General features: G+C 63.5%; 85 protein-coding genes, 3 tRNA genes, 1 other RNA gene and 1 riboswitch. Of the genes, 65 read left to right on the plus strand and 24 right to left on the minus strand.

The window, feature by feature from the left end:
* Both dsbD and cutA read right to left on the minus strand, forming a co-directional pair.
* Nucleotides 1-1,377: protein-disulfide reductase DsbD (gene dsbD, locus ACS8YF_RS07690; protein ID WP_440849633.1), on the minus strand; the 1,377-nt coding region annotated here is incomplete at its 3' end.
* Between the two features lie 26 nt (nt 1,378-1,403).
* Nucleotides 1,404-1,736 carry a divalent-cation tolerance protein CutA gene (cutA, locus tag ACS8YF_RS07695; RefSeq protein WP_440849634.1) on the minus strand — a complete coding sequence of 111 codons (333 nt, stop codon included), beginning with the start codon at nt 1,734-1,736 and terminating at the stop codon, nt 1,404-1,406.
* 144 nt (nt 1,737-1,880) lie between these two features.
* Between cutA and ACS8YF_RS07700 the strand changes: the two genes are divergently transcribed.
* Together ACS8YF_RS07700 and ilvD are read left to right on the plus strand one after the other, a co-directional pair.
* Nucleotides 1,881-2,516 carry a peroxiredoxin gene (locus ACS8YF_RS07700; protein WP_440849635.1) on the plus strand — a complete coding sequence of 212 codons (636 nt, stop codon included), beginning with the start codon at nt 1,881-1,883 and terminating at the stop codon, nt 2,514-2,516.
* A 112-nt stretch (nt 2,517-2,628) separates the two neighbouring features.
* The gene (gene ilvD / locus ACS8YF_RS07705; RefSeq protein WP_440849636.1) at nt 2,629-4,341 is read left to right on the plus strand and encodes a dihydroxy-acid dehydratase; all 1,713 of its coding nucleotides are present in this window, start codon (nt 2,629-2,631) and stop codon (nt 4,339-4,341) included.
* 89 nt (nt 4,342-4,430) lie between these two features.
* Here the strand turns inward: ilvD and ACS8YF_RS07710 are convergent, their stop codons facing one another.
* The 3 genes from ACS8YF_RS07710 to ACS8YF_RS07720 form a co-directional block, all read right to left on the minus strand.
* Entirely contained in the window at nt 4,431-4,901 is a 471-nt protein-coding gene (locus ACS8YF_RS07710; RefSeq protein WP_440849637.1) for a hypothetical protein, read from the minus strand.
* Between the two features lie 9 nt (nt 4,902-4,910).
* Complete coding sequence (locus ACS8YF_RS07715) at nt 4,911-5,168, minus strand: DUF883 family protein (protein ID WP_440849638.1); 258 nt, start codon at nt 5,166-5,168, stop codon at nt 4,911-4,913.
* A 117-nt stretch (nt 5,169-5,285) separates the two neighbouring features.
* The gene (locus ACS8YF_RS07720) at nt 5,286-6,074 is read right to left on the minus strand and encodes a TatD family hydrolase (RefSeq protein WP_440849639.1); all 789 of its coding nucleotides are present in this window, start codon (nt 6,072-6,074) and stop codon (nt 5,286-5,288) included.
* Between the two features lie 143 nt (nt 6,075-6,217).
* Between ACS8YF_RS07720 and ACS8YF_RS07725 the strand changes: the two genes are divergently transcribed.
* From ACS8YF_RS07725 to ACS8YF_RS07740, 4 genes are read left to right on the plus strand one after another with little or no spacing between them, the layout of a single operon-like run.
* Nucleotides 6,218-6,901 (plus strand): TIGR04211 family SH3 domain-containing protein, encoded by a 684-nt coding sequence (locus ACS8YF_RS07725; RefSeq protein ID WP_440849640.1) that lies wholly within the window; start codon nt 6,218-6,220, stop codon nt 6,899-6,901.
* A gap of 53 nt (nt 6,902-6,954) precedes the next feature.
* Nucleotides 6,955-8,856: a cation:proton antiporter gene (locus tag ACS8YF_RS07730; protein WP_440849641.1), complete on the plus strand. Its 1,902-nt coding sequence runs from the start codon at nt 6,955-6,957 to the stop codon at nt 8,854-8,856.
* Entirely contained in the window at nt 8,856-9,497 is a 642-nt protein-coding gene (locus ACS8YF_RS07735; RefSeq protein ID WP_440849642.1) for an alpha/beta hydrolase, read from the plus strand. Before ACS8YF_RS07730 ends, ACS8YF_RS07735 begins: the two co-directional genes overlap by 1 nt.
* A 20-nt stretch (nt 9,498-9,517) precedes the next feature.
* Nucleotides 9,518-9,973: a TerB family tellurite resistance protein gene (locus tag ACS8YF_RS07740; protein ID WP_440849643.1), complete on the plus strand. Its 456-nt coding sequence runs from the start codon at nt 9,518-9,520 to the stop codon at nt 9,971-9,973.
* Between the two features lie 96 nt (nt 9,974-10,069).
* Here ACS8YF_RS07740 and metW read toward each other — a convergent pair whose 3' ends face one another.
* Genes metW through proC form a run of 4 tightly spaced genes read right to left on the minus strand, consistent with a single transcriptional unit; the run spans nt 10,070 to nt 13,247 of the window.
* Entirely contained in the window at nt 10,070-10,705 is a 636-nt protein-coding gene (gene metW, locus ACS8YF_RS07745) for a methionine biosynthesis protein MetW (protein ID WP_440849644.1), read from the minus strand.
* Nucleotides 10,702-11,850: a homoserine O-succinyltransferase MetX gene (gene metX, locus ACS8YF_RS07750; protein WP_440849645.1), complete on the minus strand. Its 1,149-nt coding sequence runs from the start codon at nt 11,848-11,850 to the stop codon at nt 10,702-10,704. The genes metW and metX overlap by 4 nt, the downstream gene beginning before the upstream one ends.
* 4 nt (nt 11,851-11,854) lie before the next feature.
* Complete coding sequence (locus ACS8YF_RS07755; RefSeq protein ID WP_440849646.1) at nt 11,855-12,418, minus strand: YggT family protein; 564 nt, start codon at nt 12,416-12,418, stop codon at nt 11,855-11,857.
* A gap of 4 nt (nt 12,419-12,422) precedes the next feature.
* The gene (proC, locus tag ACS8YF_RS07760; protein WP_440849647.1) at nt 12,423-13,247 is read right to left on the minus strand and encodes a pyrroline-5-carboxylate reductase; all 825 of its coding nucleotides are present in this window, start codon (nt 13,245-13,247) and stop codon (nt 12,423-12,425) included.
* A gap of 232 nt (nt 13,248-13,479) precedes the next feature.
* Between proC and ilvA the strand changes: the two genes are divergently transcribed.
* The 3 genes from ilvA to ACS8YF_RS07775 are packed head-to-tail and all read left to right on the plus strand — an operon-like array spanning nt 13,480 to nt 17,117.
* A complete protein-coding gene (gene ilvA, locus ACS8YF_RS07765) occupies nt 13,480-15,057 on the plus strand; it encodes a threonine ammonia-lyase, biosynthetic (protein WP_440849648.1) in 1,578 nt (525 codons plus the stop codon).
* Between the two features lie 21 nt (nt 15,058-15,078).
* Entirely contained in the window at nt 15,079-16,044 is a 966-nt protein-coding gene (locus ACS8YF_RS07770; protein ID WP_440849649.1) for a cation diffusion facilitator family transporter, read from the plus strand.
* 2 nt (nt 16,045-16,046) lie between these two features.
* Nucleotides 16,047-17,117 carry a glycosyltransferase family 9 protein gene (locus ACS8YF_RS07775; protein WP_440849650.1) on the plus strand — a complete coding sequence of 357 codons (1,071 nt, stop codon included), beginning with the start codon at nt 16,047-16,049 and terminating at the stop codon, nt 17,115-17,117.
* A 972-nt stretch (nt 17,118-18,089) separates the two neighbouring features.
* Here the strand turns inward: ACS8YF_RS07775 and ACS8YF_RS07780 are convergent.
* The 10 genes from ACS8YF_RS07780 to ACS8YF_RS07825 form a co-directional block, all read right to left on the minus strand.
* Nucleotides 18,090-18,566: an EVE domain-containing protein gene (locus ACS8YF_RS07780; protein WP_440849651.1), complete on the minus strand. Its 477-nt coding sequence runs from the start codon at nt 18,564-18,566 to the stop codon at nt 18,090-18,092.
* 137 nt (nt 18,567-18,703) lie between these two features.
* Entirely contained in the window at nt 18,704-19,276 is a 573-nt protein-coding gene (locus tag ACS8YF_RS07785; RefSeq protein ID WP_440849652.1) for a 5-formyltetrahydrofolate cyclo-ligase, read from the minus strand.
* 26 nt (nt 19,277-19,302) lie between these two features.
* A non-coding RNA gene (ssrS, locus tag ACS8YF_RS07790) (6S RNA) lies at nt 19,303-19,484 on the minus strand.
* Between the two features lie 59 nt (nt 19,485-19,543).
* Nucleotides 19,544-19,891: a cell division protein ZapA gene (locus tag ACS8YF_RS07795; protein ID WP_440849653.1), complete on the minus strand. Its 348-nt coding sequence runs from the start codon at nt 19,889-19,891 to the stop codon at nt 19,544-19,546.
* A 130-nt stretch (nt 19,892-20,021) separates the two neighbouring features.
* Entirely contained in the window at nt 20,022-20,219 is a 198-nt protein-coding gene (locus tag ACS8YF_RS07800) for a hypothetical protein (RefSeq protein ID WP_440849654.1), read from the minus strand.
* A 150-nt stretch (nt 20,220-20,369) separates the two neighbouring features.
* Nucleotides 20,370-21,782 carry a DegQ family serine endoprotease gene (locus ACS8YF_RS07805; RefSeq protein WP_440849655.1) on the minus strand — a complete coding sequence of 471 codons (1,413 nt, stop codon included), beginning with the start codon at nt 21,780-21,782 and terminating at the stop codon, nt 20,370-20,372.
* Between the two features lie 100 nt (nt 21,783-21,882).
* On the minus strand, nt 21,883-22,941 hold the full coding sequence (sohB, locus tag ACS8YF_RS07810) for a protease SohB (protein ID WP_440849656.1): 1,059 nt from the start codon (nt 22,939-22,941) through the stop codon (nt 21,883-21,885).
* Between the two features lie 30 nt (nt 22,942-22,971).
* The gene (gene hemH / locus ACS8YF_RS07815) at nt 22,972-23,973 is read right to left on the minus strand and encodes a ferrochelatase (protein WP_440849657.1); all 1,002 of its coding nucleotides are present in this window, start codon (nt 23,971-23,973) and stop codon (nt 22,972-22,974) included.
* Between the two features lie 71 nt (nt 23,974-24,044).
* Nucleotides 24,045-25,394, minus strand: a complete 1,350-nt coding sequence (locus ACS8YF_RS07820) for a sodium-dependent transporter (RefSeq protein WP_440849658.1) — start codon at nt 25,392-25,394, stop codon at nt 24,045-24,047.
* Between the two features lie 148 nt (nt 25,395-25,542).
* The gene (locus ACS8YF_RS07825) at nt 25,543-26,829 is read right to left on the minus strand and encodes an acetyl-CoA C-acetyltransferase (RefSeq protein WP_440849659.1); all 1,287 of its coding nucleotides are present in this window, start codon (nt 26,827-26,829) and stop codon (nt 25,543-25,545) included.
* A 263-nt stretch (nt 26,830-27,092) separates the two neighbouring features.
* Here ACS8YF_RS07825 and groES point away from each other — a divergent pair, with 263 nt between their 5' ends.
* The 5 genes from groES to ACS8YF_RS07850 all read left to right on the plus strand — a co-directional run bounded on the left by groES (nt 27,093) and on the right by ACS8YF_RS07850 (nt 34,398).
* Nucleotides 27,093-27,380 carry a co-chaperone GroES gene (gene groES / locus ACS8YF_RS07830; protein WP_440849660.1) on the plus strand — a complete coding sequence of 96 codons (288 nt, stop codon included), beginning with the start codon at nt 27,093-27,095 and terminating at the stop codon, nt 27,378-27,380.
* A gap of 59 nt (nt 27,381-27,439) precedes the next feature.
* Entirely contained in the window at nt 27,440-29,086 is a 1,647-nt protein-coding gene (groL, locus tag ACS8YF_RS07835) for a chaperonin GroEL (RefSeq protein WP_440849661.1), read from the plus strand.
* Nucleotides 29,087-29,413: 327 nt separating this feature from the next.
* Entirely contained in the window at nt 29,414-32,221 is a 2,808-nt protein-coding gene (gene glnE, locus ACS8YF_RS07840; RefSeq protein ID WP_440849713.1) for a bifunctional [glutamate--ammonia ligase]-adenylyl-L-tyrosine phosphorylase/[glutamate--ammonia-ligase] adenylyltransferase, read from the plus strand.
* Nucleotides 32,222-32,508: 287 nt separating this feature from the next.
* Nucleotides 32,509-33,459, plus strand: coding sequence for an ADP-glyceromanno-heptose 6-epimerase (gene rfaD, locus ACS8YF_RS07845; protein ID WP_440849662.1), 951 nt, complete (start codon nt 32,509-32,511; stop codon nt 33,457-33,459).
* Nucleotides 33,460-33,642: 183 nt separating this feature from the next.
* On the plus strand, nt 33,643-34,398 hold the full coding sequence (locus ACS8YF_RS07850; protein WP_440849663.1) for a 3-deoxy-D-manno-octulosonic acid kinase: 756 nt from the start codon (nt 33,643-33,645) through the stop codon (nt 34,396-34,398).
* Here the strand turns inward: ACS8YF_RS07850 and ACS8YF_RS07855 are convergent.
* A complete protein-coding gene (locus ACS8YF_RS07855) occupies nt 34,371-35,327 on the minus strand; it encodes a lysophospholipid acyltransferase family protein (protein WP_440849664.1) in 957 nt (318 codons plus the stop codon). The two genes, ACS8YF_RS07850 and ACS8YF_RS07855, sit on opposite strands and share 28 nt — an antisense overlap.
* Nucleotides 35,328-35,450: 123 nt before the next feature.
* Between ACS8YF_RS07855 and hldE the strand changes: the two genes are divergently transcribed.
* The 28 genes from hldE to ACS8YF_RS07995 all read left to right on the plus strand — a co-directional run bounded on the left by hldE (nt 35,451) and on the right by ACS8YF_RS07995 (nt 77,135).
* Nucleotides 35,451-36,905 carry a bifunctional D-glycero-beta-D-manno-heptose-7-phosphate kinase/D-glycero-beta-D-manno-heptose 1-phosphate adenylyltransferase HldE gene (hldE, locus tag ACS8YF_RS07860; protein ID WP_440849665.1) on the plus strand — a complete coding sequence of 485 codons (1,455 nt, stop codon included), beginning with the start codon at nt 35,451-35,453 and terminating at the stop codon, nt 36,903-36,905.
* Nucleotides 36,906-36,983: 78 nt separating this feature from the next.
* Complete coding sequence (locus ACS8YF_RS07865) at nt 36,984-38,270, plus strand: 3-deoxy-D-manno-octulosonic acid transferase (RefSeq protein WP_440849666.1); 1,287 nt, start codon at nt 36,984-36,986, stop codon at nt 38,268-38,270.
* Between the two features lie 767 nt (nt 38,271-39,037).
* Nucleotides 39,038-39,889 carry a PEP-CTERM sorting domain-containing protein gene (locus ACS8YF_RS07870; RefSeq protein WP_440849667.1) on the plus strand — a complete coding sequence of 284 codons (852 nt, stop codon included), beginning with the start codon at nt 39,038-39,040 and terminating at the stop codon, nt 39,887-39,889.
* Nucleotides 39,890-40,368: 479 nt separating this feature from the next.
* A complete protein-coding gene (gene putP, locus ACS8YF_RS07875) occupies nt 40,369-41,862 on the plus strand; it encodes a sodium/proline symporter PutP (RefSeq protein WP_440849668.1) in 1,494 nt (497 codons plus the stop codon).
* Nucleotides 41,863-42,686: 824 nt separating this feature from the next.
* Nucleotides 42,687-42,777: riboswitch (cyclic di-GMP riboswitch) on the plus strand.
* A gap of 97 nt (nt 42,778-42,874) precedes the next feature.
* Nucleotides 42,875-45,106 carry a hypothetical protein gene (locus ACS8YF_RS07880; protein WP_440849669.1) on the plus strand — a complete coding sequence of 744 codons (2,232 nt, stop codon included), beginning with the start codon at nt 42,875-42,877 and terminating at the stop codon, nt 45,104-45,106.
* A gap of 127 nt (nt 45,107-45,233) precedes the next feature.
* A complete protein-coding gene (gene wecB / locus ACS8YF_RS07885; RefSeq protein WP_440849670.1) occupies nt 45,234-46,334 on the plus strand; it encodes a non-hydrolyzing UDP-N-acetylglucosamine 2-epimerase in 1,101 nt (366 codons plus the stop codon).
* Nucleotides 46,335-46,676: 342 nt separating this feature from the next.
* Nucleotides 46,677-46,802, plus strand: a complete 126-nt coding sequence (locus ACS8YF_RS07890; RefSeq protein WP_440849714.1) for a PEP-CTERM sorting domain-containing protein — start codon at nt 46,677-46,679, stop codon at nt 46,800-46,802.
* A 608-nt stretch (nt 46,803-47,410) separates the two neighbouring features.
* A complete protein-coding gene (locus tag ACS8YF_RS07895) occupies nt 47,411-48,817 on the plus strand; it encodes a TIGR03013 family XrtA/PEP-CTERM system glycosyltransferase (RefSeq protein ID WP_440849671.1) in 1,407 nt (468 codons plus the stop codon).
* 45 nt (nt 48,818-48,862) lie between these two features.
* On the plus strand, nt 48,863-50,968 hold the full coding sequence (gene prsK / locus ACS8YF_RS07900; protein ID WP_440849672.1) for an XrtA/PEP-CTERM system histidine kinase PrsK: 2,106 nt from the start codon (nt 48,863-48,865) through the stop codon (nt 50,966-50,968).
* Between the two features lie 3 nt (nt 50,969-50,971).
* Nucleotides 50,972-52,336, plus strand: a complete 1,365-nt coding sequence (gene prsR, locus ACS8YF_RS07905) for a PEP-CTERM-box response regulator transcription factor (RefSeq protein WP_440849673.1) — start codon at nt 50,972-50,974, stop codon at nt 52,334-52,336.
* 214 nt (nt 52,337-52,550) lie between these two features.
* The gene (prsT, locus tag ACS8YF_RS07910) at nt 52,551-55,337 is read left to right on the plus strand and encodes an XrtA/PEP-CTERM system TPR-repeat protein PrsT (RefSeq protein WP_440849674.1); all 2,787 of its coding nucleotides are present in this window, start codon (nt 52,551-52,553) and stop codon (nt 55,335-55,337) included.
* A 203-nt stretch (nt 55,338-55,540) separates the two neighbouring features.
* Entirely contained in the window at nt 55,541-56,152 is a 612-nt protein-coding gene (locus ACS8YF_RS07915; protein WP_440849675.1) for an XrtA/PEP-CTERM system exopolysaccharide export protein, read from the plus strand.
* 63 nt (nt 56,153-56,215) lie between these two features.
* A complete protein-coding gene (locus ACS8YF_RS07920; RefSeq protein ID WP_440849676.1) occupies nt 56,216-57,805 on the plus strand; it encodes an XrtA system polysaccharide chain length determinant in 1,590 nt (529 codons plus the stop codon).
* Complete coding sequence (locus tag ACS8YF_RS07925) at nt 57,802-58,662, plus strand: P-loop NTPase (RefSeq protein ID WP_440849677.1); 861 nt, start codon at nt 57,802-57,804, stop codon at nt 58,660-58,662. The genes ACS8YF_RS07920 and ACS8YF_RS07925 overlap by 4 nt, the downstream gene beginning before the upstream one ends.
* A gap of 4 nt (nt 58,663-58,666) precedes the next feature.
* On the plus strand, nt 58,667-60,547 hold the full coding sequence (locus ACS8YF_RS07930) for a TIGR03016 family PEP-CTERM system-associated outer membrane protein (protein WP_440849678.1): 1,881 nt from the start codon (nt 58,667-58,669) through the stop codon (nt 60,545-60,547).
* Nucleotides 60,548-60,549: 2 nt separating this feature from the next.
* A complete protein-coding gene (locus ACS8YF_RS07935; RefSeq protein WP_440849679.1) occupies nt 60,550-61,752 on the plus strand; it encodes an ExeA family protein in 1,203 nt (400 codons plus the stop codon).
* Between the two features lie 68 nt (nt 61,753-61,820).
* Nucleotides 61,821-62,681 carry an XrtA system polysaccharide deacetylase gene (locus ACS8YF_RS07940; RefSeq protein ID WP_440849715.1) on the plus strand — a complete coding sequence of 287 codons (861 nt, stop codon included), beginning with the start codon at nt 61,821-61,823 and terminating at the stop codon, nt 62,679-62,681.
* Complete coding sequence (locus ACS8YF_RS07945; protein ID WP_440849680.1) at nt 62,642-63,712, plus strand: FemAB family XrtA/PEP-CTERM system-associated protein; 1,071 nt, start codon at nt 62,642-62,644, stop codon at nt 63,710-63,712. Before ACS8YF_RS07940 ends, ACS8YF_RS07945 begins: the two co-directional genes overlap by 40 nt.
* A gap of 87 nt (nt 63,713-63,799) precedes the next feature.
* The gene (locus tag ACS8YF_RS07950; RefSeq protein WP_440849681.1) at nt 63,800-65,032 is read left to right on the plus strand and encodes a TIGR03087 family PEP-CTERM/XrtA system glycosyltransferase; all 1,233 of its coding nucleotides are present in this window, start codon (nt 63,800-63,802) and stop codon (nt 65,030-65,032) included.
* A complete protein-coding gene (xrtA, locus tag ACS8YF_RS07955) occupies nt 65,029-66,576 on the plus strand; it encodes an exosortase A (protein ID WP_440849682.1) in 1,548 nt (515 codons plus the stop codon). Before ACS8YF_RS07950 ends, xrtA begins: the two co-directional genes overlap by 4 nt.
* Nucleotides 66,573-67,706 carry a glycosyltransferase gene (locus ACS8YF_RS07960; RefSeq protein ID WP_440849683.1) on the plus strand — a complete coding sequence of 378 codons (1,134 nt, stop codon included), beginning with the start codon at nt 66,573-66,575 and terminating at the stop codon, nt 67,704-67,706. The genes xrtA and ACS8YF_RS07960 overlap by 4 nt, the downstream gene beginning before the upstream one ends.
* Before the next feature lie 15 nt (nt 67,707-67,721).
* Nucleotides 67,722-69,659: an XrtA/PEP-CTERM system amidotransferase gene (locus tag ACS8YF_RS07965; protein WP_440849684.1), complete on the plus strand. Its 1,938-nt coding sequence runs from the start codon at nt 67,722-67,724 to the stop codon at nt 69,657-69,659.
* Nucleotides 69,659-70,903: a glycosyltransferase family 4 protein gene (locus ACS8YF_RS07970; RefSeq protein ID WP_440849685.1), complete on the plus strand. Its 1,245-nt coding sequence runs from the start codon at nt 69,659-69,661 to the stop codon at nt 70,901-70,903. Before ACS8YF_RS07965 ends, ACS8YF_RS07970 begins: the two co-directional genes overlap by 1 nt.
* Nucleotides 70,900-72,084: a glycosyltransferase family 4 protein gene (locus tag ACS8YF_RS07975; protein WP_440849686.1), complete on the plus strand. Its 1,185-nt coding sequence runs from the start codon at nt 70,900-70,902 to the stop codon at nt 72,082-72,084. The genes ACS8YF_RS07970 and ACS8YF_RS07975 overlap by 4 nt, the downstream gene beginning before the upstream one ends.
* Nucleotides 72,081-73,277, plus strand: a complete 1,197-nt coding sequence (locus ACS8YF_RS07980) for a carboxylate--amine ligase (RefSeq protein ID WP_440849687.1) — start codon at nt 72,081-72,083, stop codon at nt 73,275-73,277. Before ACS8YF_RS07975 ends, ACS8YF_RS07980 begins: the two co-directional genes overlap by 4 nt.
* The gene (locus ACS8YF_RS07985; protein ID WP_440849688.1) at nt 73,274-74,428 is read left to right on the plus strand and encodes a hypothetical protein; all 1,155 of its coding nucleotides are present in this window, start codon (nt 73,274-73,276) and stop codon (nt 74,426-74,428) included. The genes ACS8YF_RS07980 and ACS8YF_RS07985 overlap by 4 nt, the downstream gene beginning before the upstream one ends.
* Nucleotides 74,429-74,430: 2 nt before the next feature.
* Nucleotides 74,431-75,855, plus strand: a complete 1,425-nt coding sequence (locus ACS8YF_RS07990; protein ID WP_440849689.1) for a putative O-glycosylation ligase, exosortase A system-associated — start codon at nt 74,431-74,433, stop codon at nt 75,853-75,855.
* Between the two features lie 65 nt (nt 75,856-75,920).
* Nucleotides 75,921-77,135 (plus strand): glycosyltransferase, encoded by a 1,215-nt coding sequence (locus tag ACS8YF_RS07995; RefSeq protein WP_440849716.1) that lies wholly within the window; start codon nt 75,921-75,923, stop codon nt 77,133-77,135.
* Nucleotides 77,136-77,177: 42 nt separating this feature from the next.
* On the opposite strand, the gene ACS8YF_RS08000 is transcribed toward ACS8YF_RS07995, so the two are convergent.
* The 3 genes from ACS8YF_RS08000 to ACS8YF_RS08010 form a co-directional block, all read right to left on the minus strand.
* On the minus strand, nt 77,178-78,221 hold the full coding sequence (locus ACS8YF_RS08000) for a glycosyltransferase family 2 protein (protein WP_440849690.1): 1,044 nt from the start codon (nt 78,219-78,221) through the stop codon (nt 77,178-77,180).
* A complete protein-coding gene (locus ACS8YF_RS08005) occupies nt 78,218-79,258 on the minus strand; it encodes a glycosyltransferase family 2 protein (RefSeq protein WP_440849691.1) in 1,041 nt (346 codons plus the stop codon). Before ACS8YF_RS08005 ends, ACS8YF_RS08000 begins: the two co-directional genes overlap by 4 nt.
* Before the next feature lie 238 nt (nt 79,259-79,496).
* Nucleotides 79,497-80,477, minus strand: coding sequence for a glycosyltransferase family 2 protein (locus ACS8YF_RS08010; RefSeq protein ID WP_440849692.1), 981 nt, complete (start codon nt 80,475-80,477; stop codon nt 79,497-79,499).
* 130 nt (nt 80,478-80,607) lie between these two features.
* Between ACS8YF_RS08010 and ACS8YF_RS08015 the strand changes: the two genes are divergently transcribed.
* The 10 genes from ACS8YF_RS08015 to ACS8YF_RS08060 all read left to right on the plus strand — a co-directional run bounded on the left by ACS8YF_RS08015 (nt 80,608) and on the right by ACS8YF_RS08060 (nt 92,300).
* Nucleotides 80,608-82,866, plus strand: coding sequence for a hypothetical protein (locus tag ACS8YF_RS08015; protein WP_440849693.1), 2,259 nt, complete (start codon nt 80,608-80,610; stop codon nt 82,864-82,866).
* Between the two features lie 223 nt (nt 82,867-83,089).
* On the plus strand, nt 83,090-84,601 hold the full coding sequence (locus ACS8YF_RS08020; protein WP_440849694.1) for a lipopolysaccharide biosynthesis protein: 1,512 nt from the start codon (nt 83,090-83,092) through the stop codon (nt 84,599-84,601).
* A gap of 92 nt (nt 84,602-84,693) precedes the next feature.
* Nucleotides 84,694-85,515, plus strand: a complete 822-nt coding sequence (locus tag ACS8YF_RS08025) for a hypothetical protein (protein WP_440849695.1) — start codon at nt 84,694-84,696, stop codon at nt 85,513-85,515.
* Nucleotides 85,512-86,201 (plus strand): phosphatidylserine decarboxylase, encoded by a 690-nt coding sequence (locus ACS8YF_RS08030; RefSeq protein ID WP_440849696.1) that lies wholly within the window; start codon nt 85,512-85,514, stop codon nt 86,199-86,201. Before ACS8YF_RS08025 ends, ACS8YF_RS08030 begins: the two co-directional genes overlap by 4 nt.
* Nucleotides 86,202-86,396: a hypothetical protein gene (locus ACS8YF_RS08035; RefSeq protein ID WP_440849697.1), complete on the plus strand. Its 195-nt coding sequence runs from the start codon at nt 86,202-86,204 to the stop codon at nt 86,394-86,396.
* Between the two features lie 35 nt (nt 86,397-86,431).
* Complete coding sequence (galE, locus tag ACS8YF_RS08040) at nt 86,432-87,451, plus strand: UDP-glucose 4-epimerase GalE (protein WP_440849698.1); 1,020 nt, start codon at nt 86,432-86,434, stop codon at nt 87,449-87,451.
* A gap of 111 nt (nt 87,452-87,562) precedes the next feature.
* Nucleotides 87,563-88,489: a methyltransferase domain-containing protein gene (locus tag ACS8YF_RS08045; protein ID WP_440849699.1), complete on the plus strand. Its 927-nt coding sequence runs from the start codon at nt 87,563-87,565 to the stop codon at nt 88,487-88,489.
* A gap of 397 nt (nt 88,490-88,886) precedes the next feature.
* Entirely contained in the window at nt 88,887-89,648 is a 762-nt protein-coding gene (locus ACS8YF_RS08050; RefSeq protein WP_440849700.1) for an O-methyltransferase, read from the plus strand.
* A 43-nt stretch (nt 89,649-89,691) separates the two neighbouring features.
* Nucleotides 89,692-91,164, plus strand: a complete 1,473-nt coding sequence (locus ACS8YF_RS08055; protein ID WP_440849701.1) for an oligosaccharide flippase family protein — start codon at nt 89,692-89,694, stop codon at nt 91,162-91,164.
* Between the two features lie 38 nt (nt 91,165-91,202).
* Nucleotides 91,203-92,300, plus strand: coding sequence for a glycosyltransferase (locus ACS8YF_RS08060; RefSeq protein ID WP_440849702.1), 1,098 nt, complete (start codon nt 91,203-91,205; stop codon nt 92,298-92,300).
* Between the two features lie 537 nt (nt 92,301-92,837).
* Here the strand turns inward: ACS8YF_RS08060 and ACS8YF_RS08065 are convergent.
* A tRNA-Val gene (locus ACS8YF_RS08065) sits at nt 92,838-92,912 on the minus strand.
* Nucleotides 92,913-93,032: 120 nt separating this feature from the next.
* On the opposite strand from ACS8YF_RS08065, the gene ACS8YF_RS08070 reads away from it, so the two are divergent.
* From ACS8YF_RS08070 to ACS8YF_RS08130, 13 genes are all read left to right on the plus strand, one after another.
* Entirely contained in the window at nt 93,033-94,115 is a 1,083-nt protein-coding gene (locus ACS8YF_RS08070; protein ID WP_440849703.1) for a DegT/DnrJ/EryC1/StrS family aminotransferase, read from the plus strand.
* Between the two features lie 61 nt (nt 94,116-94,176).
* A tRNA-Ala gene (locus ACS8YF_RS08075) sits at nt 94,177-94,252 on the plus strand.
* A gap of 6 nt (nt 94,253-94,258) precedes the next feature.
* Nucleotides 94,259-94,334, plus strand: a tRNA-Glu gene (locus tag ACS8YF_RS08080).
* A 142-nt stretch (nt 94,335-94,476) separates the two neighbouring features.
* On the plus strand, nt 94,477-95,829 hold the full coding sequence (locus ACS8YF_RS08085) for a UDP-glucose dehydrogenase family protein (RefSeq protein ID WP_440849704.1): 1,353 nt from the start codon (nt 94,477-94,479) through the stop codon (nt 95,827-95,829).
* Between the two features lie 45 nt (nt 95,830-95,874).
* Complete coding sequence (locus ACS8YF_RS08090; protein WP_440849705.1) at nt 95,875-96,237, plus strand: FmdB family zinc ribbon protein; 363 nt, start codon at nt 95,875-95,877, stop codon at nt 96,235-96,237.
* A gap of 125 nt (nt 96,238-96,362) precedes the next feature.
* A complete protein-coding gene (gene aspS / locus ACS8YF_RS08095; protein WP_440849717.1) occupies nt 96,363-98,168 on the plus strand; it encodes an aspartate--tRNA ligase in 1,806 nt (601 codons plus the stop codon).
* A 133-nt stretch (nt 98,169-98,301) separates the two neighbouring features.
* Nucleotides 98,302-99,591, plus strand: a complete 1,290-nt coding sequence (gene glyA, locus ACS8YF_RS08100; RefSeq protein WP_440849706.1) for a serine hydroxymethyltransferase — start codon at nt 98,302-98,304, stop codon at nt 99,589-99,591.
* A 30-nt stretch (nt 99,592-99,621) separates the two neighbouring features.
* On the plus strand, nt 99,622-100,128 hold the full coding sequence (gene nrdR, locus ACS8YF_RS08105; RefSeq protein ID WP_440849707.1) for a transcriptional regulator NrdR: 507 nt from the start codon (nt 99,622-99,624) through the stop codon (nt 100,126-100,128).
* Entirely contained in the window at nt 100,125-101,252 is a 1,128-nt protein-coding gene (gene ribD, locus ACS8YF_RS08110; protein ID WP_440849708.1) for a bifunctional diaminohydroxyphosphoribosylaminopyrimidine deaminase/5-amino-6-(5-phosphoribosylamino)uracil reductase RibD, read from the plus strand. The genes nrdR and ribD overlap by 4 nt, the downstream gene beginning before the upstream one ends.
* Nucleotides 101,253-101,256: 4 nt before the next feature.
* A complete protein-coding gene (locus ACS8YF_RS08115; RefSeq protein WP_440849709.1) occupies nt 101,257-101,850 on the plus strand; it encodes a riboflavin synthase in 594 nt (197 codons plus the stop codon).
* Between the two features lie 210 nt (nt 101,851-102,060).
* Nucleotides 102,061-102,540, plus strand: coding sequence for a 6,7-dimethyl-8-ribityllumazine synthase (ribH, locus tag ACS8YF_RS08120; protein WP_440849710.1), 480 nt, complete (start codon nt 102,061-102,063; stop codon nt 102,538-102,540).
* 7 nt (nt 102,541-102,547) lie between these two features.
* On the plus strand, nt 102,548-103,081 hold the full coding sequence (gene nusB / locus ACS8YF_RS08125) for a transcription antitermination factor NusB (RefSeq protein ID WP_440849711.1): 534 nt from the start codon (nt 102,548-102,550) through the stop codon (nt 103,079-103,081).
* Between the two features lie 10 nt (nt 103,082-103,091).
* Nucleotides 103,092-103,571 (plus strand): thiamine-phosphate kinase (locus ACS8YF_RS08130; RefSeq protein WP_440849712.1); only part of this gene is annotated, 480 nt, incomplete at its 3' end.

Below are 103,571 nucleotides of genomic sequence, written 5' to 3' on the forward strand. Positions count from 1 at the left end.
CGGCGTGGCGGGCCCGGCCAGCGGCGCCATGGCGCGCCCGCCGCCGATCGCATGGCCGGCGCCCGCCAGTGCGGCATAGCCGACAAGTACGCCCACGACGATCCGTTTGAGCACGGTCGCGGGGATCGAAGGCGTGGCCCGTGTCGACAGATAGGCGCCATAGACCAGCGCCAGCGCGCCCCAGGCCGCGAGCGCCTGGCCGGGCGAGGCCAGCCGTGTCGCCAGCCATACCCCGACGCCAACCAGCAACACGCCGAACAGGACCCGGACCTCGCCCATCCAGGGGCCGCTGCGCGGAAGCACGCCGACCCCGAATACGGCGAGCGCGATCAATGGCGCGCCGATCCCCAGGCCCAGCGCGAACAACGCGAGTGCGCCGGTGAGCAGGTCGCCGCTCGACGAGATGTACAGCAGGGCGCCGGCAAGCGGCGGGGCCAGGCATGGCCCGGCGATCAGGGCTGCGAGAAAGCCGAGCGAGGCAGCGCCGGCGACACCACGCGCCGGCCGGCCCGGCCCGGCCAGCCGCGATTGCATGCGGACGGGCACATGGAACGAAAACCAGCCGAAACTCGCCGCTGCCAGAACGAAAAACACCGCGGCGAACGGCAACAGCACGCTCGGGCGCTGCAGCAGTGCCTGCAGGTTGGTGCCGAAATAGCCGGCGATCAGCCCGGACAGGGCGTAGGCCACGGCCATGGCCACGACATAGGCGCCGCTGAGTGCCGCGGCCCGGCGGCGGGAATGATCGCGCGTCCCGAGCATGCCGGCGACGAGGGGTATCATCGGCAGGATACAGGGGGTGAACGCCAGCCCGAGGCCCAGCACGAAGAACAGGCCGACCGTGTACCACAGGCCGGTCCGGCCGAGCCCGGCCGCGATTGCCACGCCGGAATGGCCCGATGCGAGGTCGTCGTCGGTGGCCCCGGATGGCCCCGGCGATGTCGACCCCGAAGCGCGCGCCGGCAGGGCCAGCGTGTTCTGCTGCGGTGGATAGCACAGACCGGCATCGGCGCAGCCCTGATATTTCACCACCAGTCGGGCGCCGCCCGGCGGCGTGCCCATGACCGGAATGCTGACCTGCAGCCGGTGGCGATAAGTCTCCACTGCGCCGAAATAAGGGTCGCGGTGTCGATTGCCGGGCGGGATCTGCGGTGTGCCGAGCCGGGCATCGCCGCCATCGGCGAGATGAAACGCCAATGCATGACGATACAGATAATAGCCGTCGGCAATGCGCCACGACACGACCAGCCGATGCGGGCCGGGCTGCGTGAGCTGCGGGCTGAAGGCCTGGGCGGCCGGCAGCGGCGAGTTATCGGCGCGCGCGGTGTGCGTTGCCAGTCCGGTGAGCAGGATGGCGGCGACAAGCAGTGCCCGCATGGCCGGCGCCGGATGCGCGCCCGGCATCAGCGGGTCTGTTCGATCAGCCAGCTCATGTAGGCGGGCGCGCCATCGACGATCGGCAGCGCGATGCGCTCGGGCACATCGTCCGGATGCAGTTCAGCCAGACGTGCATCGATCGCCGCCAGTCGCCCGGCCCGGGTCTTGATCACCAGCAGCCATTCGGCGTCGATCTCCACCTTGCCCTGCCAGCGATACACGGACTCCACGCCGGAGACGATATTCACGCAGGCGGCCTCGCGATGCTCGATCAGCGCGGCGGCGATGGCGCGGGCGGTCTCGACGTCGGGCGTGGTGACGTAAACCACGCGTGGCTCGTGGTCGGCGGCGTCGTTCATGGCATTGATTCCGTGATCTTGTACCGGCGCGGGTTCGTGACCATATACCACGCATCGAGCGCGGTCGATGACCGCGCCGATGCAGCGGGGCCATGCGCCGTTGCCGCTGCTACACTCGCATCGACGCAATCGAAGGAGAATGTCATGGGTTTGAGACTGGGCGATACCGCGCCGAATTTCACCGCGGATACCACCGAAGGCGAGATCGATTTCCACGCCTGGCTCGGCGACAGCTGGGGCGTGCTGATGTCGCATCCGGCGGATTTCACGCCGGTGTGCACTACCGAGATCGGGGCCACGGCCAAGCTGTCCGACCAGTTTGCCAAGCGCAACGTCAAGCCGATTGTCGTGTCGGTCGATTCGGTCGAGGATCACAAGGCCTGGTCGAAGGACATCGAGGAAACCCAGGGGTCGGCGCCCGACTTCCCGATCATCGGCGACACCGATCGCAAGGTGGCCGAACTCTACGACATGATTCATCCCAACGAAGGCGACACGTCCACGGTGCGCAGCGTGTTCGTGATCGATCCGAACAAGAAGATCCGGATGACGCTGACCTATCCGAAGAGCGCCGGGCGCAATTTCGCCGAGATCCTGCGCGTGATCGATTCGCTGCAGCTGACCGACAATTACAAGGTCACCACGCCGGCCGACTGGCAGAACGGCGACGACGTGATCATCTCGCCGGCATTGTCGAACGAGGAAGCGAAGAAGCACTTCCCGGACGGCTGGAATGAGCTCAAGCCTTACCTGCGCATGACCAGGCAGCCCAATCGTTGATCGATCCGCGCCATGCCGCGTAAGCGAAAACGGCGTCTTCGGGCGCCGTTTTTTTGTGCGCGGTCGCCGCGCGGCTGCATAATGATCCGCCATTCAACAGCCGCGAATTCCCATGGCCGTCGACGACAACCAGCCCCAGCCGAAGCCCCGCCGCAGCCAGATCATCACCCAGGGGACGTCGCGTGCGCCCAACCGCGCGATGCTGCGCGCGATGGGTTACACCGACGAGGACTTCAACAAGCCCATCGTCGGCATCGCCAACGGCTACTCCACCATCACGCCCTGCAACATGGGCCTGAACACGCTCGCCGGCCGCGCCGAGGAGGCCCTGGAAACCGGCGGCGCCAAGTCGCAGATGTTCGGCACGGTCACTGTGTCCGACGGCATCTCGATGGGTACGCCCGGCATGAAGTACTCACTGGTCTCGCGCGAAGTGATCGCCGACGCGGTCGAGACCGCGGTCCAGGCCGAGGCCATGGACGGCGTCATGGCCATCGGCGGCTGCGACAAGAACATGCCGGGCGCGATGATCGGCATCGCGCGCATGAACGTGCCGGCCATCTTCGTCTACGGCGGCACGATCAAGCCGGGACATCTCGACGGCGAGGATCTCAACCTGGTGTCGGCGTTCGAGGCGGTGGGCCAGTACGCGGCCGGCCAGATCGACGAACAACGCCTGTACCAGGTCGAATGCAACGCCTGCCCGGGCGCCGGCTCCTGCGGCGGCATGTATACCGCCAACAGCATGTCCTCGGCATTCGAGGCGATGGGCATGAGCCTGCCGTATTCCTCGACCATGGCGGCCGAGGATGCCGAGAAGGCCGACAGCGCGGCCGAATCCGCGCGCGTGCTGATCCGGGCGATCGAGCAGGACATCAGGCCGCGTGATCTGCTCACGAAGAAGGCGTTCGAAAACGCGATCACGTTGATGATGGCCGTGGGTGGCTCGACCAACGCTGTGCTGCACCTGCTGGCCATCGCCCGGGCGGCCGAGGTCGATCTCTCGCTCGACGATTTCGAGCGTATCCGGGCGAAGGTGCCGGTGTTCTGTGACCTCAAGCCCTCCGGCCGATTCGTGGTCACGCAGCTGCACGGCGCGGGCGGCATCCCCCAGGTGATGAAGATGCTGCTCAACGCCGGCCTGCTGCACGGCGATACCCTGACCATCACCGGCGCCACACTCGCCGAGACGCTGGTCGACGTGCCGGATCAGCCGCCGACCTATCAGAAAGTGATCCTGCCGATGGATCAGGCGCTCTACGAATCCGGCCATCTGGCGATTCTGCGCGGCAACCTCGCCGAGGAGGGCGCGGTGGCCAAGATCACGGGCCTCAAGAAGCCGGCGATCACCGGGCCGGCGCGGGTGTTCGATTCCGAGGAAGAGGCCATGGCGGCCATCCTCGACGAATCGATCGTGGCCGGCGATGTGGTCGTGATTCGCTACGAGGGCCCGAAGGGCGGGCCGGGCATGCGTGAGATGCTGTCACCCACGTCGGCCCTGATCGGTCGTGGCCTGGGCGAGAAAGTCGGCCTGATCACCGATGGCCGATTCTCCGGCGGTACCTACGGCATGGTAGTGGGCCATGTCGCCCCGGAGGCCGCTGTCGGTGGCGGCATCGCCCTGATCGAAGAGGGCGACACGATCGTCATCGATGCGCGCGAGCGCAAGCTGCACCTCGAGGTCGACGACGACGAACTGCAGCGTCGCCGCGCGGCCTGGGCGCCGCGGCCGCCGAAGGCCAGTCGCGGGGTGCTGGCCAAATACATGCGCCTGGTCGGCAGTGCGGCGAAAGGCGCGGTCACCGATGAGCCGTTCGCGGAATAGACGCGCCGCCGTGCCCGAAGGCTCGGGTGCGGCTGTTCGTTGGCGCGCAAAGCAGGGCGCCCGGCCGTAACCGGGCGCTTATTTTCAGGCTATCGATCCGTCAGGTCTTGCATCGCTTGCATGGCCTTGCGGGTGATCAACGGCCGGGCGGCGTCGTAGATCAACCGGCGCATGCCCGGGCTGGCCGCCAGCACGACCCCGGCCGACAGGGCCCCGACCATGGTGATGCCGGGGTTGGCCTTGGCCCATTCCGTCGCCCGGTCGCCGATGACGGGACGCAGCTGCTCCTCGATCCGGCTATCCGGACTGCGCTGCACCGCCACCGCCTTCGTCCTGCGGCTTGCCCTGGCAATAAGTAGCCCGGCCAGCGTGATCAGCAGGATCAAGCACAGCAGGCCGCCGCCGACGATCAGGGCCGCGATGCCCGGGCCCAGCGGCGGGGCGATCAGCCAGAACACGCCCAGGGCGAGAAACACGATGCCGGCCAGCGCGATCAGCATGGCCAGCCAGGCCAGCATGTGCAGCGACACGGCAGCCGCTATCTTGCTCTTGAGGCTCAACGTGGGCGCCTAGCGGAGCAGCTTGCCCAGCACCAGGCCGATACCGAAGGCGGCAAATATGCTGGTGAACGGGCGGGCTTCGATTTCGGCGCCGACTTCCTTGCTGCGCCTGCTGGCTTCGCGGCGCAGGTCTTCGTAGCCATGGCGGGCCTGGTCAAGGCCTTCCTGGTAACGTTTTTCACCGCTGGTACGCACGCTTTCGGCCAGCTCGCGCAGGTCCTTGCGCAGGGCGTCCATATCCTTCTTGAGGGCGTCGGTTTCGCTCATGGGCCAATCCTGTCATGTCACAGCCGTATGGGAATTGTCAGCATAACGGCCTGATGCGGGCGGCGCCATACGTTGCATCCCCGAGGTCTCGATCGGCCGGCCGCGGGGCCCGCTGCCTCAGGTGAGGGCGAAGAAACGCGCTGCGTTGGCGGTGGTGATGCGCTCGATGTGATCCGGGGCGACGCCGCGGGCGGTTGCCACGCTGTCGCGCACCCAGGGTAGATAGGCCGGCTCATTACGCCGGCTCTTGGGTTTCGGGCGGATCGTGCGTGGCATGAGATAGGGGCAGTCCGTTTCGATCATCAACCGATGGTCGGGAATGTCGGCCGCCGCTGCGTACAGATCGGCGCCGCGGCGTTCGTCGCAGATCCAGCCGGTGATGCCGACATGCAGGTCCGCGGCCAGATAATCGGCGAGCACATCCGGGCCATCGGTGAAGCAGTGGACCACGGCCCGTGGCAGATGCGGCAGGTATTCGCGCAGTATGGCGAAGAAGTCGGCGTGGGCGTTGCGCTGATGCAGGAACACCGGCATGTCGTGTTCGGCGGCGATCGCGAGCTGCGCGGCGAACACGCGCATTTGCACGTCGCGCGGGCTGATGTCGCGAAAATAATCCAGCCCGGTCTCGCCGATGGCCACGATCTCGCCGGCCGTGGCCGCGCGGCGCATGAGCCCGGCCAGTTCGTCGCCCCAGTCGCTGGCGTGATGCGGATGCAGGCCGGCCGTGGCGAAGCCGCGCCCCGGGTGGGCCCGGGCGATAGCGATGGCGCCGTGGCTGCTGGCGAGATCGCTGCCGGTGACCACGAACCGTGTGACACCGGCCTCGGCGGCGCGCGCGATCACGCGGTCGCGGTCGTCGTCGAAGCTGTCGTGGGCCAGATTGGCGCCGATGTCGATCAGGGCCATGAGCGCATTGCCGATCAGGAAAATCAGCGCCGTAGTGTAGCGCGGCCAGCAAGTATGACCGGGCCGTGGCCCGGGCTTTGCTACACTTTTGCATCGCCGGCACGGGGCGACCGGAACCCGCCAACATCAATTCGAGGGATTCAATGGGCTATCGATACGCGCGGATGCGTGGATTCGGCGCCGTCCTGATCGCAATGACCCTGTTGTATGCAGTCACGGCCAGTGCTGCGACGCAGTATGTGAGCGATCAGTTGTCGATCAACATGCGCAGCGGGCCGGGTACGAATTATCGGATCGAGAAATTGCTGGATGCCGGCGATAAGCTCGATACGCTGGGCTCGTCTTCCAGCGGCTGGACGCACGTGCGCACGTCGTCGGGCGAAACCGGTTATGTACTGACCCGTTTCCTGTCCGATCAGCCGGCCGCACGCGAGCAGTTGGCCAGCCTCAAGCAACAGGTCAGCCAGCTGAAGTCGGACAATGCCGATCTCAAGAAGGAGCTGTCGCAGGCGCTGCACGGCTCGGACAAGCTGGGCGAGCTCAAGCGGAATCTGGTCGCCGAGAACAAGAAGCTCAAATCGCGGTTGCAGAACATCCGCGAGACATCCGCCGACGCGATCCGCATCGGCAAGGAGAACGAAAAGTACCGCAAGCAGCTGATGAGCCTGCGCTCGGACGTGGATCGGCTCAAGCACCAGAATCAGGCGTTGCAGTCGCGCCGTGACGGCATGAAGATCGGCGCGCTGATCCTGTTCGGCGGCGTCCTGCTTGGCCTGCTGCTGCCGCTGTTCCGGCGCCGTCGCAAGGGCAATTGGGATTCGCTCTGAGACTGCCCGGACGCGGCCGTCCCGCGCTGTCCATCTGAAATCAGCCTGACGCGATGGCACACCATCTCTCGCTGTTGTTGATTTCGATCATCGCGCTGGGCGTGTTCTCGCAGTGGCTCGCCTGGTGGCTGCGCATGCCGGCGATCGTACTGTTCCTGGTCTCTGGCGTGATCGCCGGGCCGGTGCTCGGGTGGATCAATCCATCCGAGGATATCGGCCCGGTGCTGTCGCCCATCGTGGGGCTGGCGGTGGCGGTGATCCTGTTCGAGGGCGGCCTCTCGCTGCGACTGCACGAGTTCAAGGAAGCGGCCTCGGGCGTGCGCCGTCTGGTCACGCTGGGCTCGATGTTGGCCTGGGGTCTGTACTCGGTCGCGGCCTATTTCATCGGCGATCTCAGCCTGCCGGTGTCGCTGCTGTTCGGCGCAATCCTGATCGTCACCGGCCCGACGGTGATCATTCCCATGCTGCGCCAGGCGGGGCTCAACCGCCGCACGGCGTCGTATCTGAAGTGGGAAGGCATCATCAACGACCCGATCGGCGCGCTGCTCGCGGTGCTGGTGTTCCAGTATTTCGTGTTCGCCGGCGCCTATCCCGGCGGTGGTACGCAGGTCTTCGTGGAGCTGGGCCTGGCGATCCTGATTTCGCTGGCGCTCGGCGGCGGCGTCGGCTGGCTGTTGGGCTGGGCCTTCAACCACATCTGGGTGCCGGAATATCTCAAGGCGCCGCTGACCGTTGCCTGCGTGCTGGTGATCTACGGTCTGGCCAGCGAGATCTTCGCCGAGGCCGGGCTGCTCGCGGTCACCGTCATGGGTATGGTCATGGGTAACATGAGCATCGCTGGCATGGCGGAACTGCGGCGGTTCAAGGAATACGTCACCATTCTGCTCGTTTCGTCCGTGTTCATCGTGCTGACGGCCGACCTCGATCCCAAGGTGCTGCGGCATCTGGACTGGCATGCCGCGGCCCTGGTGGCCGTGGTGTTGTTCGTGGCGCGTCCGGTGGCGGTGTGGCTGGCCACGAGCTTCACCGACATGGAATGGCGCGATCGCCTGCTGGTGGGTTGGATCGCACCGCGCGGCATCGTGGCCGCCGCCGTGGCCGGGGTGTTCTCGCCCACGCTGATCGAGGCCGGCTACGGCGGCGCGCAGGAACTGCTGCCGCTGATCTTTGCCGTGGTGTTCGCGTCGGTGATCCTGCACGGTTTCTCGCTGGGCCGGCTGGCGCGCTGGCTGCGGCTGTCGGTCGAACCCAACGGCGTGCTCATCGTCGGTGCGTCGCCGTGGTCGACCGAGTTGGCGCGGGCGTTGTCGAACGAGCTGCACGTTCAGGTGTTGCTGGTGGACTCGTCCTGGCATCGGCTGCGTACCGCACGCCTGGCCGGCGTCCGCGTGCTGTACGGCGAAGTGTTGTCGGAGACAATTCAGCAGTCGCTGGAGCTCAACGAGATCGCCTGCATGCTGGCGGCGACCAGCAACGATGCCTACAACGCCCTGGTCTGCTCGCATTTCTCCAACAGCCTGGAACACGATCGCGTGTTCCAGCTGCCGATGTACGCGGCCGACGAAAACAACGACGCCAAGGTCGTGGCCCGGCCGCTACGGGGCCGGCCGGCGTTCGACGAGTCGGCCCAGTATGAAGAACTCTGGCGTCATCATTTCCAGAGCTGGCAGTTCTACAAGACCCGGCTCACCGAGAATTACGGCTACGACGATCTCAAGCGCGACCGGCCGCCGGAAGCCATCCCCATCGCCGTGTTGCACGATGACCGGACGTTGCTGCTGTCGCCCGCGGCGGGCGGCACGCGGCCGGATATCGGCGATACCATCATTTACTACGCCCCCAAGCGCACCGACGAGGATCGGCGCCGGGCCCGCGCCGAACGTGCCGAGGCCGCAAGCGCGCGTTCGGCATCGGCCGGCGACGGGGCATCCGAGGAACAGGACAAGGAGTCTTGATGAACAGTCTCAATTGGCCGGGCCAGGACAGCGCGAGTGGATTCATCGAGGGTCCGGACGGCGCACTCGAGGTCGACGTCGAACTGCCGGGGCGCGAGCCGCGCGGTTTCATTGTCGTCGCCCATCCGCACCCGCAGCAGGGCGGCACCAAGGACAACAAGGTGGTCTACATGACGGCCCGCGGCGCGCGCGAGGCGGGTTTCGCCACCCTGCGATTCAACTTTCGTGACACCGGGCGCAGCGAAGGCCGCTACGATGCAGGCCGCGGCGAGCAGGACGACCTGCGCGCCGTGCGCGACTGGGCGGCTGAAAACTCCGGCCTGCCCCAGGGCGGCCTCGCGGGTTTTTCCTTCGGTTCCGCGGCTGCGCTGCGTGTGGCCGCGGCCGACGGCACGCCGAGCCTGTTGACCATTGGTTTGCCGGCGGCTTATTTCGATGACGGGCTGCCGCGCCCCGATTGCGACTGGCTGGCCCTGTTCGGCGATCAGGATGAAGTGATCGACGTGCAAGCCTCGATCGCGGCGGTGGCGAAACTCGAGCCGCCGGTCGATGTCCAGATCATGGAAGGCGCGGGGCATTTCCTGCACGGTCGCCTGAGTGACCTGCGCAAGCGCGTCGAAGCCTTCTGGGCCCACCGGTGATCGGCAGAGGAATGAATGTGATGGGATTGTTCGATCGACTCAAGGAAGCCATCCAGCCCGCCGCGGATGGCGGCGCGCGCGATCCGCAGCGCGCCCAGCAGATTGCCGCCGCGGTATTGCTGCTTGAAATGGCGCACGCCGACAACAACCATAAGCCGGCCGAATACGACGAGATTCGCCGCCAACTGAAAACGCATTTCGGCCTGGCGGACGGCGAAGTCGAGGAGTTGATCGCCGCAGCAGCGCCGAAGGCGCGCGCCTCGGTGTCGCTGTACGAGTACCTCAGGACACTCAATCAGGGCCTCGATGTGCAGGAAAAGCGTGAAGTGATCGAGATGCTCTGGCGCGTGGCCTATGCCGACAACGAACTCGACGCGAACGAGGAGCATCTGCTGCGGGACCTGGCGGAATTGATGTATCTACCGCACGAGCAGTTTCTGAAAGCCAAGTTCGCGGTCACCGGTGAGTCGATCTGACCGGCCTGGGCGCGCCTGTGCGCCCTGCGCCGCAGAACACGGCGCGGCCCTGGCCCGCGGGGCCGCGGGTGATCGCGCCGCGCGATGCGCGAGCCGTTACGACAGGCCGCTTGCGTGCAGCTGATACAGCGCGATCTCGCCGAGCAGGTTGGGGGCCAGGCGCATCGCCGCATGCGCGCGGTGGGCATGATTGACGAAATGCCGGCGCACGATCTCCACCCGTTTGGTCGCACACAGCTGCTCGAAATCGCGCACCGTGCACAGATGGATGTTCGGCGTGTTGTACCAGCGATTGGGCAAGGCGCGTGACGACGGCATGACGCCGTGCCAGGCCAGGCTCAGTCGCATGCGCCAGTGCGCGAAGTTGGGGAAAGTCAGGATCGAGTCGCGGCCGATGCGCAGCATTTCGTCGATGAGCACATGCGGCTGCTGGACTTCCTGGATCGCCGAGCTCATCACGACATAATCGAAGCTGTCGTCCTCGAACTGGCTCAGCCCGGCATCGAGATCGAGTTGCAGCACGTTGACGCCGGTCGCGATCGAGGCGATGACGTTATCGGGGTCGATCTCCAGGCCATAACCGCGCACGTTCTTGGTGGCCTCGAGATGGGCCAGCAGGGCACCGTTGCCACAGCCCAGATCGAGCACGCGCGTGCCGGGCGCGATCCAGTCCGAGATGAGGGCCAGGTCGGCCCGCAGACCGTCTCGCGTCGGCGTGCTCAGCGTGTTCATGCGCCCACCTCGGCGGCCACGCGGCTCATATAGGCCTTCATCGTGTTCATGTAGTGCGGCATCGTGAGCAGGAAATCGTCGTGGCCGAGATCGGATTCGACCTCGGCATAGGCGACCTGCTTGCCGGCGTCGACCAGGGCGTCGACGATCTCGCGCGAGCGGGCCGGCGCGAAGCGCCAGTCGGAGGTGAACGAGATGACCAGAAAACGTGCCGTGGCCGGCTCGAACGCCTCGGCCAGCCGGCCGCCGGTGGCGTAGGCCGGGTCGAAGTAATCCAGCGCCTTGGTCATCAGCAGATACGTGTTGGCATCGAAGCGGGTAACGAACGATTCGCCCTGATGCCGCAGATACGACTCGACCTGGAACTCGACATCGAAGCCGTAATTGATACGCCCGGCGCGCAGGTCGCGACCGAACTTGGCGCGCATGGCATCATCCGACAGATAAGTGATGTGACCGAGCATGCGGGCCAGCATCAGGCCGCGGCGCGGCACCACGCCTTTTTCGTAGTAGCGGCCTTCGTGGAACTCGGGGTCGGTGACGATGGCCTGGCGGGCGATCTCGTTGAACGCGATGTTCTGGGCCGAGAGTTTCGGTGCCGAGGCGATGACCACCGCGTGCGCCAGCCGATCCGGATAGTCGATGGCCCATTGCATCACCTGCATGCCGCCGAGACTGCCGCCGACCGCCGCCGCCCAGCGCTCGATCCCGAGATGGGCGCGCAACAGGTTCTGGGAACGAACCCAGTCGCCGACCGTCACCACCGGGAAATCCGGGCCGTAATGACGTCCGGTTTCCGGATTGAGGCTGCCCGGGCCGGTGGAGCCGTTGTAACAGCCGAGATTGGCCGCCGAGACCACGAAGAAGCGATTGGTGTCGATCATCTTCCCGGGGCCGATGCATTTGTTCCACCAGCCCGGCTTGGCGTCGGCCTCGCTGTGGTAGCCGGCCGCATGGTGGTTGCCGGACAACGCGTGGCAGATCAGCACCGCGTTGGAACGCGCCGCGTTGAGCGTGCCGTAGGTCTCGTACACCAGGTCGAATTCGGCCAGCTGCTTGCCGCAGTCCAGAGCCAGCGGCTCGTCGATGTGCAGTGTCTGCGGCTCGACGATTCCGATCGAGTGGGCGGGAGATTCCATCGCCATCGCGCTAACGGAACAGCCCCGGCAGCGGTAGCAGGCGCGAGACCACTTCCAGCGCGATGATTACCACCAGCGGCGACAGATCGAGACCGCCGATGCCGGGAATCACGCCGCGCACCGGCCGCAACAGCGGCTCGTTGATGGTAAACAGAATGTCGGTGGCCGGGCTGAACTGATTCGGCGAGATCCAGCTCATCAGCGCCTGGGCCAGGATCGTGAAGAAATACAGATTGCAGACCAGCGTGGCCATCTTGAGGATCGCCCAGGCCAGCGACGGCAGCAGTTGCGGGCCGAAACCGGGCGCGCCGAGCGCCAGATCGATCTGGATCAGGACGTAGGACAGGATCAGGCCGAACACCAGTGCCGGCAGGTCCCAGTTGCGCCAGCGCGGAATCGCGTGGCGCAATACGTTCACCGGCGTACGCGTGGTCTGCCAGACGAACTGGGAGATCGGATTGCGGAAATCGGCATGCACCAACTGCAGGATCACCCGCAGCAATACCACGATGATGTACAACGACAACACCGTATCGACGAGAAACAGCAGGGCATTGTTGGTGTGATCGATCATGAATCTAACCGTCGGACAGGTCGTGGGCGAGTTCGGCGGCGCGGTCGGATGCCGCCCGCATGGCGCCGGCCACGAGCCGGTCGAGATCGCCGGCCTGGAAGTGGTTGAGCGCGGCGGCGGTGGTGCCGCCCTTGGAGGTCACCTTGGCCCGCAGGGTGGCCGGGTCGTCGCCGGACTCGGTGGCCATGCGGGCCGCGCCCAGTGCGGTCTGGAGCACGAGCTCGCGCGCGGCGGTCTCGTCCAGCCCGAGCTGGGTGGCACCGGCGATCATCGCCTCCATGAAGGCGAAGAAATAAGCCGGGCCGCTGCCCGAGGTCGCGATCACCGCATCGATAAGCGATTCATCCTCGACCCAGGCATTGACACCCGCGGTGGCCATCATGTCGTCGGCGAGCTGGCGTTGTTCGGCCGTCGTGGTGGCATCGGCGTAAAGACCGGTCGCGCCCACGCCGAGCAGCGACGGCGTATTCGGCATGCAGCGCACATAGGCGAAATCGGCGCCCAGCCAACCGCGCAGCGCCGACAGCGGGATGCCGGCCGCAATCGACAGAATCAGCGGGCGGGCCGTGCCGAGCAGCGGGGCGAGGGCGCGCGCCGTATCCGCCATGCCCTGCGGCTTCACCGCCAGCACGACCGCATCCGCGGTTGCCAGGTGCGCAGCCGGCGCCTGCGCGACCGTGTTCACGCGATACTGCTCGGCCAGGCGTTCGCGCTTGTCGGCGTTGTGATCCACCACGGTAATGCTGTCACCGGGCCAGCCCGCGTTGCGCAGCCCGCTGACCAGACTGGTCGTCATGTTGCCGCCGCCGATGAATACGATGTTCTGCATCCTGCACCTCGCATTGTGACAACGCGGGATCGAACCCGCCGCGACGCGATCGACAATCGCGGGCGGCCGGGTGGCCATGCTTGCGCATTCGGCAAGTGCCGATGCCGCCGGCTCGGATTCGACCGTCTAAATGCCGGGCATGATACGCCAAGCATCGGCGTGCGGGCGAGTGGCCGTGGTCGCGGCCGCGCCAAAGGTTTAGCATGAGGCGTTTTTCCAAGCCGTGTGCGCCATGAACAGCAGCCTCAAACAGACCGCCCTCGGCGGTTCGGCCCCGGCCGTCGATGTCGGCGACGCCGAATATCTCAAGCGAATCAATGCGGCCCGGGTCTACGACGTGGCGATCGAGACGCCGCTGGTGGAAGCCGCGCAACTGAGTCAGCGCATCGGCAACCGGCTGTTCTTGAAGCGCGAGGATCTGCAGCCGGTGCATTCGTTCAAGCTGCGGGGCGCTTACAACAAGATCTCGCATCTGACCGAAGAAGAGAAGGCGCGCGGCGTGATCTGTGCCTCGGCGGGCAACCATGCCCAGGGCGTGGCGCTGGCCGGGCGCAATCTCGGTATTCGCGCGGTGATTGTCATGCCCCGGACCACACCGCAGATCAAGGTGAGCGCGGTGGCCGGCTTCGGCGGCGAGATTGTGCTGCACGGCGACGGCTATGACGAAGCCGCGGCCCATGCCGCCGAGATCATGGAACGCGACGGCCTGGTCTATATCCATCCCTACGACGATCCCTATGTGATCGCCGGGCAGGGCACCATCGGCATGGAGATCGTGCGCCAGCACCCGCAGCCGATTCATGCCGTGTTCGTCTGCGTCGGCGGCGGTGGCATGCTGGCCGGCGTGGCGGCCTACATCAAGAGCGTGCGCCCGGACATTCGTGTGATCGGCGTCGAACCGGAGGATGCCGCCAGCATGGGCGCGTCGCTGGCCGCCGGCGAGCGTGTGACGCTCGACGAGGTCGGGCTGTTCGCCGACGGCGTCGCGGTGAAAAAGGTGGGCGAGGAAACATTCCGCGTCTGCCAGCGGCACGTGGACGCGATGATGACCGTGTCCATCGACGAGATGTGCGCGGCCATCCGCGACGTCTACGAGGACACGCGTGCACTGACCGAGCCGGCGGGCGTGCTGGCGGTGGCCGGGGCGAAGAAATACGCGGCCGAGACCGGGATCGAGAACGAGGATCTGGTCGCCATCACCTCGGGGGCCAACGTCAATTTCGACCGGCTGTCGTATATCGCCGAGCGCGCCGAGCTCGGTGAGCAGCGGGAAGCGCTGCTGGCGGTTACCATGCCCGAACGGCCGGGCGCATTCCTGCAGTTCTGCCGTACCGTCGGCGATCGCTCGATCACCGAGTTCGGTTATCGCTACGCCGACGACACACGCGCCCAGATCTTTGCCGGCATCAAGCTCAGCAACGGTATCGCCGAACGCGATGCCCTGATCGATACGCTCCGAGGCGCCGGCTACGACGTGCTCGATATGTCGCGCAACGAAATGGCCAAGCTGCATGTGCGGCACATGGTCGGCGGGCGCGCAGCCGGCGCCGGCTCGGAAGTGTTGTTCCGGGTGGAGTTCCCGGAGCGCCCGGGCGCACTGCTGCGCTTTCTCGAGGCGATGGGCGATCGCTGGAACATCTCGTTGTTCCATTATCGCAACCATGGGCATGCGCACGGCCTGGTACTGTTGGGGATTCAGGTCGCGCCCGATGAGCGGGCCGACTGTCGTGCCGCGCTCGATGCCATCGGCTACGATTACGCCGAGGAAACCGACAACCCGGTCTATCAACGGTTTCTGCAGGCCGGTTGAGACGCTCGCCGAGACGGATCGATGTCGGAATCCAATTCGAAGACGGTTGTGCTGGCCGCCCTGACCGGGAACTTGCTGATCGCGATCAGCAAGTTCATCGCCTCGATCTTCAGCGGCAGTACGGCGATGCTGGCCGAGGGCATTCACTCGGTCATCGATACCGGCAACCAGGCGCTGATGCTCTACGGGATGAGGCGGGCGAAGAAGCCGCCCGACGCCAAGTATCCGTTCGGCTATGGCAAGGAGATCTATTTCTGGAGCTTCATGGTCGCGGTGTTGCTGTTCACGCTCGGCGCGGGCATCTCGATCTATGAAGGCATCGAGAAGGTCATGCATCCGCATGCGATCGATCATCCGCTGATCAACTACGGCGTGCTGGGTCTGGCCGTGCTGTTCGAGGGCACGAGCTGGTCGATCGCGGCCAAGGAGTTCCGGCGCGTGAAGGGCAGCTGGGGCGTGCTCGAGGCGGTTCGTCGCGGCAAGGATCCGAACAAGTTCCTGGTGTTGTTCGAGGATACGGCGGCGATTGCGGGCCTGCTGCTGGCCGGCGCGGGGCTGGCGCTGGTGCAGTTTACCGGGATCGAAATCTTCGATGGCCTTGCCTCGATCGGTATCGGCGGCATCCTCGCGTTTTCCTCGGTGTGGCTGGCGGTCGAGACCAAGGGCTTGTTGATCGGCGAGTCCGCCAACCAGTACGTGGTGCAGCAGATCGAGGACATCGCGAGCCGCCATCCGGCGGTGGCCCGGGTCAACGAAGTGCCGACCATGCATATCGGGCCGGAATATGTGCTCGCCAATATCAGCCTGCGCTTCAAGCCGGGCCTGTCCGGGGAAGCGCTTCAGAACGCCATCGCCGACATGGACCGCCGGATCAAGACCGAGTGCCCCACGGTGAAACGCATCTTCATCGAGGCCGAGCACGAAGCGGACAAGCCGCCGTCGCACGCGGACGCGGCAGACACGCACAAGGAAGAAGTCGGCGACTGATCATGTCCGACCGAACTCTGCCAGCGCAGGTGCCGCGCCGCGTCTGTATCCTGCGGCTGTCCGCGCTCGGTGACTGCGCCAACGTTGTGCCGGTGGTGCATACGCTGCAAGCGGCCCGTCCCGACATCGAGATCGGCTGGGTGATCAACCGGACCGAGGCGAAGCTGGTGGCCGATCTGCCGGGCGTCGAGTGCCTGGTCTACGACAAGCGCGGCGGGCGCTCGGCGATCGTCGCGCTCAAGCGTCAATTGGCCGGTCGCCGCTTTGATGCGCTGCTGAACATGCACGCGAGTTGGCGCGCCAACCGCGTCAGCCGCCTGATATCCGCCAAGCGTCGTATCGGCTTCGACAGACGCCGGTCGCGGGACGGGCAGCGTCTATTCGTGCACGAACGTATGCCGCCGGTGGCCAGCCGCCATGTGGTGGATGGCTTTCTGGGCTTTGCTGCGGCCATCGGCGCCGCGCAACCCGTGTTCGACTGGCGGGTGCCGATCGCCGATGTCGACCGCGCGCATGCCGGCGCTTTGCTGTATGCGGCGCGCGACCCGCGCCCGATCCTGTTCATCAGTCCGTGTTCGAGCCATGCAATGCGCAACTGGGCGGCCGAGCGCTATGCCGCGGCGGCCGATCATGCGATACGGGCTCACGGAATGCGTTGCGTGCTGGTGGGCGGGCCGAGCCGGGCCGAACGCGCCGCGGGTGAGGCGATCCGGGGCGCCATGCGCGAGCCGGCGACCGATCTCATCGGGCAAACCAATCTCAAGCAACTGCTGGCACTGTTCGAGCACGGTCGAATCCTGCTGACCCCCGATTCCGGGCCGGCGCATATGGCGAATGCCACCGACATCGCCACCATCAGTCTGCATGCCGCGACCGATCCGCGTCGCAGCGGTGCGTACCGGTCGCGCGACCTGTGCGTGGACTACTTCGCCGAGGCCGCGTCGCACTATCGCAACAGCACGCCGGATGCGGTGAAGTGGGGCACACGGATCGAGGACGATGCCGGGGTGATGGGGTTGATTCCGGTGGCGGCGGTTACGGCGCGGATCGATGAGGTGATGGGGCGCCCGTAGCGGATGTAGTCGTTTGTCGGCGCCGACATCCAACACGCGGTACCGCGACACGCCGAATTGCATCGAACCCGCGAGTTTTCCAAGCGCGAACGGGCGGTTTCGGCAGCCAAAATATTGAACCACGAGGTGAGTTGGGCTCTGGTTTCGCAATGCCGTGCGAGTCCCTTCTTTTGCTTGCTCAAAAGAAGGAACCAAGAAAAGAGCACCGGCATCGGCGCCGGCTGGGCCGGTGCACTCCGATGCTCGCGGTGACGGCATGCGGCCAGAACTCGCGTCGCTTTGGCGACGCTCAGACAGACAGGCTGGCCGACCCGGCGCAATGCGCCGGACACTCGTCGCCGCTGTGCGTCTCCGTCGCCTCAGACGGGAGACAATACAGGCAGGCCAACGCGCACGGCTTGGCGGGCTTTGTCTGTATTGGGTTCCCTTGCGGAGCGCAGGGGATCGATGCGCAGATAGAGTGTCCTTCGCTTCTTTTCGTGTGGACACGCAAACGAAGGGAGTCGCGCTACAGCGCGAAACCCTGGCAACGTGGGCCGCATGAATCGTTTCCGGCCGGAAAACGTCGAGTCGCGGTAGGTCGGATAGATTAGCGCGCAGCGCGTAATCCGACGCTCAATCTGCGGGTTCTATTAACCCGGCACGAAGGTATTTTCATGCCTGATCAATAAGCTCGGCTGTCGGATTACGGTGCAAGCACCTAATCCGTATATGGATCCGCTCCAGTAAGCAAGCCTCGACAATAAAACAGAGCAGGCAGCGTCCGTATATCCGGCCTCTGGGTGGCACATCGACGGTGCCGGGCCTTGATGAGAGTCCGCACGCCCCAGCGCGCAATCGACCTATCGGCCTCGTGGGCCCGTGGATTAGCCGGCGTATCGACCTATGTAAGCGCAGTGCCATACGCCAGTTGCGTGCGTGAATCCGTATGGGACCTCGCAATCCCTGGGCATACGCAGCCGTGCCGGGTCGCTATTCCTCGCCCGCATGCTCCATGCCGAGAATGAAGTCCCAGTGTTTCTTGTCGATCGGCATCACCGACAGCCGGTTGCCTTTACGCACCAGCGGCAGGCCGTCGAGTTCGTCGGCGTGGTCCTTGATTTCGGACAGTGGAATTACACGCTCCAGCTCGCGCTCGTAGGTGACGTCCACTCGGTACCAGCGCGGCTTGTCCGGATCGGATTTCGGGTCGTAATGCGGATCCTTCGGGTCGAAGGCGGTCTCGTCCGGATAGCCTTCGCGCGAGATGCGCATGATGCCGACAACCCCGGGCACCTTCGTGTTCGAGTGATAGAAAAAAGCCAGGTCGCCCTCGCGCATGTCGTCGCGCATGAAGTTGCGCGCCTGATAATTGCGTACGCCGTCCCAGCCTTCGGTCTGCCGGGGACGGTTCTTCAGGTCCTCGATGCTGAATTCGTCCGGTTCGGATTTCATCAACCAGTAGCGCATGTGTCTCCTTATCGTGCGTGCGGGTCGATCGATTCTAGGGTTTGTCCGCATGCCATGCGAGAGCCGGCGATGCCGGTTGGGGGGCGGCACCATTCAGTCGAGGCCTGGTGGCCTTGTACATGCCGTGCCGGCGACCGTTACAGACGGCTGCGATACACGCGGCTTTCGGTCACCACGGCGGCCAGTTCGACATCCCATGGCTGGGGTTCGACGGCGTCGAGCCGCTGGCATTCGAAGGCGAGGCCGATGCGCGTCGGGCTGCGATAGGCCCGATCCCTGACCGGGGCCAGCGTGCGATCGTAGAAGCCGCCGCCGAGACCGATGCGATGGGCGTCGGCATCGAAACCGGCCAGCGGCATGACCAGCAAGTCGAGCGCGTTGACGGGGCGGCTCCAGCCGCCGGGCTCGTAGACGCCGAGCTCGGAGCGACGCCAGGCTCGCGCCGGGCGTATCGGCACGAACCGCAGGACACCGCCGACCACGCGCGGGTAGCAGATTACCCGCGGCGACCGGCCGAGCAGGGGGATCAGGGGGCGGGGGTCGATCTCGCTGGCCAGCGGCCAGTACAGGCCGATCCGGCGCGCGCGCTGCACGGCCGGCAGACGGGCCAGCCGCCGGCAGGCCGCACGCGAGGCGCGTTGACGGTCAACGGCGCTCAATCTCCGGCGGGCGGATAGAGCGGTCTTGCGCTGATCGGCGATTCGGGCCATGGGCAGGCGAGCGAACAAGAGGGACCGACATTCCCGCGCGTGCCGTCAGTCGTCCACTATCCTTGAGACAAGCGCTCAAGTGGGGCGTTCCGCGACGCATTAGGTTTCCCGCAGCAAGGCGGGCATACTCACCTGCGCCGGTTCCCACCCCTGGTTAGGTAATTAGGCTCAAGGGGAACCGGGAGACCGTCGAACACCGCAGGAATGCCGGTAGGTACATGGTACCCCCGGCCCGGGGCCGTGACAAACGCACGACCGATCAGGCTGTCACCCCGAGGAATCGAGTGCCGACTCAATCCGCAGCTGGAGCTGCGACAGGCGCTCCGTCATTTCCTCGTCGCTATCGGCAAGGCCCGCGTCGCGTCGCTCGACCTGGCGCTGCAGGTCCAGCAGGTCGCGCGCGATGTTGAGTGCGGCCATGATGGCGATCCGCTCCGAGCCCAGGGTCTTGCCCTGACGCTGGATCGCGCTCATGCGCTTGGACAGGTGTTCGGCCGAGCGCAGCAGCGCTTCGCGTTCGCCTTCGGGGCAGGTGACCGAGTAGTCGCGCCCGAGAATACGCACCGTCAGCGCGGTCTGTGTCTTGTCGCTACCCATGATGTCCGCCCGTGCCATGTGTCACGCCCCCATCGGGGACTCAGAGGTTGTCGCTCTCCGATTAAACCCGTTATCGCGTGCATTTGCATCCCGTGACGCCGGTGAGCCGACGCCAAGCCCGGCGATGGGCCGTGCTCGCGGCCGGCGGTTACACATTGCCGGCTTCGGCCTCGAGCGCCCGGATGCGTTCGATCACCCCATTCAAACGCTCTCGAATCTCGCGATTGCGCTGAGTCTCGGCTTCGTGGGCCGTCTGCAGGGCGTCGTAGTCCGCCTGCAGACGATGATAGGCGGCCAGCAGCGCATGGACTTGCGCTTCGAAGTCGGCGAGATCGAACTGGCTCATGACAGGCTCCTGCAACGCGTTCGAGTATAACGACGCGATCGAGGCAGACAAAACGACGGCAAATCGGCACCTTCCGGATGATACGCAACAAAAAGCCCGGCCGAAGCCGGGCTTTTCGCGGTCGGCGCCAACGGCGCCGGTTGCGGCAGTCTACTGTATCAACAGGAACAGCGCGCCCTGGCCGCGGCGGATATGCAGCAGCAGCTGCTTGGTATCCGGGCCGGCCAGCTTGTGCAGCTGGGAGACGCTGCTGATCTGATGCCGGTTGACCGACGTGATCACGTCGCCCGGCTGGAGACCCGCCTGGGCCGCGGGACTGCCGGCCTGCACGTGGGTGACCACCACGCCCTGCACCTGGCCCGACAGCGGGTTGTTGTCGGTCAATGGGCCGAACTGGGCGCCGGCCAGATTCCTGTTCAGCGAACCGCCGGTAGTGGCGTTGCCCGCGCCGGTCAGCGCGGAGGCCTTGGCCAGTGTGGCGTGCACCTGCATCTTCTTGCCGTCGCGCAGCAGGTCGATGGTCACCTTGTCGCCCGGCGAACGCAGGCCGATGGCGTTCTGCAGGTCGGAGAAGTTGTCGATCTCCTTGCCATTGACGGCGGTGATTACGTCACGCTGCTTGATGCCCGCCTTGGCGGCCGGGGAATCGGGCATGACCTGCGCGATCACCACGCCCTGATCGATGTTCAAGCCGAAGGCCTTGGCCAGGGCCGGTGTCAGGTTCTGGCCGACCACGCCGAGCATGCCGCGCTTGACCTTGCCGTATTTGACCAGCTGGTGGTAAACGGTCTTGACCAGGTTCGACGGAATGGCGAAGCCGATACCGATGTTGCCACCCGACTGCGACAGGATCTCGCTGTTGATGCCGACCAGCTGGCCCTTGAGGTTGAGCAGCGCGCCGCCCGAGTTGCCGGGGTTGATCGACGCATCGGTCTGAATGAAGTTCTGATAGCGGCTGCCCTGTCCGTCCTCGGGGTTGCCGATGTGGCGGCCCAGGCCGGATACGATGCCCGAGGTCACGGTCTGACGCAGGCCGAACGGGTTGCCCACGGCGACCACGAAATCGCCGACCTGCAGCTTGTCGGAGTCGGCGAGCTTGAGCTGGGTGAGATTCTTGGCCTTGATCTGGATCACCGCCAGGTCGGTGGCCGGGTCCGTGCCCACGATCTTGGCCTTGAACTGCCGATTGTCCCGCAGCCGGACCTCGATCTTCTGCGCGTTACGGACCACGTGATTGTTGGTCACGATATAGCCCTTGTCCGCGTTGACGATCACCCCCGAACCGATGGCGGTCGGGTGTTGCATCTGCTGTTGTTGTTGCGGCGCGTTGAAGAACTGCCGGAAGAATGGATCGTTGAACAGCGGGTTGTTCGGCGTCTGCTGCGCCTTGCCGGTCACCACCACGTTGACCACGGCCGGCAACGTGTTGTGGAGCATCGGCGCCAGCGACGGGTCGTCACCGGACAGCATGCCGCTGGGAATGGACGCCTGAGCGCTCGTGCCCAGCAGCGCCAGGAGCAGGAGAAAGAAGGCGCGATAGCGCAGAGATGCGAGTTGTGTCATAGGTCCTTACTCGTCGGTGTCACCAAACGACCGGCCGTGCCGGCTACGTCCCCAGCCCTGTGACCGTCGAGATGCCGGGGAGTTTCATAACCGGCCCAAATCAATGCGTCCGGCGCCCGATTTCGGCCCGAATCAGGCCTTGTTCGTGCAGGGCCCTCGCCAGCACTCGACTGGCCTGACCGGTCAGGCGGGCGATCAGCCCCTGGGGCGCGTGCACGGCAATCGTGAACACGTCACGCCCGTCGCGGGCAGCGGCGAGCATGACCGCGTCGCTGGTGGCGATTTCGTCGACCAGCCGTTTGTCCAGCGTCTGGCGGGCGTACCAGTGCTCGCCGGTGGCCACCGCGTCGATATCCAGACCGGGGCGATGTTCGGCCACGAACGCCTTGAACAGGCCGTGCGTGTCTTCCAGTTCCTCGCGAAATTTTTCGCGGCCGGCTTCGGTGTTCTCGCCGAACACGGTCAGCGTGCGCTTGTAATCGCCGGCGGTGTGCATCTCGAAATCGATGTGTTTGTCGGACAACCAGCGATGGAAGTTCGGCAACTGAGCCACGACGCCGATCGACCCGATGATGGCGAAGGGTGCGGCGACGATGCGATCGCCGACGCAGGCCATCATGTAGCCACCGCTGGCCGCGACGCGATCGACCGAGATTGTCAGCCGGATACCGGCATCGCGCAGGCGCGCCAGTTGCGAGGCGGCAAGGCCATAGCTGTGGACCATGCCGCCGCCGGATTCGAGTCGTAGCAATACTTCGTCGTCGGATTCGGCGACCTGGAGCAGGGCGTTGATCGATTCACGCAGTCCCTCGACCGCCGAGGCGCGGATATCGCCGTCGAAGTCGAGCACAAACAGGCGTTGCGGCGGGTGTTTCTTGCCAAGCTTCTCGGCCTTGGCTTTCTGTTTGCTTTCCTTCTTGCGCTGTTTGGCGCGCGCTTTCTTCTCGGCATCGTTGAGCAGGGCGTCCGAGAGCGTATCGGCCATGTGCTCCAAGTGGTCGTTGACACGCTCGACCCGAAGCCGGCGGTTTTTCTCGCGGCGCAGGCTGATCGCGCTCGAGGTCAGCACGATCGCCACAATGACGACGGCGGCCACCAGCGTTGCTGTCTTGGCGAGGAACAGCCCGTAGTTCAGACCAAAAGTGGCGAGCCAGTGCATAGCGTGCTCCGTAGTTCGGCGCCGCGCCGGTCAGACCCAGCCGGCCAGTTCTTCGCGAATAAGGCGCGCGAACATTTCGATATGATCGTCGCGATCGTTGAGCGCGGGAATATACCGTAACGCGTCGCCGCCAGCCTGCTCGAAGTAGCCGCGGTTCTCCTCGCGGATTTCTTCCAGTGTTTCCAGACAATCGGCCGAAAAGCCGGGGCAGATCACATCCACGGTATTGATGGCCGGATCTGCCCCCCAGGCTTTCATGGTTTTGTCGAGATATGGTTGGAGCCAGGGTTCGCGGCCGAAACGGGATTGGAAGCAGACCTTGTATTCGTTGCGCGACAGGCCGAGTTCCGTGGCCAGCAACTGCGCGGTGACGCCACAGTCGCGTGGGTAGGGATCGCCCTGCTTCACGTAGCGCTTGGGGATGCCGTGAAACGAGATCACCAGCCTGTCGCCGCGGCCGTGTTGCGCCCAGTGTTCGCGCACCGAGTTCGCGAGTGCGGCGATATAACCCGGGTCGTCGTGGTAGCGATTGATCTGGCGCAGCGCCGGCGGCTCCGGCCAGTTCTCGAGCACGGCGCCGACCTTGTCGAACGTCGTGGCGACCGTGGTCGCGGAATACTGCGGGTAGGCCGGCAGGATCAGGATCTTCCGGCAGCCGACGGCATGCAGTTCCCCGAGGCCCGACTCGATCGAGGGGTTGCCGTAGCGCATGCCCAGCGCCACATGCACCGGCCGCGACAATTGCGCATCCAGGCGGGCCTGGATGCCGGCCGCCTGGCGCCGGGCGTACACGATCAGCGGCGAGCCTTCGTCCATCCAGACCGAGCGATAGCCCTCGGCCGATTTCCGGGGCCGGAACGTCAGGATGATGCCGTACAGAATCGGCAGCCAAAGCGCCCGGTTGAGATCGATCACGCGGCGATCGCTGAGAAACTCGCGCAGATAGCGGCGTACCGCCGACACCGAGGTGTCGTCCGGGCTGCCCAGGTTGGTGAACAGCACACCGACCGGGGTGGATTCATCGCGGCGCATTATTGATCCTCGCTATCGACTCTGGTTCGGCGATACGTCAGGGTGATCGATTATAGATGCAACGCTTGGCATCAGAGGCCGAACACGCCCTGGATCAGGATCCAGACGATGCCGATCGGCGCGATGTAGCGTATGAAAAACAGCCATACCGGCGCCCAGTCCGCGGCGATCCGGCCGTGATTGGTTAACTCGCCGACCGTGGGACGGCCGACCACCCAGCCCACGCACAGCGCGGTCAACAGGCTGCCGATCGGCAGCGCGAGGTTACTGGTCAGATAATCCATCAGCCCGAAAATCGTCAGGCCGAATAGTTGCACGTGGTGCCAGATACCAAACGACAGCGACACCGGCACGGCCAGCGCCAGGCAGCCACCGCCACCGATCAGCGTGGCGTGGGCACGCTTCATGCCGTGTTCGTCGACCAGAAAACTCACCGCCGGCTCGAGAAGCGAAACCGACGAGGTCAGCGCGGCGAGGATGAGCAAAAAGAAAAACCCGATGCCAAACAGGTTGCCGGCCGGCATGGCCGCGAACACCGTCGGCAGCACCTTGAAGGTCGTGCCCGGGCCGCCGGCAGCGGGCGTGAGGCCGGCCGACATCATCGCCGGAATCACCATCAGGCCGGCCAGCAGCGAAACCAGCGTATTGAGTGCGACCACCGACAGCGCGTCGCGCCCGAGATCCTGCGTATCGGCCATGTAAGAGCCGTAGGTGATCATGCCGCCCACGCCGAGGGAGAGCGTGAAAAACGCCTGGCCGAGGGCGGCGGAGATCAGATGCCCGTTGATCGCCGACCAGTCCGGATGCAGGAAAAAGACGAGCCCGCGCGAAGCACCGGGCAGAGTGAGTGAGCGCAGCATCAGCAGAATGAGAATCACGAACAGCAGCGGCATGAACAGTTTCGCCATGCGCTCGATGCCGCCGGCCACGCCACCGATCACGACGGCGCCGGTCAACGCCATGAAAATGACCGCATAAATCAACGGCAGGATCGGGCTCGACACCAGGTGGCCGAACAAGGCGTTGAGCTGACCGGCGCTCGACTGCGTGAGCGTGCCCTGGATGGCATAAATGAAATAAGCGATGGCCCAGCCCGAGACCACGACATAAAACGAAAGGATGACCAGTGCGGTGACCACGCCGAGCGCCCCCACCGCCGGCCAGACGCCGCCGGCCAGCCGCCGGAACGCGCCGATCGGGTTGCGCTTGGCCATGCGCCCGAATACCAGTTCGGCCAGCAGCAGCGAGATGCCGAATACGAACACGCAGACCAGATAGACCACGAGGAAGGCGCCGCCGCCGTTCGAAGCGGTCATGTACGGGAACTTCCAGATATTGCCGAGCCCGATCGCCGAGCCGGCAGCCGCCATGATGAAGCCGAAGCGCGAGGCCCAGCCGCCGCGTGTCGGTGTCGCGCTCATGCGCGGACTCCGGCCGCGCGCGGCCGGCGGTGACGAATACGACGGGTCATAGGGCATCAGGCGCTGGGTGATGCCGGGAAGGCTAAAGACAAAACGGGCATCAGGCCAGCGCCGCCGGCCCGATGCCCGTGCCCTGTCCAGGGCGGTACTACGGTTTTTCCAGAATCGCGGTCACGCCCTGGCCGCCGGCGGCACAGATGGAAATGAGCCCGCGTCCCGAACCGGCTTCGTCCAGGATCTTGGCCAGGGTGGCCACGATGCGCCCGCCCGTGGCCGCGAACGGATGACCCAGCCCGAGCGAGGAGCCCTTCACGTTGAGTTTCGACATATCGATCGAGCCCAGCGGCGCGTCGCGGCCGAGACGCTCGCTGCAGTATTTCTTCGACTCCCATGCCTTGAGCGTGCACAGCACCTGGGCGGCGAAGGCTTCGTGAATCTCGTAGAAGTCGAAGTCCTGCAGCGTCAGGCCCGCTGCGTCGAGCATTTCGGGCACGGCATAGGTCGGCGCCATCAGCAGCCCTTCGCCGCCGTCCACGTAGTCGACTGCGGCGGTGCGCGCGTAGGGCGTGAAGTAGGCCAGGATCGGCAGCGCGCGTTCCCGGGCCCAGTCTTCACTCGCCAGCAGCACGCTGGATGCGCCGTCGGTCAGCGGTGTGGAATTGCCGGCGGTCAGCGTGCCGTTGGCCTTGTCGAACGACGGCCGTAGCTTGGACAGTTTCTCCATGCTCGAATCCGGGCGCAGGTTGTTGTCGCGCTCCACGCCCAGATACGGGAACACCAGATCGTCGTAGAAGCCATCCACATACGCCTGCGCGGCATTCTTGTGGCTGGCGAGTGCCAACTCGTCCTGGGCGCGGCGCGAGATCTTCCATTCCTTGGCCATCAGCTCGCAGTGCTCGCCCATCGACATGCCGGTGCGCGGCTCGGACACGCCCGGCAGGTTCGGTACGAGATGACGTGGCCGAAGTTTGGCGAGCAGCTTGGCTCGCTCACCGCCGGACTTTGCGCGATTGATATCGAGCAGAATCCTGCGCAGCGCCTCGTTGACCGCAATCGGGGCGTCCGACGTGGTGTCGGTGCCGCCGGCGATGCCGGACTCGATCTGGCCCATGGCGATCTTGTTGGCAAGCAGGATCGTTGTTTCCAGGCTGGTGCCGCAGGCTTGCTGGACGTCGAAAGCCGGGGTGTGCGGATCCAGGTCGGTGCCGAGCACCGCTTCGCGCGTGAGGTTGAAATCGCTCGAGTGCTTGAGCACCGCGCCGGCCGCGACCTCGCCGATAAGCTCGCCGGCCAGGCGATACTTCTCCGACAGCGCCTTGAAGGCCGCCGTCAGCAGGTCCTGGTTCGACTGATGCGAATACGCGGTGTTGGAACGACAGAACGGGATCCGGGCGCTGCCGACGATGGCGACGCGACGCATTGTGGATTCGGCCATGGAACCTCCGGGATCGCCGAGAACACTCGGCATGACTTGACTCGTATCGCACGATACTGCCTCAGTTCAATTCCGACAAGATGACGTTTCACTTTCGGATCGGCGGCGGTGCGGGTTAAAAATTTGTGCGCCTGCTCTTGAAAGGGGGCCGCGAGGCCGCATCAATTGCGGTGATCAAGATTGCCAATCGGCAGTCTGGGTGGCGGCAATGAGCCGTCGGGCTTTTTATCAACAACCTTCACAGTTTCGAGGAGAAGGGTGGCATGAATATCCGTCCTCTACATGACCGCATCGTAATCAAGCGGATCGAAGAAGAGCAGAAGACGGCCGGGGGCATCGTCATTCCCGATTCCGCGGCCGAGAAGCCGCAGCGCGGCGAAGTGATCGCGGTCGGCAATGGCAAGCCGCTGGACAACGGCGAAGTCCGCAAGCCTGAAGTCAAGGTCGGCGACACGGTGATGTTCGGCAAGTTCTCGGGTACCGAGATCAAGGTCGACGGCGACGAAGTCGTCGTGATGCGCGAGGACGACATCCTGGCGGTGCTGGGTTAACAGCCCGTTTGGCGCATCCATTAGTCAACCACCAATCAACGAATCAAGGATAACGAGCAATGGCTGCTAAGGAAGTACGTTTCGGCGAAGACGCACGTCAGCGTCTGGTCCGCGGTGTCAACACCCTGGCCAACGCGGTGAAGGTCACGTTGGGTCCGAAGGGCCGCAACGTGGTGCTCGACAAGAGCTTCGGCGCGCCCACGATTACCAAGGACGGCGTCTCCGTCGCCAAGGAAATCGAACTTGAGGACAAGTTCGAGAACATGGGCGTGCAGATGGTCAAGGAAGTTGCTTCCAAGACCTCCGACGTCGCCGGCGACGGCACCACGACCGCCACGGTTCTGGCCCAGGCCATCGTGCGCGAAGGTGTGAAGGCCGTTTCCGCGGGCATGAACCCGATGGATCTCAAGCGCGGCATCGACAAGGCCGTCGACGCGGCCGTCGCCGAGCTGGCCAAGCTGTCCAAGCCGTGCGACGACGAAAAAGCGATCGCGCAGGTCGGCTCGATCTCGGCCAACTCCGACGAGGAAATCGGCAAGATCATCGCCGACGCGATGAACAAGGTCGGCAAGGAAGGCGTGATCACCGTTGAAGAAGGCTCCAGCCTGTTCAACGAACTCGACGTGGTCGAGGGCATGCAGTTCGATCGCGGTTACCTGTCGCCGTACTTCGTCACCGACAACCAGACGATGACGGCCGAGCTGGATAACCCCTACATCCTGCTGTTCGACAAGAAGATCTCCAACATCCGCGACATGCTGCCGCTGCTGGAGAACGTGGCCAAGGCCAATCGCCCGCTGGTGATCGTCTCCGAAGACGTCGAGGGCGAAGCCCTGGCGACGCTGGTGGTGAACAACATGCGTGGCATCGTGAAGGTCGCCGCCGTCAAGGCGCCCGGCTTCGGTGACCGTCGCAAGGCGATGCTGGAAGACATGGCGATCCTGACCGGCGGCCAGGTCATCTCCGAAGACATCGGCATGACCCTGGAAAACGCCACCCTGGATCACCTCGGCGAGGCCAACAAGGTCCAGATCTCGAAGGAAAACACCACCATCATCGATGGCAAGGGTTCCAACGACGACATCGAGGGCCGCATCAAACAGATCCGTGCGCAGATCGAGGACTCCTCCTCGGACTACGACAAGGAGAAGCTGCAGGAACGCGTGGCCAAGCTCGCCGGCGGCGTGGCGCTGATCAAGGTCGGCGCGGCGACCGAAGTCGAGATGAAAGAGAAGAAGGCGCGTGTCGAAGACGCCCTGCACGCCACCCGTGCGGCGGTCGAAGAAGGCATCGTGCCCGGTGGCGGTGTGGCCCTGCTGCGTACGCTCAAGGCCATCGAAGCCGTCAAGGGCGCCAACGACGACCAGGACGCGGGCATCCGTCTGCTGCGTCGTGCGGTCGAAGAGCCGCTGCGCCAGATCGTGTTCAACAGCGGCGGCGAGCCGTCGGTCGTGGTCAACGAAGTGCTTTCCCACGAAGGCAACTACGGCTACAACGCGGCCACCGGCGAATACGGTGACATGGTCGAAATGGGTATTCTCGACCCGACCAAGGTCAGCCGTACCGCGCTGCAGAACGCGGCCTCCATCGCCAGCCTGTTGCTGACCACCGAGGCCACCGTGGCCGACGTCCCGGAGGACGACGACAAGGGTGGCGCCGACATGGGCGGCATGGGTGGCATGGGCGGTATGGGCGGCATGATGTAGTCGCCTGTCTCGCCTGATGCGAGCCTTGAAGAGCCCCGCCCCGTGCGGGGCTTTTTTTTGGGCTTGGGGGAATAGGCCTTGATCGCGTCCGGCCCGACTGTCGCCGCACGCGGCGCCCCGGCGATGGGCGCCCGAAACCAGTCGAGCTATGCCGGGACAAGGCGCCCCGCTCGGCCCGGGCCATACCCTGGTATCCATGGGGCGTGCGCCATAGTCGTGAGTCAGCCGGCCCGGCCGATGGTGAGCTGGACTGGAGTTCGGCGCGCCGAATGAGACAGAATCGACGGCATGCCCACCACGCCGTTCCGAGGAAAAGCGCCATTGGCCGTGCCGCAACACGCCCCGATCGATCCATGCGCGGCGAGCGATTTCGTGGCGCGCTGGTATCGCCATTGCCTGGAAACATCGCCGGATTGGGTGGTCGCGGCCATGGCCGACTCGGCCACAGCGCTCGAGATTGATGTCGCGCGCTGGGTCCGCGAGTGCGGCGATGTCGACCCCGGCGCCGCGTTGCGCGGGGCCCGCAATGCGTTTCTGGTGGCGATCGCCTGGCGGGACCTGGCCGCAATCGACGGTCTGGACCGCGTGCTCGCGGATCTGTCCGCGCTGGCGGACCAATGTATCGAATACGCCTTGCGTCAGGCCGAGGCCGAAGTCGCCGAGCGTTTCGGCGCGCTGCGCAATCGGCAGGGCGGGGCGGTCCGGCTCATCGTGATCGGCATGGGAAAACTCGGCGGGCGCGAACTCAATTTTTCCTCCGATATCGATCTGATTCTCGCGTTCGATGAGTCGCGCGGCATCGAGATCGATGCCGATCTCGATGCGGCCGGTTACTTCCGGCGCGTGGCCCAGCGCATGGTCAAACTGTTGTCCGAAACGACGGCGGACGGGTTTGTCTATCGGGTGGACACGCGATTGCGCCCGTTCGGCGACGCCGGTGCGCTGGTCGGCTCGGTCGGGGCGATGGAGCAGTATTACCAGGCGCATGGGCGCGAGTGGGAGCGCTATGCCTGGATCAAGGCCCGGCCGGTAGCGGGCGACATCGAAGGCGGGCAGCGGTTGATCGCGACGCTGCGGCCGTTCGTTTATCGGCGCTATCTCGACTACGGCGCGTTCGAGTCGATCCGCGAGATGAAGGCGATGATCGATCGCCAGGTGGCGCGGCGCGACTCGCAGGCAGACGTGAAACTCGGCTACGGCGGCATTCGCGAGATCGAGTTCCTGGCCCAGGTCTTTCAGCTGGTCCGGGGCGGCCAGGAGCCCGAGCTGCAGGACAATCGGCTGCGCCCGACGCTGGCCCGGCTGGCCGAGAGCGGCCATCTGGCGGCCGCAACGGCCGAGCGGCTGGATGCCGGCTATGTGTTCCTCCGGCGGCTGGAAAACCGGCTGCAGATGGTGGACGATCGCCAGACGCACGAATTTCCGGCGGATGCCGGCGAGCGCGATCGACTGGCGCGTGCCATGGCAATGGCCGACGGCGACACCCTGGCCGCCGAAACCGAACGCGTGCGCCGCGAGGTCCACGCCTTGTTCGAGCAGGTCTTCGCCAGTCCCGATTCCAAGGAAACAGCCGGCGCCAGCGATCGGGAGCATGCCGCGCTCGAAGCGCTCTGGCAGCAGACGCTGTCCGCGGCCGAGGCCGACGATCTGCTCGAACGCTACGGCATCGAGGATACCGCGGCGGTACGCCAGGCGCTTGTGGATCTCCAGGACCAGCGCCGGTATCGCATTCTCGAGGCGCGCGGGCGGCGCTGGCTCGGCGAACTGATTCCGGCAGTGATCGCGGCGTCGGCGAACACCGACGACCCCGAGCGTTCGGTGCTGCGGACGTTGTCGGTGATCAGCGAGATCGTCGGGCGCAGCAACTACATCGCCTTGCTGGTGGAGTACCCGGCGGCCCTGTCGACGTTGATGCGGTTGTGCGGGGCCAGCGAATGGATCACCCAGCGCATCGCCGAACAGCCCGCGCTGCTCGACTCTTTTCTCGACCCGCGCCAGCTTTACCATCCCCCGCGCCGGTCCGAACTGGAGGCCGAGCTGGCCGACGATCTGTCGGCATTCGATGTGCTGGATCTGGACCAGCGCATGAATGCGCTGCGACGGTTCACCCAGAAGGCCATGCTGCGCATCGCCGCGGCCGACGTCACCAACGCCATGCCGCTGATGATCGTCTCCGATCATCTCACCGCGCTGGCCGAGGTCGTGCTCGAGGTCGCGCTCGGCATGGCCTGGGACCAGATGAGCGATCGCTACGGTGAGCCGCGCCTGGAAGACGGCCGGCGCGCGCCGTTCGCGGTGATCGCGTACGGCAAGCTCGGCGGGCTGGAGCTGGGTTATACCTCGGATCTCGATCTGGTGTTCGTCTACGACAGCCCATCGGAAGCGTCGACACAGGGCGGGCGGCGCGAGCTGACGCATCAGGTCTTTTTCACCCGCCTGGCGCAGCGACTGATTCATATCCTGTCCACCGCGACCCCGGCCGGGCGGGCCTACGAGATCGATATGCGGCTGCGGCCCTCGGGCAACGCCGGGCTCATGGTTACGCATATCCAGGCATTCGCTCGTTACCAGCGCGAGCAGGCCTGGACCTGGGAGCACCAGGCGCTGGTCCGGGCGCGGCCGGTGGCCGGTGCCCCCGGCCTGGGGGCGCGCTTTGCGGGCCTGCGCCGCGAACTGCTGGCCACCGAGCGCGATCCGGCCCGGCTGGCCGCCGAAGTGCGTTCGATGCGGCAACGGATGCGCCGGGTGAAGGACGAGACCACCGACCGGCGTTGGGATGTCAAGCAGATGCCGGGCGGTCTCATCGACATCGAATTCATGGCGCAGTACGCGGCTCTGGCCTACGGTCACGATTGTCCGGAACTGCTCATCTTTACCGACGCCATCCGTATTCTGGAGACCATGGAGTCGGCCCAGCGCGCCCGTTACGCGGATATCCGCACGATGACCCGTGCCTATCGCGATTACCGGCGCGTGGTGCATGCCGCCGCCTTGCAAGGTCAGCGCGCCATGATCGACCGGGGCAGCCGGCGTGAAGCGGAGCGTCAGGCCGTGGCCGATCTATGGGCACACTGGATAGATCGCCCGGCCGGCACGTCGAATGATTCGACCGATGTCCCCGGCGCGCCCGCGTGAGTCGAAGCAGGGGCGGGCCGACGATGGCGCCCGCACGTCACACGCCGGCGATATCGACGGCAACACGCCCTGGCGCAACGAGTTGATCGCGCCGACGGGCGGTGCGTACGCTGTCGCCATGGCGGTGCCGCGCCCGTGCGCCGGCCGGATCGCGCCGCGCGTCGTACCGCCGCCCGGCGCCCGCGGGTGGCCGGTTATACTGCCGTGGCCATGGCCGGGCGCGATGGCTGCCGACACGCGGAGATCGGGGCGGACGTGGCAGGTTTGTCGCAAGGGAGTTCATCGAAATGATCATTGTCACCGGGGCGGCCGGATTCATCGGCAGCAACATCGTCGCCGGGCTCAATGCCCGCGGCATCCGCGACATCCTGGTGGTCGACGACCTGACCGACGGCCACAAATGCCTCAACCTGGCCGATCTCGATTTCTCGGATTATCTGGAATACGACGAACTCGAGCGCCGCATGGCCGCCGACGACATGCCCCGGGGCGTCGATGCCGTGTTTCATCAGGGCGCCTGTTCGGATACGACCGAATGGGACGGCCGCTACGTCATGGCGCGCAACTTCACCTATTCGAAGACGCTGCACGCCTGGTGCGCCCAGCATCGCGTCCCGTTTTTGTATGCCTCGTCGGCGTCGGTCTATGGCATGGGCCCGGATTTCGTCGAGCGCCGCGAGGCCGAGGACCCGCTCAACATGTATGCGTTCTCCAAGTTCGCTTTCGACCAGTATGTGCGGGCCCGGGCCAAGACGAGACATTCGCAGGTGGTGGGTCTGCGCTACTTCAATGTCTATGGCCCGCGCGAAGGGCACAAGGGCCGCATGGCGAGCGTCGCCCGGCATTTTTCCAGCCAGATCGTCGAAGACGGCGAATGCCGTCTGTTCGCCGGCTCGGATGGCTATGGCGACGGTGAGCAGCGGCGCGACTTCATTCATGTCGATGACGTCGTTGCGGTCAATCTCTGGCTGTTCGATCACCCGCAGGTCTCGGGTATTTTCAATTGCGGCACCGGCCGGTCCCAGACCTTCAATGAGGTCGCGGACGCCGTGATCGCCTGGCATGGCCGGGGCGAGAAACGCTATATCCAGTTCCCGCAGTCGTTGCTCGGGCACTATCAGAGCTTTACCGAAGCCGACATGGGGGCGTTGCAGGCCGCCGGCTATCCGAACGCGTTCATGTCGGTGGAGCAGGGCGTGCCGCGCTATCTCGACTGGCTGGCCATGTACCGGACATAGCCGCATGTCGCTCGCCGCCCGCGACTGCCGCAACAAGCGCCCGAGACAGTATTTAATGTACCCCAGCCGCTTCAACCCGTGCTTGCCCCATGCTTGCAGTCGCCTGGCGCGGTTTTCGTTATGCCCCCGGCTTGGCGTGTTCCGTCCGGGCGCGGCTGTCGCGACGGGCCAGGAGATCGCCGGTTGAGTGGCCGGGATACTGTCGATACGGCCAGCGCCAGGCATGGCGGCGGCATTGCGATATGGGATGGCCGGGTTTTCGGCCGACAGCCGCCGGGCGCCGACTGGTTCGACCCGGAAGCCCTGCGCGCGCGCGACGCCCTGTTGTCCAGTGCGGCGGGCCGTGGAGCGGCTTATTTTTTTCGCGCCATGAACGAGGCGGTCTGGGTGCTGCGGCATTATCGACGCGGCGGTCTGCTGGCGCACCTCAATCCGGATCGCTACCTCTGGACCGGGGATATGCAAACACGCCCGGTGCGGGAGTTTCGGCTATTGGCGGCGTTGTACGAGCGGGGCCTGCCGGTGCCGAAGCCGGTGGCGGCGCGCGCCGTGTACCGGGCCGGCCTGGGCTACGGTGCGGACTTGATCACATGGGCCCTGCCGAACACCGAGCCGCTGGCCGACAGGCTCGGGCGCACGCCCATGCCGGCGGCGGGTTGGCACACCCTGGGCGGCGAGATCGCGGCGCTGCATCGTGCCGGGGTGTGGCATGCGGATCTGAACGCGCGCAATATTCTGACGGCCGGTAACGACCGAATTTATCTGATCGATTTCGACCGCGCGCGCTTTCGCGGGGCGGGCAGCTGGCGCCAGGCCAACCTGGCACGCCTGCGCCGTTCTCTCGACAAGTTCGCCGCTCGCGGGACGCGCTTTCATTTCGGCGAAGCGGATTGGCAGGCGTTGCGGACGGGCTATCGCGTCGCCTTCGGCGGTTTGTAGGGGTCGTAACCGTCGCGTTTGAAGCGCTGGTGTAACCAGAAATACTGCGCCGGATCCTCATTGACGACCGATTCGATAATCGCATTCATCCGGCGCGCATCGGCGGCTTCGTCCGGGCCCGGAAAATCGGTCAGCGGCGGTTTGATGATCAGCCGATAGCCCGCGCCGTCGGCGCGCCGCAGGGTGAAAAACGGAACGACGGTCGCCCGGGTCATTGCCGCCATGCGACTGACCGCCACATGGGTACGGGCCGGCTGGCCAAAGAAATCCACCACCGCGCTGAGCCGTTGGCCGGCTTTCTGGTCGCCGGCGTACCAGACGGCGTCGCCGCGGCGCAGCGCCGCAAGCAGGGCCACCACGTCGTTGTCCGCGATGCCGGCGCCGCCGATATGGGCTTCGCGTCGCCGGCGCATCACGCGTTCGACCACGGGATCCCGCGGCGGCTTGTACATGGCCGTGGTCCGGAACCCCAGCTCGGCCAGGTAGGGCTGCGCCATGCGCACCCCGAGTTCCAGCGATGTGGTATGCGCCGACAGCAGAATAATGCCGCGACCGCGGGTGGCGGCATCCTCCAGATGATGCAGGCCTTCGACATGGGCCAGACCGTCGACCTTGGCCTGGCTGCCCCACCAGCAGATTCCGGTCTCGAGCGCGCCCTGGCCGACCGAGCGGAAATGCGCGTCGAGCAGCTCGTGGCGTTCGGTATCCGACAAGTCCGGATAGCATAGCCTGAGGTTGATGTCGGCCACGCGCCGGCGCCCGGGCACGATATGCGCGGCGAGCCGCCCGAGTCCGGCGCCGAGCCCCATCTGGATCCGGTACGGGAGCTGGCTGAGCAGCCACCCGAGGCCCATCAGGAGCCAGCTGGGCCAGAAACGCGGGGCGATCAGACGCGGCTCGTCGTTGTGTTGGAGGTTGGAAACTGCCATTCAGCCTACGCGGGCCGGCGTGCGCTGCCGGCTGCCATTGTCGGGTCGCATCGGCGCGGCGCGCTACACAGCCTGCAACCGGCTTTGTATCATGCTCGAAACAGGCCCGCGAATAAACCCCGGATGGATCGGATCCCGTCGTTTACCGACAGCCGCGTTCTGGTTGTCGGCGATATCATGCTCGACCGCTACTGGTACGGCGACACTGGGCGTATTTCGCCCGAGGCGCCCGTGCCGGTCGTGCGTATCGGCGACGAGGAGCGTCGTCTGGGCGGCGCGGCCAACGTCGCGCTCAACCTGGCGCGGGTCGGGGCACGGACGCATCTGATCGGCGTCGTCGGTGAAGACGAGCCGGGCGCGGCCACGCGCGGCCTGCTGAGCGAGGCCGGGATCGTGGATAGCCTGGTCGACAGCCCCGGTCACCCGACCATCGCCAAGCTGCGCATCGTCAGCCGCAATCAGCAGCTCATCCGGCTGGACTTCGAGCGCTCGTTCGCACTCGACGGCGCTTTCGACCGCGCGGCTTTGCTGGCCCGGGTCCGCGCCGCGCTGGCGGCCACGGATGTGCTGATCTGTTCCGATTACGGCAAGGGAACGCTGGCTGATGTGGCCGAGATCATCCGTCTGGCCCGGGACGCGGGCGTGCCGGTGCTGGTCGACCCGAAGGGGCGCGACTGGCAGCGCTATGCCGGCGCCAATCTCATCACGCCGAACGCGGCCGAGTTCGAGGCCCATGTCGGCCGGGGCGCGCGCGAGATGGGCATGGATACCGAACGCTGGCTGACGACGCACGCCGCGGATACACGCCGCACGCTGGATCTCGAGGCGTTGTTGATCACGCGCAGCGAAAAGGGCATGAACCTGTTCGCCGCCGATGGCGATCTGCATCTGCCCGCGCGCGCGCGTGAGGTGTTCGACGTCACCGGCGCGGGGGACACGGTGATCGCCATGGTGGCGGCCGGTCTCGGCGCCGGCCTGAGTTTGTCGGACGCGGCCGCGGTGGCCAATCTGGCCGCGGGCATCGTGGTGGGCAAGCTGGGCACGGCGACGGTCAGTCCGGCGGAACTGCGTCAGGCCGCGCGCGCGCAACGCACCAGCGACCGCGGCGTGGTCGACGAGGACACGCTGGCCGAGTGGTTCGTGCAGGCGCATGCGCACGGTGAGCGGATCGTGATGACCAACGGCTGTTTCGATCTCCTGCATCCCGGGCATATCGCTTATCTGGAGGCGGCGCGGGCGCTCGGCGACTGGCTGGTCGTCGCGGTCAACGACGACGCCTCGGTCGCGCGCCTGAAGGGGGCGGGCCGGCCGCTCAATGATCTATCGCACCGCATGCAGGTCCTGCGCGGGCTGGCGGCCGTCGACTGGGTGGTGCCCTTCGCCGAGGACACGCCGGAACGGCTCATCTGCCGACTGCTGCCGGATGTGCTGGTCAAGGGGGGCGATTATGAGGTCTCCGGGATTGCGGGTGGTGCCTGTGTTCTCGAAGCGGGCGGCGAGGTGCGTACGCTCGAATTCGTGCCCGGCTTTTCGACCACGGCGATCGTGGCGCGGCTACGCGCCGACGACGATAGTTGACGGCGTCCTGCCGCCCCGCCGGCCACGCCTTGCCATGCTGACGCCGGGTGAGGCCGGTGGACGCCGCCGAGGCGCAACGTGATCTGGCGCTGGCTCTATTCCGGTCTGACCCGGCTCGTCCTGCCCGTGGCATTCGGCTACTTCGCCTGGCGCGGTCGCCGCGAGCCGGCCTATCGCGACCATTGGCGCGAACGGCTCGGCTTCTTGGACCCGGTCGACGGCCCCGCGTTGTGGGTGCACGCCGCGTCCGTGGGGGAAGTGATCCTGGTCACTCCCCTGATCGAGGCACTCATCGAATGCTACCCCGATCATCGTATGGTGTTGACCACGTTTACACCGACCGGGCGGGCCGAGGCCGCGCGGCGCCTTGGCGGCCGTGTCGCGCTTTGTTATCTGCCGCTCGACACGCCCGGCGCCACGCGCCGGTTCCTGCGTCGCATCGGCCCGGCGGCGGGAATTCTGGCCGAGACGGAGCTCTGGCCCAATCTCGTATCCGCCGCCGGGCGCGCGGGGGTGCCGCTCGTTCTGGTCAATGCGAGCCTGTCGGCACGCTCGGCGCGGCGGTATCGGCGTTGGCCTGTATCGCGGGCCGCGACCTTCATGCTGACGCGTTTTGCCCGAATCGCCGCTGCCGACAGGGTTCATGCCGAGCGATTCATTGCAGCAGGCGCGCCCGCGCGGGTCGTCGAGGTGACGGGCAACCTGAAATACGATCGTCGACAACGCCCGCATGCCGAAGCGGAGGCGCGTGAACTGCGGCAGACATGGCAGGCCGCGTCGCGGCCTGTCTGGCTGGCGGCCAGTACGCATGACAGCGAAGAAGCGCAGTTACTTGAAACCTTCGCTTTGCTCAGGGCGCGACACCCGAAGGCCCTGGCGGTGATGGCGCCGCGCCATCCGCAACGTTTCGAAGCGGTGGCGGGTCTGCTGGCGCGCGCTGGATGGCAGTACGCGCGCCGCAGCCGCCGCGACCCCGTCGATGATCGGACGGATATCGTGCTGGTCGACACCATCGGCGAGCTGGAAATGCTCTATGCGCTGGCGGATGTGGCGTTCGTCGGTGGCAGCCTGGTGCCCGGTGTCGGCGGTCATAATGTGATCGAGCCCGCGGCCGTGGGCTGTGTGTTCACAACCGGCCCCCATGTGGCCGAGTGGCGCGATGCGATGGCGCCGATGATCGAAGCCGGCGGCGCCGCGATCGCTCGGGACTTTTGCGACGTGGCCGACATCACCGCCGGTTGGCTGGAGGACTCGGACGCGCGGCAAGCCGCGCGGCAACGCCTCGCGGCGGCCGTGACCATACACCGCGGCGCGCTCGGCCGGACGGTGCAACTGCTGAAAGAAGTGATCAGCACATCGTGCTAAAGCAGGCGCGCGCTATCCATCAACATCAACAGGCGTACGCCGCGCTGCCGCCGACTCGATGAACCGGAACAAAGCGCGGCGCGTATCGACGTTACCCCGTGCGCGAGTCCTGCAACGCCAGTACATCGCCTTATCTCGGCGCCTGCTCACGCCCCGCGGCGTTGCCGTCACTCACCGCATTGCCCAGGGACGGCTCGTCGTCCCGTGGTTTCCAGGCATTGGTGAGCGGCGGTGATGGTGGCAGGGCAGCGGCGAACCGTATCGACGGCAGTATCGTGTGGCCCGCCCATCAAGGATCTTGCGCTTATGCGCCCACCGGATCGCCCCGAACGGCGGCATCGGACGTTGGGCCCGGGATGCATGTCGGCCTGGCCCGGGGCGTATCTGAAAGCCGTTCCCGTCGGAAAACCTGACAGGCGATGGCGGGTTGCCGTTCCACATGGACGCACCTCGCACGCGTTCTTGTCGGATTGGGCGCGGCACATGTCCAGGCGCCTCCGTTACACGGGGCGCCCCGCGCCGTGTCTTGCACCCAAAGTCCGGCCTTCGGGGCCTTAAACCGACCGAATGGGGCGCGTTGTGCCGCGCCCGGGGTGGCGCGGTTTGGCGCCGCCGTCCGGTGTCGCCTGAATCGAAAACGTTCCGGGCGGCAAGATCCCATGTCGGTCATTCACTGGCCGATGGGTCGGCCTGTCGGAAAAGTTGCCAACAGCGAATGTGCGCCATGCATTAAATGCAAAAACTATTGAAATTAAAAGATAAAATAGATGGCATACACATTGCTTACTGCGACGCAGCCGAGCGATTTTCGGTGGTCCACTCATCCCGACACGGGAAAGCTGAAGATGATGAATAAATTTTATGGTTCGGCTGTCGTGATTGCCGCCCTGGCTTTCACCGGCACCGCCTTCGCCAACCAGATCGACGTCAATACGAGCGGTAGCGAGCCGTCGCTATATGACATCGCCAACAGCTCGGACTATGGCACCGGCCTGGACGGCAAAGGACTGTTTTCTGGTCTGAACGCCGGTTCGCCTCAGGTGAACAATGGTCATTGGCAGATTGGTGGCACCGGCACCAGTGTCAGCGTGCTTGAAGCGACATATACGAAGAACTTCAAGGATGCCACTTTCGGCGTCTATAGCATGACGGATCCGTCGAAAAAGTTGAACTTGCTCGGCGGAGGCACTCAGAACGGCGCGAATCAGGACATAAACACTAAGGGCTACCTGAATTACTCCAGGAGTGGTGTTTTTTATTCATACATCGAAAACGCACGCACGCAGAAAAGGCTGTATACCAGCGATGATGTTGATTTCGGTACCGGCATATTCGGGTATTTTCTCACCATAGGCGGAAAGACCTATTATTCGGATAGCACCCTGAATAAGGGCGGTGAGGCCCGAATGGTGGGTTACGCGGCGGACGGCAGCGGCACTGCGACTGCTGGCGAGTATCTGTTGGGCTGGGAAGATGGCACCGACGGCGACTACCAGGACTACGTGGCGACCGTCGAGTCGGTTCGTCCGGTCCCGGAACCCTCTTCGATTGCCATGTTTGGCGCCGGCCTGCTGATGATCGGTTTCGCCGCTCGTCGGATTCAGAAGCGCGACGTCTGAATGTCCTTGTGATGATGACAGCGCCGGCCTGGCCGGCCTCGTAGTAATCCCGGACAACGGCCCGCCTCGGCGGGCCGTTTTTTAAGGTTCGTTCGATGCGGTTCACATGCGGCCGGGCCGCTACGGTCTGTCGTCACGGCCTGCCCGACCACCAGCGGCTGCATGCCAAGTCACCTCGGTCGACGTGGAATCGCGCGGCTCCCCCTTATCCGCCACACGTTGACCCGAAGCGGCATGCAAGCGTGGACCGAAACCCGTATCGTGTCGTGCGCGATTGAAGGGACGCTGGGCCGGTTGGGTCGCATGCGCGACTAAGGTCGAAGGCGGGCCGGCGTGTAAACCGAAAACCGCGGCCCGAGGCGTTTGCGCGAACGGCGACAAGCCTGGTGGCGGATCGTCAACCTATTGTTGCACTGGTCATTCGTGCAATTACCGGTAAAGTTGTAAGGCTAATTACTCGATCCGAACACGGGGGCATCATGGCAATTGGTGTATGGATCAGCTTGATCCTTTATTTTCTCTTGATGCTGGGCATAGGGTTCTATGCCTGGCGGAAAGCAACGGATTCGTCCGAAGGTTACATGCTCGGCGGGCGAAATCTCAGTCCGGCGGTGGCCGCGCTGTCCGCCGGCGCATCGGACATGAGTGGATGGCTGCTTCTGGGGCTGCCCGGCGCGCTTTATGTGGCGGGCCTGGTTCAGGCATGGATCGGCATCGGCCTGTTCGTCGGCGCGTTCGTCAACTGGATCGTGGTGGCGCCGCGTCTGCGCGAGCAGACAGAACGGTACGATAACAGCTTGACTATCCCTGAGTTTTTGGCGAACCGCTTTCCAAGCAAAGCGATGGCGCTACGCACGGTGTCGGCGATCATCATCGTCGTGTTTTTCGCGGTGTACACGGCCTCGGGGTTGGTCGCAGGTGGCAAGCTGTTCACCAGTGCATTCGGCGGGCTTATCCATATCGGCTCGCTCAGCGAATACGATGTCGGCGTCTGGCTGACCTTGATCATCGTGCTGACCTATACCGTGGTCGGCGGCTTTCTGGCCGTGAGTCTTACCGATTTCGTCCAGGGCTGCATCATGATGGTGGCTCTGGTGTTGATGCCTATCGTCGTGCTGTTCGGTAGCGGTGGTGGCGGTTACGCCCAGGCGTCGCAAACGCTGGCGGGGGCCGGGCCGAATTTCCTTTCCTGGACGCACGGGCTGACGATCATCGGGTTCTTCTCGGCGGTGACGTGGGGTTTGGGCTATTTCGGTCAGCCGCACATCATCGTGCGCTTCATGGCGGTCCGGTCGGTGGCCGAAGTGCCCAAGGCGCGCAACATCGGCATGACCTGGATGTTCATCTCGCTGGCCGGTGCCATCAGCCTGGGTATATTCGGCCGCGCGTACGCCATGCGTAATGGGTTAACCGTGAACGACCCGGAGACCATCTTCATCATCCTGGCGCGCCTGCTGTTCAATCCGCTGATCACGGGTTTCCTGTATGCGGCGCTGCTGGCGGCGATCATGAGCACGATCTCCAGCCAGTTGCTGGTGTCGTCCTCTTCGCTTACCGAGGACTTTTATCGGCTGTTTCTGCGCAAGGAGGCCAGCGAGCGCGAAAGCGTGCTCATCGGGCGGCTCAGCGTGCTGCTGGTGGGTGTCGTCGCGGCATTCATTGCGCGTAACCCGAATTCGCAGGTTCTCGGGCTCGTCAGCCACGCCTGGGCGGGCTTCGGCGCCGCATTCGGGCCGTTGATGATTCTCTCGCTCACGTGGCGACGGATGTCGGGAAGCGGCGCGGTCGCGGGCCTGGTGGCCGGCGCGGTAACCGTGATCTTCTGGATATCGATGGGCTGGGACGGCAGCTTCCTTGGCGGACCGGGGGTCTATGAAATCATTCCGGGCTTCATCGTGGCGTGGATCGCAATCGTCGTGGTCAGTCTGTTGACCGAGACGCACGGGGAATATCGAGCGCTCGAGGCGAGCTGATTCCAGGGGGATTCGATCGGGCCAGGGCCGCCAGAGGTCCTGGCCGATCCAGGCAGAGATGCCTGGATCGTTCATTCGTGCGTGGCGGTAGGGCGAGCCGATTTCCATCTGTCCATGGCACGTAGCCTGCCACGCCAGCCATTTCCACGGCCGTCATTCGGCGTTTTCATGGGCGCTATCAGTGCCCGTCGCCGTACCCAATCCGGGAGAACGGCGCCGATCGGGATTATTCCGCGGGCATACCCGGCAACGCCGGACGGTGCGCCCGGGCCATCGATGCAGGGCGCCACGCGAAGGGGCACCTCGGGCCTTGTTCACCGCCCGGCCCGCAACCTCGCATCGCGCGCGACTATCGACTTTCTGACGATCGTGTAATCCTCGACCTTCGTATTGCCAGGGTCCAGGACCGTGCCGAAGCGGGCCCGCCGAGACGCCGCACGCGTGTGTTAACCAATTGGGCAAACAAGACACGATAACGGCTTGTCATGTCTTGCAAACCGGGCGAGACCGGAGTGGCGGGATTAGCCGCCGCCATTTGAGGATCGCCCGGAGACCGTAGCGCTGCGCGGCGCGCACCGCGTTCTCGACGTGTTTTCATGAATTCATAATAGTGGACTTGCACATTCCGCTTGCGTACTGTTCGCCGACCTGGGGAAAGTACGTCCGGGTTTTCACGGAGCCTGAAGAACGGCAGGCCGAGTCGTATGCGGGTTGCTATCCCGGCAGGACGCGCCAACGGCGCCGCGAGAGCCGCTCGGGCTCAGGCGGTCCGGCCTGGCTGCGTTGTGCATGGGTTGTGCGGCAATACATTGTTTGGCTCGTTTCTGGGATAAAGGCAAAGCCGTCGAAAGACGGTGACGCAAAGCCACGGATCTAAAGCACGCTCAGACGTGCCAGGACGGCTGGGCTGCCGCTGGACGAATGCAGGCAGCGAATTTTGATGATTCAAGATTCCGCAGTGTGCCGTGGGGTTCGCACTGGCGACGGAATCCTCTTTAGAGGTCCGGTTTCTATGGCCAATCGCCTGACAATCATGTTCATTTGCGTCACTGTAGCGGCTGTCCTGGTGGGCTGCGGCGGAGGCTCTGGCGGCAGCGGGGGCAGCACGAGCAGTCAGCCGGCGGGCGGAGGCAACTCGGGAAGCCTGTCGAGCAGTTCATCCAGCCTGCCCAGCGGCGCGGCGCGTCATATCACGGATGTCAGTGTGCAGAATTACGGCAGTGGCAACTCTGCCAGTACCGTGGACGTGACCTTTGGCCAGGTGTTCGCGAAAGGTGACGTGGGCGCCAGTCAGCATGTGGTGGCCGCCGTCAACGGCAAGATGCTACCGACCCAGGTGGATCGCAAGGCGACTTGGGCAGACGGGTCTGTTCGACACAGTGTTGTCACGGTGCAACTTCCGGCGCCGGCCAGCGGCAAGGCGACCACGCTGCAGTTGTATGCGGTGGCCCACAACGCGGGCCTGGGGCTGGGTACTGTGTCGCTTGGTGATCTGCTGGGCACCAACTTCACGGCAAACGTCCGGATCACGCTCGGCGGTACGACCTATACGGCGAATGCGCGCAACGCACTTGAGCAGATCGCCCAGAGCGGAACCTGCCCCGCGTGGGGGCAGCGAAGCTGCAAGCGCTGGTTGGCGGGCGGCCTCGCAAGCGAGTGGATTGTGCCGGCCACATTGACCAGCGGCAACGCCACGGCGCCTCGGCTGCGTGTTTTCTTCAACGTGCGGGCGTATCGGGCCGCTGACGGGAGCATCGGTAACGTTCGTGTCGACTCGGTCATTGAAAATGACCAAGCCTACAATGTGTCGCCCTCGAACGAGACGTACGACGCCGTGCTTAACGTCGGTAGTTCGAATTATTCCGCCACTGGCATCACGCATTACACACAGGCGCGCTGGCACCACGTGTTATGGAGCCAGGGTAATCCGTCGATGTATGTGAAACCGGATGTGGCTTATTTACAGAAGTCCGGCGCGATATCGAAATACGCGGCCGTTACGCCTACCAGCAGTTTCCTTAATAGTGTTACGCAAAGTGCCGCGCCCATGACCCACGCGGACCAAACGCCTTATATGGGGACGACGGGGGCGCAGCCCGCTATCGGGCCGTTGCCGCGCTGGACGAGCGCTTTCGTTGTCTCAGGTGATCGGCGCGCGTTTAACTGGATGGTGGCAAACGATGACGCCGTAGGGAGCTATGGGTTCCACTATCGAGATCCCGTCACCGGTCGACCGCTGACTATTACCAACCATCCCTACGTCACTATCGCGGCTCTGAGTTACGCCCGGCAGGCGGGCGGTCAGTACCAGAGCGATCTGTTACCTGCATGTGGCGGAGATTGCTCAAGTCCCTATACGTTTGATATTGCTCATGAGCCCTCAATTGGTTACGTGCCTTATTTAGTAACCGGAGATTTTTATTACCTGGAAGAAATGCAGTTCGAAGCGAGTTACGATGAGCTCTGGTCCAATCCAGCATATCGTGATTACGACAAAGGCCGGTTGATTGTGGCGAACCCGCAGGTCCGCGGGCAGGCATGGACACTGCGGACCATTGCTGATGCAGCATTTGCTACGCCGGATGGCGATCCTTTGAAAAGCTATTTCACTCATCAAATCGATTACATTATCAATGACTATATCAAAACTTACGTTGATAATGCCGCCTCACACCCTCTGCACGTATTGGACGGGGGAAACGCAATCATCTATACGCTTAATGGTGCGGCCAAGGTGGGCATAGCGCCATGGCAGCAGGATTTTTTTACCTGGTCGGTTGGTCATGCGGCGGTGCAGGGCGTGCCGAATGCCGGTCAGTTGCTTGGCTGGATGGCGAAGTTTCAGGTCGGGTTGATGACATCCGGCCCGTCTGGATCGACTGATGGGTTCTGCTGGCTTGAAGCGTCGGGTTACGCTTTCCAGGTGCGAGATTCGGCGAGCGCACCTCAATACTCAACCCTGTCGCAGGTCTATAAGGCGACCTATCCACAGCTCTATGGCCTTAAGTGCAACTCGCAAGAGATGGTGAACGCGATGAGTTCTTCGACTAGCACGCAGAAAATCAGCGAGATGGATGGTTATTCCAGTTCACCCACCGGATTCCCATCCAATCTGCAGATTGCGCTTGCAGCAGCTGCGAATAGTGGGATTGCGAAGGCAGGTGATGCTTGGTCCGTGTTTTCGAATCGTTCGGTCAAGCCGGATTATGCGAACTATGCGAATTTCGCGGTCGTGCCACGCTGAAGAACGACGCGATCCGGCCGGCCACCGTCCGGATCCTCGCCTCTGGTGTGCCGCCCGCTCGGTAATGGTGGCAGGGTACACTGTGTGCCGTTTGTTCTATCGTTGATTGCATTCAGCGCGGGGAGGCATGGTCGCAAAGCTCGGTATAGATCTGGTCGCCGCCGCGCGGCCGAATTTCATAAAAATGGCGCCGCTTTTTAACGCGTTATCACGTGAGTCCTGGTGTAGCACTCGGCTAATACATACAGGGCAGCATTACGACGACAATATGTCGGCTGCCTTTTTTGCGGACTTCATGCTGCCCGAGCCGGATGTCCATCTTGGCATCGGCAGCGGCACGCATGCCGAGCAGACCGGGCGCACGCTCATGGCATACGAAAGCGTTTGCCTTGAACATCGGCCCGATTGGGTCATCGTGGTGGGCGACGTCAATGCCACACTCGCGTGCTCTCTTGCCGCCACCAAAATCGGGGTTCGCGTCGGCCACGTCGAGGCAGGGCTTCGCAGCGGCGATCGCAGCATGCCGGAAGAGATCAATAGGATCTTGACGGATGCGGTCGCAGATTTGCTGTGGACGCCCTCGGTCGACGCGAACGAGAATCTTCGGTTGGAGGGTATTCCCGGAGAACGTGTTGAATTCGTGGGCAACGTGATGATCGACACGTTCGAGTTGATGCGCTCACGTATCGAGGCAGATCGAACTTGCGAAGAGTTGGGGCTCGCTGCCGGCAATTACGCGGTCGTCACGTTGCATCGTCCGTCGAATGTCGATGATCCCGCGAGGCTTGCGACGCTGGTTGATCGCCTCATTCGCATAAGTGCTGACTTGCCGCTCGTTTTCCCGGTGCACCCACGTACCCGGAGTCGGCTCGTCGAAAATGGTCTCTGGCGGCGGCTGGACGCATGCGCCGGGATCTCGCTGATCGAGCCGCAGGGGTACGTGCGTTTCATGAATCTGCTTCTGAGGGCTGCGCTCGCGATTACCGATTCGGGGGGGATGCAGGAAGAAACCACGTACCTCGGCATCCCGTGCTTGACGCTTCGGGATACCACGGAGCGCCCGATAACGCTAAGCGAGGGTACCAATCGTCTCGTGTGCGGCGAGGAACTGTTCGACGCAGTGCGGGGCGCGATGCGAATGAGCGGCGATCGGCCCCGTGTATCGCTCCCATTGTGGGATGGATACGCGGCCGAGCGAATCGTGGATAGCCTGAAGCGACATGCGTGAGAGGGCATCGGCGTCGGAAAAGCAGACACGCCCGAGGCCTGCTGTTCGGAGGTGCGGCCCGGCGTTGAACGCAGCGCTGGGCGCGCGGAAAAACTTGTTATACTGGCGCCGTAACAAAGCGCCTGTGTGCGGACTGGAGTTTTTTCGATGAGAAACATGATGACTAGCAAATCTCGCCGTACTCAATTTATGGTGCGTGCCGCGATTGTTGCCTTGTGCCTGGGTGCGGCGCCCATGGCATTGGCAACGTCGCCGGGTGATTCTGCGCCCGACGGAGCTGGGTATTTATTGTCTCATGGGTCCACTTACTACAGGCCGGATGTCTTCCGGCACGGCGAAATCATGGGCTATCGCGAACGCCGTGATGTGCCCGAGCCGGCGACCTGGGGCATGTTTGGCCTGGGTGTTGCCATGATTGGAGTAGGCGTTGCCTCGCGTCGGCGGCGGTCCCGCGCTGCCGGCGAATGACGTCTGGCCGGGCGCCGTCATCGGATCGCGATGGCGCGTGCGGCAGTGGCGATGGTGTGAGCCCCTGATGCCTGACGGTGCCGGGGGCTTTTTGTTGCACTACTATGCATGCGGGGCGCTTCGTCGCGAGCGTGAAACGGGTGTCGCAAAAACTGTCATTTGGGACGTGTCGGCAAGTGTTTAATTTATAAAGATGATTTGGCTTTTCTGATCGGTGGGCCGAAGTGGTTGCGAGTCGTGCGTACGAGCCGATGGGCGCCAGCGCGCGGCGTGCTTCTTGTAAGGTTTTGATTTTGGGTTGAGTTGTTTTTGCGCGAGGCGGTGCGCGGCTCGCGGTGCCGCGGCAGTGAGTGCCGTGCGCCCGCGAGCCCCACTGGATGGATTACGGGCGGAACCGTCGAAATAATTAACGTGCCATCACCGCCGCATGCCGATTGCGGTAGTATCGACTTTGTTGAAGTCTTCGATCGTGGGGCGTGCGAGGCCTGTGCGCGGCGGTCGATTCATGGGCGGTCAGGTATGACGCAACGCCTGGTGGGTCGGCAGAGGCGCTTTATACGAGCGTGATGCGGTCGAAGGAGGGGGGCGCCTTCAATGCTTGGGGAGTCATGAATACGCTGCGTATCTTTAATCACCATGTGCATGTCAAGTTCGTGTTGCTGGGCCTGCTGCATTTCCTGCTGCTGATCGGTTCGGTGTTCGCTGCGGTCAATATTCGCTACATCACGGCCGACGCCCCGGTGATTGCTGACTATCCCATGATGACGCTCAAGGCCATGGCCTATGGGGTGATCATGGTGCTGTGCCTGAGCGCGATGGGGTTATACCGGCCGCATCGGGAAAATAATTACCTGGCCTTGTTTGTTCGTGTTCTGGTGGCTATCGCCTTCGGCGCGGTGTTCGCCGTCGTGGTTTATTACATCCTGCCCGGTGTTTACCTCGGCCGCGGTGTTTTCGGCCTGTCGCTGCTGCTTTCGGCCATTGGTGTCGCGGTAGTGCAGATGCTTTTTCACGCCACAGTGGCGCAGAGATCGCCACCGTGGCGTGTGTTGTTCTACGGCGCGGGTGACAACGCGGCCGAATTGCTGGCTTTTCTGCGTCGTCGCAGTGATCAATCGTTGTTCAATCTCGTGGGCTGTGCGGTCATCGACGGGGAGTCGGTCAAGGTGACCGACACGCTGCAATGTCGGCTCGATACGACGCTTTCGGATTACGCGCGTCGCCATGCCATCGACGAGGTCGTGGTGGCGATGGATGATCGGCGCCACAATTTTCCGTCGGATGCGCTGATCGAATGCCGGGTCTCGGGGATCAACGTCGTCGACATGCTCACGTTTTACGAGCGCCAGACCGGGAAAGTGAAAACCGAGCTTCTGCAGCCCAGTTGGATCATCTTTTCGCGCGGCTTCCGCCAGGGAGCGGTCGATCATGTGCTCAAGCGGTTGCTGGATCTGGTGGCGTCCCTAGTGCTGTTTGTTGTGCTCTGGCCGTTCATGGTCGTGGCTGCGGTCGCGATCAAGATCGAAGACGGTCTCACCGCGCCGGTGCTCTTTCGGCAGACGCGAGTCGGGCTCAACGGCCGGGAATTTCCGATCTACAAGTTTCGTAGCATGCGGGTCGACGCCGAGGCCATGTCCGGGCCGCAGTGGGCTGCGCAGGACGATCCGCGTATCACACGGGTCGGCCACACCATCCGCAAGTTACGCATTGATGAGCTGCCGCAGCTCTGGAATGTGTTTTTTGGCCACATGAGCCTGGTGGGGCCCAGGCCAGAGCGTCCGGAGTTCGTCCAGCACCTGGTCACGATCCTGCCTTATTACCGGGTGCGCGAGTGCGTCAAACCGGGGGTGACCGGGTGGGCCCAGCTGGGATATCCCTACGGCGCCTCGGATGAGGATGCCAACGGCAAGCTGCAGCTCGATTTGTATTACGTCAAGAATCGCAGCCTGTTTCTCGATCTGCTCATCCTGATCAACACGATCGAGGTCGTGCTGTTCCGCAAGGGCAGCCGGTGAACGCCGGCTCAGGCCGCCTGCGCGGCTGATATCGGATCCGTCGCGATGTTTCCCGATCTCGACATCACCCAGGTGTGGTTGCTGTCCAACGGCGTGGGGGCGGTGGCCTTCTTTGTATTGACGGCTTTCATCATGCTCGGGGTCCGCGCGCATCACGGCGCCTCGCGGCTTTTACTGGTGGCCAGCGCGATGACCGGCTTCTGGTTTACGTTCCTGGCCGCGGCGCCGCTGATTACCATCAGTGGTCCGCTGCTCGATGTCGTGGAAACCGCGCGTACCGGGCTGTGGCTGGTGACTGCGGCCTGGCTCGTTCCGGTCGGCCGGATGTCGATGCGCCATCGCTGGCTGCGGGGGATCGCCGTCACCTTGCCCGTTTCGATCATGGGCTACCTGTTGTGGCGTCTGGCCGGCCCCTCCGGAATGATCGCCACCGGCCACAGCGTGCTGTTCACGGTGGGCGCGATCGTGATGAGTCTTTATGGGCTGGTGCTGGTCGAACAGACCTATCGGGCCAGTGATCTGGATGCCCGTTGGGCCGTGAAGTATCTTTGTCTGGCGCTCGCCACGTTGTTCGCATACGACTTCGTAATGTATTCGGGCGCCCTGGCCGCTCATCGCATCGCATTGTCGGTCTGGAACGCACGCGGTGCCGTTAACGCGCTCGTCGCGCCGTTGATCGGGCTGGCCGCGGCGCGTAACGCCCAGTGGTCGGCACGGGTCAGTGTGTCCAATCAGGTGATCTTTCGCACCGGCGCCTTGATCGTGGCCGGCGCCTATCTGATGGTCGTGGCCGGCGGCAGTACGTATATCCGCCGGTTCGACAGCAGTTGGGCCGAAGTGACGGCGCTGCTGTTCACCGTGACCGCCACGTTGTTGCTGGTGGTGTTTTTCCTCTCCGGTCAGGTTCGCGGTCATGCCCGTGTGCTCGTACACAAGCATCTGTTGCAGTATCGCTATGATTATCGCGAGCAATGGCTGGCGCTGACGCGACGGCTGAGCCGTGACGATGGTGATCTCGACGTATACGAGCGGGCGATCCGGGCGATTGCACAACCGGTGGACAGTCCGGCGGGCGCCCTCTGGCTCGCGCGTGACGGGCGTTTCACCTGTGTTGCGGAATGGAACATGGCGGCCGCGGCGGATGTGTCCGAACCCCTGACCGGGGCGCTGGCCGTCTATCTGGGGGAGACGGCCTGGGTGGTCGACCGCGCGGAATTCGGGCGCGACCCCGACAAGTATGGTGGTTTCGAGGCGCCCGGCTGGTTTATGACGCTCGAGCGCGCACGGTTGATGATTCCGCTGTTTGCGGGCCAGCACCGGCTGGTGGGTTTTCTCGTGCTGGCCGAGCCGCGGGCCTCGTTCGAGCTCAACTGGGAGGAAATCGATCTGCTCAAGGCGTTCGCGCAGCAGATCGGGGTGTATCTCGATTACCAGGAAGCCAACCGCGCGTTGACCCAGGCACGTCAGTTCGAGGCCTTCAACCGACTGACGGCCTTTCTCATGCATGATTTGAAAAACATTGCCGGCCAGCAGTCGCTCATGCTGGAGAATGCCGAGCGGCACAAACACAACCCCGCCTTTGTCGATGACATGATTGCCACTATCGAGCACTCGGTCACCCGTATGCGGGGTGTGCTCAACCAGCTGCAAAAGGTGTCGCGATCGGAGAATCGCACCGAGCGCGTGGATGTCGACGCCGCCATCGATCAACTCATCGATGAGCTGGCCGGGACGTCCCCGGCGCCGGTCCGGCGGGGGGCGGCGAGCGGGGCCGTTGTGAATGCGGATCGTGACCGATTGATCATGGTGCTGCGGCATCTGGTGCGCAATGCCCAGGATGCGACCGGTGAACACGGGCAGGTTGAGATTGAAACGCGGTTCCGCGACGGTGGTATCGAAATCGCGGTCAGTGATGACGGCGAAGGGATGACCGCCGCTTTCATTCGCGATTCTCTGTTCCAGCCGTTCGTGAGCACGAAGTCGACGCGGGGCATGGGGATCGGGGCCTACCAGGTCCGTGATTTTGCGCGCACGGCCGGTGGTGATGTGTTCGTCGTCAGTACGCCGGGTCGAGGGACGCGGTTTGCGATGGTGCTGCCGGTGGTCGCCGATGCATCGGCCGAGCCGGTCTTTGTCGAGGGGAGAACCTGATCCATGAATGCAGTGGCCGAACGACTACTGATCGTCGAAGACGATCCGGGATTGACGCGACAGCTGCGTTGGAGCTTTGATCAATACGATCCGGTTTTCGCCGCGGACCGAAACAGTGCCATCGACCAGGTTCGCCGCCATGAACCCCAGGTCGTGCTGCTCGATCTCGGCCTGCCGCCGGCCGCTGACGGGATCGAAGAAGGAATGGCCGCACTGTCGGATATTCTGCGGCTCGCGCCGGCGACCAAGGTGATCGTCGTGACCGGAAATGGCGATGAGGATAGCGCGATCAAGGCGATCGCGGCGGGCGCCTACGATTTTTACCAGAAGCCGGTCGAAATCCAGGTCGTCGAACTCATTATCCAGCGTGCTTTCCATATCTGGCAGCTCGAGCGCCAGAACCGCCGCCTCCGGGCCGACGCGGACCGCCCGCTCGATGGCCTGATCGCGACCAGTGAGTCGATGCGGCGTATTGTCCGCCAGATCGAAAAGATCGCGCCGACCAGTGCAACCACGTTGCTGCAGGGCGACACCGGTTCGGGCAAGGAGGTGTTGGCGCGCGCGTTGCACCGGCTCAGCCCGCGGGCCGAGCGTCCGTTCGTCGCGATCAACTGTGCGGCGATCCCCGAGCACCTGCTCGAGAGCGAACTGTTCGGCTACGAGAAGGGGGCTTTCACCGGCGCGCAGAAGCAGACGCTCGGCAAGGTGGAGTTGGCGGAGGGCGGCACGCTTTTTCTCGACGAGATCGGCGACATGGCCCCAAGCCTGCAGGCCAAACTCCTGCGGTTTCTCCAGGAACGCGTGATCGAGCGTGTTGGCGGGCGCCACGAGATTCCGGTCGATGCACGCGTGATCTGTGCGACGCATCGCGATCTCCAGGCGCTGATCCAACAGGGCGATTTCCGCGAGGATCTGTATTACCGCGTTGCTGAAATAACCATCCGTATCCCGCCGCTGCGCGAACGCAGTGGCGATGCCATCGCGATCGCGAAAGCGCTGTTCGAGCGGGCCAACGAAGAACACGGTCGAACGCTGCGCGGTTTTTCGCCGGACGCGCTGGCCGCCATCGAGCAGCACGATTGGCCCGGCAATGTGCGCGAGTTGGAGCATCGTGTGAATCGGGCGGTTATTCTCGCCGAAAGCAAATTGATCGATGCCACGGATCTCGGGCTGAGCGAGACCACATCGGATATGGATGACGGTCAGCTCAATCTGCGGCAGGTCCGCGATGCCGCCGAGCGCAGTGCGCTGGAAAAGAGTCTGGGCCGGGCCGATGGCAATATTTCGCAGGCTGCCCGGTTACTGGGCGTGTCGCGGCCCGCCATTTACGATCTGATGCGCAAGCATGGGATCGAGCAGAATAACTAGGGTGTGTTGCCGTGTTCGGTCAAACGGCCCGCGGGGCGGGTATGTTGCCCGGCACCGTGTTGTCGAGCGTTCATGGTACCGGGCTACACTGCGCCAGCAGTGTTTGCTTTCGAACATAATGGCCGCGCATGGGCCGTGTGAGCCGGCAACAGATCCAGGGGGAGTCATGGTCGAGTCAAGCAGTTTTCAGAAAAGGCCGTTGCGGATCGCAGGCGTGCTTGTGTTTTGCCTGGCGGCCGCCGTATTGATTACCGGTTGTTCGTTCTCTTCGCCCGAGCAACGGGTGGGCAAGGCGCGCCAGGCCTATGAGAAGCACGACTATCATGCCGCCGAGGTGCAGCTGAAAACGGTGCTGCGCAAGCACCCCGACAATGGCGTCGCCTGGGCCCTGCTGGGGCACACTTCGCTGGCAGAACGCCAATACGACGATGCGATCCACCAGTTCGAAAAAGCCAAGGCCAATGGCCAGCCGGCCGCGGCGCTCGCCCTGCCGCTCGGGCGCGCGCTGGTCGCGAGTGGCAAGTATCAGCAGGCCCTTAAAATCCTGAACAAGCCGGAAGGCGACTCGTCCGATCACGTGCGGGCGCTGATTGCCAGCCTGCGCGGAGATGCCCGGGCCGGGCTTGGCGATACCGACAAGGCGAGCGCTGCCTATGCGTCCGCCCTGGCGATCGAACCGGGGTTGCCGGACGCGCTGCAGGGGCAGGCGCGGCTGGCTCTGCGGCAGGGCGATCTGAAGAGCGCGCATGCCGCGCTGTCGAAGGCGGTCGCCGCGCATCCGGACGATGTCGGATCGCTGGCGCTGCTCGGCCAGGTCGACTACCGGGCAAACAACTGCAGCGGTGCGGTCGAGCGTCTGACGCACGCGATGCAGGTCGGCGCCCAGTTAATGGCCGGGGCGCAGGAGCGCAGTGCGCGGGCGCTGCTGGCCGATTGTCAGTTACGCGTCGGCGATACGGCCGCGGCGCAGAAGAATATCGACGCGCTTCTGGCGGCCGATCAGAGCAACCCCTTCGGCAACTACCTCCAGGCGTTGATGGATATCCGCCAAGGGGACTACCAGAACGCGGCCAATCACGTCCAGGCCACGCTCAACGTCGATCCGAACAATCTGCGCAGCATGACATTGATGGCCTGGCTCCGGATCGCCCAGGGCCAGCCCGATGCGGCCCAGCTCTTTCTTACGCGAGTCCTGGCGCAGGCGCCGGACGATATGGCGGCTCTGCGGCTTCAGGCCGGCCTCTGGATGGCGCAGAACCAGGGCGAGCAGGCCCGGGATCTGCTGGCGAAGGCGTATCGGCGCCACCCCGACCAACCCGGTCTGCACAAGGCGCTGGCCGACGTCGTGGCCCAGCTCAAGCAAAATCATGCGAATGGCGAGCCGGCGAACGCGGGTATCGACGATATCTCGCTGCAACTCGATCTGGCGCGTTCGCTGGCGCAAATGGGCAGCGAGGCCGCGGCGCAGACCGTGCTCTCGAAGATCAAGCCGAGCAATGACGCCCAGCGTCGCGCGGTGGCGGCTGCCCGCGTACGGATCGCGCTGGCCACGGGCAAAACGGCAGACGCGCTGAAGCAGGCGGAGACGCTGGCCCGGGCGAACCCGAGCGATGCCGAAATGCAGAAGCTGCTGGCGCAGAGTTATGTTGCGATGGCCCGCTACAGCGATGCGGCGCAAGTGCTTGCCAAGGCGCATCAGGCGAATCCCGATGACGACTCCCTGGTCCGGGCCCAGGCCGCCCTGGCGGCCAAGCGCGGGCGTTATGCCGAGGCGGTCGACGAACTCAAGCCGCTGCAAAGCGCGCAGCCGGACAACATCGATCTGACGCTCGCGCTCGCCGCACTCCATGCGCGCGCGGGCCAGGCGTCACAGGGCATCAGCCTGTTGCAATCGGCCGTGGCACGCCAGCCGAAGTCGGAGGTATTGAATCAGGCCCTGGCCCGGGCCTATCTGGTGACTGGCAAGGCCGGCCCGGCGCTGAAGCTGATCGACAACCAGCTCAAGTCAAACGAAAAGTCGGCCGATTGGTTACACCTCAAGGGCGTCGCGCAGCTGGTCCAGGGCCACACCGATGACGGCTTGAAAACGCTCGCGCGTGCGGCGGGCCAGGCGCCCGACCGTCCCGACCTCGCCCTGGCTGTCGCCAAGGCCGAGTTGTCGTACGGCCAACGCCAGGCCGGCATCGCGCGTTTGCAGAAACTGCGCCGGCAATCCCCCGAATTCTGGCCCGCGGCCAGCGTGCTGGCACTGGCCCAGGCGGATGCCGGCAACACGGATGCGGCGCTGGCGCAGGTGACCGCGCTGCGGCAGGCCGGGCGCGATTTCGATGCGGACGTGCTCCGTGGCGATGTCCTGCGTACGGCCAAGCGCTTCAAGCAGGCCGATGCCGCCTACGCCAGGGCTTATCGGAAAAAACCCGGTGCCCGGTTGGCCATGGCCATGTTTGACACGCGCCGGGCCGGCCGGCTTGACAAGCCCGCGCAGCCGCTCGAGCAATGGCTGAAGCAGGCCCCGGGGGATGCCACGGCAGCTCTGCAGCTGGCCGCCTGGTATCAGCAGAATGATCAGACCGAGCGCGCGGCGTCGTTGTATCAGAAGGTGCTTGCGGCCCATCCCGGCGCCGTGATTGCACTGAACAACCTCGCGCTCATCAATGCGAAAAGTCATCCCGAGAAAGCACTCGGCTACGCCCGCAAGGCACACGATGAGGCCCCGGACAGCGCGGCGGTGACCGATACACTGGGCTGGATGCTGGTGTCCCAGGGGCAGCAGGATTCGGGTATCGCGTTGCTCGAAGCGGCCGAAAAATCGGCGGGTAAAAACAGTCCCGAAATTCGGTATCACCTGGGCGTGGCCCTGGCCGCTCGTGGCAGGCCGAACGACAGGCAGCGCGCGAAAACCCTGCTCGGCCAGGCGGTTGCCGCCGGCCTGAGCCCGGACGAAACGAGTCACGCGCATAAGATATTGAACCGGCTGGCCGGCGGCGCGGGCACCGGTTAGCCCGGTTTGCCCGGCAACCGGGGAATTTCATTTACAATCAGACGGAGTCAGCGGCATGATGCGGAAAATCGGGGCCCGGCATGTCGTGACGGGCACAACAGGACTTCGGGGGCGAAAGCGTCGACCAACCGTAACCGACTCGGGCGGATGCAAGGCCGGGTAATGACAGTCTCGGGCCGTGTCGGCCTATGGGGGATGGCAAAGTGTTTCGAAATCGTTTGTTTCTGACCTGGGTGGCCGCGATTCTCATGGCCGGTCTGATGGCAGGCTGTGCCTCGGCGCCGCCCAAGGCGCTCAAGGGCCAGGCACCGACCAGCACCTATCGCATCGGCCCGGGCGACCAGCTGAAGATTTATGTCCGCAACAACCCCGACCTGAGCATGCAGGTGCCGGTCAGGCCGGACGGGGAGATATCCATCCCCCTCGTGCAGTCCATGAAAGCGGCGAACAAAACGCCCAAGCAACTTGCCAGCGATCTGCAGAACGCGCTCTCGGCGTATGTGCGCGACCCACGCGTTACGGTGATCGTCACCCAGTTTCACGGCACCTACGCCGACCAGGTTCGGGTCGTGGGCGAGGCCGCGCAGCCACAGTCGATGCCTTACCGTACCGGCATGACACTGCTGGACGTGATGATCAACGTCGGCGGTCTGACCCAGTTTGCTGCCGGTAATCGGGCCAAGCTCGTACGGCACGAAAATGGCCACACGAAAACCTTCAACGTGGATATTGCGGACCTGCTCAACGGCAACATCAACGACAACGTCCCGGTCCATCCGGGCGATGTCGTGATCATTCCCCGCACCTACTTCTAGAATCCGGCGCGATAGTGCTGGCCGAACGGCCTGCACTATCGCGCGCTAATCTGAGCGAGGACCATGCAGGAAATCCTCTCACTCGTCCTGGGTCAGCTCCGCAATATCTGGCGTTTTCGCTGGGTCGCGCTGGGGATTGCCTGGCTTATTGCCTTGGTGGGTTGGTTGTATGTGTACAGCCTGCCGGACCAGTACAGCTCCTCGGCGCGCGTGCACATCGACACGAAATCGGCGATCGACCCGCTGCTGCGGGGGATGGCGATCACGCCGGACACCGATCAGCAGGTCAGTCTGTTGATCCGGACGGTACTCAGCCGCCCCCACCTGCGTGATATCGCGCGCTCGACAGGCCTCGACCTGCGGGTGACCACGCCGGAGCAGGAGCAGGCCCTCATCCAGGGCCTGCAGAGGCGGCTGACCCTGAAGAACAGCGGGGGGAATACCGACCTCTACACCATCAGCTATACCAGCTCACAACCCAGGCTGGCGCAGTCGGTCGTGCAGGCAGTCATGAGCATCATGACGACCATGGACCTATCGGATAAAAACAGCGGCGATACCACGCAGGCGGTTTCGTTTCTGAACAAGGAAGTCGACAAGTACAAGCAGAAGCTCAACCAGACCGAGCAGACGCTTGCACAATTCAAGAAGAACCACGCAGAGCTCATGCCCGGGACGAACGATTACGTCAGTCAGGTGCAGAAGCTCAACGCCGACATCGACTCGATCCAGGACAAGCTTTCGACCGCGCGCGATCGCAAGGCCAATATTCTTGAACAGATGCGCGCCGGCGGAACCGGCCACGCCAGCGTGCCGCCGGCCCAGAGTCAGCAGGTTCAAAGCATCGACAGCCAGCTGGATGCCGAACAGCAGAAACTATCCCAGTTGCTGACGCGCTACACACCGAAGCACCCCGACGTGATTGATGCCAAGCGGCAGATTGCCGAGCTCAAGCAACGGCGCACGGATATGCTGGCCCGCCTGCGGGCCCACCCGAGCGAGATTCAGGCGCCCTCCGGGGCATCATCGTCCGGCGGCGGCAATGGTTCTACTCTGTCCGATCAGCTCAACAACACCAAGGTGCAGATCAGCACGCTCGAGTCGTCGCTCCAGCGCAAGCAGGGCCAACTCAAGAAACTGCAGGCTGGCGCCGACTCGATGAACGACGCCCAGGCCAAGCTCGCCGAGCTCAGCCGCAACTACCAGGTCACGCGCGACCAGTACGAAAAACTGTTGTCACGGTTGTACAGCGCGCGTCTGTCGACCGATGTGCAAAACAGCAGCAATGCGTTGCAATTCCGTGTCATCGATCCGCCCGAAGTGCCAGCCGAACCGTCCGGGCCCAAGCGCTTGATCCTAATGGTCATGGCGCTGATCGGCGCGATAGCCGCCGGGGTTGCCTTTGCATGGTTTCTCGCCCAGATCCGCCCGGTATTCTCGAGCCGGCGTGACCTGACCGAGGCGACCGGTTTCCCCGTGATCGGCGCCGTGAGTCTGGCGCTCAGCCCGGCGCAGCGCGCCGATCGGCGGCGGTCGATGCTGGTATTCGTGATTTGCTGTTTGTCGTTACTGGTCGGTTTCGCCGCGGCGCTGGTCCTGCTGCCGGTGGGCGTGCAGTGGGTTCCGAACATCGTCTCCGGACAGGTTCTATGAGTATTGTCGAGAAGGCCGCCGAGCGGCTGAAACGCCAGGAACGACGGCAACCGGTGCAATGGGCCGACGATCAAGTGTTCGACGACGCTCCCGTGTTCGATACCCGGGAGCCCGGACAGCGCGAGCCGCTGGAGCTCGACGATGTGCGGCTGCGCCGGGTCGGATTGCTGCCGCCCGAGTCGATGGCGCAATTGATCGGGCGTGAGTTGCAGCGGATCAAACGGCCGATTCTGAACGCCATGGCAGCCGATGCGTCGGCTGCGAACCGGATCATGATCACCAGTGCCAACCCGGGCGAGGGCAAGAGTTTCACCACCTTCAACCTGGCCCTTAGTCTAGCCAACGAGCTGGATCATTCCGTACTCCTGATCGACGGTGATGTGGCCAAGCCGGGTATCAGCCGCAATCTGGGGCTTGAACGCGAGCCGGGACTGATGCATCTGCTGACGCATGCCGATGCGGACCCGGAGCATTGCGTGGTGCCGACCAGCGAGGCCCGGCTGTCCATCCTGCCGGCGGGGCGCCGCAGCCGTCGGGCGGCGGAAAGCCTTTCGAGCCGGCGAATGAGATCGGTACTCGATGAGCTGTCTGCGGATCCGGCCCGGATTCTACTGTTTGATTCCGCGCCGCTTCTGGCTACCGCCGAATCCCAGGCGCTGGCGGTCAACGTGGGGCAGATTCTTATGCTCGTGCGCGCCGAGCACACCGAAAAAAGAGCGGTCGAAGCAGCGCTTTCGTTGATCGAGCCGTCCGGGGCCGACATCAGTCTGGTGCTGAGCCAGGGACATCAGTTGTTCGGCGAGCGGCACGCGGGCTATTACGGCATGTACCCGGCCGAGTCGGAGCGCACGGAGTAAGCCCATGCCCGCGTCACGTGTCATCCCCATGTGCGATCCCACCGGCGGCCCACTGCGGCGCGCGGCGTGTGTGCGTGTGTGCGTGATGGCGCTGCCCCTGGCGTTGGTCTGGGGTGCGAACGCGATGGCGGCGCAGGCCTCGGCCGGCAGCGGATCGGGTACGGGGGCCACTTCCGGGGGTGGCGGCGTGGCGACGAGCCGCACCGGCACGGCGTCGGGCACCGGCAGCGATTACCAGGACAATCGGCCGGTTGTCATCGGCAACAGTGCGTCGAGTAGCCAGGATTATGCGCCAGGCGGCCCGGGTACGAGCAATCCATTCGGCTTTGCCGGCGGCTTCGCACCCAACGGGTGCGCGCCCAGTTTGAGCCTGGGCGATGTGGCGAGTTCGGACACCGCGTCGGTTCTGGATCGCCCGGCGGCGCCCCGGCGAGCGTCGGGGCGCTATGTGCAGGCGTCGGTTTCCGGCTCCGAGACCTACACCGACAATCTCAATCTCGACGCGCATCATCGGCAATCGGATTTCATCACCACGGTGGCGCCGCGCATCGATGCCTGTTCTTCGACCGGCAGAATCCGCGGCCAGGCAAGCTATCAACTCGAAGGGGTGGCTTATGCCAATCATGGCCACGACAACGACATCTACAACGATCTGCAGGGCAGCACCTCCATCGATCTGATTGAAAACCATCTGTATCTGGATGCCGATACGGAGTACGGGCAACAGGTAATCGATCCGTCGGTGGGCTATTCACGCTCGAACATCATTCGGCCGAATCAGAACAAAACGACCGCCTGGCACACGAATATCAGCCCCTATGTAATCCAGTCCCTGGGTGGCTTGGGCCAGGGGATGCTGCGTTATCGCTACGGGCGATCGATCTACGGCGACAACAGTGTTCCGGATACGACCGTTCAAGGTGTCTCCGCCGGCATCACCAGTCCGACCGAAGTCGAGCCATTCAGTTGGCAGGCACAGGTCGTTACCGAGGCGGTAAAGAGCTCGGGCGGGAATACGCAACGCTTTATCGATCGCTACCAGCAGGTCTTCGGTGCCGGCGCACTGCCGCCCGGTTACAGCGGCAATCCCAACCAGACGCAGCATTTCGACAGCGCCACACTGCAACTGGGCTACCGCGTCTCCCCGACGCTGACGCTCACCACGCAGGGCGGGGTCGAGGATAAATATCGAAGCAACGGCAGGAACGAGCGTTGGTCGGCGCCGCGCTGGCAGGTGGGGGCGCGCTGGGCCAGTGCCAGCAATTCACTGGAAGTGAACTACGGCCACCGCTTCTATGGCGCCAGCTACTCATTGGCGGCATCGCACCATGGTCGCCTGCTCGATCTGTCGCTGCGTTACAGCGAAGATCCGTCTTCGCCCGGCCTCGATGCGCTCAATAGCGCCGGGTCCGGCTATGCCTTCGGTTCGGTGGGGTCGATCGGCAACTTGCTGGGTGGCGGCGGGGCCGGCTACAACGGCACTAATTCACTGCTCAATCGCGGCACATACATACGCAAGCGCTGGCAGGGGCGCATCGGTTTCCATACGGCTCTGACCCACACCGAGGTTACGGGCTACGCACAGCGCGAGAATTACCGCTCGCCGGGCGTGACCGACAGCCGCAGCCACGGCCTCGAGATTGACACCCGCTACGCGGTGCGTGCGCGCACGAGCATCGTGCCCTCGGCGAGCTGGGATCATTACGACGGTAATTTCGGCAACGGCTCGAGCTCCGATGACTACAGTGCCGGCGTGTCCGTTGTGCGCGCGATCTCGCCCAGTGCCGAGGCGGCGGTCGGTTACTCACGGCAATGGCGAGACGAGAGCAACGGCCCCGGATATCAGGAAAACCGGATCACGCTGCAATTCCGAAAAGCGTTCTAGCCGTGTACGAGGATTTTTACAAACTTCAGGCGCGCCCGTTCCAGTTGATGCCGGACCCGCGGCGGTTGTTCGAAACCGCCAGTCATACCCGTGGCTTGTCCTATCTCATCTACGGGCTGGAGCGGGGCGAGGGATTTGTCGTGGTGACGGGCCCGGTCGGCACCGGCAAGACGTTGTTGCTCCAGGTTCTGCTGGACCAGATCAAGACGCGTCATCTGCTGGTTGCCCGCGTGGCTATGGCCAATATCGATGCCGACAATGTCGTGGCCACGGTAGCGGCGGCATTCGGCGTGGCCGTGCGCGGACTGGCCAAGTACGAGATGCTCGACAATCTGGTCGGCAAGCTGTCGGCGGCGCGGAGCCGGCGCGCGTTGCTGATCGTCGACGAGGCGCAAACCTGCAGTACGGCGGCGCTCGAGGAACTGCGTATCGTGTCGAACCTGCAGGCACGCGGTCAGGCGCTGGTCCAGGTGGTGCTGGTCGGGCAGAGCGAATTGCGCGATTTGTTGATGCGCCCGGCGATGACGCATCTGCGCCAACGCATCGTGGCCTCTTATCATCTCGAGCCGCTTGGCGCGGCGGAGGTGCCGGGCTATATCGAGCACCGCTTGAATACCGTGGGCTGGCGTGCCGATCGACTGTCGTTCGGGGCGGGGGTATACGACCGCGTCTACGAGTGGTCGGGCGGGATTCCGCGTCGCATCAATCAGATCATGGACCGATTGCTGTTGCTCGGTTATCTGGAGGAGCGGCGTGAATTGACCCGCGACGACCTGGATACGGCGATCGAGGAATTCGAAGCGGAATTCGCCAGCGACGGCCTGATCTACGATGGTGCCAGCAATGAGCGTGCGCGCATGGGCGACGCGGCCGAGCAGGGCGGCGAACCGCCGACCTCGCCCCAGCTCGATCCGCTGTTGGAACGGGTGGCCGCGGTCGAACGCGCCTTGCGCAGCGCTTACGGCGAAGAGCGTGTGGCCGAGTTGATGCGCCATCACGAGACCAGCGCGGCGCACCGCGAATTGGTCGATGCCATCCTTCGTGTCGAGCGGCTCGAAGCCACGTTGCGGGATCTCGTGCCTGAAAACTCCGCCGAGACGACCCCGGCCTATACTGAATGGCCCGATAACGAGCGCCGCGCGGCAAGCTCCGTCGCGCCGGGGTCCGCGGCTTATAAACTTAGGCGTCTATTCAACCGGGAGTGAGCGCCGTGACGGCCATTGACTGGCAGCCCGAGGCGATATCCAGCCCCACACGCGTCAGCGCGAACGCCATGACGGTGGATGTGGAGGAATACTTCCAGGTCTCGGCCTTCGAGCAGCATATTGCGTTCGAGCAATGGGCCCGCATGCCGTCGCGGGTCGAGGCGAGCACGGACCGCATTCTGGCGATGTTCGAGCTCGCCGGGGTTCGCGCCACCTTCTTTACGCTGGGCTGGGTGGCCGAGCGTCACCCCGCACTGATTCGTCGCATCGTGGACGCCGGGCACGAACTGGCCAGCCACGGCCAGAATCATGTGCGTGTGATCAATCAGGATCGCGAGACCTTCGGCGCCGATATCCGTCAAGCCAAGGCCGTACTCGAGGACACCGGCGGGCAGGCGGTCAAAGGCTATCGCGCCCCGAGTTTCTCGATCGGTGCGGCCAACCTCTGGGCGCTCGACGAACTGGCCGCGGCCGGATACCGCTACAGTTCGAGTATCTATCCGGGCACGCACGATGCCTACGGCATGCCCGGGGCGCCGCGGTTCCCGTTTCGGCCCGGCCCGGCGAGCCGCCTGATCGAAATTCCCGTCACTACGGTGGAAATCGGCGGGCGACGGTTGCCCTGCGCCGGCGGCGGCTTTTTCAGACTGTATCCGTATCGGGCCACCCGCGCCGCCTTGCGGCGCGTCAACCGGCGTGATCGACAGCCGACGGTATTCTATTTTCACCCATGGGAAGTCGATCCGGAGCAGCCGCGCGTCCCGGGGCTGGATCCCCGGCGCCGTTTCCGCCATTACCTCAACATCCATCGGGTCGAACCTCGCCTGCGACGTCTGCTGGCGGATTTCCGCTGGGATCGCATGGACCGGGTCTTTGCGATCGAGGACGGATGCAGCGACGCCGCCGCTTCAAGGATGAGCAACGCATGAGTGCCGAATCGCTTCAGGTGCACACGCTGGGCCAGGACGAGACCGCCTGGGAGGCCTTTGTGGCGGCGAGTGCCGATGCCACCTTCTTTCATCGCGCCGGCTGGAAACGGGTCATCGAGCGCGCGTTCGGACATCGCTGCTATTTCCTGTACGCCGAGCGCGACGGTCGGATCGAGGGCATTCTGCCCCTGGTCCACGTCAATAGCCGATTGTTCGCCAACGCCCTGATTTCGACGCCGTTCTGTGTCTACGGTGGCGTGGTGGCCGATACCGCCGAGGCCGAGTCGGCGCTCTATGCCCACGCCTGCGAGCGCGCCCGCACGCTCGGGGTGGATTACTTCGAGTCGCGGGAACGCACGCCGCGACACGCCGACTGGCCACGCAAGGATCTTTACACCACGTTTCGCCGCGAACTCGCAGACAACGACGAGGACAACCTGCAGCTCATCCCGCGCAAGCAGCGCGCGGTGGTGCGCAAGGGCATCAAGAACGGGCTGAACTGGACCATCGACAGCACGATCGATCGGCTCTATCCGCTCTATGCCTACAACCTGCGAAGCCTCGGCACGCCGGTATTCTCCCGGAAGTACATGCGCGAGCTGCTGCAAGTGTTCGGTGACGACTGCGACGTGTTGACCGTGACCCACGAGGGCCTGCCGGTGGCGGCGGTACTCAACTTCTATTTTCGCGACCAGGTCCTGCCGTATTACTCCGGCGCCGGGGCGAGTGCCCGCGACCTTAAGGCCAACGATTATCTCTACTGGGCGCTGATGCAGCACGCTACCGCGCGCGGCGCCCGCCTGTTCGATTTCGGGCGCAGCAAGGTCGATACGGGGCCCTATCATTTCAAGCGGCATTGGGGCTTCGAGCCCGAGCCGCTGGCTTACGAATACTATCTCTCGGGCCTGGACTCGATCCCGGACATCAGCCCCAATAATCCGAAGTATGCGATGTTCATCAAGGCATGGCAGAAGCTGCCGCTGCCGATCACGTGCCTGGTGGGCCCCTGGCTGTCGAAGGACCTGGGTTAGTGATGGGCAGCGACCGGTTTCGGCCCGGCGGCGTGACGCCCTTGCCATCCGTCGGCCAGCGCCGCGCGATGACCAGCCGCACTCACCATGGCTGAACTGCTTTATCTGTGTCATCGCATACCCTATCCCCCGAACAAGGGCGACAAGATTCGCGCCTTCAACTGGCTGCGCGCGCTCTCCAGCCGGCATGTGGTGCATCTGGGCGCATTCGTCGACACCCCCGATGACTGGGCCCATCGGGGTTGCCTGAACCAGTGGTGCGATCAGGTCTTGTTACGGCCGATTGCACCGCGCCGGGCCCGGCTGCGGAGCCTGACTGCTCTGGCCCGTCGCGAGGCCTTGAGCTTTGCCTATTATCGCGACCGGAAGATGCAGGCCTGGGTCGACCGGCTCATGCATGAGCGCGCCATCGATGCCGTGCTGGTGTTCTCATCGACCATGGCGCCTTATGTGCTTCGGCACGACCGCGTTCGTCGTGTACTCGACTTTGTCGATGTGGATTCCGACAAGTGGGCCCAATACGCCGGACACGCCCGGGCACCGATGCGCTGGGTCTATGCGCGCGAAGCGAAGACACTGGCCGCGGGCGAGCGCCGGCTGGCAGGTACATTCGATGCAAGCGTGTTCGTGTCGGCCGCCGAAGCGGATTTCTTCCGGCGCATGGTGCCGGAGTGTAGCGACCGCGTGCATGCGGTCGCCAATGGCGTGGATGCCGGGTATTTCGACCCGGAGGCCGATTATTCCGATCCGGACCGGGGCGGCGCGGCGCGGATCGTGTTCACGGGCGCCATGGACTACGGCGCGAACGTCGATGCCGTCACCTGGTTTGTCGAGCATGTCTTCGATCGCGTGCGCGCCGTTGTGCCCGCGGCACGATTTGTCATCGTCGGCACGCGGCCCACGCGCGACGTGCGAGCGCTTGCCGCACATGAGGGCGTGGAGGTCACCGGCGCCGTACCCGATGTACGGCCTTATCTTGCGCATGCGCGCGTTGCTGTCGCACCGATGCGCATCGCACGCGGCCTGCAGAACAAGGTGCTCGAGGCGCTGGCGATGTCCCTGGCCGTTGTCATGACACCGCAGGCCGCGGCCGGGCTGGAAACCGGGCACCATGAGGTCTGCGATGTGGCCGATACGCCCGAGGCATTCGCAGCGGCGGTCATCGCCCGTCTGACCGCTGCGCCGGACGGAGCCGGGCGGCGTGCCGCACGCGATTATGTGCTGACCCGCTACGCGTGGCCGGCGCGCGTCGCCGAACTCGATCGATTGCTCGTCCCGGCGGGCCCGGACGTTATGCCCAAGTCGGAGATATCACTATGAGCGAAGGCCGGACACAGGGCAGCGGCATCGAGCGCGCGACGGCGAGCCGGGCCGGCGCCGCCCCGCAGATTGCGGTGCATCTGGGATTTGTCGCCTGCATGGTGGCGTTCATTGTGCTCTACGCCAGCAGCTATCGCTCGCTTGTCAAAACCTGGGCCGACACCGGTACCTTTCAGTACGCTTTTCTGATCTTCCCGATCTGCGCCGTTCTCGTCTGGGGGCGACGACACTGGCTGGCGCGGGTGGCGGCACGCCCGCGACCGATCGCTTTCTTCGGCGTGGCCGCGCTGGGCGCGCTCTGGCTCGTGGGTGCCGTGGCGGACATCAATCTGGCGCGCCACATCGCGGCGGTGTTGATCTGGCCAGTGATGGTGTACCTGTTCTACGGGCCGCGGGTGACCGGGGTGATCGCATTTGCACTCGGCTATCTGTTGTTCGCGATCCCGTTCGGCAATTTCATGGTCGGGCCGCTGCAGACGGTCACTGCCCATCTGTCGGTGCTGGCGCTCGAGCTGACCGGTGTGCCGGTCGTCATGGATGGGCATTTCATCGATACCCCGGCCTCGGCCTGGCATGTGGCCCAGGCCTGCAGTGGCATCAAGTTCTTCGTCGCCACCACGGCGTTCGGCGTGCTCTACGCCCATCTGTTCTACACCAGCCTGCGACGGCGGCTGGTGTTCGTGGGCTTCGCCCTGGTCGTTCCGATCATCGCCAACGCGCTGCGGGTGTATTTCACCATTCTGATCGGTGAATATCTCGGCCTGCAGTATGCGACCGGCACCGACCATCTGATTTTTGGCTGGCAGTTCTTCGGCACCGTCCTGGTGTTGCTGTTCGTATGCGGCTGGCCGTGGCATCAGGCGCCGCCGTCGGGGCCCGAACCCGATCACGGCCTGCCCGAGGATGGGGCGGCCCGCATGCGCTGGATGGTGCCGGTGACGCTCGCACTGATCGTGCTGCCGGCGACCTGGTATGCGGTGACCGGCTTGCTGGCGGCAAGCGACGACCGGCCGGGGCCGGCGACGCTGCCGGCGCAGCTGGCCGATTACCGGGCATTGAACGACGGCTCCAACGGCAATTCCGCCCCCCCGGAACGGGGGCTGGATGTTCATTTGACCCGCCGTTACGGCGATATCGCGCGTCCGATTCGGGTCGATTACCTGGGTATCGATGCCGGCAGCGACGGCCCGGATATTCTTGATATCCGGCGCGGGCTTTACGACGCCTCGACATGGCAGGTCGTCGCCGGCCCCACGACCGTGAAGGTGGGCGGCAAAGGCGCCGGATTCACCACCCTGACGCTCAAGGCGACGCGTGGCGACGGCACGCGCGTGCTGCTCTACGCCTATCGCATCGGGGCGCGATGGACGCCCTCGCCGCTGCGTTTCAAGCTATGGCAATCGATCGATCGGTTGCTCGGCCAGGCGACGCCGGCCGGCATGCTGGTGGTCTCCGAAGCCGGTCGGCCCCGGCCCGCGAAGCTGGCCCGGGTCGCGGCCGATGCGGCCGCGTCGCTACGGCGTGCGGGGGGCTCGGGTTCATGACGCGCCAATCACAACGGCCCCGGGTGGTGCATGTGATCGACCGGCTCGGCGTCGGTGGCATGGAATCGGTCGCGCTCGCGGTCATTGCGGCAACGCGCGATCGGTATGCGCATCACATCATCGGTCTGCGTGATCGCGGCGAATTGGCCGCCCGGGCGGAAGCGCTGGGGGTAACGGTCGATTCCATCGACAAGCAGCCGGGCAAGGATCCGGCGGCCTATCTTCGCCTGTATCGCCGTCTGCGCGCGCTCGCGCCCGACATCGTGCACAGCTACAACATCGGCGCCATCGATGCCGCCGTGCCCGCCCGATTGGCCGGCTGCCGGTACATCGTGCACGCCGAACACGGGCGAGACGCGGCCGATCCGAACGGTTCGAACGCCAGGTATCGCTGGCTGCGTCGTCTGCTCGCGCCGGCCATCAGCCGTTTCGTGCCGGTATCGGCGGATCTGGCGGGCTGGCTGGCGCGAGATGTGCGCATACCGCGCTCGAAGATCGTGCTCATTCGCAACGGCATCGATACCGAGCGCTTCGCGCCCGGCGAAGCGGCAGTCGTGCCGGGCCTGCCTGCGATCGAGGCCGGGACTCGCGTGATCGGCACGGTGGGCCGGCTCGATCCGGTGAAGGGCTTCGATCATCTGCTGGACGCGGTGGCCGTTTTGACGGCCCGGAGCGGCATGCCGCCGCTACATCTGGTGATCGTCGGCGACGGACCTGAAAAAGAACGCCTGGCCGGTCGCGTGCGTGAGCTCGGGCTCGACGGGCGGGTGACGCTGGCCGGCCAGCGCGACGACGCCGACGCCTGGTTCAAGCATTTCGATGTCTATGTCTGCGCATCGATTGCCGAGGGCATCGCGTTGACCGTGCTGGAGGCCATGGCCAGCGGCCTGCCGGTGGTGGCCACAGCCGTGGGCGGCAATCCGGAACTGGTGGCGGACGGCGAGACCGGCCTGCTGGTGCCGGCGCGCCTGCCCGAGGCCATGGCCTCGGCGCTGGCGCGTGTACTGTCCGCGCCGGAGCGGGCGCAGGCGATGGGGCAGGCGGCACGCCGTCGGGTGCAGGCGGAATTCAGCGTGGCTTCGATGGTGGCCGGCTATTGCTCGCTTTACGATGCGTTGCTGGCGCGTTGATCAGGAGAACATGCCATGTGTGGTCTGACAGGAATCGTTACCGGCAATGGCCGACGCCCGAATGCGGCCGTGTTGGACGCGATGAACACCGCGCAGGCACATCGCGGGCCGGATCAGCACGATCAAACGGTTGTCGCCGGCTGCGGACTGGCCCATCGACGGCTCACGATTCTCGACCCCACCAGCGGCGAACAGCCGATGGCGACCGAGGACGGCCGGTTCACCCTGATCTATAACGGCGAAATCTACAACTATCGCGACATCAACCGCGAGCTCGAAGCCGTCGGGTACCGTTTCCAGGGTCACTGCGATACCGAGACGCTGCTGCGGGCCTGGCAGCATTGGGGCGCGGCGTGCGTACAGCGGCTGCGCGGCATGTTCGCCTTTGCGGTCTGGGACGCCGAATCCGGCCGCATTCATCTCGTGCGCGACCGGCTCGGCATCAAGCCGCTGTATTACGCCGTGACCGCCGCCGGCGACCTGGTCTTCGGCTCGGAACTGAAGACGCTGATGGCGCATCCCGATCTGTCGCGGCGGCTGGAACCCCGTGCGATCGAGGGTTATCTGGCGCTCGGCTATGTGCCGGAACCGTTGTCGATCTTTGCCGGTGCCTACAAGCTTGCTGCCGGGCATCGATTATCCTGGGCCGCCGGCGAGGGCGAACCGCGCGCCGAGGCCTACTGGGACGTCGATTTCGGACCGCGCGATGCGCCGGACGACGGGGCCGCGGCCCAGGAGCTGTACGCCCGGCTGGACGAGGCGGTGCGCATGCGGCTGGTGGCCGACGTGCCGCTCGGGGCGTTTCTCTCCGGTGGGGTGGATTCGAGCGCGGTGGTTTCCTTGATGGCCGGCGCCTCGCCCGACCCGGTCCGGACCTGTGCCATCGGTTTCGACGACAAAGCCTTCGACGAGTCCGATTACGCCCGGCGCATCGCCGAACAGTACGACACGGATCATCGCGAGCATCGCATCTCGGGCGATGACTTCGGTTTGATCGATACGCTGGTGGATGTCTACGACGAGCCGTTCGCCGACAGTTCGGCGTTGCCGACCTATCGTGTCTGCGAACTGGCGCGTCAGCAGGTCACGGTTGCCTTGTCCGGCGACGGCGGCGACGAGGATTTTGCCGGCTATCGCCGCTATCGCCTGCATGCCAACGAATCCCGTGCACGCGCCCGGATACCGCGCGCGATTCGCAGGCCGCTGTTCGGCATGCTCGGTCGCGTTTATCCGAAAATGGATCGCGCGCCGCGTTTCCTGCGCGCCCGGACCACTTTTCAGGCGCTGGCAATGGATACGGCCGAAGCGTATTGCCACAGCGTGTCGATGGTGGCCGAGGACCTGCGGGAGCGTCTTTACAGCCGCGCCTTCAAGCAACAGCTGGGCGGCTATCGCGTGCGCGACCTGTTCAACGATCTGGCGCCCAACGCCGGCAGTGACGACCCGCTGTCGATCGCCCAGTATCTCGATTACAAGACCTGGCTGCCGGGGGACATTCTCACCAAGGTCGATCGCGCCAGCATGGCGCACGGTCTTGAAGTGCGCGTGCCGCTGCTCGACCACGAATTCGTTGCCTGGGCCGCCGGCCTGCCGCCCGACTACAAGCTGCGTCGAGGGCAGGGCAAGTACCTGCTCAAGAAGAGTTTCGAGCACCACCTGCCGAACGACATCCTCTATCGCCAGAAGAAGGGATTTTCCGTGCCGCTCGCCGACTGGTTTCGGGGTCCGTTGCGCGACATCGGCGCCGCGGCGCTCAACGCCGGCCCGCTGGTCGAATCCGGCATCTTCGAGCCGCACGCGCTCGGCCGGATATGGGCTGATCATGCAAGCGGCCGGCGCGATCACGGCACGGTGATCTGGTCGCTGTTGATGTTATCGCGGTTTCTCGAGCGCGAGGCGGGCGGCGATGCGATCGCTCGAAGCGGCGATGTCATCGCCTGTGGGGCGGTTTGATGAGTCAGCGTCCGATTCGCGTGGCGCTCGTCACGACACTGTACCCGAACGCCGAACAGCCCCATCACGGTGTGTTTGTCGAGGAACGATTGCGCGCGTTGGTGGCAACGGGCGCGATCGATGTTCGTGTGATCGCGCCCGTGCCCTGGTTCTTTTCCTCGCATCCGCGCTTTGGCGGCTATGCTCGGCTGGCAGCTGTGCCTCGGCAGGAAGTTCGTCACGGCATTCAGATTGAACATCCACGCTACGTCGTCATACCCAAAATCGGCATGACGGTCGCTCCGTATACGCTCTCTCTCACAATCGGCCGCGCTCTGTCGCGGCTGCGCCGGGACGGCTTCGATTTCGATTTGATTGATGCCCATTATGTCTATCCGGACGGCGTGGCGGCCGTCATGGCGGGGAGCCGGTTCCGCCGCCCGGTGGTGATTACGGCGCGTGGCACTGATATCAATGTGATCGCATCGATGCCCGGGCCATGGCGCCAGATCCGTCGCGCCGTTGACGGCGCCGGCGCGCTGATTGCTGTTTCTCGTGCGCTGGGTGATTGCATGGCCGATACCCTGGGTATCGATCGGCAACGCATCGCTGCGTTGCGCAATGGCGTGGATCTGCTCCGATTCAGGCCGGGTGATCGTGCTGCTCTGCGGCACAGCTTAGGTTTGTCTGGCCAGGTATGGCTGTGTGTCGGTCGTTTGACCGAAAGCAAGGGCATGCACATAGCGATCGATGCGTTGGCAGAAATCCCGGATGCAATGCTGCTGTTGATTGGCCAGGGTGAGGATGAGGCAGCGCTCAAAGCACAAGCCGAGCGGCTTGGCGTGGCGCCGCGCGTGCGCTTCGTCGGTGCGGTGAGGCACGACGATCTGCCCGGTTACTTCGCGGCCGCGGACGTGCTCATGCACGCTGCCGATCGTGAGGGTATGCCCAACGTCTTGCTTGAGGCGTTGGCCTGTGGATGCCCGATCATTGCAACGCCGGTGGGTGGTATCCCGGAGATCATGACCGGTCTGCCGGCGGGCTATTTGATGGCTTCCCGGGATGCCGGCGCCATGGCCGAGTGTTGGCGTCGCCTCAAGGCGGTCGGTACGCTGGATGAGCGGGGGCGCGCAGCCCGCCGGCGCTACGCCGAACAGTTCGGCTGGACGCCTACGACCCGAGGTCAATTGACGATCTTTTCGCGGCTTACCGGAATCGCGTTGGATGGGTGCGGGGTGGACGATACGGGCTCGGGCACGCCATGAAGATCCTGTACCACCACCGGATCGGGTCCAAGGACGGCCAGTACGTACACATCGAGGAAATGGTCGAGGCGCTGCGCGCCGCCGGCCACGAGGTGCGGCTCGTCGGCCCCGAGGGTTTCGATCAGCGTGAGTTCGGCGGTGAGTCGGGGCTGGTGTCGAAGCTCAAGGCCCGTATTCCGGGCGCGATCTATGAACTGATGGAACTGGGCTACAACGCCGTCGACTACGCCCGGCTGGCCCGCGCGATCGACGCGTTCCGCCCGGATGTCATCTATGAGCGCTACAACCTGTCGCTGTTGTCCGGGGCGATCGCGCGCCGCCGTTTCGGCGTGCCCCTGCTGCTAGAAATCAATGCCCCCTTGTTTGCCGAGCGATCGGCATACGGTGGGTTCAAACTGGCGTCCCTGGGGCGCTGGACCGAGCGACGCGCCTGGCGCGCCGCCGATCATGTGTTTGCCGTGACCCAGGTTCTGGCCGATCAGGTCGCCGAGGCGGGCGTCGCGGCGGCGCGCATCACGGTGACGCCGAATGGCATCAATCATCGACGGTTCGCCCCGGAGATGGATGCACCCGCGGCCAAGACACGGCTCGGCCTTGATCCGCGCACCACGGTGATCGGTTTCGTGGGTTTCGCCCGTGAGTGGCACGGGCTCGATGCCGTGATCGAGTTGTTGGCGGAATACCGAGACACGCGGTCGTTGCATTTCCTGTTGGTGGGTGACGGACCGGCGACCGAAGCACTGCGGCAACAGGCCGAAGCGGCGGGCGTGGCCGATGCCGTGACCGTGACCGGCGTGGTCGATCGCAACGACGTGCAACGCCATGTGAATGCGTTCGATGTGGCGATGTTACCCAATGTAGTCGCCTATGCCTCGCCGCTGAAGCTGTTCGAATACATGGCCTGCGGCAAGGCGATCATTGCGCCGGATCAGCCCAATCTGCGCGAGATTCTCACAGCCGACCACGATGCCGTGCTGTTCGAGCCAGGCTCGCGGGATGCCTTCAAGGCCGCCATGCGGCGGCTGATCGAGGACGAGTCGCTGCGGGCGCGCCTGGGCAAGGCGGGCCGCGCGACGCTGGTCGATCGCGACCTGAGCTGGGCCGCCAATGCGCGGCGGGTGGTCTCGATTGCCAACGATCTCGCGGCGGGCGCGTCGGATGCCGGGCACGGTGGCCGATGATTCGCAAGCGTCCGAGTTCGATATACCGTCGCCGGCCCGCGGCCGTGGTGGTCGGCGGCGGGCTCAATGCGCTTGGTGTGGTACGCAGCCTGGCGAGCGCAGGCGTGCCGGTGCATCTGCTGGCGGGTTCGCCTGACCTGCCGGCCGCGCGGAGTCGTTACGTTGATTTCCATCGTTACGATGACCGTGAGCCGGAAAACGCAGTCGGCGCGCTGGCCGATTGGGCGGCGCGGCAGCCGGGCCCGCGACGGCCGTTGATTCTCACCGAAGAAGAGAAAGTCGCAGCCGTATCCGGGCAACGGGCACACCTCGAATCCAACTACGTTCTCCAGCTGCCGCCAGCGGACACGGTGATACGTCTGCTAAGCAAGGATCGCTTCCACGCAGCGGCCGAAGCCGGCGGGTATGTTGTTCCGCGCACCCGCCATATCGGTTCGATCGACGATCTGGACAGGCTCTCGGCGCTGGTGCCGCCGCTGGTGATCAAGCCCGCGGGCCGCCAGCGCGCATTTCTTGCCCGCTTTCCCCGGGCTTGCCGCGCCGAATCGATCGATGGCGCGCGCGATCAATTGCGGGACATGCTCACCGTCTCGGACGATCTGGTCGTTCAGGAGTGGGTCGACGGCGACGATTCGACCATCTATTTCTGCTTGCAGTGCCTGGGCGACGGCGATCGTGAGCCGGTATCGTTCGTGGGCCGCAAACTGCGCGCCTGGCCGCGCCAGACCGGCGGCACGGCGCGTTGTGTCGCCGCCCCCGAGGCGGCCGCGGCACTGATCCCCCTGACCACACGCTTCTTTCGTGAGCAGGGCGTCGTCGGGTTGGCCGGTATGGAGTACAAATGGCGTGCGACGACCCGGGAATATGTGATGATCGAGCCGACCATCGGACGCACCGACCACCAGGAAGAAATTGCCACGTTGAACGGTGTGAATCTGCCATGGGCGGCCTATCGCCAGGCGCTCGGCCAGGTGGCCCCGCGCGTGGCACGCGTCGCGCCGGCCCGGATCTGGAAAGACCCGATGGCGGATGCCAATGCGGCCGCGGCGGGAGAGGCGATCGCTTTCCCTGCGCCGAGCGATGCACGGGTCGTCGATGCCCTCTGGCGGCGGTCGGACCCGGGGCCCGGCTTGCTCGATCTGTACGATCGCGCGCGAGCCCGGGCGGCTCGCCTGATGGTGCGTCGCTCGTGATCCCGCTGCTTCTGGAACGCGCGCATCCGCGCTGGGTGGGCCATGAACTACGGCGCTGGGCCCGGCGCGATCGCCATCCGCTGTCCGATTCCGAGATCCATCTTCGCGCGGCGGCCGAGTGGCTGGCGCATGCGCACGACGTGGGCCAGTACGGCGGCGTGCCGGCATTCTACGACGCCCGACGCCAACGCTGGGAAGCGTCTTACCCGGAAACCACCGGCTATATCATTCCCACCCTCTATGCCTACGCCGAGCACGCCGGCGATCAGGCTTATTTCGATCGCGCAACGCGCATGGCGCACTGGGAATCCGATGTCCAGATGGATAACGGCGGCGTCTGTGCCGGCACGCTCGCCGCGCCCCGGCTCGTGCCCACGGTGTTCAATACCGGCCAGGTGCTTTTCGGCTGGGCCGCCGCCTTCGAGCGCACCGGCGAGCCGCGTTTCGCGGACTCGCTCGAACGCGCCGCAGACTGGCTCGTATCCATCCAGGACGACGACGGCGCCTGGCGCCGCCACGGCTCGCCGTTTGCCACCCATCCACTGAATACCTACAACACCCGTACCGCCCTCGGCCTGCTCGATGCCGCACGCGCGCTCGACGCGGCGCGCTACAGCGAGGCCGCGCGTGCCAACCTGAACTGGGCGCTGACACAGATGCGTCCAAACGGGTGGCTCGACAACAATGACCTGGAGGATAACCGCCGGCCCCTGACGCATACGCTCGGTTACGCGCTGCAGGCGATGCTCGAAGCGGGCATGCGGCTCGGCGACTCGCGCTTCGTCGATGCGGCGCGCCTCGGCCTGGGTCGGATCGCACAGTGTCAGCGCCGCGACGGCAGCCTGCCGGGTCGGCTCGATGAACAATGGCGGGCGGCGGCGCCGTGGAGTTGCCTGACCGGCGACGTTCAGATCGCCTATGGCTGGCTGCAGCTCGCACGCATCGATCAAACCGCGGGCTGGATTCACCACGCGCGCCGCTCGATCGAATTCGTGCAGTCCACGCAGGACCTTGCCACAATGGATTTGGAGCGGCGGGGCGCGATCGCCGGTTCGTATCCGCGCCAAGGGGGCTACATGACCGATCGCTATCCGAACTGGGCGGCCAAGTTCTTCATGGACGCGCTCATGCTTCTTCCCGAGGTTCGCTGACGATGCGCTCCCTTGCGTTGCTGCTGTTTGTGGCCGGCACCCTCCCGATGGCATTCGTGCGCCCGATCATCGGCCTGCTGCTGTGGATGATGTTCAGTTATTTGAATCCGCACCGAATGACGTGGGGCTTCGCTGTCAATTTCCCTTGGGTGATGATCGTGGCCATCATCACTTTGACTGGCCTTGTTGCTCAACCCCGGCAGCGCGAGGCACTGCGCTTGAAGCCCGTGATTATTCTGATGACCTTGTTCCTGATCTGGACTGCAGTGAGCACGTCGCAGGCTGTATTGTTCGACCGTGCTTTTGATCGCTTCACCGAGCTCTTCAAAATGATGGTCATGGCGTATGTCACAGTTATGCTCGTGACAGATCGGCAAAAACTCCAGTGGGTTATCTGGGTCATTGTCGGTTCTTTTGGTTTATGGGGGGCAAAAGGGGGGCTTTTTACCCTGCTTACGGGCGGCAGTTATCACGTGATGGGGCCTCAGGCGAGTTTCTTTCGCGATAACAATGCGTTCGCGATGGTTATGTGCATGGTTATCCCTTTGATGCGCTATGTGCAGATCTATACCGACAGCCGCTGGGTTCGCAATGGACTCTGGGTCATGATGGCTCTGACCTCAGTGGCAGTTATCGGCACGTACTCGCGTGGCGGCTTTCTCGCACTTTGCATCGTGGGATTCATGCTGATTCTAAAGAGCCGGAAACGAATCGGTCTGCTTATTGTAGCGCCCTTTCTTGTTTTTTCGATCGCCATGTTAATGCCGGCGCAATATACGAGTCGCATCGATAGTATCAAGCACTATCATCAGGATACTTCCGCGCAAGGTCGGATCAACTCGTGGAAATTCGCAACGAACGTTGCCCTCGCACACCCCTTGGTTGGGGGTGGGTTCGAGGTATGGTCGAGCGCTTCCATGTGGAATACTTACGGCCCGCCCGGCGCGGCCCATCGCGCAATTCACAGCATCTTTTTCGAAGTTTTGGGCGAACTCGGTTTCGTGGGCCTGGCGTTGTTTTTGCTGATTCTAGTGGTGGGGTATATGGGGCTCGCTCGAGTGAAAAAGCAGGCTCGGGCGGGCCCTGAACTGGCTTGGATCGGTGATTTGGCCAGTATGTTGCAAGTGAGCTTAATTGCTTTCGTTGCTGCGGGCGCTCTGCTGCCGATGCCATATATCGACATCTTTTATCAGATGATCGCGTTGGTCGCCGTGATCCAGACCTTGACTGCTCGGTTTGTGGCGGAGTACGGGCGTTCGTCCGATGCAAAAAGTACGCCGGGAAGCAGGCCTCACTTGCCGGTAAGTCCGGGCGCGCCGAATCATCCCGAATCGACCTACTCCGCGTCTACTGCGTCGACTAGTCGGCGATCACGTGCCAGCCGGGCAGCGCGGGCGAACGGCATACAGGATCTACCACCTTGGTAGGCGGCCAGCACAGCGTGCCTTCCACTGCAATAAAGGCCTCGTCGCGAGACTGCCGCCTCGTGCTGATGATAGCCTTTCATTATCCACCAATCGCCGCATCGGCGGGAGCCTTCCGTACATGCGCGTTTGCATCTCAGTTGCCTGATTACGGGTGGCGCGCCCATGTGCTTGCGCCTTGGGCGTCTGCTTATGGCGAATGTGATGCCGGGGCGCGCGCTCCTGAGCGAGCTATCTTGCATCGAAGTTGCGTACTCGATGCCAAGCGTCATTTGGGTTGGCGGGGCCGGTACTTATCCGTGACCGCTATGCCAGACCGTTGGATCAGCTGGGCGCCAGGCGCGATTGCGACCGGTATGCAGATTATCCGCCGATATCCTATTGAGGCTATTTGGTCGACGTATCCTATTGCGACCTCACATCTGATCGCGGGCGTGCTCGCAAGATGGAGTGGTTTGCCGTGGGTGGCTGAATTTCGTGATCCCGTCCGGCCGGCCGGTCAGCCGATACAGCGTCAGGTGCAACGTTGGGTTGAGAATAAAACGATGAACCGGGCGGACCATGTCGTATTCGTGACCCCCGGTGCATGCCGGGAGGCGGAAGGGCGCTATCCTGGGCTGGCGGAGCGGTCCAGCGTGCTTCCCAATGGGTTTGACGAATCGATCGAGCCCCCCGGTGGGCGAGAACAAGGATCGCCGGCCGCGACGCGGCCGATTCGGCTGCTACACAGCGGTCATCTCTATCCTGAGGGACGCGATCCCGTTGCGTTGTTTGATGCGTTAAAGTTACTGAAGCAGGCGGGCCTGATTGATGCCAACGGTGTGCAAATCATATTACGCAACAGCCAGCACGAATGCCGCTATCGACACGATGTAAAGCAGCGGGGGATCGAGGATCTCGTTTCACTGGAACCTCGGTTGCCTCACCGGCTGGCAGTGCAGGAGCAACGGGCTGTAGACGGTCTGCTTTTGTTGCAAGGGAAGGAGTTCAATCTGCAGGTGCCTGCGAAACTGTTTGAGTATCTGCGCACGCGGCGCCCGATTCTGGCGCTGGTCGACCCGGAAGGTGATACCGCAGAGCTACTCAATCAATTGAACGCCGGCATCAGGGTAGATGCCGATTCTGTCGCGGCAATCGTGGAAGGAATCAAGCGCTTGCTGCAGGTAATTGCATCGGGTCAAACGGCCGGAATTATTCCTGAGTACGAACGAGTAGCGCGTTACTCCAGGCAGGCGACAACGGCCAAGTTAGCAGCGTTGCTTGCGTCTTTAGCAGAAGGTTAAACCTGAAGGCTGGCCTGCGGCGGAACCATATATGATGATGTACTAGCGGGCACGCTTTGCTCCCGTCAACGATCTAAGCAGTGTCTGGGCCCAGCATCTGATGGCGCCCATGTCGTGCAATATGAAATGCGCGATATGGTCGAAGCCACAACGATAGAGCGCGGCGCCGAGAGCCATTTTTCGACCATATCGTTTGTTGACGATGTCCAGGCGGATATCTGTACGTTTGGGAAAACGTCTCATCATCTCGGCGATGTAGCGGCGGCGCGTAGCACGGTCCGTGATTGAGCGACTGCGATGCAGTACGCCGGGAATGAATATCTCTACGGTTAGGAAGCGGTTTTTCCAATTCTCGCCGAGGTGTTGTGCCATGGGGACTATACGACCGGTGGCCTCGTCGTGTTGGATCCGGTCAATACAGCGCATGGCAGCGATGGGCAGGTCGTAAACTCTATCGAAATCGACGGTGTTCATGATGGAAGTGGGGCGATCCCGCCTGTAATTATAGAGTAACTCGTTTACGGTGGTCGGCTGCCGTGCTCTCGCGAACAACGCGGGTACGATCGCAAGGTCTTCATACCATATCCCGCGATCGAATCGATCATCGCCGAATAGGCTTCGGGCGAACAACTTGTTGCAAGCGGAGTTGGTCATCTTCCAGAAGTCGGCGACGTGCGGGCGCGGATACCGGGTCTTACCATGAACTTCGTAGAACCCGAAAACAAGCAAATCGCATTCCGGTTTCTGTTTCAGCGTTTTTTCTAAGCAAAGCAGCGTATTAGGCTCGATCCAATCGTCGCCGTCAACAAACATAAGATAGTCGCCGCGAGATTGGTCGATGCCCGCGTTTCGCGCGTCGCTCAAGCCTCCGTTTGATTTGTCTATGAGGGTTATTCTGGAGACATCAGCGAATGTCTGAATTACGTTGAGCGTACCGTCCGTGGAGCCATCGTTGACGATGATAATTTCGTAGTCGTCGACTTGCTGAGATAGTAGTGAGGCTAAACAGTCGCTGATTAGGTTTTCGACGTTATAGGCCGCGACAATAATGCTATAGCGAGGCGTTCTAGGTGTTTCGGCTCTCATGCGGAACGGTGGTTGCCAGAAAAGAGGCTCGTCAATCGTCGCTTCATACGTCCCATTCGATGGAGCAAGAAATCACCGGCGCCTAAGGCGCTGTACTCGTAACATAACGCAGCCAAAGCAATCTTGAGGCCGAAGTCGCGCGCCAAGAGGCTTTTGCTGATGCCATCTGTGTTTTCGTTGAGATGCGACGTAAACTCTGCGGCATAGCGCCGACGCAACGGTGCTTCTGCTATCTTGCGTGGCCAGTCGACCAGGCCGGGCATGAAGACATCACTCGTGTAAAAACGTCGCCGCCAATCTGCCCCCAAAAGGGCTTGGGCGCGGTCTGCGCCCAGCGAACACTCGATGCGCTCAACGCAGCGATCGGCAGCCGTGAATAGGTCAAAAAAACGTGTGGTGTCGACTGAACTCATGATCGAACCCTTTCTCAGGTTGCGATAATTGTAAAGTGCGCGATCCAAATAACGTTTGTGATTCGCACGCGCGACCCACGGCCGTACTGCCGCCAAATCTTCATACAAAATATCTTCGTCGAACCGCTCTCCGCCGATAAGTTCGCGACGATAGATTTTATTCCAGGCAGCGTTTCGGCACGACCAGAAATCATCGGCGCAGGCCTGCCGCTGACGGCCGTGGGAAGTTACGTCGATGTAATCAAAGACCCAGAGTTCGATTTCAGGGTGGGCCGAGATTTCGGCCAAACACGTCTCGATGTAGCCGGGCTCGACCCAGTCGTCGCCATCGACGAAAGTCAAATATTTTCCAGAGGCTGCGGCTATACCCGTATTGCGTGCGGCACCTAGTCCGCCATTCTCGCGCTGTATTATTCGTAGCTGTGGGTATCGAGCGCTTCGATCAGCCAGGATTTCGAGGGTGGCATCTGTTGAGCCATCGTCCACCACTATGACCTCGTAATCCCCATAGGTCTCGCTCACCAGCGAATCGAGACATGCCCCGATGAAATCGGCAATGTTGTAAGCGGCTACGACAACGCTAAGTGTCGGCAACTCGATCCCCTGAGTTCGAGGCGGTATCATCAAGACCTCCGTATCCTCACCTAATTACCGGTCGATTCATGGCTCGGTCGCGGATTATGAGTGTATCGCAGGAGTTGCTGACGTTGCCTTGTCAAGGCCGAAGCTCGTGCGAAATAAGCCTACCCGACGTAAGGGCAGGGCGGAATCGGAGAGTTAATCCGTTCACGCAGCTATATCCGAGTGGTGCAGGATTGCCCATGCTGTCGGCATCCGATCGCCGGGTCGCCGCTCGGGTCGATTAACTCAAGCCAGCCGAAACCCTGATAGCGCGTTTTATTTCGCCGAGTCCGTGTAATAGCAGATCTCCTGCCTTGTGTGCGCCCGCTAAGTGAAAACGGCTGGCCGTCGACACTATGCGACCGTAGTGTTGCCGGACGATTTGGGTATCGACGCACTCTGGCTCGGCGAGGTACTCAATGAACTGCTTTACGTATTCCATCCGGACCTTGCGGTCCGTAATCTGCTGCCCCCGATTGATAACACCCTGAATAAAGGCTTCTACAGTGTAAAGACGCGACTTCCAGTCCAAGCCAAGGCGTTCGGCCTGCAGCAGATACGGATCGGCCTCGATTCTTGCTACGCATCGGCTGATGGCCAGCGGCAAGTCAAGGAGCCGTTCGACGTCAAGTGAGTTCATGGTCGAGCCGGGGCGAGTGAACCGGTAGTTATACAGGATGGCGTCGATTCGTATCAGCTGCTTGGCGCGTGCAACCCACGGACGCACGATGGCTAAATCTTCGTACCAAATGTCTTCATCGAACCGCTCATCGCCAATCAGCGTTCTTCGGAAAAGCTTGTTCCACGGCGCAGACTTGGCTTCCCAGAAGTTGGCTTCACAGATACGGTCGCGTGTGCCGTAATCCATAACGTCCACATAATCGAACACGAATAGATCAGCGTTCGGATGTTGCTGGATATAGGCTAGACAGGTTGGTATTAATTCGGGTTGAACCCAGTCGTCTCCGTCGACGAATAGGATATAGTCGTACCGTGCGGCCTCCAGCCCTGTATTGCGTGCGCTCCCAGGGCCCCCATTGGCACGACGAATAACGCGCAACCGTGGGTCATGGTATCCGGCGATTACTTGAGGGGTGGCGTCGGTAGAGCCGTCGTCGACCACGATGATCTCGCAGTTTTCTGCTTCAGGCACGAGAAGCGACGCCAAGCATGGCCCAATATAGTCAGCAACGTTGTATGCGGCAACAATGACGCTGATCAACGGGGCATCGTAGATAGAGGCTGGAGGCGTCTCGGTTCTTAACCCGCTGAGCGTCATCGGTAGCTTGCCTCGAACGGTAGACCCGGCTTCTGAACTGGTCGGAAGTCTATCAAGTTTAATCGGTTTCCGTGTGGCGATTTCAGGCAGAATAGAATTACTCGGCAATGACTCTGGTCAAGATGCCCATATAAGTGAAGTGTTTATGCGAGAGCCGCAAGTTGATCGGCGCCGGCGATGCCGCGTTATGTGCGCTATTTCCGCAGGCGCATTGGTGTTATTTCTACTGGTGGGCGGCGGAGCCGCGAGTGCGGAAAACGCCGCTCAGCATGCCGTTGCGGGTATCCGCTTGGCTCATCTGAATCACGATTGTCGGGCGAGCGCACCGGTTACTTTCGGGCAGCCGTTTCGAGCCGGGGATGTGCCTGCTGGCTACCGCATCGCGTTGCGAGACGGTGATCGGACGCTCAGGACGCAGACTGACGTAGCTGCGCGCAATCGCGATGGTTCTGTACGTCATGCGATTATAACGGTCGACGTTCCGTGCCATATAGATCGCAGTGATACGCTCGTGATGGCCGCGACACCCTCAAGACAACGCGGGCGATCGATCAGCCTTCGTGATGTGCTTCACACTGGGTTCGATAGCCGTGCCATGTTTCAGTTGGCTGGCGGCTCATGGCAGCTGGACGCGCGCGATTTGCTCGCACGGGTTATGCAGGCTGGAGGGTGCGCCGATGTCAAGCATCTTTATTGTCGCCGTTGGCTCGACGGGCCCTTGGCCAGCGAATGGGTAATCGGTGCCCCCCCTGTAAATGCGGCGGGCAAGCCGCACCCGCACCTAATGGTGTTCTTCGCTGTTCGCGCATATGGACCGCTGCCTGTGGAAACGGTGCGGGTGGACACCGTGGTCGAGAACGATTGGGCTTACGCGGCGAACCCTCATGACCTGAAGTACGCAGCCACCATATCTGTACCGGGGCAGAAGGCTTTTAGCGTTCAATCGCTGAGTCACTATCAGCATGCGCGTTGGCATCACGTATCTTGGTGGGGCAAGTATGCATCCCAGCCTTGGTTTGCTGCGCTCAATCGCCGTTACCTGCAGGATACTCCGGCAGTGCCGCGCTATGAGGATATTACGCTGTCAAATGCCGTGCTTTCGAAGGTTCGACAGACCTGTGCTCCTATGGACCACTGTGACGTCATGGCCTATATGGGATCTACTGGCGCGCAACCACAAATTGGCCCATTGCCCCAGTGGAGTTCCGCTTACGTGGTGAATCCCAACGACTATCGCGCTTATCGCTGGATGTTGGCTGACAGCGATGCACTGGGCGCTTATAGCGTGCATTTCCGCGAACAGGCAACCGGTGAAGCGTTATCCATCGCTCGCCATCCTTGTGCTACCACGCTACGTGCTGGCGAAGTTTCCCGATGTCCTGTCGCCCCCAAAGCCGATGATGAGCTATTACCGCACTGCGGACACGACTGTGGCACCCCGCTTCAGGCTGAGACGGCGCATCACGGCGCCCCTGCATACGTCGCATACCTCGTAACTGGGGACTGGTATTATGAGCAGGAATTGAGTTTCTGGGCAGATTGGCTGCTGCTACTACAGAATCCGGCTTATCGCGGCTTTAAGCAGGGGTTGGTTTACGCTCAGCAGGTGAGGGCGCAGGCGTGGGGGCTCCGTACACTGGGCGATGCCGCCTATCTCCTGCCTGATACCTCGCCATTTAAGAAATATTTCAACCAAGTGGTCAGCAATAATATCGCTTGGTATAACAAACGTTACGCTGATAATCCGGCAGCCAACCACCTCGGTCTTGACACAAGCGGAAACGCGATCGTGTATCCGCGCTCTGGCCCAAATCAGCAAACTTCCATACCGCCCTGGCAGCAATCGTTTTTCACCTGGGCTGCCGGCAACCTTGACGATCTCGGTTTCAGAGGTGCGCGAAAAATGCGAAATTATTTCGCGAAATTTCAACTGGGAGCATTGGAGACAGCGCAGTTTTGTCCGGAGTTAGCGACTAATTATACATTAAGAGTGCGTGACACGAGCGGTTCTGCTTTATATAAGAACTTCGGCGAAGTATATAGAAAGACATTCCCGGGCTTCGAAGGGCTTAGATGTGGCAGCCGGGGGCTTAATAGGGCGCTGAGAAAGAAACGCGCGAAGGACGGCTATAAATTCCCGCCCGGAACGATGGTGGGATATCCCGATTCGGATACTGGCTTTGTGGCTAACTTTCAGATCGGGTTGGCATCGGCGGTAGTTTCCGGCGGCACGAAGGCTCGCTCAGCCTGGGCCTGGTTTATGAGCCGTCCGGTGCGGCCTACTTATCGGTATGCGCCGCAGTTCGCCGTGATCCCGACACGCTTGCCGTAAGCTGCGGCGGTCGTTGCTCATATTCGTCCTCCGACTCATGAGGCTGTCGTCTGGAGAGGCGGGTATCGAGAATTGGTATTGGAATAACTCGCATGTTTCGGAAAGCTTCGGTGCATGAAATATATTTTTATGTAATCTGTTTTTCGCCGAAGAACGGAGCATGATGGGCCCGCGGCTCGCTATAAGCGCGGCGCGTAGTCTCGCAGTTTCAAAAGGAGAGTAAATGCGTCTTCGTCCTCAACGCGGGCGTGCGTCGCGCGAGACCGTTCCGGAGCCAATAACAATTCGCGTAGCGTTGATGTTTTCGAGCGCACAACAATACACCCACTTCCTGATCACTTTCCCTTCGATCATGATTCTCAGTCGGTTGCTTACGCCCGCGCAGATCGGCGTGTACTCGGTCGCCGTAGCCTTCATTAATCTCGTTCATATGCTTCGGGACTTCGGCACCACGGAATATTTGGTTCAGGTGGAGCCACTTGATCAAGCCGCCAAGCGTTCGGCATTTACTGTAACCCTGATTATAGCCTGGGTTCTGGCGGTGCTTCTTTTCCTTGCGAGCCCCTATATCGCCGACTTGTTTCGCGAACAAGGTCTTACGACGGTTGTGCGCATTCTGAGCATTAATTATCTGTTGTTGCCAATTGGATCGACTACGGGTGCTTTGCTTGCTCGCGAGATGCAGTTCGGTATTCGTTACAAGATTAATATTACCGCTGCCATCGTGCAGAATGGAGTAACGATACTGCTGGCATGGTGTGGCTGGGGCTACTATAGCCCGGCCTGGGGCGCTGTTTGTGGCATGGTGGCGACGGTGGCCGGTTGCCTGTATTGGGGGCGGCGGTACCGAGTGCGCGGCGTGGGTCTGGAGAATTGGCGGCATGTAGCTCAATTCGGTTGGAAGAACACGGTTGGGACGATGATGAGCCAAGCCGGCGAAGCCGCACCGGACTTTGTGATCGGCCGAATGCTTGGATTTGTTGATGTTGGGATGTTCAGCCGGGGTTATGGCCTTGTTCGGATGTTTAACGAGAACATCAGCGGAGCCATCGGCGCGGTGTCTTACTCGGCTTTTTCCCGTCAGCATCGTGACGGCGGCGAGGCGGGAACGCTATTCCTGCGTTCACTCACTTATATCACTGGCGTGGGATGGCCGTTCTTGGGTTTTGCTTCGTTGATGTCGTTCCCGATTATTCGTATTTTTTTTGGGGATCAGTGGGACGCCGCGGCGCCGATTCTTCGGTTTTTAGCTATAAGTTCAGCAATGGCTCTTTTGGTGTTGCAGTACCAGAATTTCCTTACGGCGGTAGGGCGAGTGGGTCTGGCTACATTGTGGATGACCGCCTGGCAGATGCTTACCATTACTGCGCTGATTTGCGGTGCCTACTTCAGCTTAGTCGCCGTGGCCGCGGCGCTGGTTCCGGCGACAGCATTAGCCGTCGCCGGTGTTGTAACCGGGCTGGTTACCTGCACGGATATCACGGCTCGAGATTATGTTCTTGCGCTCGGGCCGAGTTTCGTGGTGGCTGTTTGCGCGCTAGCGCCTGTGCTCCTCTTGCGGGTATGTTGGACGCCCGTACCTGGCGATTTGTGGGCGCCGTTGATCTGCGCGGGTGCTGTGCTAACGGTCGGTGCTATGTTCGGGGCCTGGTTGGCCGACCATCCGCTTTGGCATGAAGCGCGCCGGTTGCGGAAAAGGCGAGGAGTCCTGGGGGCGGATACGGGAGACCCGTAATGGCTCGAAACAATCGTTTTGGATAGATGGCATGATCTCATCATCCGATAGCACTAAATTGCTGAATTAAAGACTTCTTGCGGAGCGAATGAATGAGCGACAGCGATTTGCCGACGCCGGATACTACCGCCGGCAAGCGTCGACGACGATTGCTGCTGCGTAAGCGACTCTATCAACGGCTCTGGGGTGGGCGTGGTGCCAACGAGACACCGTTGGTCGTGTTTATGGCGGGCACGCCGGATATCGCCAACGGTCAGGTCGTGAATGCGTTGGAGTCGAATTTCGATACCGACGTCTATCGCGCGCTCGACCCGAGGGTCTTCGAAGACCAGCGCCTGCGGCCGGACGATGAGGTGCGTGGCGTGATCAGCAAGTCGCGGGCGCCGTCGGTGATTATCGTCGCCGGCGGCGAATCCGATTCGATTGGCACGTTGGTCGAGCGTTTCTCGCCGGCGCGCGTGCTCTGGTTCTACGAGCCGTTCGAACGCTTTATCGCGCGCGCGTCCCGCGTGCTCGACGAAACCGATACGCGACGATTTCTCGCCGAGAAATTCGAGCATGACGACGATTCGTTGCTTGCTTCGATCGCCAGTGCGCCGGATATCGATGCGGCCGCGGTCTGGGCGCTCACCTGGTATGTCATCCACAATGCCTATCGGCGGCAGCGGCTCAGCAAGCGCAGCGCCGCACATCTGATTTCCGAGACTGCGCTTCTGGCCGCACCGGCCGCAACGCTCGAAGGTATCTTCGAGATCATCGGCCTCGGAAACCGCCGCGGCAAACGGGCGCCCCGCATTCGGATCAAGCGCCCGCGTGGCCGCGAGTCGAGGCTGCCCGAGGCGGTGCGCGAGGCGTGCGAAGAGCTCCAGGCCTGGCTGGACGCGCACGCTGAAGATCCGGCCGACATATCGTGACGCTGATCGCGCAGCTCGTCGTTCTCGGCGCGCTGGCGGTCGCGCTGGCATCGCTTGTGCGATATTGGCCTTATCCATCGCCGCTGACCCGGCCGCTCTTGCCGCCGCGGCAGCGCTGGCCTGAAGCGCAAATCCGTGGCTGGCTCAGGGACAAGCAATTTCACCCGCGTTATCTCGCCTTCTTCGATCGCGATCCCGAGCGGATCATACCGGTCGGGGACACGTTGCTGGCGCCGGCGGATGGCCTCGTGACCAGCGCGGACTGTCGCGATGGTACTCGCTACATTGTCATTGCATTGTCATTCTGGGACATGCACGTCCAGCGTAGCCCCGTCGCCGGCCGGGTCATGGCCGTGGAGCGGCTCGGGGCGAGCTACACCGATGGCGAGGGGCGTGAATTCACGTTTTTGCGTGAAAAGAATTGTCCGGTGCAGACGCGTACCGTGCTGGACTCTGTTATCGGGCCGGTGGCGGTACGCCAGATCACGAGTCTGGCCGCGCGTCGCATCGAGACCTGGGTGGCGCCGGGCGCGGATGTCGAGCGTGGCCAGCGTATCGGCCGTATCCGCCTGGGCAGTACGGTCGTGCTCGAGGTGCCGGCCTCGTTGCCATGCCGGGTTCGTTGCGGCGCGCGCGTACGCGCGGGTGAAAGCCCGCTGGTCGCCATGCGCGAAGAGGGGAACTGAGTGCCCGGCTGGTTGTATACGGATGGCCATCTGGGGTGGGCGTTGTTCGCCGCTCTGGTCTATACCGGTGCCGGCGTGCTGGTGGGCGATTATGTCTGGCGTCGCGTGACGATCCCGGCCAAACTATTGCTCGCTGCCGCGGTTGGCGTCTGGGTGCTCGGCCTGATCGGGCTGAGCGTGGCGCTGCGCGGCTAGGGCGGGGCACGAAACAAACGACGGAAGATTTTGTAATGAAGGTTTTTCTGACTGGTGGCGCGGGTTTTATCGGCTCGCATACGGCGCTCGTGCTGATCGAGGCCGGCCACGAGGTTGTGGTGTACGACAACCTCTCGAATGCCTCGCGTGAGTCGCTCAATCGCGTCGAGCAGCTGACGGGCGGCGAGATCGCGTTCATCGAGGGCGATATCCGCGACGGCGCGCATCTGGACCGCGTATTCGCCGATTCGAACATTGATGCGGTGATTCATTTCGCGGGCCTCAAGGCCGTCGGCGAGAGCACGGAAAAGCCGCTGGCTTACTACGAGAACAATGTGGCCGGGACGCTGACCCTGTGCCAGGCCATGGAACGGGCCCATCTGCGTACGCTCGTGTTCAGCTCATCGGCCACGGTCTATACCGAATCGCGCGACATGCCGTTGTCGGAACAAGCCCCCACGGGGCGACCGACCAACCCGTATGGCAGCTCGAAGCTGATGATCGAATGGCTGCTGCGTGATCTACAGGCCGCCGACCCGCGTTGGTCCATCGCGCTGCTGCGCTATTTCAACCCGGTCGGGGCGCATGAAAGCGGGCGCATCGGCGAAGATCCGCAGGGCCGGCCGAACAATCTGCTGCCGTTCATCAGCCAGGTCGCCGTCGGCCGGCTGCCGGAACTCGCGGTCTACGGCGACGACTATCCCACCCGGGATGGCACCGGCGTGCGCGACTACATCCATGTCATGGATCTGGCAGACGGGCATCGCGCGGCACTCGATGCCATTGCCGGCGAGGCCGGGTTGCATACCTGGAACCTCGGCACCGGCCGGGGGTATTCCGTGCTTGAGATGATTCGCGCCTTCGAGCGCGCCGCCGGTCGCGACGTGCCATACCGCATGGCGCCGCGGCGGCCCGGGGACGTGGCCGAATGCTGGGCGGACGCGTCGCGGGCCGAGCGCGATCTCGGCTGGTGCGCCGAGCGGGGCCTGGACGAAATCATGCGCGATGCCTGGCGCTGGCAGTCGCGGAACCCTGAGGGGTACTCTGTATCGTAGATTGGGCTGAAGCGTGCAGGGGTGTCGCGTGAGTATGCCTACGTGTCTGACGGTCTTTCCTGGCATTAAAAAACGTTATGTTTTAATAGTTCAACCCTCGGTGCGTAGCCTGTGAATTCACGTAGACACAGCCCTAAGATAAAATCTATTATCTGGGCGCATATTAAGGCAACCATGCCGTTTCGCCAGGATCTGATCAAATATAAGCGCATTGTCACCCCTTATAGAACAAACCCGGACAACGATTGGCTGGCCCTGGAACAAGGCCTCGATCAGATTGAATTAATCAGGGCCTATCATGGAGATCTGACCGGAAAGGTTGCGCTCGAAATGGGGACAGGCTGGCAGCCTACTATTCCAATGCTGCTCAGCCTTCTCGATTGCGAAAAAATTATTCTGACGGATGTCGAGAGACTCATCAGTTACTCCACCGTAGTGGACGCTATGAGTTTTATTTCTCAAAATCGCGAAAAAATCGCCGCACGCCTTGGTCTATCGCCGGACGGGGTCGCGCGTTCGCTTGGCAGAGCGCTCTCTAGTGATTTCGATGAGTTATTGAAAAACCTGCGCATGAGTTACGTGGCGCCATATCGGATTTCCGAATTCGAGCCAGGTAGTGTCGACGTCATTTACTCGAGAGCGGTACTGGAGCACATAGCGCGAGATGATCTGGCCATTATTTTTAAGGAACAGCGTAGCTTGCTTAAGAGTGGCGGGGTGATGTGTCATATTATAGACAATAGTGATCACTGGGAGCACAAGGATAAGGCCCTTTCTCGGGTCAACTTTCTGCGTTATAACGCATTGTCTTGGCGCGTGATTAATTCAAGAGGGCAGCTTTATCAGAATCGCATGCGTCATAGCGAATACGTGAAACTTCTTGAAAGCTGCGGCTATCGTATAGTTTTTGAAAAATGCGACATGGACTCAAATGCCGCTAAAGACGCAGCGTCCATGAAGCTTGCCAAGCGTTTCAGGAAATTCGACTCGCGCGATCTAGCGGGCGTAACGTCGTACCTTGTCTGTTCAGTGGTATGAACGCCTCGGTTTTATTTCGTGACTTGAAGTGGTTTTTTGGGGGGGCGAGAAGCTACGATATCGCTGATAATGCCTTTTGAAAGTCGGTTCAATAGAATTAGACAGAATAGCAGCCGACATTTGTTGCATTGTCCTACCAGGAATTAAGAAGGGATATCGGAATTTGCCGCCCACGGCTAATACGTTGGCTTCCGATTAGTGAAAAGCTTCGGCTTGCTTGGGCGACTGTGCTTTTGCTACCCCGCAGTCTTTAATGCTACGAAAAGCTGGCCTTGTGCCATCGTTTAATGACGGGCTTTTTTTGGGGTAGATCTTTAGCCCTTGGCGCTATCGCTGTTGACAATATTCGTAAATTAATCGCCGTCATGTCCTATCTATTGCCTAAGCGGGTGCCTCTATGATCTGGGTTGTACTTGCGGTTCAGCTGGTCATTTTAATTGTGGTGATTTACGCCGCGCGCAAGGCGATGTGGGCCGCGCGCATCGCTTCCCGGGTCCAGGGCCATGTTGATGCTGCCTCTGTCGCGACGACGCAACAGATCGAGGCGTTGGATGGGCTCTATCGACGCCTCGAAATGAAGCGAGGGGATCTGCCTCCGACACGTGGATGGGCCGCGTCACCGGATGTTCTAACGGTGCTCTACGATCAGGCGAGGGATGCCAGGGCCAAATGTATTGTCGAATGTGGGTCGGGTGCGTCGACGATCGTGTTAGCACGTTACTGTCAGCAGATGGGCGACGCGCAAGTGTTGAGTGTCGATCATGACGAAAAATATGCCGGAATCACACGTCAGAGGCTGGCCGATCTGGGATTGGACGAATATGTCCGGATGATTGTAGCCCCGCTTAACAGGCAGCCTGTCGGTTCGGGACACTGGCTTTGGTATGACTTGAGCAAGATAGAATTCCCCGAAACGATCGACTTGGCATTTGTCGATGGGCCGCCTGTCGTTATCACCGGCGAAGACGGCCGTACACCAGCCGGCGCTCTTTTGGTGCCGCGTCTTTCAGTCGGCGGCCGGATTCTATTTGACGATGCAGCCCGCCCGGGCGAGCGCAGGCTGATAGCCGATCTCGTAAAAGCGTTTCCCCGGCTCGAAAAAGAAGACCCTAACGCCGAAAAGGGTTGCACCGTCCTGATTAACCGGGGCAAAGAGTAGGCCGGTGAGTGGATAACTGAGCGCTTCGGTCCGCGGAATTCGTATGAGCCTGAAAAGCAACTTCTGGATCAGTTTGGGCCACTCCGGGGGCAGTTTCGCGCTACAGTTCGTTGCGAATATTGCGTTAGCTCATCTGCTGCTCCCCTCGGAGATCGGTGTCTACTCCGTAGCCATGGCTGCGATGGGTATTCTGCAGGCGCTGCGGGAATTTGGCGTCAGTCGATATATCATTCAGACGAAGGAGCTGACTGATAGCATATTGCGGACGACGTTCGGCACGGCCATCGTTATCGGCTGGGGGCTGGCGGCGATTATTTTCTTTGGTCGTCACTTGGTTGCCGATTTCTACGCAGAGCCGATGATCGCCACTATCCTGGGCTGGCTATCGGTCAACTTTGTTCTGCTGCCATTCGGGCAGCCGGCCATTGCGGTGTTGCGGCGAGAGCGACGCTTCGGGCAGTCCACGGTCGTGTCGCTGGCCGGGGGCGCGCTCACTCTGGTGGTGTCGATTGCGTTCGCCGCGCAGGGCGCCGGGCCTTTGTCGATGGCCTACGGCTCCATCGCCGGGTCTTTGGCGACGACCGTGCTGGCGCTGGGGTTCGAACGGGACCATATCCTGCTGCGGCCCGGGCTATCAGAATGGCGAGAGATATGGAGCTTTGGTTCAATCGCGTCGAGCAGTAATATCGTGATTGCCCTAACGGCAGCGGTTCCCGACTTGGCAATTGGGCGGCTCCTGGGTTTTGCGCCGGTCGGTATCTACAGTCGGGGGCAGGGCCTTGCCATCGTCTTTGAAAAGTTCTTTGCGGCATCGCTGAACTGGATTATCGGTCCTGAGTTGGCGACGATGCGTCGCGATGGTCGAAAGTTGACTTCCCTGGTTTCCACCACGACCGACATCACGGTCGTGATCGGATGGCCCGCACTCCTATTTCTGGCGTTCAACGCGCATAACATTATCTTGTTGCTTTACGGGCAGAAGTGGTTGCCGGCTGTGCCTGTGCTGCAGCTTCTTTGCGTGGCCCGCGGTATACAGATGCTGGTGACCTGCGCAGGATCGGTCTACGAAGGCACGGGCGCTGTTAAACTACAGTTTCGGAACGAGATCGTCATTCAGGTTGTCGCCATTTCCCTAATTCTACTCGGGGCAATGTATAGTCTTGAGATGGTGGCAGCACTGCGAATCGTGACATCAATGGTGGTGGTGGTCGTGCACCTGACAGCGTTCCGCCTGTATGCTCAAATCGGCCTGCGGCACCTGCTCGCCTCGCTCAGGGCTGCGGCTGTCGTAGCGCTGGGTTTTGCCGCCCTGCAATTTCTCTTGATGGTTTTCAAACCCGCCGGGCCGCTGGGCACTTGGGGGGTACTCGCCGAGTTGAGTGTCGATGCCGGCGTTTCCGGTTTTGCTTACTTACTATTCCTTCGATTGAGCAGACACTTTCTTTTTACTGAAGTGCGGTCAAGTTTGTCAGCGCTATCGACCAGGATTAAGGGCTTGCGCCTGTTGTCTGGTTGAAACTGCCAAGACATGTGTACGGGAAGAGCGGGGATACATTGGCTAGATTACTATTCGTCACCACGAATCCGTATATTCCGCAGATGACCGGCGGGTCGGAATATTCGACGCACGATCTCTGCCGCAACCTCGCCAGCTCGGGTTGGGCGGTGGGCGTGTTATCCAGCCTTGGAACCTCGGGGCGTGTGCACGTCCTCAACCGCCTTAAGGCCAAGTTGTTAGGCGTGGAATGCCCTTGCGATCGCGATTTGGGTTATCCCGTTTATCGCGGCTGGGACGTGGCGGCAGGCATACCGGAAGCCGTCCGTGGCTTCCAGCCGGATCTGTTGGTGATCCAGGCAGGAAGACAATCCCATCTGGCGAGAGCTATTGTAGAAGAAAGGCTGCCTTTCATCTGGTATCTGCGAGACGTGGAATTTGATCGGCAAGTGGAGGATGTGGGCGGCGAGGCGGCGTTTCGATCCTTGTTGCAACAGGCAACGGTGGTGGCGAATTCGGCTTTTAGTGCGCGTCTTTGCCAAGAAAGGTTTGGCGTGAAGTCGCATACGTTGCCGCCGCTCGTTGATTTTACTAATTATCGCTGCGCTGGACCCCTGCGCCGTCGGGTGGCCTTGTTCGTTAATCCTGTTGCGGTCAAGGGCGTTGAGACCGTGTTTCGCTTGGCCGAGCGACGGCCTGATATTCCGTTCTTGATGGTGGAGAGTTGGCCCCTGTCGGATGAAAGGATGGCGGCGCTTCGGGCACGCGCGGCTCGATTGGGCAACGTCGAGATTCGCCGTCGGGTGTCTGATATGAGGGATCTCTATCAGGAGGCGAAGGTCGGTTTGATGCCTAGCCAATGCCGTGAAGCCTGGGGCCGGGTCGCTACGGAACTCCAAGTCAACGGCATACCAGTGCTCGCTAGCGATATCGGCGGGTTGCCCGAGTCGGTGGGACGGGGTGGGGTTCTTGTTGCCCCGGACGCCAGCGTGGATGAGTGGGCGAGCGCATTGTCCGAGATATGGGATGACGACGACCGTTACGCTGCTTATGTCGACGCGGCCCTCGAGCATGCCCGGCGACCCGAAATCCAAGTCGATAATATGATCAAGGTATTCATGCGTATTGCTGAAGAGGCGATGAGTGAGACCGTTTGAGGGAAACACCGTGCCAGCGAACCGTCGATTGAATGGGGCAAGCTTATCCCAGTAGAAGTCATGTTGAGTGCCGACGCCGAGCACGAAATGCAGCGTGGCCAAATATGTGTATAGACACGCTTTAGCTTGGGCAGCAGTAATCGGTGAAAGCGATTGAGCCCGCTACGGGGCGCGGTTCGGTCGCCGGTCAGTTCGGGCTGGGCCCGGTGTTTTCCGCAAAAGGGCGCCTTGGTCATCGCCAAATGGCGACAGTCAATGCCGAGTTGATCCCGGCTAGACGATCGTATTCAAGTAGGCTGTGCTTTTGGGCAGCACTCGAACACCGTTGGTAATGCGCGCGTGACAAAGCGCCAGCGAGCTTTTGAAGCCTGCTTCTTTTTAGTCAGTTCCGAATCGCTAAGCAGTGGCTCCGCGGATTGCAGCGTTTTGTCCAATGCAACGAATACGGCAAACGCCGATGAAGGTGCAAAACCAGTCCCTCACTGCGCCCCAGGCAAAAAAAGGGGCCAAGCGGATCGCTTAAGCCCCTGTTTTATCTGGTGGGCGGTACTAGATTCGAACTAGTGACCCCTGCCGTGTGAAGACAGTGCTCTACCGCTGAGCTAACCGCCCGAGGACGCGCAGTTTATCCGCGCTTTTTCCGGCGGTCAACGTATATCGCCTGCGTTCAGCGGGGCCGATGCTAGACTCCCCGCGGGTTGGCAACAGTTTCCGGGCTTCGGGGTGGCCGTCATGCAGTTGATCGATCTTCAGGCGCAGTATCGGCGCATCAAGGCAGAGGTGGATGCGGGCATCCATGCCGTGCTCGATCATGGCCGCTACGTGAACGGCCCGGAAATCGAGACGCTGGAGCGGCGGCTGGCTGAATACACGGGGGCAGCGCACTGCGTGGCGCTTTCCAGCGGCACCGATGCGTTGCTGGTGACCCTGATGGCGCTGGGCATCGGCACGGGGGACGAGGTGATCACGAGCCCGTTCACGTTTATCGCCACCGGCGAGATGATCGGCCTGCTGGGCGCGACGCCGGTATTCGTGGATATCGATCCGTCGACCTACAACATCGATGCCAGCCGCATCGAGGCCGTCATCACGCCGCGCACCAAGGCGATAATGCCGGTGAGCCTGTTCGGGCAGATGGCCGATATGCCGGCCATCAACGCCATCGGCGAGCGCCACGGCCTTCCGGTGATCGAGGATGGTGCGCAAAGTTTCGGTGCGACGTTTGCCGGGCAACGCTCGTGCGGCGCTTCGCTATTGGCGGCGACCTCGTTCTTCCCGGCAAAGCCGTTGGGGTGCTACGGCGACGGCGGGGCGGCGTTCACCACGGATGCCGATCTGGCCGAACGCATGCGTCAGTTGCGCAATCACGGACAGACGGCGCCTTATCACCACCCGATGCTTGGCATCAATGGCCGGCTCGATACGCTGCAGGCAGCGGTCCTGCTGGCCAAGCTGGACGTGTTCGACGATGAGGTCATGCGCCGGGAGCGTGTGGCGGCGCGTTATCGAGAGGGGCTGGCCGGGCATGTCGTCACCCCGGTACTCGATGAGCGCGCCACCAGCGTGTATGCACAGTACACCCTCCAGGTCGACGATCGCGATGTCGTTCGCAGCCGGCTCGACGCCGCCGGCATTCCGAGCGCGGTGTATTACCCGGTGCCGCTCAATCGTCAACCGCCGCTGTATTCGGATGCGCCGATGCCCGAATCGGATGCGGCCGCCGGGCGCGTGCTCAGCATTCCGATGCATCCCTATCTCGACAGCGCGGATCAGGATCGCGTGATCGAGGTGCTGATCTCGGCCGTACAAAAATAATCAAGCGGAGGGTTGGCAACGGCGGATCGCGTGTCTATAATGCGCCGCTCGCAAGGTCATCGGGGCCATAGCTCAGCTGGGAGAGCGCAACACTGGCAGTGTTGAGGTCGGCGGTTCGATCCCGCCTGGCTCCACCAAAGTCAGTCCCCATCGTCTAGAGGCCTAGGACACTGCCCTTTCACGGCAGCGACAGGGGTTCGAATCCCCTTGGGGACGCCATTTTCGTCAATGGCCAAAGGCCGCAAGCCGCAGGGTTTGCGGCCTTTTTTTGTGCGCATTGCGCGTTCGCTTCATTGTCGATAAAACCCATACTGGCGAACCGTCCAACTGCTTTCCCGCCTACTCAGCACAAGGGGTCATCATGCGCATCACGATCTTCGGCACCGGTTACGTCGGCCTGGTCACCGGGGCATGCCTGGCCCACAGCGGCAATCATGTGGTGTGCGTGGATATCGACGAAGACAAGATCGCGCGGCTGACGCGCGGTGAAATCCCGATCTTCGAGCCGGGGCTGGAAGCGCTCGTGCACGAAAACGTAGACGCCGGCCGCCTGCGTTTCACGACCGACGCCGCGGCCGCCGTCGAGCATGGCATGCTCCAGTTCATCGCTGTGGGCACGCCGCCGGACGGGGATGGCAGCGCCGATCTCAAGTACGTGCTCAAGGTCGCCGAGACGATCGGCCAGCACATGAACGATTATCGGCTGGTCATCACCAAGTCGACCGTGCCCGTGGGTACCGCCGACCGGGTGCGCGAACAGCTGGCCAAGGCGATCGCCGCGCGCGGCGTGACGGTGGCGTTCGACGTGGCCTCCAACCCGGAATTCCTCAAGGAGGGGGCTGCGATCGACGATTTCATGAAGCCCGATCGCGTGGTGGTGGGCGTGGACAACGAGCGCGCGGCCGATCATCTGCGTGCCCTGTATGCGCCGTTCAATCGCCAGCACGATCGCACCATGGTGATGGATCTCCGCTCGGCCGAGCTGACCAAGTACGCGGCCAATATCATGCTGGCGACCAAGATCAGCCTGATGAACGAACTGTCGCAGGTGGCCGACCGGCTCGAAGCCGATATCGAGCAGGTGCGCAAGGCGATAGGCGCCGATCATCGCATCGGCTATCACTTCATCTACCCGGGCTGCGGTTTCGGTGGCTCCTGTTTCCCCAAGGACGTACGCGCGCTGGCGCACACCGCGGCCAAGATCGGCTACGACACCGAGATCATCAACGCCGTCGAGCGCGTCAACAACCGTCAGAAGACGGTATTGTTCGACAAGCTGCACGCGCACTTCGGCGGCGACCTGGCCGGCAAGACCATTGCGCTGTGGGGCCTGGCGTTCAAGCCGAATACCGATGACATGCGGGAAGCGCCGGCCTGTACCCTGATGGAAGCGCTTTGGCAGGCCGGCGCCACGGTGCATGCCTTCGATCCCGAAGCGATGGAGGCGACGCGCCGCATCTACGGGGCGCGCGATGATCTCGTGCTTTGCCGGAACGCCGAGGAGGCCGCCACGGATGCCGATGCGCTCGTGCTGGTCACCGAGTGGCATATTTTCCGGACGCCGGACTTCAACGACTTGGCGCGGCGCATGCGGCAGCCGGTATTGGTCGACGGCCGTAACATCTACAAGCCGTCGTATGTCGCCGCCGCGGGTTTTTCGTATTACGGCATCGGACGCTCCGCCGCCTCTGGCGCATTGCGCGCGGTGGGATAGAATACGCCGCGTTTCAATCCGACGATTGGCACTGGGAGCCCGGAAATGCCGATTTACGAATATGTGTGTACGAATTGTGGTGAGCCGCTGGAGAAGCTGCAGAAGCTGTCCGATGCGCCGCTGACCGATTGTCCGGCCTGTGGCCAGGCCGCGCTCAAGCGCAAGGTCTCGGCCGCGGGTTTTCGTCTGGCCGGCGGCGGCTGGTACGAGACCGACTTCAAATCCGATAATCGTCGCAACGTCACCGGCGACGGCAATGCGTCGAAGCCGTCTTCGGCCGGCGAATCGTCGAGTGGCGGCGCATCGTCCGGCGGCGAGTCGAAATCCGCGGATGCGGGCAGCAAGGCGAGCGGCGAGTCGAAAAGCGCGAAACCGGCGCCCAAGTCGTCGAGCGCCGGTAGCGATTGATGCCGGGGGCGAGCCGCGCCTGCCAAGCGCGCGGCTCGAGCCGAATTATTCACGCCGGGCTACCGGCCGGGGCCGGGCTCTTGGTAGACTCGCGCTCTTTTGCGAGGCTTGAGGCGCGCGCCATGATGCGATCCCACTACAGCGGCGAAGTCACCGCCGCTGCGATTGACAGCGAAATCACCGTCTGCGGCTGGGTGCACCGGCGCCGCGACCATGGCGGGGTGATCTTCGTGGATCTGCGCGATCGCAGCGGGCTGATCCAGGTCGTGTTCGATCCCGACGAGGCCGAAACCTTCGCCGCCGCCGAGCGCCTGCGCAGCGAATACGTGATCAAGGTCACCGGCCGCGTGCGGGCGCGCCCGGAAGGCACGGTCAATGCGAATCTGGCCTCGGGCGAGATCGAGGTCTACACCACATCGCTGGAAGTCCTCAACGCCTCCGAAACGCCGCCGCTCCAGCTCGACGAGACCGAGACGGTCGGCGACGCCGCGCGCCTGCGCTATCGCTATGTCGAGCTGCGCAAGCCGCGCATGCAGCGCCATATGCAGTTGCGCGCGCAGGTCACCCGCGCCGTGCGTCACGCGCTGGACGATCTCGGCTTTCTCGATATCGAAACCCCGATCCTGACCCGCGCGACGCCCGAAGGCGCGCGCGACTATCTGGTGCCGAGCCGTACCCAGCCGGGGCATTTCTTCGCGCTGCCGCAGTCGCCGCAGCTGTTCAAGCAGCTGCTCATGGTCGCCGGCATGGACCGCTATTACCAGATCGCGCGCTGCTTCCGCGACGAGGATCTGCGCGCCGACCGCCAGCCCGAATTCACCCAGATCGATATCGAGGCCTCGTTCGTCGATGCCGACGACATCATGGGCATCAACGAACGGATGATTCGCCAACTGTTCGACGACGTGCTGGGGGTGAAACTGCCCGACCCGTTCCCGCGCATGCCCTACGCAGAGGCCATGCGGCGCTTCGGTTCCGACAAGCCGGACCTGCGCATCGACCTGGAGCTGGTCGACATCGCCGACCTGGTCGCGGATGCGGAGTTCAAGGTGTTCTCCGGCCCGGCCAACAGCGACACCGGCCGCGTGGCCGTGCTGCGGGTGCCGGGCGGCGCCAGCCTCACGCGCAAGCAGATCGACGGTTATACCGACTTCGTCGGCCGCTACGGCGCCAAGGGTCTGGCCTACGTCAAGATCAGCGACGTCGCCAGGGGCCGCGAGGGCATGAGCTCGCCCATCCTCAAATTCCTGTCGGACGACGCGGTCGCCGGCATCGTCGAGCGCACGGGCGCGGCCGACGGCGATCTGTTGTTCTTCGGCGCGGATGCCACGAGCGTGGTCAACGACGCGCTGGGCGCACTGCGCGTCAAGCTCGGCCACGATCTGGGCCGTGTCCAGGGCGACTGGGCCCCGCTGTGGGTGGTCGACTGGCCGATGTTCGAATACGACGAGGCCACCAAGCGCTGGTATGCCGCGCATCATCCGTTCACCGCGCCCGCGGTCGACGACCCCGAAGCGCTCAAGGCGGCGCCACACCAGGCGATGGCCAAGGCGTACGACATGGTCCTGAATGGCTCGGAGATCGGCGGCGGATCGGTGCGTATCCACTCGCCCGAGATGCAGCAGGCCGCCTTCGAGGTACTGGGCATCACGCGCGAGGAGGCCGAAGAGAAATTCGGCTTCCTGCTGGAAGCGCTCAAGTTCGGTGCGCCGCCGCATGCCGGCATCGCCTTCGGCCTGGATCGTCTGGTGATGCTGATGGCCGGCGCGGACTCGATCCGCGAGGTAATCGCCTTCCCGAAGACCCAGACCGCGACCGACCTGCTGACCGGCGCGCCGGGGACGGCCGACGCCGCGCAGCTGCGCGAGCTCGGCATCCGTCTGCGCGCCAAGCCGGCGGCCGGCGAATCCGGCGGCGACGCGGCCGGCTGAGCCGATGCTGAAGCGGGCTCGCGGTCTGCGCTAGACTAGCGGGCCCGTTACCGGGCTGAACAGGCCGGCCGCGCGCTCGCCGCGAGCGCTCGTGTGAGATTTCTTTCGTATTGTCGCAACGGAGCCTTCAACCATGTTTGATGCCGATCAGCGTATCGCCGAATTCGATCCCGAACTGGCGGCCGCCATCGCCGACGAGGATCAGCGCCAGGAAGACCACATCGAGTTGATTGCGTCGGAGAACTACACCAGTCCGCGCGTCATGGAAGCGCAGGGCTCGCAGCTGACCAACAAGTACGCCGAAGGCTATCCGGGCAAGCGCTTCTACGGCGGCTGCGAATACGTCGACGTGGCCGAAAGACTGGCCATCGACCGCGCCTGTCAGCTGTTCAACTGCGACTTCGCCAACGTGCAGCCGCATTCCGGTGCCCAGGCCAACGCCGCGGTGTTCCTGGCGCTGGTCAAGCCGGGCGATACCATCCTCGGCATGAGCCTGGATGCCGGTGGCCATCTCACCCATGGCGCCGCGCCCAACTTCTCCGGCAAGCATTACAACGCCGTGCAGTACGGTCTCGACGAAGTAACCGGCCGGCTCGACTACGACGAAATCGAACGCCTGGCGCAGGAACACAAGCCGAAGATGATCATCGGCGGCTTCTCGGCCTATTCGCGCGCCATCGACTGGGCGCGCATGCGCCGGATTGCGGATGCGGTCGATGCCTGGCTGATGGTCGACATGGCCCACGTGGCCGGCCTGGTCGCCACCGGCATCTATCCCAGCCCGTTGCCGCATGCGCATGTGGTCACCACCACCACGCACAAGACCCTGCGCGGCCCCCGGGGCGGCCTGATCCTGTCCGCGGCCGGCGATGAGAAGCTCTACAAGAAGCTCAACTCGGCCGTTTTCCCGGGTACGCAGGGCGGCCCGCTGATGCATGTGATCGCGGCCAAGGCCGTGGCCTTCAAGGAGGCGCTCGACGCCGATTTCCAGGGCTACACCCGGCGCATCGTCGACAATGCCACCGCGATGGCCGATGTATTCGTCGAGCGCGGCTACGACGTGGTCTCGGGCGGTACCGACAACCATCTGATGCTGGTGAGCCTGGTCAAGCAGGACATCACCGGCAAGGATGCCGAGGCGCTGCTCGGCAGGGCGCATATCACCGCCAACAAGAACGCCGTGCCGCGTGACCCGCGCTCGCCGTTCGTGACCTCCGGCCTGCGTATCGGCACGCCCGCGGCCACGACGCGCGGCTTCAACGTGGACGACATGCGCCAGGTCGCGACCTGGATCTGCGACGTACTCGACACCCACGCCGACGGGGGTGATGTCGATGCGCAAGTTTCGCGGGTCCGTGCGGCGGTGGCTGAACTGTGCTCGCGCTATCCGGTGTATCGCGCGGCCACGCGCGGCGCGGCCTGATATCGCGCCGCGCGAGCCGGGGCTTTTATCGTGCAGTGTCCATTCTGTGACGAACGCGCCACCCGCGTGGTCGATTCCCGCCTGGCCGCCGAGGGCAGCCAGGTGCGGCGCCGGCGGGAGTGCCCCAACTGCCACACCCGGTTCACCACGTTCGAAACGGCCGAGTTGCTGATGCCGCGCATCGTCAAGAACGACGGCACACCCGAGCCGTTCGATGTGGATAAATTGCGCCGGGGCATCACCCGGGCGTTGTACAAGCGCCCTGTCGGCCCGGAGGCGGTGGATACCGCCGTCAGCCATATCCAGCAGCGCCTGCGCGCCGATCCCGAGCGGGATGTGGCCTCGCGCAAGCTGGGTGAATGGGTGATGGACGAACTGCGCGAACTCGACCAGGTGGCCTACGTGCGTTTCGCCTCGGTGTATCGTCGTTTCGAGGACGTCCAGGCGTTCCGCGAGGAAATCGAGCGGCTGGAATCCACGCCGGGCCGCGACAGCGGCCAGCTGCCGTTGATCGATTCCGGAAAGGACTCCTCATGAGCGCGATCGAGCCCCGCCGGGCCTTGCACGCCTTTTTCATGCAGCGCGCGATGGAACTCGCGCGCCGCGGCTGGTACACGACGCGGCCCAACCCGCGCGTGGGCTGCGTGATTACGCAGGGCAACGTCGTGCGCGGCGAAGGTTGGCACCAGCGTGCCGGTGAGGGCCATGCCGAGGTGCGGGCGCTGGACGACGTACGTGCCCGCGGCAACGACCCGAAAGGGGCCACTGTCTACGTCACCCTTGAACCCTGCAGTCACAGCGGCCGCACGCCGCCCTGCACGAAGGCGCTGATCGAGGCCGGCGTCGCCCGGGTCGTGATCGGCGCCCAGGACCCGAACCCGGCCGTGAACGGGCAGGGCATCGCGGCCCTGCGCGCCGCCGGTATCGAGGTCGTCACCGGAGTCATGGCCGAGGCCTGTGCCGCACTCAACGCCGGTTTCAATCTGCGGATGGCGCAGGGGCGCCCGCGCGTACGCATCAAGCTGGCGATGAGCCTGGACGGGCGTACCGCGGCGGCCGACGGCAGCAGTCAATGGATCACCGGCGAGGTCGCGCGCGATGATGTCCATCGTCTGCGTGCGGAATCGGGCGCCGTGCTGATCGGGCACGGCACGCTGGCTGCGGACGACCCGTCGCTCAATGTGCGATTGCCGGGCGACTGGCCGCCGCCGCTGCGGGTGGTGCTGGACAGCGACCTGGCCATGCGTACGGATGCGCGCATGCTGGGCCTCGATGGCGCCACGCTGGTGGTCACGGCCAGCGAGGACAGCGAACGCCGGCAGGCGCTGGAAGCCGCGGGCGCGGAGGTCTGGGTCGTGCCGCGCGGCGACGGCGGGCTGGATTTACCGCGCATCCTGGCGATTCTCGGCGAGCGCGAGATCAACGACGTGCTGGTGGAAGCCGGGCCGACGCTGGCCGGCGCGCTCACCCGGGCCGGGCTGGTCGACGAGTTCGTGATTTATGTCGCGCCGCTGCTCATCGGGGCCAACGGCCGCGCGCTGATGGCGCTGTCCGGAACGGTCGGCCTGGACGACGCCCAGCCCCTGGTGTTCGACACTATCGAGCCGGTGGGCACGGACCTGAAGATCACGGCGCGGCCGGCGCTGTCTCAATCGGAATGACCGCATGTTTACAGGCATAGTCAAAGGGCTCGGCACGATCGTCGATCAGCAGGCCCAGGACGGCGACACCCGGCTGACCATCGATATCGGCGATACCGATCTCGGCCCCATCGCCGTCGGCGACAGCATCGCGGTATCCGGCGTGTGCCTGACCGCGACCGAGATCGACGGCTCGCGCTTCGCGGCCGACGTTTCCAAGGAAACCCTGTCGCTGACCACGCTTGGCCAGCGTTCGGTGGGTTCGTCGGTAAATCTGGAAGCGCCGCTGCGGGCCGGCGATCCACTGGGGGGGCACATGGTCGCCGGTCATGCCGACGGTATCGGCGTGCTCGAGGAAATGGTGGCCGACGCCCGCTCCTGGCGGCTGACGTTCTCGGTGCCCAGGCATCTGGCGCACTACGTCGCGCCCAAGGGCTCGGTGGCGGTGGACGGCATCAGCCTCACCGTCAACGAAGTGGCGGGCCGGCGTTTCGGCGTCAACATCATCCCGCACACCATGCACCACACCTCATTGGGCGCTACCCGTATCGGCGACCGCGTCAACATCGAGATTGATATCATCGCGCGCTACCTCGCGCGCATCGCCGGCCACGAGTAGGCGCCGCACTCCTTTCGATCCATGGCCGTTGCGACGACGCCGTGGCGATGGCCGTGCCCGGCCCGGCCGGCGGCGCAATGGGTGCCCGGCGTGCCGCGTTCGCCGGGCGTCCGCCGGGGCCCGGTCGACCGGTTGCGGCGCCGCAGGAAACGTCAACACGGCCGGGCGCTCGTGCGATAATGCGGCGCAGCCAACGGAAGAGTAGCGAGCATGCAGACCATCCAAGGAGAATTCGACGGCGAGCGCGTCAAGATCGCCATCGTATCGACCCGCTGGAACGACGATATCGTCGATCGCCTGCTGGAAGGCGCGATCGACGTCCTGACCGACTGCGGCGTGGATGACGACGACGTCATCGTGGTCAAGGTGCCCGGGGCGTTCGAGTTGCCGCTGGCGGTGGACCGGCTCGCCGATTCCGGCAAGTACGACGGCATCGTCGCGCTCGGCGCGGTCATCCGCGGCGATACGCCGCATTTCGACTACGTGGCCGGCGAGTGTGCCAAGGGCTTGTCCGCCACCGCGCTGGAATATGGCATTCCGGTCGGGTTCGGCGTGATCACCGCCGACAATGCCGAGCAGGCCGATGCCCGGGCCCAGCCCGATGAAGACCACAACAAGGGCGCCGAAGCCGCAAGTGCCGTGATCGAAATGGTCAACGTACTGCGCCAGATCGAAGTCGAGGACGAGTAACCCCACCATGCCGATTCGCGATCAGTCGCTGGGCGAAGCCGCCGGCGCCGCCGACAACGAGCCCGAGCACAACGACGATCAATTGCCGGAGCTGCCGCCGAAAATGCCGGGCGGGCGGCGTATTCGTGCCCGCATGGCCGCGGTTCAGGCGGTCTATCAATGGCGTATGTCGGGCACCGAGATTGCCGCGCTGATCGAACAGTTCGCCCGCGCCGGTCGTCTGGCCGATCTTGATCGCGAGTATTTCGAAATGGTGCTGCGCGGCGTGGTGTACGACGTCTCCGGACTGGAAAAAGCGTTCGACACGCATCTCAGCCGGCCCGCCGTCCAGCTCGACCCGGTGGAATACGCGATCCTGCTGCTGGCGACCTACGAGCTGCGCGAGTGTCCGGAGATTCCGTTCGCCGCGGTGATCAACGAGGCGACCAATCTGGCCAAGATATTCGGCGCCACGGACGGCCATCGATTCGTCAACGGCGTACTCGATGCCACCGCGCGCGACCTGCGCCCGGTGGAGGTGGCGAGGGGCCGGCGCCGCTGACGGGCGGAATATGCGCGAGTTCGAGCTGATCGGCGCGCTGCGCGAGCGCCTGCGCCCGCGCCGCGCCGATACCCGGCTCGGCATTGGCGACGATGCGGCCATCCTGGCGCCGCCGCCCGGCCACGAACTCGTGGTGACCGCCGATACCCTGATCGCCGGGCGTCATTTTCCGCAGGATACGCCCGCGGCCGATATCGGCTTCAAGAGTGTGGCGGTCAATCTCAGCGATCTCGCCGCCATGGGCGCGGATCCGGCCTGGCTGACGGTCGCGCTGGCGGCCCCCGTGCTGCGGCAGGCATGGTGCGATGCCTTCATCGACGGTGCGCGGGAGGCGATCGGGGCCCGCGATATCGACATCGTGGGCGGTGACACCACCCGAAGCGAGACGCTGGCCGTCGCCATCACCGCGCTCGGCACGTTGCCCGAGGGCAGTGCGCTGCGGCGGGATGCGGCCCGGGTGGGCGATCTCGTGGCGGTGACCGGTACGCTG

It is taken from the genome of Salinisphaera sp. SWV1 (assembly GCF_052044155.1).
Lineage (GTDB): Bacteria > Pseudomonadota > Gammaproteobacteria > Nevskiales > Salinisphaeraceae > Salinisphaera.

Bases quoted from the DNA above. Each gene is read 5' to 3' on its own strand.
- cutA (WP_440849634.1), bottom strand. From the start codon at position 1,736: ATGAACGACGCCGCCGACCACGAGCCACGCGTGGTTTACGTCACCACG.
- ACS8YF_RS07700 (WP_440849635.1), top strand. From the start codon at position 1,881: ATGGGTTTGAGACTGGGCGATACCGCGCCGAATTTCACCGCGGATACC.
- ilvD (WP_440849636.1), top strand. From the start codon at position 2,629: ATGGCCGTCGACGACAACCAGCCCCAGCCGAAGCCCCGCCGCAGCCAG.
- ACS8YF_RS07715 (WP_440849638.1), bottom strand. From the start codon at position 5,168: ATGAGCGAAACCGACGCCCTCAAGAAGGATATGGACGCCCTGCGCAAG.
- ACS8YF_RS07720 (WP_440849639.1), bottom strand. From the start codon at position 6,074: ATGGCCCTGATCGACATCGGCGCCAATCTGGCCCACGACAGCTTCGAC.
- ACS8YF_RS07725 (WP_440849640.1), top strand. From the start codon at position 6,218: ATGGGCTATCGATACGCGCGGATGCGTGGATTCGGCGCCGTCCTGATC.
- ACS8YF_RS07730 (WP_440849641.1), top strand. From the start codon at position 6,955: ATGGCACACCATCTCTCGCTGTTGTTGATTTCGATCATCGCGCTGGGC.
- ACS8YF_RS07735 (WP_440849642.1), top strand. From the start codon at position 8,856: ATGAACAGTCTCAATTGGCCGGGCCAGGACAGCGCGAGTGGATTCATC.
- ACS8YF_RS07740 (WP_440849643.1), top strand. From the start codon at position 9,518: ATGGGATTGTTCGATCGACTCAAGGAAGCCATCCAGCCCGCCGCGGAT.
- metW (WP_440849644.1), bottom strand. From the start codon at position 10,705: ATGAACACGCTGAGCACGCCGACGCGAGACGGTCTGCGGGCCGACCTG.
- metX (WP_440849645.1), bottom strand. From the start codon at position 11,850: ATGGCGATGGAATCTCCCGCCCACTCGATCGGAATCGTCGAGCCGCAG.
- ACS8YF_RS07755 (WP_440849646.1), bottom strand. From the start codon at position 12,418: ATGATCGATCACACCAACAATGCCCTGCTGTTTCTCGTCGATACGGTG.
- proC (WP_440849647.1), bottom strand. From the start codon at position 13,247: ATGCAGAACATCGTATTCATCGGCGGCGGCAACATGACGACCAGTCTG.
- ilvA (WP_440849648.1), top strand. From the start codon at position 13,480: ATGAACAGCAGCCTCAAACAGACCGCCCTCGGCGGTTCGGCCCCGGCC.
- ACS8YF_RS07770 (WP_440849649.1), top strand. From the start codon at position 15,079: ATGTCGGAATCCAATTCGAAGACGGTTGTGCTGGCCGCCCTGACCGGG.
- ACS8YF_RS07775 (WP_440849650.1), top strand. From the start codon at position 16,047: ATGTCCGACCGAACTCTGCCAGCGCAGGTGCCGCGCCGCGTCTGTATC.
- ACS8YF_RS07780 (WP_440849651.1), bottom strand. From the start codon at position 18,566: ATGCGCTACTGGTTGATGAAATCCGAACCGGACGAATTCAGCATCGAG.
- ACS8YF_RS07785 (WP_440849652.1), bottom strand. From the start codon at position 19,276: ATGGCCCGAATCGCCGATCAGCGCAAGACCGCTCTATCCGCCCGCCGG.
- ACS8YF_RS07795 (WP_440849653.1), bottom strand. From the start codon at position 19,891: ATGGCACGGGCGGACATCATGGGTAGCGACAAGACACAGACCGCGCTG.
- ACS8YF_RS07800 (WP_440849654.1), bottom strand. From the start codon at position 20,219: ATGAGCCAGTTCGATCTCGCCGACTTCGAAGCGCAAGTCCATGCGCTG.
- ACS8YF_RS07805 (WP_440849655.1), bottom strand. From the start codon at position 21,782: ATGACACAACTCGCATCTCTGCGCTATCGCGCCTTCTTTCTCCTGCTC.
- sohB (WP_440849656.1), bottom strand. From the start codon at position 22,941: ATGCACTGGCTCGCCACTTTTGGTCTGAACTACGGGCTGTTCCTCGCC.
- hemH (WP_440849657.1), bottom strand. From the start codon at position 23,973: ATGCGCCGCGATGAATCCACCCCGGTCGGTGTGCTGTTCACCAACCTG.
- ACS8YF_RS07820 (WP_440849658.1), bottom strand. From the start codon at position 25,394: ATGAGCGCGACACCGACACGCGGCGGCTGGGCCTCGCGCTTCGGCTTC.
- ACS8YF_RS07825 (WP_440849659.1), bottom strand. From the start codon at position 26,829: ATGGCCGAATCCACAATGCGTCGCGTCGCCATCGTCGGCAGCGCCCGG.
- groES (WP_440849660.1), top strand. From the start codon at position 27,093: ATGAATATCCGTCCTCTACATGACCGCATCGTAATCAAGCGGATCGAA.
- groL (WP_440849661.1), top strand. From the start codon at position 27,440: ATGGCTGCTAAGGAAGTACGTTTCGGCGAAGACGCACGTCAGCGTCTG.
- rfaD (WP_440849662.1), top strand. From the start codon at position 32,509: ATGATCATTGTCACCGGGGCGGCCGGATTCATCGGCAGCAACATCGTC.
- ACS8YF_RS07855 (WP_440849664.1), bottom strand. From the start codon at position 35,327: ATGGCAGTTTCCAACCTCCAACACAACGACGAGCCGCGTCTGATCGCC.
- hldE (WP_440849665.1), top strand. From the start codon at position 35,451: ATGGATCGGATCCCGTCGTTTACCGACAGCCGCGTTCTGGTTGTCGGC.
- ACS8YF_RS07870 (WP_440849667.1), top strand. From the start codon at position 39,038: ATGGCATACACATTGCTTACTGCGACGCAGCCGAGCGATTTTCGGTGG.
- putP (WP_440849668.1), top strand. From the start codon at position 40,369: ATGGCAATTGGTGTATGGATCAGCTTGATCCTTTATTTTCTCTTGATG.
- ACS8YF_RS07880 (WP_440849669.1), top strand. From the start codon at position 42,875: ATGGCCAATCGCCTGACAATCATGTTCATTTGCGTCACTGTAGCGGCT.
- wecB (WP_440849670.1), top strand. From the start codon at position 45,234: ATGGTCGCAAAGCTCGGTATAGATCTGGTCGCCGCCGCGCGGCCGAAT.
- ACS8YF_RS07890 (WP_440849714.1), top strand. From the start codon at position 46,677: ATGGGCTATCGCGAACGCCGTGATGTGCCCGAGCCGGCGACCTGGGGC.
- ACS8YF_RS07895 (WP_440849671.1), top strand. From the start codon at position 47,411: ATGAATACGCTGCGTATCTTTAATCACCATGTGCATGTCAAGTTCGTG.
- prsK (WP_440849672.1), top strand. From the start codon at position 48,863: ATGTTTCCCGATCTCGACATCACCCAGGTGTGGTTGCTGTCCAACGGC.
- prsR (WP_440849673.1), top strand. From the start codon at position 50,972: ATGAATGCAGTGGCCGAACGACTACTGATCGTCGAAGACGATCCGGGA.
- ACS8YF_RS07920 (WP_440849676.1), top strand. From the start codon at position 56,216: ATGCAGGAAATCCTCTCACTCGTCCTGGGTCAGCTCCGCAATATCTGG.
- ACS8YF_RS07925 (WP_440849677.1), top strand. From the start codon at position 57,802: ATGAGTATTGTCGAGAAGGCCGCCGAGCGGCTGAAACGCCAGGAACGA.
- ACS8YF_RS07930 (WP_440849678.1), top strand. From the start codon at position 58,667: ATGCCCGCGTCACGTGTCATCCCCATGTGCGATCCCACCGGCGGCCCA.
- ACS8YF_RS07940 (WP_440849715.1), top strand. From the start codon at position 61,821: ATGACGGTGGATGTGGAGGAATACTTCCAGGTCTCGGCCTTCGAGCAG.
- ACS8YF_RS07945 (WP_440849680.1), top strand. From the start codon at position 62,642: ATGCAGCGACGCCGCCGCTTCAAGGATGAGCAACGCATGAGTGCCGAA.
- ACS8YF_RS07950 (WP_440849681.1), top strand. From the start codon at position 63,800: ATGGCTGAACTGCTTTATCTGTGTCATCGCATACCCTATCCCCCGAAC.
- xrtA (WP_440849682.1), top strand. From the start codon at position 65,029: ATGAGCGAAGGCCGGACACAGGGCAGCGGCATCGAGCGCGCGACGGCG.
- ACS8YF_RS07960 (WP_440849683.1), top strand. From the start codon at position 66,573: ATGACGCGCCAATCACAACGGCCCCGGGTGGTGCATGTGATCGACCGG.
- ACS8YF_RS07965 (WP_440849684.1), top strand. From the start codon at position 67,722: ATGTGTGGTCTGACAGGAATCGTTACCGGCAATGGCCGACGCCCGAAT.
- ACS8YF_RS07970 (WP_440849685.1), top strand. From the start codon at position 69,659: ATGAGTCAGCGTCCGATTCGCGTGGCGCTCGTCACGACACTGTACCCG.
- ACS8YF_RS07975 (WP_440849686.1), top strand. From the start codon at position 70,900: ATGAAGATCCTGTACCACCACCGGATCGGGTCCAAGGACGGCCAGTAC.
- ACS8YF_RS07980 (WP_440849687.1), top strand. From the start codon at position 72,081: ATGATTCGCAAGCGTCCGAGTTCGATATACCGTCGCCGGCCCGCGGCC.
- ACS8YF_RS07990 (WP_440849689.1), top strand. From the start codon at position 74,431: ATGCGCTCCCTTGCGTTGCTGCTGTTTGTGGCCGGCACCCTCCCGATG.
- ACS8YF_RS07995 (WP_440849716.1), top strand. From the start codon at position 75,921: ATGATAGCCTTTCATTATCCACCAATCGCCGCATCGGCGGGAGCCTTC.
- ACS8YF_RS08000 (WP_440849690.1), bottom strand. From the start codon at position 78,221: ATGAGAGCCGAAACACCTAGAACGCCTCGCTATAGCATTATTGTCGCG.
- ACS8YF_RS08005 (WP_440849691.1), bottom strand. From the start codon at position 79,258: ATGATACCGCCTCGAACTCAGGGGATCGAGTTGCCGACACTTAGCGTT.
- ACS8YF_RS08020 (WP_440849694.1), top strand. From the start codon at position 83,090: ATGCGTCTTCGTCCTCAACGCGGGCGTGCGTCGCGCGAGACCGTTCCG.
- ACS8YF_RS08025 (WP_440849695.1), top strand. From the start codon at position 84,694: ATGAGCGACAGCGATTTGCCGACGCCGGATACTACCGCCGGCAAGCGT.
- galE (WP_440849698.1), top strand. From the start codon at position 86,432: ATGAAGGTTTTTCTGACTGGTGGCGCGGGTTTTATCGGCTCGCATACG.
- ACS8YF_RS08050 (WP_440849700.1), top strand. From the start codon at position 88,887: ATGATCTGGGTTGTACTTGCGGTTCAGCTGGTCATTTTAATTGTGGTG.
- ACS8YF_RS08055 (WP_440849701.1), top strand. From the start codon at position 89,692: ATGAGCCTGAAAAGCAACTTCTGGATCAGTTTGGGCCACTCCGGGGGC.
- ACS8YF_RS08070 (WP_440849703.1), top strand. From the start codon at position 93,033: ATGCAGTTGATCGATCTTCAGGCGCAGTATCGGCGCATCAAGGCAGAG.
- ACS8YF_RS08085 (WP_440849704.1), top strand. From the start codon at position 94,477: ATGCGCATCACGATCTTCGGCACCGGTTACGTCGGCCTGGTCACCGGG.
- ACS8YF_RS08090 (WP_440849705.1), top strand. From the start codon at position 95,875: ATGCCGATTTACGAATATGTGTGTACGAATTGTGGTGAGCCGCTGGAG.
- aspS (WP_440849717.1), top strand. From the start codon at position 96,363: ATGCGATCCCACTACAGCGGCGAAGTCACCGCCGCTGCGATTGACAGC.
- glyA (WP_440849706.1), top strand. From the start codon at position 98,302: ATGTTTGATGCCGATCAGCGTATCGCCGAATTCGATCCCGAACTGGCG.
- ribD (WP_440849708.1), top strand. From the start codon at position 100,125: ATGAGCGCGATCGAGCCCCGCCGGGCCTTGCACGCCTTTTTCATGCAG.
- ACS8YF_RS08115 (WP_440849709.1), top strand. From the start codon at position 101,257: ATGTTTACAGGCATAGTCAAAGGGCTCGGCACGATCGTCGATCAGCAG.
- ribH (WP_440849710.1), top strand. From the start codon at position 102,061: ATGCAGACCATCCAAGGAGAATTCGACGGCGAGCGCGTCAAGATCGCC.
- nusB (WP_440849711.1), top strand. From the start codon at position 102,548: ATGCCGATTCGCGATCAGTCGCTGGGCGAAGCCGCCGGCGCCGCCGAC.